We start from the raw sequence: 93,731 nt of genomic DNA on the forward strand, positions 1-93,731 counted from the left end.
AACTGCCGCCGTGCGCCTTCGCCGACCACTTCGTCTGCCCCTTCCCGCCGCCGGGGAACACGCTGTCCGTCGGGATCGGGGCGGGGGAGCGCAACCTGGTCTGAGGTCGGGCAAGGAGGGGGATGACGGGGCCGTCGAGGGGGAGGAGGGGGCCGGGCAAGGAGGGGACGACGGTGCCGTCAAGAGGGGAAGAGGGAGCCGTCAAGGGGTGAGAGGGCCCGGCAAGGGGAGCGACAGGCCCGGAAAGGGCCTCACATTCCGCGGATCGTTCAAAGGTTGACGGCCGAAAGGCACCCTTGCGCCGACCGTCCGTTCGGCCGAATACTCCCCCTCAGCGCTTGTCAGGGCCACGGCGGGTTCGGAATCCGGACAGCCGGTGGCCCTCGACTGCGCCTCACGGGCCCCGACCCCACGCGGGCCCCCGACTTCCCCTGGGAGGGAACGAAAAGTGAGGATCAAGCGCACCACCCCCACCAGCGGCATCACGAGACGGACCCGGCTCACCGCCGTCGCCACCGGCCTCGTCGCCGCGGCCGCCATCGCCATCCCCCACGCGAGCGCGGCCGACGCCACCCCCTTCAGCGCCGCCGAACTCAAGAGCGCCAGCGGCTCGGTGCTCAAGGCCGACATCCCGGGTACCGCCTGGGCCGTCGACAGCAAGACCAACCGGGTCGTCGTCACCGTCGACAGCACGGTGTCCCAGGCCGAGATCGCGAAGATCAAGCAGCAGGCCGGCGCCAACGCCGACGCCCTCACGATCAAGCGGACCGAGGGCAAGTTCCAGAAGTACATCGCGGGCGGCGACGCCATCTATGCGAGTAGCTGGCGCTGCTCCCTCGGCTTCAACGTCCGTGACAGCGCGGGCAACTACTACTTCCTGACCGCCGGTCACTGCACCGACGGCGCCGGCACGTGGTGGTCCAACTCGTCCCACACCACGACGCTCGGCACCACGGCGGGCTCCAGCTTCCCGACCAACGACTACGGCATCGTCCGGTACACCAACTCGTCGGTGACCAAGTCGGGCACCGCCGGCAACACCGACATCACCAGCGCGGGCACGCCGAGCGTGGGCACCACGGTGACCCGTGACGGTTCGACCACCGGTATCCACAGCGGCCGCGTCACCGCGCTGAACGCGACCGTCAACTACGGTGGCGGCGACATCGTCTACGGCATGATCCAGACCACGGTCTGCGCCGAGCCCGGCGACTCCGGCGGTTCGCTCTACGGCACCAACGGTGTGGCCTACGGTCTGACCTCCGGCGGCAGCGGCAACTGCACCTCCGGCGGTACGACCTTCTTCCAGCCCGTGGTGGAGGCTCTGAACGCGTACGGCGTCAGCGTCTTCTGATCGGCCTGAGGGTTGTCGAGCCCCCGCACGCTGTCTGCGTGCGGGGGCTCGGTGTTGTGCGTGTGGGTGGGGGGTGAGTGTGCGTGCGGGTGTGAGTGCCCGGCGCGGGTGGTGGGGTGTGGGTTGCGGTGGTGCCGGTGCGGGGTGCGGTGGTGGGGGGTGCCGGTGAGTGCGGTGGGGCTTGCGTGGAGGTGAAATCGAGTCAGGACTAGACCTCACCGCCCCGTGCTTGGTTACTCACGCGTAGCGTTTGCAGTGCGAACTTTCCTGGCGTGAACGGGGTGGTGAAGGCGTGGAGGGCGCGCGGTGGTCACCGTGTGCGCGTCCTGAAGTCGACCTTGTGTGCTCCCTTCGGGGTTCGGAAGAGTGGGCGCCCGTCAACCAGCCTTCCGGCCCTGTACGGTCCCCACAACCGTCCGGGCCGACCCCCCACAGGAGGACGCGAGTTGAAGCACCGACGCATATCCAGGCGGCGGGCCGTCATGGCGGGAGCGGGCATCGCCGCCCTCGTCGCCGCGGGAGTCACCTTCCAGACTGCGAACGCGAGTGAGACCCCGCAGGCTCCGGAGCCTCGGCTCCTCACGGCCCTGGCGGCCGGAAAGCTCGCCTCGACACTCGGTCAGGACCTCGGCGCGGACGCGGCGGGCGCCTACTACGACGCCAAGGCCAAGAGCCTCGTGGTGAACGTGCTCGACGAGGCCGCCGCGAAGACCGTCGAGGCGGCCGGCGCCAAGGCCAGACTGGTCGAGAACTCCCTCGCCGAGTTGAGGAGCGCCCGTGGGGTGCTCAAGAACGACGCGACGATCCCCGGCACCTCCTGGGTGACCGATCCGACGGCCAACAAGGTCGTCGTCACCGCCGACCGCACGGTCTCCGACGCCGAGTGGGCCAAGCTCACCAAGGTCGTCGAGGGCCTCGGCGCCAGGGCGGAACTGCAGCGTACGAAGGGGGAGTTCAAGCCCCTCATCGCGGGCGGCGACGCCATCACCGGGGGCGGCGGGCGCTGCTCGCTCGGCTTCAACGTGGTCAAGGGCGGCGAGCCGTACTTCCTGACCGCCGGTCACTGCACCGAGTCCATCTCGACCTGGTCGGACTCCTCCGGCACCCGGATCGGCACGAACGAGACCTCCAGCTTCCCCGGCGACGACTACGGCCTCGTGAAGTACACCGCCGACGTCGATCACCCGAGCGAGGTGAACCTCTACAACGGCTCCGCGCAGACGATCACCGGCGCCGCCGAGGCCACCGTCGGCATGCAGGTCACCCGGAGCGGCTCGACGACCCAGGTGCACTCCGGCACGGTCACCGGTCTGGACGCCACCGTGAACTACGGCAACGGCGACATCGTGAACGGTCTCATCCAGACCGACGTCTGCGCCGAGCCCGGTGACAGCGGCGGTTCGCTGTTCTCGGGCAGCAGCGCGATCGGCCTCACCTCCGGCGGCAGCGGCGACTGCACCTCGGGCGGGGAGACGTTCTTCCAGCCGGTGACGGAGGCGCTGTCGGCCACCGGTACGCAGATCGGCTGACGGCTCGATTCGTACGGCTCGTGTGAGCCCCGCCCCTGCTGTGTGCGCGAGGGGCGGGGCTTTCGTGTGCGGTGCCTGCGGCGGCCTGTGCGGGTTCGGTGGGGGCCCGTGTGGCGCCTGGTCGTGGGGGGTGGGTCGGGGCCGCGCCGGGGGGGGGGCGGGCGCCGGGGGCCCCCCCGGGTGGGGGGGGGGGGGGGGGGGGCCGGTGGGGCGCGGGGGGGGGGGGGGGGGGGGGGGGCCGCGCCGGGGGGTGTCCGTCCTCGGTCTGCCGCACTGTGTCCTGGGGAGTGCTCGGCGTTCACGGCAGCCGCTGCGGGCGGACACCCCCCGACACGTCCCCTTCCCGCCGTGCGCGACTGCGGGTCCGTGCGCCCGCGGGTGGCCGCTGCGGTGCGTAGCTGTGGGCAGTCGTGCCGCTGGGGTTGTGGGTCCCTGTGCTCACGTCGGGTGTTTTTGCAGGTGGGATGCGGTCGGGAGGGTGTCGTACGTATGTTCGGGAATTGGTCTATGGTGGGGGTGGGAGAGTTGGGAACTGATGTTCGAGGATCGTGAGCGCGGGAGGTGCGTGTGCCAGGTTTCACGCATCTGCGCACCGTCTCCGGGTTCTCCCTGCGCTACGGCGCCTCGCACCCGGAGCGGCTGGCCGAGCGCGCCTCCGAACGCGGCATGGACGCCCTCGCCCTCACCGACCGCGACACCCTCGCCGGCGCCGTGCGCTTCGCCAAGGCCTGCGCCAGGGCGGGCGTGCGTCCGCTGTTCGGGGTCGACCTGGCCGTGGAGCCGCCCGAGCGGGTACGGGGTGGTGTGCGGCAGGGGAGGCGACGTACCCCTGTGCGGGGAGGCGCCTTCGTCGACGAGTCGACGCCTCGCGTCACCTTCCTGGCCCGCGACGGCGCTCGGGGCTGGGCCGACCTGTGCCGGATCGTCACGGCGGCGCACGCCGGCAAGGGTGGCGAGGGTCCACCCCTGCTGGCCTGGGCGGACAATCGGGGAGACGGGCTGATCGTCCTCCTCGGGCCAGACTCCGACGTCGGCCGCGCCCTCGCCGCGGGGCGTCCGGATCGCGCGGCGGGGCTTCTGGGGCCCTGGCGGGAGATCTACGGCGACGCTCTGCGTCTGGAGGCCGTCTGGCACGGGCGGAAAGGTACTGGTCCGGGGTCCCTGCGGCTGGCCGCCCGTACCGTCGGCTTCGCCGCCGAGCAGCGCGTCCGTCCGGTGCTCAGCAATGCCGTCCGGTACGCCGATCCCGGCCTGGGCCCGGTCGCCGACGTTCTGGACGCCGCCCGGCGCCTGGTGCCGATCGACCCGACCAAGGAGCTGGACTCGGGTGAGGCCTGGCTGAAGGACGCGGGCGCCATGCTGCGGGTCGCCGAGCGGATCGTGGAGGCCGCGGGCTTCCGGCGCGACACCGCCCACCGCCTGCTGGAGCAGACCCGGGCGACGGCCGCCGCGTGCCTGGTCGACCCCGAGGACGACCTCGGCATCGGCACCGTCCACTTCCCCGAGCCGCACCTCGTCGGCGCCGGCCGGCGCACCGCCCAGCGGACGCTGGCCTCACGGGCGGCGGCGGGGATGGTGCTGCGCGGCTACGCCGGGCGGAGGGAGTACTGGGAGCGGATGCACCGCGAGCTGGACATCATCGCCCACCACGGCTTCGCCTCCTACTTCCTGACGGTCGCTCAAGTCGTCGACGACGTGAGGGAGATGGGGATCCGGGTCGCCGCTCGGGGCTCCGGGGCGGGTTCCCTCGTCAACCACCTCCTCGGCATCGCCCACGCCGACCCCGTCGAGCACGGGCTGCTGATGGAGCGCTTCCTGTCGAAGGAGCGGGTCGTGCTGCCCGACATCGACATCGACGTGGAGTCCGCGCGCCGGCTGGAGGTCTACCGGGAGATCATCGGCCGCTTCGGCACCGAGCGGGTCGCGACGGTCGCGATGCCGGAGACGTACCGGGTGCGGCATGCGATCCGGGACGTGGGTGCGGCGCTGTCCATGGACCCGGCGGACATCGACCGCGTCGCCAAGTCCTTCCCGCACATCCGCGCCCGCGACGCCCGCGCGGCCCTGGACGAACTGCCCGAACTCAAGGAGCTCGCGCAGGAGCGGGAGAGATACGGAAAGCTGTGGGAGCTGGTCGAGGCCCTCGACGCCCTCCCGCGTGGGGTCGCCATGCATCCGTGTGGGGTGCTCCTGTCCGACGCCTCCCTCCTGGCCCGTACGCCGGTCATGCCGACCAGCGGCGAGGGGTTCCCCATGTCGCAGTTCGACAAGGACGACGTCGAGGACCTCGGGCTGCTCAAGCTCGACGTGCTCGGTGTGCGGATGCAGTCGGCGATGGCGCACGCGGTCGCGGAGGTGCAGCGGGCGACGGGGGAGCGGATCGACCTCGACGCTCTGGCGCCGGGTGACCCGGCGACGTACCGGCTCATCCGGTCGACGGAGACACTGGGCTGCTTCCAGATCGAGTCGCCCGGGCAGCGGGACCTGGTGGGGCGGCTTCAGCCGGCGACCTTCCACGACCTGGTCGTCGACATCTCGCTGTTCCGGCCCGGCCCGGTCGCCGCCGACATGGTGCGGCCCTTCATCGAGGCACGGCACGGGCGGGCGCCCGTCAGGTATCCGCACCCGGATCTGGAGGGGGCGCTGAAGGAGACGTACGGGGTTGTCGTCTTTCACGAGCAGGTCATCGACATCGTGGCCGTCATGACCGGCTGCGGGCGCGGCGAGGCGGACCGGGTGCGGCGCGGGCTGTCCGACCCGGAGTCGCAGGGGCGGATCAAGGTGTGGTTCGCACAGCACGCTGCGGCGAGAGGGTATGACGCGGAAACGATTCGGCGGACCTGGGAGATCGTCGAGGCCTTCGGGTCGTACGGCTTCTGCAAGGCGCACGCCGTCGCCTTCGCCGTGCCGACCTACCAGTCGGCATGGCTGAAGGCGCATCACCCGGCCGCCTTCTACGCCGGACTGCTCACGCACGATCCCGGGATGTACCCCAAGCGGCTGCTGCTGGCGGACGCGCGGCGACACGGGGTGCCGATCCTGCCGTTGGACGTGAACCGGTCGGGCGTCGCCCATCGGATCGAACTGGTGTCTGAATCCCCTGGTGTCGGCGGGAGATGGGGACTGCGCCTCGCCCTCTCCGATGTGCACGGCATCAGCGAGGCCGAGGCGAAGCGCATCGCGGACGGGCAGCCGTACGCCTCGCTGCTCGACTTCTGGGAGCGGGCACGGCCGAGCAGGCCGCTGGCCGGGCGGCTCGCGCAGGTGGGCGCCCTGGACGGCTTCGGCGCCAACCGGCGTGATCTGCAACTGCACCTGACCGAGCTGCACCGTGGCTCCCGCGGGGCGGGCGGTGGTCAACTCCCGCTGGCGGGTGGGCGGAGGACGGCTCCGGCCGGGCTGCCCGACCTCACCTCGGAGGAGCGGCTCAGCGCCGAGCTGGGTGTGCTGTCCATGGACGCCTCGCGCAACCTGATGGACGACCACCGGGAGTTCCTCGCCGAACTGGGCGTGGTGTCGGCGCGCCGGCTGCGTGAGACGCGGCACGGTGAGACGGTGCTGGTCGCGGGCGCCAAGGCGGCCACCCAGACCCCGCCGATCCGGTCCGGCAAGCGGGTCATCTTCACCACCCTGGACGACGGCACCGGCCTGGTCGACCTCGCCTTCTTCGACGACTCCCACGACGCCTGCGCCCACACCGTCTTCCACTCCTGGCTGCTGCTGGTGCGCGGGGTGGTGCAGCGGCGCGGCCCGCGCAGCCTCAGCGTGGTGGGCTCCGCCGCGTGGAACCTCGCGGAGCTCGTCGAACTGCGCGCCGAGGGCGGGCTGGACGAGGTGGCGGCGCGACTGGCGGAGCCGGTGCCGTCGCCGGACGGGGCGGACGGTGATCCGACCCACGGCCGGCGCATCCACCTGCCCACCGGATACGAACTGCACCCGTGGGCCGATCTGCGGCCGGCGGGCCAGGAGGCCTCACAAGGGCCCCCGACAGCACGGAAGTTGTGGCACCGGAGTCCGGGGAGTGCGGGATGACCATCCTCTGTGTACGTTTCCAGCTGCCGCCGGCGCACGAGGCGGCCCTGCCGGGGCTGCTCGGGTTGCTGGAGGAGTTCACGCCCGTCGTCGAGGCCCTGCCACCGGACGGGGCCCTGGCCGATCTGGGGGGCGCCGAACGGTACTTCGGGCGCAGCGCGGCCGAGCTGGCGTCCGTGATCCGGGTCCGGGCCCTCGCGCTGTACGGCGTCGACTGCGCGATCGGCGCCGGGCCGGGCCCGATGCTGGCCCGCATGGCGCTGCGGGACGCCCGGCCCGGGGTGACGTGTGCCGTGCCCGAGGACCCCGAGGACGCGGTACGGGAGTTCCTCGCCGAGAAGCCCGTCGTCACGCTGCCCGGCGTCGGCACCGCGACCGCCCGCACGCTCTGCGAGTACGGCCTCGACACCCTCGGCCGGGTCGCCGCCGCGCCCCTGTCCACGCTCCAGCGTCTGGTCGGCGCGAAGGCGGGCCGGGAACTGCACGAGAAGGCGAACGGCGTCGACCGGGGCCGGGTCGTCCCGAACGCCGTCTCTCGATCCCTCGCCACCGAACGCCCCTTCCCCCGCGACGAGCTGGACCCCGTCCGGCACCGCGGGGCGCTGCTGTCGGCCGCCGAGGAACTCGGCGCCCGGCTGCGCGCCGTGAAGAAGGTCTGCCGCACCCTGACCCTCACCGTCCGCTACGCCGACCGTTCCGCGACGACCCGCAGCCGCACCCTCAGGGAACCCACCGCGCACTCGGCCGACCTGACGAGGACGGCGTACGCCCTGTACGAGGCGCTCGGTCTCCAACGCGCCCGTGTCCGCGCCGTCGTCCTGCGCGTCGAGGGACTCACGCCCGCCGAACAGGCCTCCCACCAGCTCACCTTCGACCCCGTGGACGAGAAGGCCCGGCGTATCGAGGAGGTCGCCGACCGCGCGCGGGCGAAGTTCGGGCCGAGGGCGGTGATGCCCGGGGGATTGGCGGCGTGACCCCGCCCGACCCTGAGGTCAGTTGGCCCAGGGAGGAGTGATCCGCGTGCCGTCGGCCAGCTCCGCCTCCAGTCCGACGGACGTGGTGACCCAGGTGAGCGCGGTGTGACCGGTCGGGTTCTCGACGCTCAGGGTCGCGCCGGCGTTGACGACGAGCGTGTCACCCGCGCCGATCCGCTCGGTGCGGCCGTCGAGCGTGACGTCCAGTTCCCCGATGAGCACGTGCAGGATCTCCTCCCGGTTGACGGTGTGCGCGGGCGCCTTCGTCCCGGCGGGGATCTCGCCCCTCCAGGCGCACAGTTCTCTGCTGCCGGTGAGGGGAGTGGCGTACGAGACGAAGCGGGCGCCGTGGATCTCGTGGGTGACGGCGTCGGAGGCGCGGATGACGGGCACGGATGACTCCTGACTCGGGTGACTCGGACGGTTTGGTCAAGCTGCTTGACCAATCTCTCGAGGCTGAAGGTCAAGCAGCTTGACCAAACCGTCAAGGGTGTTTCAATGCAGGCGTGCAGAACTCCGAAGCCCTCGCCCTGACCGCCGTCCTGCTCGCCGCCGCCGGCGACCTCACGCGTCGCATCAACGACGGGGTGGGGGCCCGCGGATTCGAGGTGCGGCCCGCCCATGGCTTCGCCTTCACGCGGCTCGCCCCGGACGGCGCGACGGTCACCGAGCTGGCCGCCCATCTCGGGGTGACCAAGCAGGCGGCTAGCCAGCTCGTGGAGGAGCTCGTGCGCAAGGGGTACGTCGAGCGCCGGCCGCATCCCGAGGACGCGCGGGCCCGGCTGATCGTGCTCACCGAGCGCGGCTGGGAGTGCACCCGGGCCGCGGAGGAGGCCGCCGCCGACGCCGTGCGGGAGTGGGCGGCGGTGCTCGGGGAGGGTGAGGTGCGCGGGCTGTACGACCGGTTGGCGCGCATCGCCCCCTATGGCCCCCTCCGGCCCACCTGGTGACGGAACGTCAGGAAAAACGGCTGCCCCGCTGGTCACCGGAACTTTTTACTGACGCGTAACTTCACACCTCACCTACTCGCCCGTAACTTGGCGAGTGAACAGCATCCTCGTGATCCGGATCACAGGGCGTAAGGCCGCCGAACGTCCCTTGAGCCGCAAGGAGATCACGCGATGCTGCCCTGGAAACGCCTGCTCAGACCGCTGGCCGCGCTGCTGCTGGCCGCTTCGGTCACCACCCTCCCCGCCACCGCCGCCCACGCCTCCGACACCGTCGCCGCCCCGTCGAGCGGCTGGAACGACTACGACTGCAAACCCTCCGCCGCCCACCCCCGCCCCGTCGTCCTGGTCCACGGCACCCTCGCCAACTCCGTGGACAACTGGCTGGCCCTCGCGCCCTACCTGGAGGACCGCGGCTACTGCGTCTTCTCCCTCGACTACGGTCAACTCCCGGGCGTCCCCTTCTTCCACGCCCTCGGTCCCATCGACAAGTCGGCCGGGCAACTGTCCGCCTTCGTCGACAAGGTGCTCGCCGCGACCGGCGCCGCCGAGGCCGACCTCGTCGGACACTCGCAGGGCGGCATGATGCCCCGCTACTACCTCAAGTTCCTCGGCGGAGCGGCCAAGGTGAACGCCCTCGTCGGCGTCGCCCCCAACAACCACGGCACCACCCTCGCCGGGCTCACCCACCTGCTCCCGTTCTTCCCCGGCGCCGAGGAACTCCTCACCGCCGCAACCCCGGCCCTCGCCCAGCAGATCGCCGGCTCGGAGTTCATGACCGAGCTCAACGCGGGCGGCGACACCGTCCCCGGCGTCCGCTACACGGTCATCGCCACCAAGTACGACGAGGTCGTGACGCCGTACCGGTCGCAGTTCCTGAGCGGGGCGAACGTCGACAACGTCCTCATCCAGGACCTGTGCCCGCTCGACCTGTCCGAGCACGCGCTGCTCGGCCTGACCGACCGCATCGCCTTCCACGAGGTGGCCAACGCGCTCGATCCGGCGCACGCCACCCCGACCACCTGCGCGTCGGCCATCAGCTGACCGCCGTGGCGTGTCCGCCGGGGCCTGACCGGCCTGAGCCGCCGGTCAGGCCCCGGAGTCGTGGGGTCAGCGGCCCGACCGGCCGCCCACCGCGCGCCGGCGCACCGACGCGAACAGCAGCGCCGCGCCCAGCGCCAGCACGGCCGCGCCGCCGACGGCGAGGTACGGCGTGCCGCCGTCGCCACCGGTCTCCGCGAGGTCCTCGCCGACATCGGCCCCGGCCGCCTTCGGCTCGTTGGCCACCGGCGCCGCGGACGACGGGGCGGTGGCCGGTCGGGCGGCCGGTGCGGTGGCCGGGTCCGTGGTCGTGGCGGGATCGTCGTCGCCGTGACCGCCGTGCTCGATCGTCGACTTGTCGGCACCGTCCTCGATCTGCTCCTCGGAGGGAGCCGAGGCGGCCGGAGCGGCCGGGGCAGTCGGTGCGTCGGAGCCGCCGAACGTGACGTCCGAGCAGGAGTAGAACGCCTCCGGGCTGTCCGAGCGCTGCCACACCGCGTACAGCAGATGCCGGCCCGAACGCTCGGGCAGCGTGCCGGAGAACGTGGAGAACCCGCCTGCCGCGACCGGGTCGGTGGCCGTCGCCACGGGGTGCGCCAGATCCAGGTCGGACCAGGCCAGTGGCTGGGTGGGGTCGTAACCGGCCTTGGTGACGTACACCTTGAAGGTGCCCTTGTGCGGGGCCGTCACGCGGTACCTGAACGTGTACGAGCCGCCGCGCACGCTCGTCGCCGGCCAGTCGGCGCGGGCCAGGTCGAGGCCCTTGAACGCCTCGTTGTTCGCGCTGCACAGCCTGCCGTCCGGGATCAGCTCCTGGTGGCGGCCGCCCGCGTCACCGATGCGGACGCCGTTCCAGTCGTACAGCGCCTGCGTCCCGCCGGCCGCGACCGCCGCCGCGCACGCCTGCGACCTGGGACTCTCGGGTCCCTCCGCGTAGCACTGCGCCACCCGGCTGACCGGGTCGCCCATCGAACCGTGCGCGGCCGCGGGGGCGGCGGACAGCGCGGTCAGGGCCAGCGGGGCCAGGCCCAGGGCGGTGACGGCGACGGCCGTGCGGCGTGCGGGCATGCGGGTCTCCTAGGAACCGGTGCGTGCGGGGTGCCGGAACCAAGAAACCGCGGAATCGCCGGCCGTGGACCGTCGGAGACGATCTTTAGGGTCGCCTTAAGGAAGTGCTGAGACGGAGATCAGGTAGGTAGCGTGCGCGCATGACGAGCGAGGAGATCCGGCCCGCCACGGCGGCCGACGTGCCGGCCGTGCGAGCCGTGACCGACGCGGCGTACGAGCACTACGTCGAACGCATCGGGGTCGTGCCCCAGCCCATGGAGGCGGACCACGCGGCGAACGTGGCCGCGGGGAAGGTGTTCGTGACCGGCGACCCCGTCACCGGCCTCGTGGTGGTCGAGGAGTTCCCAGACCACCTGTTCCTCGACAGCGTCGCCGTCCACCCCGACGCGCGGGGCACCGGCGTGGGGCGGCGGCTGCTGCACTTCGTGGAGGCACACGCGCGTGCGCTCGGCCTGCCCGAGGTCAGGCTCTACACGAACGCGCTGATGTGGGAGAACCAGAAGATCTATCCGAAGTACGGGTACGAGATCGTGGCTCGCCGGGTCGACGGTCCGTACGACCGCGTCCACTACCGCAAACGGCTGGGCTGAAGAGGCCTGAGGGAACTCGGCACGGTCATCCGTCCGGCCACCAGGTGCGCGCGATGTCCTTGCGCACCTCGGGGCGTCCGGCGGGGCGTTCGTCGGCCTCCTCGCGAATCCTGCGGGAGTCCGTCTTCTTCAGGGGCTTCTGCACGGTCGTACGGCGCATCGCTGCCTCCTAGAGGGACTACCGGGTTCCGCGGTTTCACGGAGGCAGACCCTTTCGGGGAGAGTTCCTCATCGCCGCCCGGTCTGTCAGTGGCGGCTGTCACGATTCGATTGTCAGTGGCGGGTGTCACTCTTGGGCGTATGGCAAACCACAGTGACGGGACGACTTCGGCGAGTGTCGACTGGGACGCGGCGGCCGACGCCTTCGACGAGGAGCCCGACCACGGGCTACGAGACCCGCAGGTGCGCGCCGCCTGGGCTGCGCGGCTGCGCGGCTGGCTTCCGGAGCGGGCCTGTGACCTGCTCGACCTCGGCTGCGGCACCGGCAGTCTGTCGCTCCTCGCGGCCGAACAGGGCCACCGCGTCACGGGCGTCGACCTCTCCCCGGGCATGATCGGCCTGGCCCGCGCCAAACTCGCCGGGCGTGACGCGGTGTTCCTGCTCGGTGACGCGGCCGCGCCCCCGGTCGGGGAACAGCGCTTCGACACCGTCCTCGTACGGCACGTGTTGTGGACCCTGCCCGACCCCGCCCGCGTCCTGCGGCACTGGCGCGACCTGCTGCGTCCCGGAGGGCGGCTCGTGCTGGTCGAGGGCGTGTGGGGCACCGTCAGCCCCGTCGGCATACCCGCGGACCGGCTCACCGCCCTGCTCGCCCCGCTCACCGAGCACGCGCGCGTGGAGCGGCTGTCGGACGACGCGCGGCTGTGGGGGAGAGCCGTGGCGGACGAGCGGTACGCGGTGGTGGCGACCGTGGGCCCCCGGTGACTCAGGCCAGCAGCTCCTCGAAGCCGCCCCCGCGCGCCAGCGCTTCGAGCTCGTCGAGGGCGGCCACGGCGGCCATCGCGGCCCGCGGATCCGTCTCCCTCAGACCGCTCTCCTCGAACTCGTCCTCGTCCAGCCGCCGTACGTCCGTGCCGTCGGCGGAGCGCCACAGGTCGAGGTCGAGGTCCTCGACGACCAGCTCGGCGCCGGTGACCACGGCCGGGCGCGTGATGTCGCAGTACCAGCCCTTCACCGCGCCCGCCGCGTCTCGGACCTCCTTGACGGAGTACCAGCGGTCGCGCCAGTAGTACTCCGTGAAGACGTCACCCGTCTCGAAGCGTACGAAGCCGAAGTCGCGCACGGCGTCGCCGGCCCAGGGGGCGCGGACGGCGAGGCGGGTGCCGTCGTCGGACAGCAGCTCGGCCGGGTAGCGGATCTTCGTCCGGCCGCCCTTGACGAGGACGACGTCCACCCGGCCCGTCGGGCCGGGGGCGTCAGCCGAGTTCGCGGACATACCGCACCTCCGTCGCGCGGATCTCGTACCCGAACCACTTGTTGATGGTGAGCATCGGGCCGTTGTCCGTGTCGTTACCGGTCAGGGCCTGCGTGTACCCGGCGGCGCGGGCGCGGTGCAGGGAGTCGTTCTTGGCGAGCTTGGCCAGGCCCCGGCCGCGGAAGGCGCGGGCGGTGCCGGTCATACCCGAGCGGTAGCGGGTACGGCCGTCGGTGTGGGCCAGGGTGAAGGCGACCGGGCGGCCGTCCACCACGGCGACCGAGGTCAGCTCCGGGGCGAGCAGGGGGTGCCGCCAGGTCTCCTCGAGCCAGGCCTCGTAGTCCGTGAGTTCGGCCCCGAGGTCGCTCGGCTCGTCGGACACCGTCTCCGCGTCCAGCAGGAACAGCGGTCGGGGGTCGTCCGCGAAGTCGGCCGCGGTGCGCAGTTCGACGCCCGCCGGCGGGTCCTGGAGCGGCGGCAGGGTGGCGTTCACCAGGTCGAGGGTGAGGAAGTGCGCGGAGCGGCTCTGCCGGTAGCCGCGCTTCTCGGCGAAGGCGCGGTTGCCGGGCTCGTCCAGGACCCAGGACAGCACACGGGTCGCCCCGCGGGCCGCCAGGTGCTCCTCGGCGGTGCGGACCAGCAGCGCGCCGGCGCCACGACCGGTGCGGGCCGGGTCCACGTACACGTTGAGCATGCCCTGGCCGGGCTCCGGGCTGTCGTGCGCGAGGCCGACCTGGGCCGTGCCGACGATCTCGCCGTCCTTCTCGGCGACCAGCATGCGCGAGTGGGCGTCGGGATGAGCATGGGCCGCGTCGTAGGCCACCGACTCCGGAGTGAAGATCATGTAGGGCAGGGCGAGGTCCCGGACCCGGGCGAATCCCTCCAGGTCGGCCGGTACGTCGGGGCGCAGATCACGCACGATGACGGTCATGTGAGCGCACGCTACGGGGCAGCGGTGGGCGGACGCCTCCCATTTTCCGGCGCGTGGGGGACAATCGGGCCGTGACCTTGAAGATCCACATCGTTGAGGGTGCCGCGCCCTACGAGCAGGTGCGAGCGCAGATCGCCGAGCAGGCCCGGTCGGGCGAGCTGCCCGTCGGCTACCGGCTGCCGACCGTACGGGGCCTCGCCGAGGCGCTGGGGCTGGCGGCGAACACGGTCGCCAAGGCGTACCGGGCGCTGGAGACCGACGGGGTGATCGAGACCCGGGGCCGGCACGGCACGTACGTCGCCGCCGCCGGCTCGGAGGCACGCGAGCTGGCTGCTGCCGCGCAGGGCTACGCGGCGCGGGCGCGCCGGCTGGGGCTCACGGAGGAGGAGGCGCTGGCCGCCGTACGGGATGCCCTGCGGGCGGCCTACGAGCGGTGACCCTTCGCTGCCGTGGGGCGCGGGCGTCAGCGCCGGGCGAGTGAGGCGCGGCCGGGGACGCGGGTGGGATTCAGGCCCGCCCGCTCCGCCGTCCTCGCGAACATCACCGCGTTCCGGACCGCCGCGCCGCCCGGGTCGTTGTTGAAGTACGCGTAGACGTCGGCGTCGGCCGGCCAGGTCGTCGCGACGCGGTCGAGCCAGGTCTCCAGGGAGCGGCGGCCGTAGTGCGGCCAGGGGTGCGCGCGGCCCTGGTGGAAGCGGACATAGCCCCAGTCGGTGGTGCGCCACAGCGGGGTCACCGGGCGGGAGCGGGCGTCGGCCCAGCACAGGGCCGCGCCCCGGGCCTGGAGGACCTCGCGCACCGCCGGCGTCCACCAGGAGTCGTGGCGCGGTTCGACCGCCACGCGCGTGCCGGACGGGAAACGGGCCAGGCAGGTGTCCAGCAGGTCCGGGTCGGCGCGCAGGTTCGGCGGGAGCTGCAGGAGCACCGGGCCGAGGCGGGCGCCGAGGCCGGCCGCGTGGCTCATCAGACGGTGCACCGGCTCCTCGGGGTCCCTCAGCCGCTTGATGTGGGTCAGATAGCGGCTCGCCTTGACCGCGACCACGAAGTCCGGCGGGACGCGCTCGCCCCAGGACGTGAAGGTCTCCCGGGACGGCAGCCGGTAGAACGCGTTGTTGATCTCGACGGTGGCGAACTGCGCCGCGTACTCCTCCAGCCACCGCCGCACGGGGACGTCGGCCGGGTACAGGACGCCCTTCCAGTCCTTGTACTGCCACCCCGAGGTGCCGACGAACAGGGTCATAGACCCATCAAAGCACTACAGGTACAGCCCCGCGTCCGCCCCGCCCCGCGGCTCCGGCAGCGACGTCGGGGAGGTGCCCCGCCGCAGCGCGTACAGCTCCGCAAGGGTCGCGCCCTCACGGCCGACCCCCTCCTCGGTGCCGAGCCAGTCCACCGCCTCCCGGCGGGTCAGCGGACCGACCTCGATCCGGGCCAGGCAGCGGCCGGGGCGCACGACGGCCGGGTGGAGACGCTCCAGGTCCTCGTTGGTGGTGACGCCGACCAGGACGTTGCGGCCCTGGCCGAGCAGGCCGTCGGTGAGATTGAGCAGACGGGAGAGGGCCTGCCCGGCCGTGTGCTTCGCCTCGCCGCGGATCAGCTCGTCGCAGTCCTCCAGGAGCAGCAGCCGCCAGCGGCCCTTGCCGGTGCCGTCCTCCTCACCGATCGCGATGTCCATCAGATAGCCGACGTCACTGAAGAGCCTCTCGGGGTCCAGCACGCAGTCCACCTGGCACCAGTCCCGCCAGGAGCGGGCCAGTGTGCGCAGCGCCGAGGTCTTGCCGGTGCCGGGCGGACCGTGCAGGAGCAGCAGCCGGCCGGCGATGTCCTCGGGGGTCGTCCCCATCAGGCGGTCCATCGCCTCGGCCACCGGGGCCGTGTAGTTGGGGCGGACCTCGTCCCACGTACCCGCGGAGATCTGGCGGGTGGTGCGGTGCGGGCCCCGCCTCGGAGAGACGTACCAGAAGCCCATGGTCACGTTCTCCGGCTGGGGTTCGGGCTCGTCCGCCGCACCGTCCGTGGCCTCGTTGAGCACCTGCGCGGCCAGCTCGGCGCTGGTCGCGGTGACCGTGACGTCGGCGCCGCGGTTCCAGCGGGAGACCAGCAGCGTCCAGCCGTCGCCCTCGGCCAGCGTCGCGCTGCGGTCGTCGTCGCGGGCGACGCGCAGCACGCGCGCGCCCGGCGGGATCAGGTTCGCGCCGGAGCGCACGCGGTCGATGTTCGCCGCGTGCGAGTACGGCTGCTCGCCCGTCGCGAAGCGGCCGAGGAACAGCGCGTCGACGACGTCGGACGGGGAGTCGGAGTCGTCGACGGTGAGCCGGATCGGCAGAGCGTCGTGTGGGTGCGCGGACATGCACGCCATGATCCGGCACAGGGGGCCCGCGTGCACCCGGTTTCCGTGCTGCGCGCCGGTGTGTCGGATGTGTCCGGTAAGGGCCGAGAAGCTCCGGAGTATACGGAAGACCCCGGCGGACGCCTCCGCCGGGGCCGCCGCTCACCGCTCACACCAGGGCGCCGACCGCCCTGCGGTGGAGCTGCCGGGTCCTGCGGACCACCGCGTACCCCTTGGTGAGGGCGCGGTCGCGGGCGAAGGTCCGGGCGATGGCCCGGCCGTCGAGGAGCCGTTCGAACTCCTCGACGCCCGTGCTGCGCCGCACGGTCACCCGCCGCAGGGCGTACGGACCCTGCCCGCGGCGGGCGAGGGAGTTGCCGACGGCGAGCGCCTGGGCGAACCCGTTCTCGCGCACCGCCGTGCGCACCCGTCGGCTGGAGTAGCCGTACGGGTAGGCGAACGACACGGGCAGGGCGCCCAGTTCGTCGGCGACGATGTCCCGGCAGCGGGTCAGCTGGGCGCGCAGCGTGGTGTCGTCGATCTGGTCGAGCTGCGGGTGGGTGTGGCTGTGGCCGCCGATCTCCACGCCCGCGTCCGCCAGTTCGCGCACCTGCCGCCAGTCCAGCATGGTGTCCAGGCCGCCGCCGGTGTCGTACGCGCCCCGGATCCAGCCGGTGGACACGAACAGCGTGGCCGGGAAGCCGTGCTTGGCCAGGGCGGGGAGGGCGTGGCGGTGCACGCCCTCGTAGCCGTCGTCGAAGGTGATCAGGACGGGCCGGGTGGGCAGCGCCCGCCCGGCCCGCCAGCGGGCCGCCAGGTCGGCCGTGGTGAGCGGGGTCAGCCCCCGCTCGGCGACCAGCGCCATCTGCTCACCGAACGCCTCCGGCGTCACCGAAAGGGCCCGGGTGGCATCGTTCGGCTCCGCCGCGACCGCGTGGTACATCAGAATCGGAACCCGAGCCTCCGTCACGCGGCCCCCTCCACCGCAGGGGGCTTCGGCCCAGTCCCGACGGCACGGGCGGCGGCCTCGGGGCCTCCGATGTCCGGGACGGCCTCTGCCGGGGCTGTCCCGGCGCCCGCCGCCGAGCCGGCCTCCTCGGCCGCCCCGGCGGACACCGGCCGCACGTCCCCTCGGACCACCACGCCGCCCGTCACGGCAACGCCGCTGCGACCCACCCCCGCATCCGCCGGACCCCCGGCCGCACCCGGGTCCCCGGCCCTTGCCGGGCCTTCGGCTACACCCTGAGCTTCGGCCGTTCCCGGGCCTTCGGCCGTTCCGGGGCCTTCGGCCGTTCCGGGGCCTTCGGCCGTTCCGGGGCCTTCGGCCGTTCCCGGGCCTCCGGCCATCCCTTGGCCTCCGGCCACGTCCTGACCTTCGGTCGTTGCCAGGCCGTCGGCCATCACCGGGCCTTCGGCCGTCCCCGGGTCTCCGGCCGCACCCGGGCCTTCGGCCGTCCCCGGGTCTCCGGCCGCACCCGGGCCTTCGGCCGTCCCCGGGTCTCCGGCCGCACCCGGGCCTACGGCCATCCCTGGGCATTCGGCCATCCCCTGCCCCCCAGCCACACCCCGGCCCTCGCCGGTCCTCGGGCCCCCGCCCGAACCGGCCTCGGCGGTCCCGTCGGCCGTCTCGCTGATCTGGACCACCGAGAACGTCGTTCCGTTCCGCCGTGCTCGTACGCTGCCCACCACGTAGCCGCCGGCGGCGGTGAGGACGCCGGTGATGATCGCGGCTGCTCGGCGGGCTCCGCCGGAGCGGCCGAGGAGTTGGTCGCGCAGGCCGCGGGCGACACCGGCGGGGAGCACCCGGGTGGTGTAGCGGCGCTCGGACTCCAGGCCCTTGTCGGTGCCGACGCTGCGGGCCACCAGTGCCTTGGACAGGCCCTCGGCGTAGGTGCGGGTGCGGAAGTAGGCGAAGTGCTCGCGGGCCGCGGGCACCTTGTGGTGGATGACCGCGCGGTCGTCGACGAGCAGGATCGCGTCGGGTCTCGCACGGCTGAGCCGGATGCACAGCTCCGTCTCCTCACCCCCCAGCGGCCGCTTGTCGCCGTCGCGTCCGATGCCGGTGGCGAAGCCGCCCGCGATGTCGAAGGCCTCCCGCCGGAACGAGGCGTTCCCGCCGAGGATGTTGCGCACCCGGACCCGGCCGGGCGGCAGGCCCCGGTAGGAGCAGCCCACCACCCAGTCGAACTCCTCGGGGAACCAGTCGGGCCGCCGGCCGGAGGACCAGACGGGCACCGCCCGGCCGCCGACCGCCATCACCCGGGGATCGCTGTAGGGGTCGGCGAAGCGGCGCAGCCAGTCCCGTTCGGCGACGGCGTCGTCGTCGAGGAAGGCGATGATGTCGCCGCGCGAGGCGGCGACGCCGGTGTTGCGGCCGGCCGACAGGCCGCGCGGACCCGCGTTGGGCAGCACCCGGACCTCGTCGACCTCCTTGTACTCCTTGGTCAGCCGGTCCAGGAGCGCCGGGTTGTGGTCGACGACCAGCAGGGTCTCCAGCGCCGGCCGGGTCTGCGCCCGCACCGAGGCGACGGCCGCGAGGATGTCCTCCCAGCGGTCCTCGGTGTAGACGCAGATGACGACGGAGATGCCGCTCGCCTGACGGGCCGGGGCGCCGGCCGGGGTGCCGTTCGCGCTCAAGACACCTCTCCCCGGACCGTGTCGAGCGTCGGCGAGCGGTGGCCGCGGCGGCGCAGCGCCCGCCGGTTGGACCGCTCGTTGAGGATCACCCGCAGCACCCGCAGTCCGTCGCGCACGGCCCGCAGGTTGCTGACGCCGTGGATGCGCAGGTACTCGTGGCTCGGGATCTCCTGCACCTTCAGCCCGGCCTTGACGACCCGGATGTTCATCAGGGTCTCGACCTCGAAGCCGGTGCAGTCCAGCTCGATCTTGTCCAGGCAGTGCCGCCAGAACGCGTTGTAGCCGTAGCACAGGTCGGTGTACCGGGCGCCGAACTTGCGGTTGACGACGGCGCACAGCACCCGGTTTCCCAGCCGGCGGATGAAGGTCATGTCGTCGGTGCCGCCGCCGTTGGCGAAGCGGGAGCCCTTGGCGAAGTCCGCGCCGGAGACGAGGGCGGAGACGTACGACACGATCTCGTTGCCGTCGGCCGAGCCGTCCGCGTCGACCATCACGATGATGTCGCCGGTGCACGCCTCGAAGCCGGTGATCAGGGCGTCGCCCTTGCCCCGGCCCTGCTGCCCGACGACCTTGACGCCGGGCCACAGCTCACGCGCGACCTCGACGGTGTCGTCGGTGGAGTTGCCGTCGACCAGCACCACTTCGTGGATCCAGTCCGGCAGGGTCTTGAAGACGTACGGAAGGTTCTCGGCCTCGTTCATCGCGGGGATCACGACGCTCACCGGCGGTGTGATGGCCAGGTGAGAGGAGATGGGCCGGTACTTGCCGACGGTCGACGGAGCCTCGAAATCCTGGCCCGATGTCGCCGGCTGCAGAACGGAACTCATGAGTCTGGTCCCTCTCGTCCGGTGGACCGCCCGCCCCTGGGCGGCCCGGATCCACGTCCGGTTCGAAAGGGGGGTTGGTTGTCACCCACGGCCGCACGGCATGGCGGAAGACCTCTCCGCCGGCCCCGTGGCACGGCATGGCGGAGGGCTTCTCCGCGCACGCCGGGTGAGCTGGCAAAGCTGGTCGGCCCCCGGAAAAGCGGCAGCCGACTGCGCGGCACGGCTCGGTCACATGAGCGGTCACCGAGCACGGCACCCCCCTACCGCGCCCCGCTCCGGAACCGTCGCGGTCCTTGAGCCCTCCCCTAGAGCCGCTTGCTGACGGTCCGATGCGGGTGAGATGTCTGACGGTATTGACGATTACACCCGTATGGCAAGGCCTGGAAAGAGACATCACCTTTTTGTTCGTTTGACCGTTACACAACGGGTCGTCCGGTAGTCAACCCGGACAAGTGCGATCAGGGGCCTGACACAAGCGTTCCCCGGAGGCGACCGGGGGCCTCCGGGGAACAAGGTCAACTCACCGCCGCTTCAGCGGCGTTGGCTGGTGCGACCTCACGGGACGATCTTCAGCAGACGGTTCGGGGAGCCGGTGCCCGCGCTGGTCACCTTTCCGGTGGTCGAGCCGTTGACGAGCGCCGTGGCGACCTGGGCCGGGGTGGCCGAGGTGTGGCTCGCCAGGTAGACCGCGGCCGCGCCCGCGACGTGCGGGGTCGCCATCGACGTACCGGAGATGGTGTTGGTCGCGGTGTCGCTGGTGTACCAGCCGGCCGTGATGGAGGAGCCGGGGGCGAAGATGTCCAGGACCGAGCCGTAGTTGGAGTAGCTCGCCTTGGCGTCGGTGCTGGTGGTGGCGCCGACCGTGATGGCCTCGGTGACGCGGGCCGGGGAGGACGAGGAGGCGGTGGTGCTGCTGTTGCCCGCCGCGACGGCGTAGGTGACGCCGCTGGCTATGGAGTTGCGCACGGCGGTGTCCAGGGTGGTGGAGACGCCGCCGCCGAGGGACATGTTGGCGACCGAGGGGCCGGAGTGGTTCGCGGTGACCCAGTCGATGCCCGCGATCACGCCGGCCGTGGTGCCGGAGCCGGAGTTGTTCAGCACCCGGACCGCCACGATCTTCGCCTTCTTGGCGACGCCGTAGGTGGAGCCCGCGATGGTGGTGGCGACGTGGGTGCCGTGGCCGTTGCCGTCGGAGGCGGTGGTGTCGCCGTCGACGGCGTCGTAGCCGTAGGAGGCCCGGCCGCTGATCTGGGAGTGGGTGATGCGCACACCGGTGTCGATGACGTACGCCGTGACACCGCTGCCGGCGGAGTCGGGGTAGGTGTACGTGCCGGACAGCGGGAGCGAGGTCTGGTCGATGCGGTCCAGGCCCCACGGGGCGCTCGACTGCGTGGTGTCGGCCACGTGGACCGTCTGGTTCTGCTCGACGGCGGCGACCGCCGGGTCCGCGGCGAGTCTCTTCGCCTCGGTGGCGGAGAGGGTGGCGGTGTAGCCGTTCAGCGCGGCGCCGAACGTCTTGTCCACCGTGCCGCCGTACTCCTTGACGAGGTCCTTGCCGGACGCCGAGGACGCCTTGAAGCCCGCGTCCTTCTTCAGCGTGACGATGTAGCTGTCCTTGACGGCGGTGGGGGAGCCGGCTGCGAGCACCTTGCCCTCGGCCGGGGCGGCCTGGGCGGGGAGCGCGGTGAGGCCGCCGACGAGGGCGGTGGCCGCCACGGTGGCGGCGGCGGTGACGCGGACCTTGTTGCTGCGAAGTCGTGCCATGACGAGGGAGTCCTCCTCCAGGCGGCGCGCGCTGGATGGGCGCGCGTATGTGGGGGATGCGCGCGGTGTCGCGCACACGGCGTCGAGCGTCGCGGCGTACCGCTCTCGGCTGAGGCAAAGCTTCTGCCATCTACGGGCGTAGTGAAAGGGAGTTGAACTGTTGTCAACACACTTGACATGGGCACGTAACAAAGCGGGCGTGATCGACCGCCTTATGGCATGAAATGACTTGGCATGGACACTTCCCGTCAACACGCGTAGTTGCTACGACGGTTGTGGCAGAGATCCTGCTAAAGGGAGGTTCCATGAGACGTTCCCGAATTGCCGTATTCGTCAGCTCTCTCCTCCTCGCCGCCGGCGCCGCCCTCACCGGGGCCGCCTCGGCACAGAGCGCCCAACTCGCCGCGACCGGCGGCTACGTGGCGCTCGGCGACTCCTACTCCTCCGGCGTCGGCGCGGGCGGCTACCTCAGCTCCAGCGGCGACTGCAAGCGCAGCACCAAGGCCTACCCGTACCTGTGGAACGCCGCGCACGCCCCCTCGTCCTTCGCGTTCACCGCCTGCTCCGGCGCCCGAACGGGTGATGTTCTCACCGGTCAGCTCGGCCCGCTCAACTCCTCCACCGGCCTGGTCTCCCTCACCATCGGCGGCAACGACGCGGGCTTCGCCGACGTCATGACCACCTGCGTGACCGGCTCCGACAGCACCTGCGTCAACCGCATCAACACCGCCCGCGCGTACGTCGACTCGACACTCCCCGGCAGACTCGACAGCGTCTACTCGGCGATCCGCGGCAAGGCGCCGAACGCCCGTGTCGTCGTCATCGGCTACCCCCGCTTCTACCAGCTCGGCACGGCCTGCCTCGGCCTGTCCGGGACCAAACGCACCGCCATCAACAACGCCGCCGACCACCTCAACACCGCCATCGCCAAGCGCGCCGCGGCCCACGGCTTCGTCTTCGGTGACGTCCGCACCACCTTCACCGGCCACGAGATCTGCTCCGGCAGCTCCTGGCTGCACAGCGTCAACTGGCTCGACATCGGCGAGTCCTACCACCCGACCGCGTCCGGCCAGTCGGGTGGCTACCTGCGCGTGTTCAACGGCGTGGCCTGAGGCCTCACTCCGAGGGGGACACGGAGGGGGAGGCCTCGCCCGACGGGGCCTCCGTCTCGCACGTCACCGAGAACGGCACCGAGTTGGACGTCGTCCGCCGCGGCTCACGCACCTCGACGCCGATGGAATTGCGGTACGTCCCGCTCTGCGCGTACGTCGTCACGATCACCTTGTCCTGCTGCGACTTCCCGCCGCCCGCCGGGAAGTCGAGCGTCTTCCAGCCCGAGTCCGCGAGCTCGCCGTCCTTCGTCACCCACCGGTAGGACACCTGAGCGGGCAGCCGGCCCACCGTGATGGTCGCCGTGAAGGCGGGCGCCCCCTCGTTGGACGGCGGACAGGCTCCCGCGTAGTCCGTGTGCGCCCCGGTGACGGCGACCGCGACGGACTGCGGCGGAGCCTCACTCGTGGCGCTCTCGCTCGCACTCGGACTCGGCGAGGGCTCCTCACTGCTCTGCGTGGCGCTCGCCTCCGGCGACGCGGACGGACTCACCCCCTGCGACTGGCTGTTGGTGACGCCCTTGTCCGCGCCGTCGTTCCCGTCGCCCCGGTTCAGCAGCGCGTACGTCAGCCCGGCCACCGCCAGCGCGACCGCCACCACGCCGGCGATGAGCACACCGGCGGTACGCCGGTTGCCGTCCGGCCCGGTCCCGGTGGCCGTCTCGGGCCCGGTCCACGGAGGCGGCGGCGCCGGCGGCTGCCGCCGGGTGAACGGTTCCGTGCCCCCTGTCGCCGGCAGGCCCATGACCGTCGGCGTGTACGGCGTCGTCCGGACGGTGCCGGTGTGCGGGGCGCCTCCCCCGGAGGGGGTGCCCCCGGCGGCGACGACTCTCAGGTCCCGCTCGGCGAGATCGGCCGGCAGCCGCTCGGCCGGGTCCTTGCGCAGCAGGCCCTCGATCACGGGGGCGAGCGGACCCGCCCGGCGCGGCGGCGGCAGCTCCTCGTCGACGATGGCGCGCAGGGTGCTCAGCGGGGTGTTCTGACGGAACGGGGAGTTGCCCTCGACCGCCGCGTACAGCAGCACGCCCAGCGACCACAGGTCCGACTCGGGACCCGGTGTGCGCCCCAGCGCGCGCTCCGGCGCCAGGAACTCGGGGGAGCCGATGACCTCGCCGGTCATGGTCAGCGCGGAGGTGCCCTCGACGGTGGCGATACCGAAGTCGGTGAGCACGACCCGGCCGTCGTTCGACATCAGCACGTTGGCCGGCTTCACGTCCCGGTGCAGGACGCCCGCCTCGTGCGCCGCCCGCAGCGCGGCCAGCACCTCGGCGCCGATGTGCGCGGCCCGGGCCGGCTCCAGCGGCCCCTCGGTGTCGAGGAGGTCGGCCAGCGAGATGCCGCGGACGAGCTCCATCACGATCCACGGCCGCCCGTCCTGCGTGGCCACGTCGTACACCGTCACGACGTTGCGGTTCGCGACCCGGGCGGCGGCCCAGGCCTCGCGCTCCAGCCGGGCGTACAGCCGCTCGACGTCGCTCGCGGGCAGCCCGGCCGGGGCGCGCACCTCCTTGACGGCGACCTCGCGGTGCAGCACCTCGTCCCGGGCCCGCCACACCGTGCCCATGCCGCCCTCGCCGAGCGGGGACAGCAGGCGGTAGCGGCCCGCGATCAGACGTTCACTGCCCGGTTCTTCGGACACCGCGCACCCCATTCCCCGTTCGCATCCGGGTGAATACCTCCACAAACGTAGCTCAGGCGAGGACGGATGCGGCCCCCTTGAGCACCAGTCCGACCCCGAGGGCCACGACGACGAGCGCGGACCACAGGGGCATGTTCCGGCGGACCAGCGCCACGGTCGGGTGCGTGGTCCAGCGGGGGGCGCGGTCCAGGAGGCGGGCGGCGCCCGTACCCAGCCTGACCACGGCGAACCCGGCGGCGGTGAGGGTCAGCGCGAGCCCGACGCCGTACGCGACGACGAGCAGCAGTCCGAACCAGGCGTGCCCGAGAGCCGCCGCGCCGACGAGCACGACGACGGCGGAGGGACTGGGGACGAGCCCCCCGGCGAAGCCGAGGAGGATCGTGCCGCGCAGCGTGGGCGCGGTGGAGTGGGTGTGGGTGGAGCCGCCGTGGGTGTGGGTGGAGCCGCCGTGGGTGTGGGTGGAGCCGCCGTGGGTGTGGGTGTGGGTGTGACCGTGATGGTGGTGCCTGTGGTCGTGGTCGTGGTCGTGGCTGTGCGCGTGGTCGTGGTCGTGGGGGCGTGTGGGGGCCTTCACCGGCGCGGGGGCGTGCTGCGCGGCGTGCGCGCCGGCGAGGACGAGCCGGCGCTCGGGGGTGTCCGCGGGGTCGTGGTCGTGGCCGTGCGGGTGATCGTCGCCGGGGCCATGGGTGTGGCCGCCCGGGCCATGTGAAGGGACGTGACCGTCCGGGCCATGGGTGTGGGTGTGACCGCCATGGCTGTGGGTGTGCCCGTGCCCGTGTCCCCGGTTGTGCCAGGCCCGGCGGACCAGCGTCGCGCCCGCGAACAGGACCAGGGCGCCGCTGGCCAGACCCAGCCAGCCGATCACCGAGGGGGCCGCGGCCGAGCCGGCGGTGACCAGGAGCCCGAGGGCGACCACGCCCAGGGTGTGGGTGACCGTGACCGACGCCGCCAGGGGCAGGACGTCCTTCATACGGGCCTTGCCGCCCCGGGCGGCGGCGGTCGCGGCCATGATGGTCTTGCCGTGGCCTGGGGCGACCGCGTGCATCGCGCCCAGGCCGACCGCGATGACCAGCGCCAGCGCGGCGAAGCCGAGGGTGAGGTCCTGACGGGCGACCAGACTGTCGAGGGCCCGCGTCCAGCGGTCGGCCCCGCGGGGCAGGACGGACGCGGCGGGCGCGTCCCGATCCCCCTCGGCGAGGGCGGCGCCGCCGGGCCGCACCCGCAGCGACGCGGTCGCGGTGTCGGCGGGGGAGGAGAGCAACTCCTCGGGGTATTCGGTGAGTTCGTTCGACACGGACTCGGCCGGCACGTCGGAGTCGGTGAGCGTCATCCGGTCGCCGCGCGCGGTGATCTCCCGCCAGCCGGGCCCGGAGGAGGCGCCCGCGCCCCGGAAGCCGAGCGAGACCGTCTCGTCCTCGGGCAGCGCGGCCGTCAGCCGGCACTCCACCCGCAGGGTGTCGAGACCGGCCTGCCCGGGCCGCACGACCGCCTTCGCGGCGCCGGCCGTCAGGGCGACCGTGCGGCCGTCGACCGTCAGCCTGCTGTCCGCGGCGGCCGTGGCGCAGCGCTGCCGGGCCCACTCGGTCAGGCCGAGCCGTTCGACGTCGCGCTTCGCCTGGGTCGCCGGGATCTCGGCGAGGTCCTCGACGTGGTCGACGCTGACCCGGCCGGGGGCGACGACGAGACCGTCGTAGCGGTTGACGGTGAAGTTGCCGAGGGGGTGCGCGCTCGCGCTGGCGGAAGGGATCAGCGCGAGCGCGCAGCCGGCCGTCAGGACGGCCGCGCAGGAGGCGAACACACGACGGGCTTTCACTTGGCCGCCTCCAGCGTCTTCAGTGCGGTACGGGCCTCGCGGGCGCCCAGGGGCGAGAACCCGGGGTTCAGCTTCAGGGCCGCCGTGAGGTGGGTGCGGGCGTCCTTCGTGTGGCCCGTGGCGCGTTCGATCAGACCGCGGTGGTAGAGGAAGGTCGCGTTGCGGTAGCCGGTGGCCGTGGCCTGCCGGGCGTAGGGCAGGGCTTCCTCGTCCCTGCCGTTGACGTGCAGCGCCCAGGCGAGGGCGTCCGCGGTGTGCACGGTGTGGCGGCGGGCCCACTCGGCGCGGGCCGCGCGCAGCGCCGCCGCCTTGTCGCCGTGGTCGGCGGCGGCGAGCGCGGTGTCGAGGTCGGCGTTGACGCCGTTGGCGCGGGCGAGGGCGGTCCAGGCGTCGACGAGCGTGTACTGGTCCTCGGCCTTCGCCGCGTCGCCCTCGCCGCCCCGGACCTCGTACAGCTCGCCGAGTTCGACGAGCGGGCCGGGGAGCGGGAAGCGGGCGACGACGTTCTCCAGCCCCGCGATGGCCTCCGCCTGCCGGCCGCTCGCCGCCTCGGCGCGGGCGCGGCCCTCGAGCGCCGGGAGGTAGTTGTCGTCGGCGGCGAGGGCGCGGGCGTAGAAGGTGAGCGCGCCGGCGTCGTCGCCCTGGCTCCAGGCGAGCTGGCCGAGCTGGGTGGCGACGTAGGCGATGTCCCCGGGCGTGGTCGAGGCCGCGAGGGCCCGGTCCAGGACCCGGCGGGCGGTGGCGACGTCGCCGCGCAGCTCGTGGACGTACGCGTACCGCGTGAACACCGGTATGCCCGGCCGGCGTTCGTCGGCCGTCTCGGCCGCCCGCTCGGCGTCCTCGTACCGGCCGAGCTCGACGAGCGCGTCGATACGGGAGCACAGGGCGCGTTCGCTGTAGGGGTTCTGCTTCAGCGCCTGGTCGGCGTACTTCAGCGCGTCGGTGAAGTCGTGGCGGGCCGCGGCGAGGGCGGCGCGGCCGGACAGGGCCTGGTCGTTGCCGGGCCGCAGCTTCAGCGAGCGTTTCAGGGCCTGCTCGGCCTGCGGATAGCGGGACGGGTCGCCCTTGGTCCGGGCCTGCTCGACGTAGGCGAGCCCGAGGGTGGCCCAGCCACCGAAGTCCCTGGGCTGGGCGCGCAGATGGGCCTGCAGCGAGGTGATCCCGGTGTCGAGGTCGGCCCCCGCGAGCAGCCCCGGCGACACGGCAGCGGCCGCGGCGACGGGCGTCTCCCCGCCGTCCCGCACGGCCCCGAACGCGATCGCCCCGGCGGTGAGCCCGATGGCCAGCATGGCCGCACAGGCCCCGAGCTGGACGGACCGCCAGCGACGGCCGGCGGCCGCGACCCGACGGACGGCGTCGACCCGGAGGTCGCCGGCCTCTTCGGCACCGGGGGCGGTGTTCTTCGAGGCCGGGGCCGAGGCGTCGACCCGCGCGGCACCCTCGGTGTCCCGAGCGGCCGGGGCGCCCGCATCCGCTGCCTGGACGTCCTCGGCGGCTCCTGGAGCGGCCTGCGCGTCCTCGGTCCCGAGCGTCGCCACAGCGCTCTCGGTGCCGGCCGGGGCGTCCGTCCCGCCCCGCGCCTCGCCCGGCGCCTCGGCGTCGGCCACGGTGCGGGGTGCGATGGCCTGCGGGGTGGTGTCCGCCCTGTCGGACGCCTGCGACGACTCAGCGGCGGCCCCGCTCTCCGGCTCGCCGTCCTGGCGGGCGTGGTGCTCGGGGCCCGGCCCGTCGGCCGGGTGCTCGCGCTCCGGTTCGCCGTCGTTCGTACGCGGGGACATGCCCTCTCCTCGGTCGCCTGGGTGGATCGTCCTGCTGGTGCGGGGGTGGGGGGGGGGGCCGGGGGGGGGGGGGGGGCCCCCCCGCCCCCCCCCCCCGGGGGGGGGGGGGGGGGGGGGCCCGGGGGGGGGGGGCGGGCCCCGCCCCCCCCCCGCCAGTCGGTGGGGTGGGCCGGGGAGCGCAGGATTCTCCCCGGCCCGGTTCACGGGCGAGGGCTCAGTACGCCCGGCCTCGCATCCGGCGCCACCACATCAGGCCGCCGCCGATGAGCAGGATTCCGGCCGCGCCGGCGCCCGCGGAGGCGGCGATCAGGCCGGTGTTGCCCTCGGTGCTCAGGGCGTCGCCGAGCTGGCTGCGGACCTCGTTGCCGCTGCCGGTGCCCTTGGCGAGCGGGCCGCGCGAACCCTCGGTGGGCAGCGCGACGTACGGGAAGGCCTTCTCGAACTCCTTGTCGTTCTTGTCGACCGCGTCGCCCAGGTCGTTCTTGGCGCCCAGCAGTTCACCCTCGACGACCTGCAGCGAGGCGTCGATCACGTCGTCGGTGAGGCGACGGCCGTTCGGGAAGCCCGCGTTGTCGCCGTCGAGGACACCGAGCCGCTTGGGGCTGGCGGTCGGCTTGATCGAGGTGTTCAGGCGCAGCTCCTCCGACGGGGTCACGTACGGCGGCTGGTTGAGGCCCTTGACGCCCTTGAGGAACACGTCGACGAGGTCGTTGCGCGGCTCGGCCGGCGCCTTGATCTTGTAGATCGCCTCGATGAGCTTCGGCAGCTCGGGGTTGGTGACGTTCTTCAGGAACTGGGCGTCGTCCTTCGGCTCGGACGCGTTGAACTTGTCCTTGTCCTTGATCGGGTTGACGACCTCGTTCACCAGCGGGCTGCCGAGGCGCGAGACCTGGGTGTAGTAGCCCTCCGCGTTCTCGCGCTGGGTGGTGGACCAGATACCGACGATCGGCTGGTGCTTCGACTCGGCGATCATGTCGCTCGGGACCTGCAGCGCGATCGAGTTGACGTTGTAGCCCTTGAGCGTGTCGTTGCCGACCTCGGAGAGGTTCCCGCCGTACAGCAGGTCGAAGACGCGCAGGTCCAGGAAGAACGGGTCGTCGGCCTGGCCGGCGAAGGTCTTCGCGCCGTTGGAGAGCTTGTAGATCGCCTGGTCGCGCAGCTTCTTGTAGTTCGGCATGGACGCCTTGCCCACGTTCGACGGCGCCACCGGCACGTCGTCCGCGAGCTTCGTGCGGTGCTGGACCTTCCCCTTCTTCAGCTTCAGGAGTTCGAGGTCGTACGTCTGCAGGATGTTCAGGTCCGCGTCGTCCAGGCTCTCGACCACGCCGGTGTTGTAGAGGAACGTCTTCTTGTTCTTCGTGTGCGTCTTGAACGTGTAACGGAAGGTCAGGTCCTCCTTCGCGTCACCGTTGTTGTCGATGTGCAGGTCGTACTGGGCGTCCTCGGCGAACGGGAAGAAGTTCGGGCCGCCCGCCGGCTCCTCGAACGGGACCCAGTTCGCGACGATCGTCGTCGTGTCCGGGTGGTCCGGGCTGACGAAGGCGTACACGTCGGTGTTGTCGTACTGCGGGGTCCCCGAGATCAGCGGGGCCTCCCGGTGGCTGGAGGCGGCAGCCTCCCCCGGCGCCAGCGCGGCGACGCCGGCGGCCGTGAGCCCCCCGGCGGCCAGCGCACCGCATATGAGGGTCGCGACGCCCCTGCGTCCGGATCCGCTCCTGGAGTTAGCTGCTGTCATGCCGTCCGTCCTCTGTGCCAACTTGCCTGACGGACAGTGATACGGAGCGAGGGGGGTGATCGGATTGGTCGAAACCAAAAAACTTTTTCTTTCCTGCTCACCCGCGTTTCGGGCCCTCGGATCCGTATAACCCCCTCCGGAGGTGTGTGCGTTGCGAATGCCTGGTATGACGGGACGGCCCGGGTGCGGCCGCAGGGAGGGGGACCGGATGGAGGCGGACGAGCTGCTGCTGCTCGTCGCGCGAGGCGACCAGAAGGCATTCGAACAGCTCTACACACTGGTGTCCGGACCGGTGTTCGGTCTGGTCCGGCGTGTGGTGCGGGATCCGGCGCAGTCGGAGGAGGTGTCCCAGGAGGTGCTGCTCGAACTCTGGCGTTCGGCCGCGCGGTTCGACCCCGGTCGCGGCAGTGCCCTGTCGTGGGTCCTCACCCTCGCCCACCGCCGGGCGGTCGACCGGGTGCGCAGCGCCCGCGCGGCCAGTGACCGCGAGCAGCGTGAGGCCCGGCGCTACCACGACCCCGCCTTCGACCAGGTGTCCGAGGAGGTCGAGGCGGGCCTGGAACGCCAGTTGGTCCGCCGCTGCCTCGACCGGCTGACGGCCCTGCAGCGTCAGTCCGTCACCCTCGCCTACTACGACGGATACACCTACCGCGAGGTGGCCGAGCGGCTCTCCCTGCCGCTGGGCACCGTGAAGACCCGGATGCGTGACGGGCTCACGCGGCTGCGCGACTGCCTGGGAGGTGCGGCGTGAGCCTGTTCCGCCGGGAGGATCTGCACTCGCTGGCCGCTCCCTACGCGCTCGACGCCCTCGATCCCGACGAGCGTCACCGCTTCGAGAGGCACCTGAGGAAATGCGACCGCTGCACCGCCGAGGTGCGGGAGCTGTCCGAGGACGCCGTCCGGCTCGCCTGGTCGGCGGCCGCCCCGCCGCCCGCCGCGATGCGCGACCGGGTGCTGGCCGCCGTACGGGCCACGCCGCAGGAGCCCGCGGCCTCCGCGCCGGTGCGGGAGCGGGCGACTCAGCTGCCGCCGCACGTCTGGGGCATGCAGCCGCCGCCCGCGCGCACCCGTGCGCCCCGTGCGCGCCGCCCCCTGTTCGTGCCGTTCGCCACGGTGACGGCGGCGGCCGCCCTCGTCGTCGCCGCCCTCTTCGCCGTCCAGGCCGACCGCACCCAGGAACGGCTGGACGCCGAACGGGCGCAGGCACGTGATATCGCCCACGTTCTCGCAGCTCCGGACGCCCGTGCGAGCACCGGCAAGGACGCCCGGGGCCGCAGCATCGGAGTGATCGCCTCCGCTTCGGAGGGGGAGGCGATCGTCACGCTGAGCGGATACGGCGGCCTGCCCACCGGGCAGGTGCACCAGCTGTGGGTCATGCGCCCCGACGCGCAGCCGCGCTCCCTCGGCCTCTTCGACGGCGACACGCCCTTGGTCGCGACCGGTCTCGATCAGTCGTCGGCGTCACTCGCCGTGACCGTCGAACCCGACGGAGGGTCACCGCAGCCCACCACCCAGCCAGTTGTCCAAGTCACCCTGAAATCGGTCGGATTCGGAGAGTGACAGGAAAGGGGTCGTCAACACCCTTACGGGGAAGGTGAATCCTGTGACCGCGATACACGCGTGCCTCGCCCAGGCGATAGGGTTACCCTGCCCGGGCCGGGTGGACTCGTACGGGTGGGGAGTGACATGGAACAGATAACAGTGCGCAGCAGGGCGAGGGTCCCTGCGATCACCTGCGGGAACAGCGCGACCAGTTCGCGTCTCGACCGCCATCTCTCGGTGCTGGCGGGTCCCGCCGTCCCGCAGCGGGAGACGGCCGAGGCGACCTCGCTGATGCGGGAACTGACCGCGCGTGAGCCCGCACACCGCAGCCCCAGGGGCGCCCGAGTGAGCCGGGTCTCGCTCTTCGCGCCGCTGCGCCGGCTGCGCCGTTCGCTGTTCGGCGGCAACAAGCACTGAGGGCCCGCGCTCAGGCGGCCACACCGTCCCGGCGCAGTGCTGCGATCTCGTCGTCCGTCATCCCCACGGCACGCAGCACGGCCCCGGTGTGCTCCCCGAGCGCGGGCACGGCCCCCATCCGTGCCTCCGCCCCGCCCGGCAGCGTGATCGGAGGCAGCAGCGCCCGCAGCGGCCCGACCGGCGAGTCCACCGCCCGCCACCGTTCGCGGGCCGCCAACTGCGGATGCTCGGCGAGCTCCCGCAGATCCCGCAGGCGCGCGCACGCGATGCCCGCGCCCTCCAGCCGCGCCAGCGCCTCGTCGGTGTCCAGCACCTCGAGCGCCCGCGCCACCAGCGCGTCCGTACGCTCCCGGCGCGCGACCCGCGCCGCGTTCGTCGCATACGCCGGGTCCGTCCCCAACTCCGGTCGCAGCAACACCTGTTCGGCCAGCCGCCGCCACTCCCGGTCGTTCTGCACCGACAGCAGCACCCGACCGCCGTCCGCCGTCGGATAGGCGTCGTACGGCGCGATCACGGCGTGCGCGAGACCGGTGCGCGCCGGGGCCGTCCCCCCGTGCATCGAGTGATGGAGCGGATGACCCATCCACTCGGCCAGCGCCTCCAGCATCGACACCTCCACCGGCCCGCCCCGCCCGGTCGCGCCCCGCCGCACCAGCGCCGCCAGCACCCCCGAGAAGGCGTACATGCCCGCCGCGATGTCGGCCGCCGGGATTCCCGCCTTCACCGGCTGCTCGGGCGTGCCCGTGACCGACACCAGCCCCGCCTCGCACTGCACGAGCATGTCGTACGCCCGCTTCCGCGCGTACGGCCCCGACGCCCCGTACCCCGAGATGTCGACGGCGACCAGGCGCGGGTGCGCCCCGCACAGCGTGGCCGCGTCCAGCCCCAGCCGGGCCGCCGCACCCTGCGCGAGGTTCTGCACGAACACGTCCGCGTCCGTGATCAGCCGGCGTACGACGTCGAGGCCGCGCGGGTCCTTCAGGTCGAGGGCGATGGACTCCTTGCCGCGGTTGCACCACACGAAGTGCGAGGCGAGGCCGCCGGCGGCGGTGTCGTAGCCGCGGGCGAAGTCACCGCCGTCGATCCGCTCCACCTTGATCACCCGGGCGCCCAGGTCGGCGAGCTGCCGGGTGGCGAACGGGGCCGCGACGGCCTGCTCGACGGCGACGACGGTGACGCCCTCCAGGGGCGCGGGGAGCTGGTCCATGGGGTGGATCATCGCCCCCGACCGGCGGGTTTGTCATGCGCGGGGGTGCGCGTAGGCGCGGACCGCCAGCGGCGCGAACACCGCGATCAGCAGCGCGCACCAGGCCAGTGAACCGGCGACCGGATGCGCCACCGGCCAGGCGGCGCCCTCCGGGACGGGCGCGTTGCCGAACAGGTCCCGCAGGGCCGTGGCGACGGCGCTGAGCGGGTTCCACTCGGCGAGCGTGCGCAGCCAGCCCGGCAGGTTGTCCGTGGGGATGTAGGCGTTGGACAGCAGCGGCAGCGTGAACGTCGCGCTGCCGAGCTGGCCGGCCGCCTCCTCGCTGCGGGAGAGCAGTCCGAGGTGGATGCCGACCCAGGTGCAGGCGAACCGGAACAGGAGCAGGAGCGCCACCGCGCCGGCCGCCGCGGGCGCCGAGCCCTCCACACGCCAGCCGACCGCGAGCCCCACCAGCAGGAACGGCACGGTCCCCACCGCCGTCACGACCAGGTCGGCCACCGCCTGCCCCAGCGGCACCGCCGCCCGGCTCACCGGCAGCGTGCGCAGCCGGTCCGTCACGCCCCGGTGGACGTCCTGGGCCGCCTGGAACATACCGGTCATGATCCCGTTGGCGGCGGTCGCCACCAGCAGGCCCGGCACGAGGAAGGAGCGGTACTCGGCGCCGGGCGTCGCCAGCGCGCTGCCGAAGACGTAGCCGAAGAAGAGCAGCATGGTGATCGGCATGGTCTGCGTGAGGACCACCAGCGCCGGGTTGTTCCGGATCCGCAGCAGCTGCCGGCCCAGCATGGCCGAGCCGTCGTACGCGAGCGTGCTCATGCGGCGATCTCCTTGTCGTCGGTGAGGCGCAGGAACACCTCGTCGAGCGTGGGCGGTTTGAGGCTCGCGTCGAGCAACGGCACACCCGCCGCGTCGAGTTCGCGGACCAGGCGCGGCAGGGTGAGCGTGGTGTCGCGGCTGACCGCGCCGACGGCGCCCCGGGCGTGGTCGAACGTCGGCTCGGCGCCCGTGAGCCGGTCCAGGACGCCCGCCGCCTTCGTCAGGACGCCGGCGTCCGCGACCACCACCTCCGCGTAGGAGCCGATGAGCGCCTTGAGGTGCCGGGGCGAACCGGTGTGCGCGACCCGGCCCCGGTCCACCAGGGCGATGTCGTCGGCGAGCCGGTCGGCCTCCTCCAGGTACTGGGTGGTCAGCAGGACCGTCGTGCCGTCCTGTCTCAGCTCGCGGACGGCGTCCCAGATGCCGCCCCGGCTCGCCGGGTCGAGACCGGTCGTCGGCTCGTCGAGGAAGAGGACGTCCGGGCGGCGGATCAGGCTGGCCGCGAGGTCGAGGCGGCGCCGCATGCCGCCCGACCAGGTCGACGCGGGGCGGTCGGCGGCCTCGGTCAGGCCGAAGCGGTCGAGGAGCTCGTCGGCGCGCCCGGCCGGCCCGCGCACCCGGTGCAGACGGGCGAACAGACGCAGGTTCTGCCGGCCGGTGAGGTCGCCGTCGACGGTCGCGTACTGCCCGGTGACGCCGATGACTCGCCGGACGGCGGCGGCCTGCCGGACCAGGTCGTGCCCCGCGACCCGGGCCGAGCCGGCGTCCGGCCGCAGCAGCGTCGTCAGCAGGCGCACGGCCGTCGTCTTGCCCGCCCCGTTCGGCCCGAGGATTCCGCAGACGGTGCCCTCGGGGACGGCGAGGTCGAGGCCCCGCAGGGCGCGCACCTCGCCGAACCGCTTCTCCAGACCTTCACTAAGTACAGCGTACGTAGAAGTCATGGGCCGACCATAGCGCACTACGTACGGTGTACGTAACTACGATGGTGGCCGAGGTGATGATCGATGGCGGGCCGAGCGGCCGTACCCGAAGTGATCTGGGCCCGTCCGGAGCGGACGGGCCGCGGGCCGAAGCCGGCTCACACACGCGCCGAGATCGCGGCGGCGGCCGTGCTGATCGCCGACGCCGAGGGGCTCGACGCGGTGTCCATGCGCCGGGTCGCCGCCGAGCTGGGCTGCGGCACGATGTCGCTGTACAACTACGTCCCCCGCAAGGAGGACCTGTACGAGCTGATGGTCGACGCGATCAGCGGCGAGCACGAGCTGTGGGAGCCGAGCGGGGACTGGCGGGCGGACATGCTGCGGGTGGGGCGGCAGACGCGCGAGCTGATGCGGCGGCATCCCTGGCTGCCCCGGCTGATGTCACCCGTGTACGGGTTCAGTCCCAACGCGCTGCGCTATCTGGAGCACTGCCTGGCCTGTCTGGACCCGCTGGACCTGACGTACGGCATGAAACTGCAGCTCGTCGGCATGCTGAACGGCACGGTCACGACGTACGTCGCGAACGAACTGGCCACTGCCGAGCGGTCGCGCTCGTTGCCCTGGTCGGAGGACGAGGAGAACGCCGTGCGGATCGCCTATCTCGGGGGGCAGCTGGCGAGCGGGGCGTTTCCCCGGATGGCGGCGGCGTTCGCCGAGGATCCGGGGCCGATCGACCTGGAGGCGGTGTTCGAGCTGGCGCTCAACAGGGTGCTGGACGGCTTCGTACCCGAGGGCTAGCGGACGGCGAGGGGCTGGAGGAGGGCGAGAGGCCGGGGTGGGCGTACTCGGGCTTGCGGGCGGTGCGGCGAGTGGGGGCACCTCCCGCGCCCTTCAGGCAGTGGGGGAGCGTGCCGGGCGTCGCGCGGCAGGCGCCGCTTTCGCAACAGGCCCTAGAGAAGGGCGAGCTGGCCCTCCGGGCCCTCCTCGTCGTGGTCGAGGATCGAAGCCGGGCGGCGGGCCCGGTCCGGGACCGGGAGGACGCCCGCCTCGCGCAGCTCCGCCGTCGTGATCCGGTCCGCCACCTTCAACTCCTCCTGCTGGGGGCGTACTTCCGCCAGCAGGGCCGACACCGTGATCAGCTCCAGGAGTTCCGAGGTCCACGTCTGCGGCCAGGTCGCCGGGCGGATCGCCGACAGCGTGCCCGGCTCCGGCTCGGCCGTCCGCGTCGTGAACCACTGCTCCAGGACCCGCACTCCGCCCGCCTCGAAGTCCCAGGCCTCGGGCGGGACCGGGGAGATGCGCCCCTCGTCGAGGTGGAGGGTCTCCTCCTCTCGGTCGTAGTGGAGGGTCAGGGGCCGGGACGGGAGCGGGGCGCGGACGTACGGGCGGCGGCCGCCGGGGAGTTTGGGGCGGTCGCCGTCGCGGCGCAGCAGCCAGAGGATGCGGTGGCCCAGTTCGACGCCCCGGGACCAGAGGCCGGGGTCCCGGGGGAGGGGGACCGTCAGGTCGGGACGGACGGCGGCGAGGGTCCAGGCCAGGAAGTCCAGCGGATCGGCGGAGTGGCCCAGGTGGGCCAGCAGGCCGGGGGCCAGGTTGGGTTCCGTGGCGCCCGGGCGGCGGTGCAGCGGGCGGACGCGGCCGGTGCGCAGCAGCGGGAACAGGGAGGTCGCCAGCAGGAAGGGGGCGTCCGGTGTCTCCACCACGAAGATCTGGTGCTCGTCCGCCACCCGCCACAGCTCGGGGCGGGCCGCGTCGATCAGGCGATGGTCGGGCAGGAGCCACTGCTCGTCGAAGGGGGCGGCGAGGACGCGGACGGGCTCGGGGCAGGGGCCCGAGGCGCGGATCAGTTTCTCCGTGCCGGCGGTCCGGCCGGGCAGCCGGCCGACCGCCGTGTGCAGGGTGCGTGAGCGCGTCGGCTCGAACAGCGCCTCGCGCTCCGGGCCCTCGGCCTTCAGCAGGGCGTCCCAACGGGCCTTCAGGGAAGCCGGGTCGGCGGCCGTCGGCCACCCCCGGCCGAGCCGTGGCGGTGCGACGGACCACGGCATGAGGTCCGCCAGCGGCGGAGCGTCGTCGTGCGTCACGCCGGGCATCGTACGACGACCTCCGACGCGGGTCAGTCGAGCGCGCGCGCCAGATAGGCCCGCAGCAGCTCCCGGGTCTCCTCGATCACCTTCTCGTCGCCCTCCGGCTCCATCCTGAAGGCCAGGTGGACGAGGGTGTCGGCGGTCTCCACGGCGATCAGGAAGGTGCGGCGCAGATCCTCGTCGGGCTCCCGGCCGAGGTAGCCGGCGAGCAGGTCGGTGAGACGGTCGGCGACGCGATGGTTGGGTTCGGCGCGGGCGCCGACCGGGATCTGGTTGCCGAAGTCGACGAGGGAGAAGCCGGGCGCGGTGCGCTTCATGGCGAGGTACTCGTCGAGCACGGCGTCCATGGCGGCCCGCCAGTCACCCCGGCGCGCGTCCTTCAGCCGCTCGGTGACGCGCTCCGCGTAGCGCTCCAGGTTGCGCTGGGCGAGGGCGTCGGCCATCTGCTTCTTGTTGCCGAAGAAGCGGTAGACGGAGCCGATCGGGACGCCGGCGCGCTGGGCGACGGCGCGGGTGCTCAGGGCGTCGTAGCCCACCTCGTCGAGGAGGTCGGCGCAGGCGTCGAGGATCCTGGTCAGCCGTTCGGCACTGCGCCGCTGCACGGGCGCACGACGGAGCGATGTCGCGTGGGGCACGGGCTTCATGATGCCTTTCCGCCGCGGTCGGGTGAACCTCGCCCCTCGGTACGGGGAAAGATGCCCGGTGCACTCAGTACGGAGGCCGAGACGGAGGGCGCACCCTCCGGGGACGTCTCCGGCTCGGCGGACCCGACCGGCGCGGAGGGCCCGTCCGGCCCCGAGGACGCCTCCGGCTCCGACGCCGTGATGTCCGCCGTGCTCTCGACCGGTTTGCCGTCGACCGCCCACACCGTGCCGTCGTCGGCGTACAGGCGGGCGGTGACCTGGTGGGTGCCGTGCGGGAGGTAGCGGGCGGGGAGGTCCCAGTCGGGGCCGCGCAGGTCGGCGACGGGGCGGCCGTCCACGAAGAGCCGGGCGGTGCCGTGACCGCTGACGGCCCGCGCCTTCGTCCCGGCCGGCGAGAACCGGAAATTGCGCACCTTCAGCCGCACGTCCCAGCCGCCGTCGGCCCCGGGTTCCACCTCGACACCCACCTCCGGCGCACCCTTCTTCTCCACCTCCCGGTAGCGCCGCCCCTCGCCGTCGGTGTCCTCGAGGACCTTGCCCACCGGCGAGGGCGAGACCGCCACGCTCGATCCGTCCCCCGGTTCGCGGGCAGCACCGGAGCCGCAGCCCGCGGATCCGGTCAGCAGCAGGACACAGACCGCGAGTGCGGGGAGGCTTCCTCGTGTCCACGACATGCGGGCGAGCGTAGAACACCGGTGCGACCCCGCGAATCCCCCTGGAGTCGGGTTCCGGCCACCCCGTGATCGTCCTTCCAGAGGAGGAGCCCGGCCCCTCTTGCGCCCGCGAAAACGCAATCCTACGGTGTTGCATAGGAATCGGCGGCGCAAGGGAGCACGCATGAGCAGCGGGGACGCACGCAAGACGGCCGAGGGGCTGACCTACCTCTCGGGGTTCGGCAACGAGCACGCCTCGGAGGCCCTCCCCGGTGCCCTGCCCGAGGGCCGCAACTCGCCGCAGCGCGCCCCCCTCGGCCTGTACGCGGAGCAGCTCAGCGGTACGGCCTTCACCGAGCCGCGCGCCCACAACCGCCGCTCCTGGCTCTACCGGATCCGCCCGTCGGCCGCCCACCCGGCGTTCACCCGCACGGCCCCCGGCGCGCTGCGCACGGCCCCCTTCACGGAGACGGTCCCCGACCCCAACCGCCTGCGCTGGAACCCGCTGCCGGAACCGGCGCCGGGCACCGACTTCCTGGCGGGCCTGTGGACCCTCGGCGGCAACGGCGACGCCACCCAGCGCACCGGCATGGCCGTGCACCTCTACCACGCCGACACATCGATGGAGCGCGTCTTCAGCGACGCCGACGGCGAGCTGCTGATCGTCCCGGAGCGCGGCGGGCTGCTGTTGCACACGGAGTTCGGCCTCTTGCACGCCGAGCCCGGGCATGTGGCGCTGATCCCGCGCGGCGTCCGCTTCCGCGTGGAGCTGCTCGACGCCTCCGCCCGCGGCTACGTCTGCGAGAACTACGGCGCCCCCTTCAGCCTCCCCGACCTCGGCCCGATCGGCGCCAACGGCCTCGCCGACGCCCGCGACTTCCGCGCGCCCGTCGCCGCGTACGAGGACGTGGAGGGCCCGGTGGAGGTGGTGAACAAGTTCTGCGGCAACCTCTGGACGGCCACCTACGACCACTCCCCGCTGGATGTCGTCGCCTGGCACGGCAACCACGTCCCGTACGTCTACGACCTGCGCCGCTTCAACGTCCTCGGGACGATCTCCTACGACCACCCGGACCCGTCGATCTTCACGGTGCTGACGTCGCCGTCCGACACCCCGGGGCTCGCCGGCGTGGACTTCGTGGTCTTCGCGCCGCGCTGGCTGGTGGGCGAGGACACCTTCCGGCCGCCGTACTTCCACCGGAATGTGATGAGCGAGTACATGGGGCTGATCGAGGGCGCCTACGACGCCAAGACCGCCGGTCCCGGGGGCTTCGTGCCGGGCGGCGGCTCGCTGCACAACATGATGTCGGCGCACGGCCCCGACCGGGAGACGTTCGACAGGGCGAGCGCCGCCGAGCTGAAGCCGCAGAAGCTGGACGACGGGCTGGCGTTCATGTTCGAGACACGGTGGCCGGTCACGCTCAGCCCGCACGCGGCCCGCGCGGACCATCTGCAACAGCGGTACGACGACGTGTGGTCGGGCCTCGAACGGCATTTCCGCCCCTTGCACTGAGGATTCCCGCCCGGTACGGATGGCCCCGTGACCTCCTTCGCCCCGGACTCGATCGTCCTCAACCGCAAGCTGCCGCTCTGGTACCAGGTGTCGCAGTCGCTGCGCGCCTCGATACTCGGCCGCTCGCCCGGCGACCCGCTGCGCCTGCCCACCGAGGAGCAGTTGGCGGGGCACTACGGGGTGAGCGTGCTGACCATGCGGCAGGCGCTGAAGGAGTTGGAGGACGAGGGGCTGATCACCCGGCACCGCCGGCGGGGCACGTTCATCGAGCCGACCGCCCAGCGGGGGGCGCCGGTCCGCCTGCTGGGCTCGGTGGACGCGATCGTGGCCCAGCAGTCCGGCATGGCGACGGAGCTGCTGGACCGGGGCACGGTGGCGACCCCGGCCGAACTCGCCGAGTACTTCCCGGACCTGGCGGAGGTGGCGACGTACCACCGGCTGCGCGGCGACGAGAAGACGGGCGAGCCGACCAACCACGCCCGCAACTACGTCCGTCCCGAACTCGCCGCCCTGATCGACCCCGACGACCTGGTCCGCTGGCCGATGACCAAGGTGCTGCGGGACGTCGTGGGCGCGGACATCAGCCGTATCACGGACACGGTCGAGGCCCGCCTGGCGGACCCGGAGACGGCCCGGCTGCTCCATGTCCCGCTGCTGAGCCCGATCCTGCACTACACGGGCGTGACGTACGACGCCGGCGGCCGCCCGCTGGACGTGGCCGTCATCCACTACCGGGGCGACCGCTTCTCCTTCACGGTGACCCTGGACGCCACCTGAGCGTTTCCGGCGTCGGCGGCCCGGTCCGCGGCGCACCCTCCGCCCGGACGGTGGTCGTTGTCGGTTGAATCGCGCATTCCGGGCCAGGTGCGCGTCATCCGGCGCCGGGCGCACCCCGACACCTCGGCCGGCGGCTCCCTCCCGCCGGGGCCTCCCCAGTGTCCGTACCGGTCGGTATGCTCGGCGGCACCAGAGCGCCACAGCCGCCGCCTTCCGGGAGGACCCGTGTCCCGCACCGCCCTGCGAATCTGCCCCCTGTGCGAGGCCACCTGCGGGTTGACCCTCACCATCGACGGGACCCGGGTCACCGGCGCCCGCGGCGACCGCGACGACGTGTTCAGCAAGGGGTTCGTCTGCCCCAAGGGCGCCTCCTTCGGGGCGGTCGACGGCGACCCCGACCGGCTGCGCACGCCCCTCGTGCGCAGGGGCGGCGAGCTGCGCGAGGCCACCTGGGAGGAGGCCTTCGACGCGGTCGCCGCCGGCCTGCGCCCGGTCGTCGAGCGGTACGGGCCGAACGCGGTCGGGGTCGTCCTCGGCAACCCCAACGTGCACACCATGGCCGGCGCGCTCTACCCGCCGGTGCTCCTCGCCGGCCTCGGCACCCGCAGCCTGTTCACCGCGTCCACGGTCGACCAGATGCCCAAGCACGTCTCCAGCGGGCTCCTCTTCGGTGACGCCAACGCCATCCCGGTGCCGGACCTGGACCACACCGACCATCTGCTGCTCATCGGCGCCAACCCCCTGGAGTCCAACGGGAGTCTGTGCACCGCCCCCGACTTCCCCGGCAAGCTCAAGGCCCTGAAGGCCCGTGGCGGCACCCTCACCGTCATCGACCCCCGCCGCACCCGCACCGCCAGGCTCGCCGACCGGCACATCGCGATCCGGCCCGGCACGGACGCCCTGCTGCTCGCGGCGATGGCCCAGGTGCTGTTCGAGGAAGGGGCGGCGGACCCGGGCGAGTTGACCCAGCACGTCCAGGGTCTCGACGAACTCCGCGAGGCCCTACGGGACTTCACCCCCGAGGCCGTGGCCCCGGCCTGTGACGTGGACGCCGCACTCGTCCGCACCCTCGCCCGGGAACTCGCCGCCGCCCCCACCGCCGCCGTCTACGGCCGCATCGGCAGCTGCACGGTCCCGTACGGCACCCTCGCCAGCTGGCTCGTCGACGTCCTGAACATCCTCACCGGCAACCTCGACCGGCCCGGCGGCGCCCTCTTCCCGCAGTCCGCCACCGACAGGACGCCTCGCCCGGCCGGTCCCGGCCGCGGCTTCCAGCTCGCCCGCTGGCACTCCCGGGTGAGCCGACACCCCGAGGCCAAGGGGGAGTTGCCGCTGTCCGCGCTCGCCGAGGAGATCGACACCGCCACCGAGGAGGGCGAGCCGATCCGGGCCCTGATCGCCGTGGCCGCCAACCCGGTGCTGTCCGCGCCCGACGGCGACCGGCTCGACAAGGCGCTCGACTCCCTCGACTTCATGGTCAGCCTCGACCCGTACCTCAACGAGACCTCGCGCCACGCCCACGTCGTCCTGCCGCCGCCCCCGCCCTCCCAGAGCCCGCACCACGACTTCGCCTTCAACACCCTCGCCGTCCGCAACCAGGTCCGCTACACCCGCCCCGCCGTCCCCCTCGAACCCGGCCGGATGGCCGAGACCGAGATCCTCGCCCGGCTGACCCTGGCCGCGACCGGGATGCACGGCGCCGACCCGTCCGCCGTCGACGACCTGGTCATCGGGCAGACCCTCGGCAAGGCGGTCGGGGAACCGCACTCCCCGGTGCACGGCCGCGACCCGCAGGAACTCGCGGCACAACTCACCGGTGGCAACGGCCCCGAGCGCCGGCTGGACATGATGCTGCGCCTCGGCCCCTACGGCGACGGCTTCGGCGCACGGCCCGAGGGGCTGAGCCTGGCCAGGCTGCTGGAGCACCCGCACGGCATCGACCTCGGGCCACTGCGGCCGCGCCTGCCGCAGCCGTTGAAGACCAGGAGCGGGCGGATCGAACTGCTGCCGCAGCCGATCGCCGACGATCTCCCGCGCCTTCGGCGGGCGCTGGAGGAGCGGCCCGCCGGGTTCGTCCTCGTCGGGCGCCGCCATCTCCGGTCCAACAACAGCTGGTTGCACAACGTCCCGGCCCTCACCGGCGGCACCAACCGCTGCACGGTCCAGATCCACCCCGAGGACGCCGAGCGGCTGGGTGTCCGGGACGGCTCCGCGGTGCGCGTGAAGGGCGCCGGGGGAGAGGTGACCGCTCCGGCCGAGGTCACCGACGGCGTGCGGCGGGGCGTCGTCAGCCTGCCCCACGGCTGGGGCCACGACCGTCCCGGCACCCGGCTGAGTCATGCCTCGACCGACCCCGGCGTCAACGTCAACCAGCTCCTCGACGGCAGCCTGCTCGACCCGCTGTCGGGCAACGCGGTCCTCAACGGCGTGCCCGTCGACCTCGCCCCGGTGGACTGAAAGACCCCGTTCCGTGACCGAAAAGCTCATGCCTCTGACCTGAGCAAAGCTGTGACCAGGAGTTTTGCGCTTATTGCTCGCACGTCAACGTCTTGTTAACACCGTTTCAACGGTCCTAACGTCAACGCACCGCCGACCCCCAGGTGGGATGTTCAAGGGCGAACGTTAGGTATCCACTCATGCTGACCATCCTCGGCTTCGCCATGATCGCGACCTTCCTGGTCCTGATCATGATGAAGAAGATGTCGCCGATCGCGGCGCTCGTACTGATCCCCGCACTCTTCTGTGTCTTCGTCGGAAAAGGCGCCAAGCTCGGCGACTACGTCATCGAGGGGGTGGGCAACCTCGCGCCCACCGCCGCGATGCTGATGTTCGCCATCGTCTACTTCGGCCTCATGATCGACGTCGGCCTGTTCGACCCGATCGTGCGGGGCATCCTGAAGTTCTGCAAGGCCGACCCGCTGCGCATCGTCGTCGGCACGGCCGTCCTCGCGGCGATCGTCTCGCTCGACGGCGACGGTTCGACCACCTTCATGATCACGGTCTCGGCCATGTACCCGCTGTACAAGCGCCTGAAGATGAGCCTGGTCGTGATGACCGGTGTCGCCGCCACCGCCAACGGCGTCATGAACACCCTGCCCTGGGGCGGCCCGACGGCCCGCGCCGCCACCGCGCTCAAGCTCGACGCGGGCGACATCTTCGTGCCGATGATCCCGGCGCTCCTCGTCGGCCTGCTCTTCGTCTTCGTCCTCGCCTACTTCCTCGGTCTGCGCGAGCGCAAGCGGCTCGGTGTGCTGAGCCTGGACGAGGCCCTCCAGCAGGAGAAGATCGTCAAGGACGAGCAGGACCAGGAGACCGAGACGGTGCTCGTGGGCGCCGGCGCCGGTGCCTCCGGCGGCTCCGGCAAGGTCCGTCTGACGAAGGCCACCGGCGGCGCCGGTTCCGGTACCGACGCCGAGAACTCCGACGACGGTGACGACGGTGACGACGGCGACGACATCCGCCTGCAGGGCCTCGACCCCAACCGCCCGACGCTGCGCCCCAAGCTGTACTGGTTCAACGCGCTGCTCACGGTCGCGCTGCTCACCGCCATGATCATGGAGTGGCTGCCGATCCCGGTGCTGTTCATCCTCGGCGCCGCGCTCGCGCTGACCGTCAACTTCCCGCACATCCCCGACCAGAAGGCCCGGCTCGCCGCCCACGCCGACAACGTCCTCAACGTCTCCGGCATGGTGTTCGCCGCCGCCGTCTTCACCGGCGTGCTGCAGGGCACCGGCATGGTCGACGCCATGGCCAAGTGGATCGTCGACGGCATCCCCACGGGCATGGGCCCGCACATGGCGCTCGTCACCGGCTTCCTGAGCCTGCCGCTGACGTACTTCATGTCGAACGACGGCTTCTACTTCGGTGTCCTGCCGGTCCTCGCCGAGGCCGGCGCCGCGCACGGGGTGTCGTCCCTGGAGATCGCCCGCGCCTCGCTCGTCGGCCAGCCCCTGCACATGTCGAGCCCCCTGGTCCCGGCCGTGTACGTGCTCGTCGGCATGGCGAAGGTCGAGTTCGGCGACCACACCAGGTTCGTGGTGAAGTGGGCCGCGGTCACCTCGCTGGTGATCCTCGGCGCCGGAATCCTGTTCGGCATCATCTGACCCGCCCTCGACCGTCCTTGGAGGACCCGACATGAGGCCCGGTGGGAACCGCGGCTGGCTGCTCCGCCTCGTCATCGCCTTCGGCTTCGCGCAGGGGGCGGTGTCGATGGCCCGGCCCGCCGTCTCCTACCGGGCCCTCGCGCTGGGCGCCGACGAGCGGGCGGTCGGCGTCATCGCGGGCGTCTACGCGCTGCTGCCACTGTTCGCCGCGGTCCCGCTGGGCCGCCGTACCGACCACGGCCGCTGCGCGCCCCTGCTGCCCGTCGGCGTGGTCCTCATAGCCGGCGGCTGCGCGCTCAGCGGCCTCGCGAACTCCCTCTGGGCGATGGCCCTGTGGAGCGGGGTCATGGGCCTCGGCCACCTCAGCTTCGTCATCGGCTCCCAGTCCCTGGTGGCCCGGCAGTCCGCGCCGCACGAACAGGACCGCAACTTCGGCCACTTCACCATCGGCGCCTCCCTGGGCCAGCTGATCGGGCCCATCGCGGCGGGCGCCCTCATCGGCGGCCGCGACATGGCCGGCACCAGTGCCCTCGCGCTGCTGGTCGCGGGTGCGGGCGCCGCGGTCGCGTTCACCTCGCTGTGGCGCATCGAGCACCGCGACACGGCGTCCAAGTCCCGTACGGCACAGGGCGACCGCGTCCCCGTCCTGCGCATCCTGCGCGCCCGGGGCGTCCCCGCCGGCATCCTCGTCAGCCTCTCCGTGCTGTCCGCGACCGACATCCTCACCGCCTACCTCCCCGTGGTCGGCGAGGACCGGGGCATCGCGCCCTCCGTCATCGGCCTCCTGCTCAGCCTGCGCGCGGCGGCCACGATCGCCTGCCGGCTGGTGCTCACGCCGCTGCTGCGGCTGCTGGGGCGGACGGTCCTGCTCACCGTGACGTGTCTGCTGGCGGCCCTGCTGTGCGCCGGGATCGCGCTGCCGGCGCCGGTCTGGGCGCTCGCCGTGATGCTCGCCGCGCTCGGCTTCTGCCTCGGGGTCGGACAGCCGCTGTCCATGACGACGGTCGTCCAGGCCGCCCCCGACGGCGCCCGTTCCACCGCCCTCGCGCTGCGCCTGACCGGCAACCGGCTCGGCCAGGTCGCCGCGCCCGCCACCGCGGGCCTGGTCGCCGGAGTCGCGGGCGTGGCCGCGCCCTTCCTGATGCTCGGGGCGCTGTTGCTGGTGTCGTCCGGGGTGGCGCTGCGCTCGCCGGCGAAGTCGGCCGGGGAGCCCGAGTCGGAGCCGGCCGCCGAGTCCTCCCGCCCCGGGTCCGCTGTGGGCCGGAAGAGGGACAACTGACGGGGTGTCGGGCGATGGTCCCACCGTTGTGGTCCCACATGTGAAAAAGAGTCAGGTGAAGCGTGATTTGTACGATAATCACCAGACTCGGAGGACCTCGCATGCACGCCACGCCCCGTCCACGCCGCGCCGGCGCCCGCGCCGCCGCCCTCGCGGCCCTCACCATCGCGGGGGGCGCCCTCACGGCGCCGGCCGCGGTCGCCGTGCCCATGGCGCCCGGCGACAACGGCACCGTCAAGATCCACTCGGCGGCCAACCCGCGCACGCCCGTGGGCGACCCGAAAGACGAGCCGAAGGTCTGCAGCTTCTACATCGACGCCGCCCACTTCGACGACCTCCCGGACGGCCAGAACATCACCTGGACCATCGAGACCCAGCCCCTGGACCCGAACGGCGCGACGCTCTCGGGCGAGATCACGCTGAACCCGGACGGCACCGGCCACACCGAGGACATCGTCCTGCCGGACGACCAGTACAAGCTCGTCTGGAACATCGAAGGCGGCAGCGGCGCCGGCAAGCAGAAGGTGTTCAGGGTCGACTGCGTCGCCACGCCGTCCCCGTCCCCGTCCGTGACCACGGCGCCGCCCCCGCACGGTGGCCCGCCGGCCGGTGGTGGCGGAGTCGCCCGTGACGCCGCGGTCGGCCCGGTCGTCGGCGCGGCCGCCGTGGGACTGGCCGCGGCCGGCGGGGCGGTCTGGTTCCGGCTCCGTCGCCGCTCGCATGGCACCGCGTAGACGCTCCGTCGACTTGGCGGCGGGCGGACGCACGGCCCGCTCCGCGCCGGCGGTGGATCCCGCCGCCCCGGCACCGGGCACACGTTCCGTCCGCCCGGCGCCGGGCGGACGCCCTGGTCCCACGGCGCCGGGGGAGCGGGCGGTTCGCCCGGCACCGGGCGGACGCGCGGTTCGCCTGACGGCGGGGGAAGCTGCTGTTCGAGTGGCGCCGGGTGCCCGTTCGGCTCGTGCGGCGGCGGGGGGCGGTGCTGGTGGGCTGACGCCCGGTGGGCGGGCGGTGCGCCTGATGGGGGGTGAGCGGGCTGTTCGTGTGGTGTCCGGTGGGCGTTCGGATCGTGCGGCGGTGGGGGGCCGTGCTGGTGCGGTGATGCGCGGTGGCCGTGCGATGCGCCCGATGGGAGCTGAGCGGGCCGTTCGTGGGGCGCCAGGTGATCGTTCGGTTCGCCCGGTGGCGGGCGGGCGCGCGGTGCGCTCGGCGGCGGGGGGAGGTGCTGTCGGCCTGGTGCCGGGCGGGCGTGCGGTGCGCCCGATGCGGGGTGACCGTGCGGGTGGTGGGGCGTCGGGTGAGCGTCTGGTTCGCTCCGCGTCGGGGAGAGGTGTTGTTGGGTCGGCGGCCGGTGGGCGTGCGGTTCGCGTGGTGGGGGGCGACCGTGCTGTTCGTGGGGCGCCGGGTGGGCGTTCGGTTCGTGTGGCGGCGGGTGGGCGTGTCCGGAGGCCCTGGTCCCGGACGCGCGCCTTCCGTCTGACGCGGACGGTGCTGCTGGCTGCCGTGCTGGTGACGGGCGGCGTCTGGTCGGCCCAGGACGAGGAGTCCCCGGCGGCGGTCCTGGCCGCGCCGGGGGGTTCCTCGGGGGTCGTCGACGGGGAGGCCTGGCCGGCCGGCCGCGCGGAGGGCTCGTCGGACGCCGGTGCGGGTGCCCGGCCGGCGGCGCCGGGTGCGGCCGGTGCAGCGGCGGCCGGAGGGGCGTCGGGGGCAGGGGCGGGTGCGGGGGCCGACGTTCGGGGGGCGCGGCAGGGAGAAGGGGGGCCGGGTTCGCAGACGCCGGGTTCGCGGGCGTCGGCCGGGGGCCCACCGCGCCCCCATGAGCCGGGCCGCGACGATCCGCAGCGGCGGGGACGAGTGGGCCGGCCGGACGGCGCGGACGCATCACAGCCGGGGCCGGCGAGCGCGCCGGGAGAACCGGGCCGACCGGGGCAAGCCGGTCGGCCCGGGCGGGCAGGCCAGTCTGCCGAGCGGGGCAGGCGAGCAGGCCAGTCCGAGCGTGCAGGCCAGTCCGAGCAAGCCGGCCGGCCCGGGCGGGCAGGCCCGTCTGCAGACCGGCGCGGGCGAGCAGGCCAGTCCGAGCATGCAGACCAGTCCGAGCAAGCCGGCCGGCCCGGGCGGGCGGGCCGGTCCGGGCCGGTCGGCGGGCCTGGGCAGGCGGCCCAGCCGGACCGCGCAGGCCGGGAAGGCCGACCGGGGCAGGCAGGCCGGCCGGCGCCGGCGGATCGGCCCGGGCAGGCGGATCAGCCGAACCGGCAGGACGCTCCCCGCCCCGCCGGTCACCCCGCCGGCGTCCCGGGCCGCTCCTCAGGCCACCCCTCCGCCGGTCGCCCCGCCACCCCCGCACGCCCGCCGGCCGGACCGAGGCCCGCCCCCTCCCACCACCCGCTCCCACGCTCCCGCGCCACCCGCCTCGCCATCCCGTACCTCGACGTGGACGCCCCCGTCATGGACCTCCGCCTCAACGGCGAACGGCGGCTGCCCGCGCCCCCCGAGGACGATCCGAACCTGGTGGGCTGGTACGCCGACGGTCCGACGCCGGGCGAGCAGGGGACCGCCGTGGCCGTCGGGCACCTCGACACCGAGACCGACAGGGCCGTCTTCTGGGGTCTCTCCGAACTGAAGCCGGGCCGCCTGGTGGAGGTTCGCCGCGCCGACGGACGGGTCGCCGTCTACACCGTCGACGCCGTCAGGAACTACGAGAAGGCACACTTCCCCGACCGCGAGGTGTACGGCTCCCGGGGTCGTCCCGAGCTCCGCCTCATCACCTGCGGCGGAGCGTTCGACCGCAGGAAGGGCTATGCGGGCAACCTCGTCGTCTTCGCCCACCTCACGAAGATCCGCGAACCGCGCGCCTGAGCCGCTGAGCCGGGCAGCCCGCCCTACCCGCTCGTCACCGGGCTGGTGGAGCCCGTGGAGTTCCAGGGCCACGAGACGCTCGTCCACTTCGCCACCGGCTCGCGCCCCGCCGTCGTACCGGAGCTTCAGGCGCCGCCACGGCGACCGCAACCGCCCGACGCCGGCCCGGCTGCCCGACCTGCGCGAACAACACCCGAGGTGTCCCGTATGGGACGGTTGGGACGGTGAGGCGTCGCACGGAGGGCGCCCCTGGTGCCCGAAAACTATCGGCGCTAGTTTGGGTCCCGGACGACGAGGCCCGCCCGGAGGGAACACGATGAAGGCACACGACGGCATCTACCTCGACGGCGCCTGGCACCCCGCCGCCGGCCAGGATGTGATCGAGGTCGTCAACCCGGCGGACGAGCAGGTCATCGGCCAGGTCCCGGCCGGTGGCGCCGAGGACGTCGACGCCGCCGTACGGGCCGCCCGCGCCGCCCTCCCGGCCTGGGCCGCGACCCCGCCGGGCGAGCGGGCCGCGCGTCTGAGCGCCCTGCGGGACGTGCTGGTGGCCCGCAAGGACGAGATCGCCGAGACCGTCACCGCCGAACTCGGTGCCCCGCTGCCCTTCTCCCAGGCGGTCCACGCCGCCCTCCCGATCGCGGTCGTCGGCTCCTACGCCGAACTGGCCGCCACCCACTCCTTCGAGGAGAAGGTCGGCAACTCGACCGTCCACCACGAGCCGATCGGCGTGGTCGGCGCCATCACACCCTGGAACTACCCGCTCCACCAGATCGTCGCCAAGGTCGCTCCGGCCCTCGCCGCGGGCTGCACGGTCGTCCTGAAGCCCGCCGAGGACACCCCGCTCACCGCCCAGCTCTTCGCCGAGGCGGTCCACGAGGCGGGCGTCCCGGCGGGCGTCTTCAACCTGGTCACCGGCCTCGGCCCGGTCGCCGGACAGGCCCTCGCCGAGCACCCCGGCGTCGACCTGGTCTCCTTCACCGGCTCCACCGCCGTCGGCCGGCAGATCGCCGCGACGGCCGGAGCCGCGATCAAGAAGGTGGCCCTCGAACTCGGCGGCAAGTCCGCCAACGTCATCCTCCCGAGCGCCGACCTCGCCCGGGCCGTCAACGTCGGCGTCGCCAACGTGATGTCCAACTCGGGCCAGACGTGCAGCGCCTGGACCCGGATGCTGGTGCACTCCGCCCGCTACGACGAGGCCGTCGAGCTGGCCGCGGCCGCCGCCGCGAAGTACGGCGACCGCATCGGCCCGCTCGTCAGCGCCAGGCAGCAGGCGCGGGTGCGCGGTTACATCGAGAAGGGCGTGGCCGAGGGGGCGCGACTGGTGGCGGGCGGCCCCGAATCCCCGCGCGAGCGGGGCTGGTTCGTCAGCCCGACGGTCTTCGCCGACGTCACCCCCGAGATGACCATCGCCCAGGAGGAGATCTTCGGCCCGGTCCTGTCGATCCTGCGCTACGAGGACGAGGATCAGGCACTGCGCATCGCCAACGGCACGGTCTACGGCCTGGCGGGAGCCGTCTGGGCCGGCGACGAGGCGGAGGCGGTGGCCTTCGCCCGCCGTATGGACACCGGGCAGGTCGACATCAACGGCGGCCGTTTCAACCCGCTCGCGCCCTTCGGCGGGTACAAGCAGTCGGGCGTCGGCCGCGAACTCGGCGCCCATGGTCTCGCCGAGTACCTCCAGACCAAGTCCCTGCAGTTCTGAGGAGTCCCACGTGGTCCGTGCCGCCGTTCTGCCCGCCGTGGGCGCTCCTTTGGAGATCACCGAGATCGACCTGCCCGACCCCGGTCCCGGACAGGTCCGGGTCCGGCTCGCCGCCGTCGGCGTCTGCCACTCCGACCTGTCCCTGTCCAACGGCACCATGCGCGTCCCGGTGCCCGCCGTCCTCGGCCACGAGGGCGCCGGCACGGTCGTGGCCGTCGGCGAAGGCGTCACGCACGTCTCGCCCGGCGACGAGGTGGTCCTCAACTGGGCGCCGTCCTGCGGCGCCTGCCACGCCTGTGCGCTCGGCGAGGTCTGGCTCTGCGCCAACGCCCTCGACGGAGCCGCCGACGTGTACGCCCGGACCGCCGACGGCGCCGACCTCCACCCCGGCCTGAACGTGGCCGCGTTCGCCGAGGAGACGGTCGTCCGGGCCTCGTGCGTCCTCCCCCTCCCGGAGGGCATCCCCCTCACCGACGCCGCCCTCCTCGGCTGCGCGGTCCTCACCGGCTACGGCGCCGTCCACCACGCGGCGAGGGTCCGGGCGGGCGAGACGGTGGCCGTGTACGGCGTCGGGGGAGTGGGCCTCGCCGCCCTCCAGTCGGCGCGGATCGCGGGCGCCTCGACGATCGTCGCGGTCGACGTCTCCTCGGAGAAGGAGGAGCTGGCTCGCGGCGCGGGAGCCACCGACTACGTGGTGGCCTCCGAGAACACGGCCCGCGAGATCAGGGGTCTGACCGGCCGGCAGGGCGTCGACGTGGCCGTCGAGTGCGTGGGCCGGGCGACGACGATCCGCACGGCCTGGGACTCCACCCGCCGCGGCGGCCGCACCACGGTCGTCGGCATCGGCGGCAAGGACCAGCAGGTCGTCTTCAACGCCCTGGAGATCTTCCACTGGGGCAGAACCCTCTCCGGCTGCGTCTACGGCAACTCGAACCCGGCACAAGACCTCCCGGTCCTCGCCGGTCACATCCGCGCGGGCCGTCTGGACCTGGGCTCCCTGGTGACGGACCGGATCGCGCTGGACGGCATCCCGGCGGCCTTCGAGAACATGCTCGCGGGGAAGGGCGGCAGGGCTCTGGTGGTCTTCTAGGGCCTGCCCAACGCACGCCCCGGCCTTCGTACGAGGCCGGGGCCCGCGGCATGCCCGCACCCCTGTCAGTGCCATGTGCAGGCAAAAACTGCTGCTGCACGACCCGTTGACGTCCATACCGTCCGGTCAGTACGTTCCCGGAACCCGCGTCACCCCCCGCGTTCCGTCCCCGCACCCACCGGAGTGTGCACGTATGGACACCGCCCCCTCCGCTCACCCGCTCCCCACCACCGCCGTGCCCACGGGCAACCGCCGGCGGGTCGCCACGGCGGCAGCCCTCGCCTCGGCCGTCGAGTGGTACGACTACTTCGTCTTCGGCATCGCCGCCGCCCTCGTCCTCGGCGACCTGTACTTCCCCTCAGGCAGCCCCACCGCCGGCGTCCTCGCCTCCTTCGCCACCTTCGCCGTCGGCTTCCTGGCCCGCCCGCTCGGCGGCATCGTCGCCGGTCAGCTCGGCGACAAGCGGGGCCGCAAGCCGATGCTGGTCCTCGCGCTCACCCTCATGGGCGTCGCCACCACGGGCATCGGCCTGCTCCCGACGTACGACACCATCGGTGTCGCCGCCCCGATCCTGCTGGTCGCCTTCCGCGTGCTGCAGGGCATCGCCGTCGGCGCCCAGTGGGGCGGCGCGATGCTGATGGCCACCGAGTACGCCCCCGAGGGCAAGCGCGGTGTCTACGGCAGCTTCGTCCAGCTCGGCGTCCCCATCGGCGTGGTGACCGCCAACACGGTGTTCCTGCTGGCCGGAGCGTTCACCACCGACTCCGCGTTCGCGGCCTGGGGCTGGCGCGTGCCGTTCCTCGTCGGCCTGTTCGTCCTCGCGCTCGCCTGGTACATCCACACGCGCGTGGAGGAGACCCCCGCGTTCCGGGAGGCCGAGAAGGCGTTGGCGGAGAAGGAGAAGGCCGAGCAGAACTCACCCCTGCGCACGGTCCTCAGGGGCCACCTCGGCACGGTCCTCCTCGCCGGCGGCTCCTTCGCCGTGAACACCGCGACCTTCTACATCATCATCACCGGCGTGCTCGACTACACGACCCGCGAGCTCGGCATGAAGAAGAGCGCCGTCCTCACGGTCTCACTCTGCATCAGCCTCACCCAGCTCGTGCTGATCCCGGCCGCCGCCGCGCTCTCCGACAGGATCGGCCGCATCCGTGTCTACGCCCTCGGCGCGGCCGGCATCGCCCTGTGGGCCGTGCCGCTGTTCCTGCTGATCGACACCGGCTCGCTGCTGTGGCTCGCGGTCGGCACGTTCGTCGCCAGCTGTTTCCTCAGCATCATGTACGGGCCGCAGGCCGCCCTGTTCGCCGAGTTGTTCACGCCCGAGATGCGCTACACGGGCGCCTCCCTCGGCTACCAGCTCGCGGCCGTCTGCGGCGGTGGGCTCGCCCCCTTCGTGATGGTGCTGCTCCTGGAGGCGACGGGCACCTCGATGGCCGTCTCCGGCTACATCGTCGTCCTCGCGGTGATCGCCCTGGCCTCCATCAAGGTCCTCGCGGGCCGGGCCCGGTCACACTGACCGCGAGGTCCGCTCGGGCCGCGGCTCCGGAGTGCCCTCCGGCGCCGCGGCCCGCGTGCGCGGCCGGGAGCGGGACACCGCGACCCCCGCCAGACACAGCGCGCCGCCCGCCAGCGTCAGCGGCCTCGGCACCTCGCCCAGCGCCAGCCACGACATCAGGACGACCAGCGCGGGCACGGCGTACGTGGTCGCGCCCATACGGCCGGCGGTCGTCCGGGCCAGGGCGTACGCCCAGGTCGTGAAGGCCAGCGCGGTCGGGAAGACGCCCAGATAGACCATGTTGAGCGTGGCCGGGGCCGGAGCGTCGGCGACCTGATGGACCAACTGCCCGGCGAACGGCAGGCACACCACCGCCCCCACCAGGCATCCGAAGGTCGTCACCTGCAACGCGCTCGCCCGCCCCAGCGCCGGCTTCTGCGCCACCACCCCACCGGCGTACCCGACGGCGGCCAGCAGGCACAGCACCACCCCGAGCAGCGAGGACCCGCCCCCGCCCGACATCGACAGCCCCACGGTCACCGCCCCCGCGAACGACACCGCCATCCCGGCCAGCAGCCGCGGCGGCAGCCGGTCACCGAGGAACCTCGCGCCGAGCAGCGCGATGAGCAGCGGCCCGATGTTCACCACCAGGGCGGCCGTGCCCGCGTCCACCTCCTGCTCACCCCAGTTCAGCGCCACCATGTAGAAGCCGAACCACAGCACGCCCGACACGGCGATCCCGCGCCACGCCGCCCGCGGAGGCCATCCCTCCCGCCGTACGAGACAGATCACCCCCAGCGTCAGCGCCCCGGCCAGCAGCCGGCCGAGCGCCAGCGCGCCCGGCGAGTACGCGGACCCGGCGCTGCGGATCGAGACGAAGGCCGACGCCCACAGCACGACGGTGACCGTGGCCGCACCGGCGGCGAGCAGTTCCGTACGACGAGGGGTGTTCATCATGCTCCTGAGGCTAGGAAGTCGAAGGGGGTGAGAGCTCGCGGTTTTCGGACGGCAGGTTCGCGCCGCAGGGCGGGCGCTCCGCGCGGCGCCAGGTCACCGCAGCGCCGCCGCGTCGACGCCCAGCAGCTCGGCCAGCGCCCGTTCGCCCGTCGCCGTCACCTTCACCGCGCGCTCGGAGCCGATGCGTACGCACCAGCCCGCGTCGAGTGCGTGCCGGCACAGGGCCGCGCCCGAGGCACCGGCGAGGTGGGGCCGGCGCTCGGTCCAGTCGAGGCAGGCCCGGGCCAGCGGACGGCGCCCCCCGCGGTCGAGGGCGATCCCGGCACCCTCGAACCACCGCAGCCCCGCGTCCGTCAGCGCGAACCCGGTGCCGGCTTCCCCAGGCGCCCGCAGCAGCCCGCGCGTGGTCAGCGCGTCGGTGACCGCGATGCCGAGCCGCCCCGCGAGATGGTCGTAGCAGGTGCGGCCACGGGCCATCGCCGAGCCGGCGCTCGACTCGCGCAGACCGCGGGGCCGTACGACGGCGGCCGGGGCGACCTGGGCGGCCAGGTCCTCCACCAGCTGGGCGGCCCGGGCGTCGGCCAGCCGCACGTACCGGTGCCGGCCCTGACGTTCCTCGGTGAGCAGGCCGCCCGCGACGAGCTTGCCGAGGTGCTCGCTGAGCGTGGACGCGGCGACGCCCGCGTGCCGGGTCAGCTCGCTCGCGGTCCACGCCCGGCCGTCGAGCAGCGCCAGTAGACAGGCGGCCCGGGTCTCGTCGGCGATCAGCCCGGCCAGGCGGGCCAGCAGGGGTGCCCGGGGGTCCTTCGTGGTCATGCCCCCAGCATGGGACACAGACGGTTCGGCGCCCGCCGAACTATGCCGTGCGCCTCATCTGCTCGTACTGCTGCGCCAGCCCCTCCAGCAGCGCCGAGAGCCCCGTCTCGAAGGCCCGCTCGTCGACCTTCTCCTGCTGTTCGGCCAGCAGATGGGCCTGCCCCAGGTGGGGATAGTCGGCGGGGTCGTACGCGCTCGCGTCGCCCACGAAGCCCCCGGCGAACGAGCCGAGCGCGGAGCCCATGATGAAGTACCGCATCAGCGCGCCGATCGAGGTGGCCTGCGCGGGTGGCCAGCCGGCGTCGACCATCGCGCCGTAGACGGCGTCCGCGAGCCGCAGCGCGGCCGGGCGCCGGCCCGGGCCGCGGGCGAGGACCGGGACGATGTTCGGGTGGTCGCGCAGGGCGGCGCGGTAGGAGACGGCCCAGTCGCGCAGCGCGGTCCGCCAGTCCCGCCCGTCCTCGAACATCGCCAGGTCGACCTGGGCGCTCACCGAGTCGGCGACGGCCTCCAGGATCTCGTCCTTGGTCCGGAAGTGGTTGTAGAGCGAGGGCCCGCTCACTCCCAGCTCGGCGGCGAGCCGCCGCGTCGAGACCGCCGCCAGCCCCTCCGCGTCCACGAGGGCCCGGGCCGTGTCGACGATGCGGTCGGTGCTCAGCAAGGGCTTGCGCGGTCGGGCCATGGCGCACATAGTAGGGCTGCGAACAGGAAACTAGCAGTGCTAATTTAAATGCTTACGGCTTTCAAGTGAGGTGATCCCGTGGTGAACCTGGGGCTCAGCGAGGAGCAGGAGGCCGTCCGCCGGCTCGCCCGCGACTTCGTGGACCGCGAGATCACCCCGCACGCGGTCGCCTGGGACCGCGCCGAGGAGGTCGACCGGGGCATCGTGAAGAGGCTCGGCGAGGTCGGCTTCCTGGGGCTGACGATCGACGAGGACCACGGCGGCTCGGGTGGCGACCACCTCGCGTACTGCCTCGTCACGGAGGAGCTGGGGCGCGGCGACTCGTCCGTGCGCGGCATCGTCTCCGTCTCCCTCGGCCTTGTCGCCAAGACGATCGCGGCCTGGGGGAGCGAGGAGCAGAAGCGGCGCTGGCTACCGGGCCTGACGTCCGGCGCGTACGTCGGCTGCTTCGGCCTGACCGAGCCCGGCACCGGCTCGGACGCCGGGAACCTCTCGACCCGCGCGGTCCGCGAGGGTGGGGGAGACTACGTCATCAACGGCACGAAGATGTTCATCACGAACGGCACCTGGGCCGACGTCGTGCTGCTCTTCGCCCGCTCCACCGACGCGCCCGGCCACAAGGGCGTCTCCGCGTTCCTCGTCCCCACCGACACGCCCGGCCTGACCCGCCGCACCCTCCACGGCAAGCTCGGGCTGCGCGGCCAGGCCACCGCCGAGCTGGTCCTCCAGGACGTGCGGGTGCCCGCCTCGGCGCTGGTCGGCGAGGAGGGCAAGGGCTTCTCCGTCGCCATGTCGGCCCTGGCCAAGGGCCGGATGTCGGTCGCGGCGGGCTGCGTCGGCATAGCCCAGGCCGCGCTGGACGCCGCCGTGCGGTACGCGGGGGAGCGCGAGCAGTTCGGGAAGTCCATCGCCCATCACCAGCTCGTCCAGGAGCTGATCAGCGACATCGCGGTCGACGTCGACGCGGCCCGGCTGCTGACCTGGCGGGTCGCCGACCTGATCGACCGCGGGCTGCCCTTCGCCGTCGAGTCCTCCAAGGCCAAGCTCTTCGCCTCGGAGGCCGCCGTCCGCGCCGCCAACAACGCCCTCCAGGTCTTCGGCGGCTACGGCTACATCGACGAGTACCCGGCGGGCAAGCTGCTGCGCGACGCCCGCGTGATGACCCTCTACGAGGGCACCAGCCAGATCCAGAAGCTGGTGATCGGGCGGGCGCTGACCGGTGTCTCCGCGTTCTGAGTACCGGCCCGAGTACGCGGCTTGAGTATCTGCGCGGATGTGACGCGAGCCACCCGCGCAGGATCCTTTCCCCATGAGTGACACACCGGTCAAGCAGCAGAGCACGGCCGCGTTCTACGGCCAGGCCGTCGCCTCCTTCGCCATCGCCATGGCGGCCACGTCCATCGGCATCTACCAGCTGAACACCGACGCCTGGGTGCGGGGCTTCCTCGCGATCGCGGTCCTGTACCTGGTGACCTCCGCCTTCACCCTGGCGAAGGTGATCCGTGACCGGCAGGAGGCCGGACAGATCGTGAGCCGGGTGGACCAGGCCCGCCTGGAGAAGCTTCTCGCCGAACACGACCCCTTCGAGAAGCTCTGAACCGGACCGAGCGGGCACGCTAAGCGAGCGCTCACCTTCGGCGGTATGGTGTAGCTCCTGCAGCGAGAGGGGCGAGCGAGCGATGAGTACGGCTCAGGAGACGGCCGGCGGCGAGATCGAGCCGTGGGAAGAGGTCACCCCTGACGCGGCCCGGCGACTGCTCGTCGCCGCCGTGGAGGCCTTCGCCGAGCGCGGCTACCACGCGACGACGACCCGTGACATCGCGAGCCGTGCGGGCATGAGCCCGGCCGCCCTCTACATCCACTACAAGACCAAGGAAGAACTGCTCCACCGCATCAGCCGGATCGGTCACGACCGCGCGCTGGGCATCCTGCGCGCGGCCGCGAGCGGCGAGGGCACCGCGACGCAGCGGCTCGCCGAGGCCGTGAGCTCCTTCGTCCGCTGGCACGCCGGGCGGCGCACCACCGCCCGGGTCGTGCAGTACGAACTGGAGGCCCTCGGCCCCGACGCCCGTGCCGAGATCCTCGATCTGCGCCGGCAGGTCGACGCCGAGGTGCGCGGGATCATCGAGGAGGGCGTGGCGGCGGGAGAGTTCGACGTCCCGGACGTCCACGGCACCACCCTCGCCGTGCTCTCCCTCTGCATCGACGTGGCCCGCTGGTTCAACATCAACGGCCCGCGCACGCCCGACGAGGTCGGCGCGCTCTACGCCGACCTCGTGCTGCGGATGGTGGGGGCGGCGAAGTAGCCCCCGCCGGGACCGCTCAGAGGTAGTACCGGGACACGGACTCGGCCACGCACACCGGCTTGTCCCCGCCCTCCCGCTCCACGGTGAAGGCGACGGTGACCTGGACGCCGCCGGGCACGTCGTCGACGCCGGAGATCGTCGCGGTGGCACGCAGCCGTGAACCGACCGGAACCGGGGCGGGGAAACGCACCTTGTTCGTCCCGTAGTTGACGCCCATCTTCACGCCCTCGACGGCGATCAGCTGCGGCCCGAAGAGCGGCAGCAGCGACAGCGTCAGGTATCCGTGCGCGATGGTGGTGCCGAACGGCCCCGCGGCGGCCTTCTCCGGATCGACGTGGATCCACTGGTGGTCACCGGTGGCCTCCGCGAACAGGTCGATCCGCTTCTGGTCGATCTCCAGCCAGTCCGTGTAACCCAGCTGCTCGCCCACCGCCGCCCTCAGGTCGTCGGCGGACGTGAAGATCCTCGGCTCTGCCATGTCTCGGGCCCTCTCGCGTCACGAAGCCATACTCGGCATTTATCTAAGCGACTGCTTAGCATGGTAAAGGCCGGGGCCCGTGTCAACGGATCCGGCCGACCCCGGCCGATCCGGGCCGACCCCGGCCGATGCGGGCCGAGCCCGGCCGATGCGGGCCGAGCCCGGCCGATGCGGGCCGAGCCCGGCCGATGCGGGCCGAGCCCGGCCGATCCGGGCCGAGCCCGGCCGATGGAGGGCCGATCCGGGCCGAGCCCGGCCGATGGAGGGCCGATCCGGGCCGAGCCCGGCCGATGGAGGGCCGATCCGGGCCGATCCGGGCCGATCCGGGGCCGACCCCGGCCGACCCCGGCCGTCCCCAGAGCCGAACCGGGGCGATCGGCGGCGGCTGAACCGATGGGTAGGCTTCGAGGGGTGCCCCAGATCCCAGAGAAGATCCACGAACTCACGGTCGGCCAGCTCGCCGCCCGCAGCGGCGCCGCCGTCTCCGCCCTGCACTTCTACGAGTCCAAGGGCCTGATCAGCAGCCGTCGCACCTCGGGCAACCAGCGCCGCTACTCCCGCGACACCCTCCGCCGCGTCGCCTTCGTCCGCGCCGCCCAGCGCGTCGGCATCCCTCTCGCCACGATCCGCGAGGCCCTCGCCGAACTCCCCGAGGAACGCACCCCCACCCGCGAGGACTGGGCCCGCCTCTCCGAGACCTGGCGCGTCGAACTGGAAGAACGCATCAAACAACTCAACCGCCTCCGTGAGCACCTGGCCGACTGCATCGGCTGCGGCTGCCTGTCCCTCGACACCTGCGTCCTCTCCAACCCCGACGACGTCTTCGGCGAACGCCAGTCGGGGTCGCGGCTGTTGGTGGAGAGAAAGGACAAACGGCCAGGCCGCCAACCCCGACGGGAGAACAGGCCAGGGCACTCCTGACCCCAACGCCGACCACGCACGCCGCCCAACCGCCCGTAGGCCTGGTGCGAGCGGAGCGACCCGGCCGCGCCGTCGAACCGCGGGCAGTCGTGCCGCTGGGGCGGCACGGGTGGGCGCGGCGGCACCCCGTCAGCGCCGGGCTGCGCGACCCACCCCCCGACACCGACGCCGGGTGACCGATCGACCCGACGTGACACCCGCCGCACCGACGCCGGGTGACCGATCGACCCGCGCGACACCCCGGGCACCTGGGCGCGGTCCGCGACACGACCGGCGTCGCACCCGGGATGGCCGGCCGGCCCGCGCCACGCCAACTCACCCGCCACCCCTCACTCGTACTCCGTCCCACCCTTCCGCGTCAGATAAGCCGCGCTCACCGCCTTGGCGATCGCCCGCCCCCCGGTGACCGGGCTGTACCGCTCCACGGCGGGCCGTATCACCACGCCCTCCCGCAGATGCAGTTCCCGCCCGGACACCGTCTCCCGTCCGCTCGCCAGCTCCAGCACGCGCTCGCTGTCGTACGGACCCTCGAACAGCCGGGGGACCAGCGGAAGTTCACCGTCCAGTGCCTCCGCCGGGTCCAGCCACTTCACCGTCCCCTCGATCTCCGCGGACACGTCGAACACCGCGTACCCGAGGGTGTCCCGGCGCCCGTCGGCGCCATACGTGAGGTCCTGCACCCCCGCGCCGTACACCTCGCCGAAGATGCCGACGCGCCGCGCGCCGAGCCGCTCGGCGAGCCGGGCGGCCGCCTCGGCGACGCCGTGGCCCCGCACGGCGCGCCAGTACAGGTTCCGGGGGTCCTCCTTCAGCGCCAGCGACTTCGCCCCGAAGCCCTTGGAGGAGACGTACGCCCGCCCCTCGCCGGCGACATACGTGAGCAGGCACGCCGACCCGTGCAGCTTCTCCGTCAGCACCACCGGCTCGCCGGCCGCGAAGATGCCGGGATAACGCTGGATGTTCTCGATGTCGACCCACGGCAGCAGATCCGGCGCCGACTCGACCTCCCCGTTCATCGTGGGCGGGATCGGCGGCACCCACTTGGTGATGCCGAGCCGCTCCGCGAAGTCGGTCCCCTCCGCCGCCGCCCGCACGAGGTCGACGTCGGCCAGCGCCGTCGGCCGGCACACGATCCCCTGCGACAGCTCACCCCGCAGCCGCACCGCCTTGACCCGGTCCGCCCCGCTCCCCGCCAGCCGCCCGGTCAGCCCCAGCTCCTCGATCAGCCCGGCCGGCAGCACCGCCTGCTCGGGGATGTAGACCGCGGCCTCCCCGGTGCGGTAGGCGCCCTTGGCGACGACGGCCCGGTACAGGCCCACCTGGGCCAGTTCGAGGGCGTCGGCGTTGGGATGCTCATGGACGGTCAGCACTTCGGCGGTGACGCGCAGCGTCGACATCAGGGGCTCCTTCCGGACCTCAGGGATGTTTCATCGCCCCCAACTGTCTCCACGGGAATGGGGTGGAGCGACCTGATTAGCGGCTGGTAGCGTCACGCTCTTCGGCCGACGGCGACGCCGCCGCGCACGGAGTCCTGACGGGACCGACCCATGTCCTCCGCCGCCCTTGACACAGCTCTCGCCGCCGTCGACACCGTCTTCAGCGGTTTCACGAGCCCCGCCGAGACCGGCTGCGGCTACTGTCACGCACCCGAGGAGACCGCGTATCTGCGCACGCCGGACGTGCGGATGCCTGTGGACGTGGTGCAGTACTACCTCTTCGAGGTGTCCGACCACTTCGACGACCACGCGGCCGTGATGCGGCGCCTGCTGCCCCAGGGCGCACGGGCGATGGCCGACGGCACCCTGGGCGCGATCGGTTACGGGGCTCACGGGCTGTCCCGGGTGGAATGGCGCTCGTGGCCGGCCGAGCAGGTCACCGCGATCGAGACGTTCCTGCACGCCTGGTGGCAGGACGCCCTCATGACGCCCGAGCCGCCGTACGGCATCGACGACATCTTCGACACCTGCGTGACGATCGCCGGGACGGTGACCCCGTTCCTGGAGGCGTGGGTCACCGGACCGGTCGCCGAGGCGCACCTCGCCCACTGCGCCGACGTCTGGCTCTACGACCTGCTGTCCGACGCCTCACCCTTCTCCTGGTGGTACGACGACAGCGTCGAAGCCGGCGTCGCGGACCTGCGCGCCTGGCTCTCCGGCCCCGGCGCCGTACGCCTGCGTGCCGCGGGCGAGACCGACCTCGCCACCCGAGCCGAACTCCTCGCCCTTCCCTACGACGACCGCTGGGCGCACCCGTACTGGGACAGCGCCTCCGCCACCAACTGAGCGTTGGACCGCGCCCGTTGTCCGTCCGGCAGGAACAGCGTGTCCTCCAGGCCGATCCTGGTCGCCAGCCCCCACCGTCCCGCCAGCCGCAGCACGGGCCACGCACCCTCGTCCATCCCGTGCAGCAGCACAGGGCGAGGGGGGTGGCTCCCGCTCGAGCCGAGCCGAGCGTCGGGGAGGGCGGACCCGAGGTCGGACAGCAGGGCCCGCGCCGACGCCTCCGCGCCGCCGGGGGTCGTGGCCGTCACCTCCGCCAGCACCCGCAGCACCCTCGGCGCGCACGGCGAGACGGCGAAACGGGCGGCCCCGTCCGTCCCGGACCAGAGGCCGGCCTCCACACCGACCCCGAGTTCCATCAAGGCGGTGGCCAGTTCCTCCGCACCCGGCTCATGCCAGTTGACCGACGCGTGGTCGGGCAGGACGGTCCAGGCGCGCACCCTCGCCACCCGGTCCGCGGGATCGGGCTCGGCCCAGGCGCCCGTGGTCACGCCCACCGGCACCGCCACCCGCGCCCGTATCGCCTCCAGCGTCGCCGCGACCACCCGCGGCGACAGCGTGTCCTGTCCGCACGGCGTCTTGGGATGGACATGGACATCCGTGGCCCCCGCCGCGACGGCCTCGGCCGCCGACTCGGCCAACGCCTCCGGCGACAGCGGCACCGCCGCACCGTCGGCGGCCCCCCGCGTCCCGTTCAGACAGACCTGCACCATGCCTCGATGGTGACACCCGGCACTGACAACGCCCGGTCCGGCCGAATCCGGCGAAACAGGGGGTGCGGCATCCCCGGCGCACCCCCGCCGTGCTCTCAGGCCGACACCAACAGCCGTCCACGCCTGGCGTACGCCAGGGCCTCGGGTGTCAGCACGGGACGCGGGACGAGTATGCCGCAGTCCACGCAGACCGGCCCCGCCGACGGCTCGTGGTCCAGGTCGTACTTCCACACCAGCCGTTCGCCCTCGCACACCGGGCAGGAGGAGCCCGGTTCGCGCTCCAGCGCGGCGATCAGCCGGCGCAGTACCTCGGCCAGCGGCTCACGGGGATGGACGCGCGGGTCGTCGCACCACGCCACTCCGAAGCCGCCCCAGGTCAGCCGGTGCCAGTCGTCCACGGTGCCCGGCCTGCGCAGCCCGTCGTGCTTCTCCTTCCTGCGGCGCTCGGCGAACTCGACCTCATAGGCCAGCCACACCGCCCGTGCCTCCTCCAGCTCCTCCAACGCGGCCACGAGCCGCGCTGGATCGGGGGAGCGGTCCTCGGGACCGAACCCGGCCCGGGAGCAGAGATGGTCCCAGGTCGCCCTGTGCCCGTAGGGAGCGAACCGCTCGAGGCACTTGCGCAGTGAGTACCGCCGCAGCGCCAGATCGCACCGCGGGTCGCGCACCTGTCTCGCCAGACTCCGGAAACCGGCCATCGCCTTGCACCTCCGTCACATCTGCACCTGTACTTCGGTCACTTCGGCGTCATCGCACGGACTTCGCACGACGTCGCCGAATAGACGTATCGACACGCGATTCGGCTCCCTTCGGCTCCATTCGATTTCCGATGCCGCCCATAAGCCGGATGAGGCGACTCCCAAAAGTGACGCATGTTCATCTTCAATCCCGGGGATACCGGCGGTAACCTCTCGGCCACCCCCGTCACCAGGAGCTGCCGATGCCACGGCGAACCACTCCCACCGCTCTCGACAGACTGAGAACTCCCGGCAGATTCCCCGGGTTCCTGAAGACCGCATCCGTATGCACCCTGATGGCCGGTCTTTTGGCGCCTCTTTCCCCCGCCGCGGCAGCCGCCGGGCTGTCCGGGCAAGCGGCCGCCGCCCAGGTCACCGCCGCCAACGACTACTGCGGGACCCAGTGTTCCGACATCCTGCCGCCCGGGCAGAACGGCAACGCCACCCTCGCCCAGATCCTGCTCAACCAGGCCTTCGGCACCCAGCCCGCGCACGCCGAGGACCAGCTCGGCCCCTACGCGAACCTGGCCAAGGGCTACTCCACCCTCACCAACGCCACCATCAACACGTTCTTCAACGACGCGTCGTTCGGGGTCCCTGCCGACCAAGTCGCCTCCACAGTCAAGCCCGCCGGCCGCAGCGACGTCACGATCGTCCGCGACAAGAAGACGGGCGTCCCGCACATCACCGGCACCACCAGATACGGCACCGAGTTCGGCGCCGGTTACGCCGCAGCCGAGGACCGGCTGTGGCTCATGGACGTGTTCCGGCACGTCGGCCGGGGACAACTCACCTCCTTCGCGGGCGGCGCGGCCTCCAACCAGGGCCTGGAGCAACAGTTCTGGCGCAACGCGCCCTACACCGAGGCCGACCTCCAGGCCCAGATCGACAACGCCGTCGCCACCAACGGCGCCCGCGGCCAGCAGGCCCTGACCGACGCCAAGGCCTACCTCGACGGCATCAACGCCTACATCGACGCCTCCGACAGCGGCCGCTACTTCCCCGGTGAATACGTCCTGACCGGCCACAAAGACTCAATCACCAACGCCGGGACCATAGATCACTTCAAGATCACCGACCTGGTGGCCCTCGGCTCGGTCATCGGCGCCCTCTTCGGCTCCGGGGGCGGCGGCGAGGTCAACAACGCGATCTCCCTGCTGGCCGCGCAGGAGAAGTACGGCGTCGAGCAGGGCACCAAGGTCTGGGAGTCCTTCCGGGAGCGCAACGACCCCGAGGCCGTCCTGACCCTCCACGACGGCAAGAGCTTCCCGTACGCCGTCAGGCCCGAGAACCCGCAGGGCCTGGCACTGCCCGACCCCGGTTCGGTGGTCGAGGAACAGCTGGTCTACGACCGCACCGGCAGCGCCGCCACCGCCGGCGCCGCGACCGCCTCCACCACCGCGGCGAAGACGGCCATGACCTCGGCCAAGCGCGGCATGTCCAACGCCCTCGTCGTCGGCGGCGACCACACCGCCAGCGGCCACCCGGTCGCCGTGTTCGGCCCGCAGACCGGCTACTTCGCCCCGCAGCTGCTCCTGCTCCAGGAGCTCCAGGGCCCCGGCATCAGCGCCCGCGGCGCCTCCTTCGCCGGCCTGAGCATGTACGTCGAGCTCGGCCGCGGCCAGGACTACTCCTGGAGCGCCACCACCTCCGGCCAGGACATCATCGACACCTACGCCGTCGAGCTGTGCCAGGACGACTACCACTACCTGTACCGCGGCACCTGCACGGCGATGGAGAAGGTCGAGCAGAAGAACGCCTGGAAGCCGACCACGGCCGACGGCACCGCCGCCGGCTCGTACACGATGCGCGCCTGGCGCACCAAGTACGGCCCCGTCGAGTACCGCGCCACCGTCGGCGGCAAGAAGGTCGCCTACACCACGCTGCGCTCCTCGTTCCTGCACGAGGCCGACTCCATCATCGGCTTCCAGATGCTGAACGACCCGGACTACGTGAAGGGCCCGGAGACCTTCCAGAGCGCGGTGCAGCACATCAACTACACCTTCAACTGGTTCTACGCCGACTCCGAGCACACCGCGTACTACAACAGCGGCGACAACCCGGTGCGCGCGAACGGCGTCGACGCCGAGTTCCCGGTGTGGGCGCAGTCCGCCTACGAGTGGAGGAACTGGAACCCGACGACCAACACGGCCGAGTACACGCCGGCCTCGGCGCACCCCAACTCCATCGACCAGGACTACTACATCTCCTGGAACAACAAGCAGGCCAAGGACTACACGACCGCGCCCTGGGGCGACGGCTCGGTGCACCGCGGCAACCTCCTCGAGACCCGGGTGAAGAAGCTGGTCCAGGCCGGCGGCGTCACCCGTGCCTCGCTGGTGAAGGCGATGGCCGACGCGGCCCTCGCCGACCTGCGCGCCGAGGACGTCCTGCCCGACCTGCTGAAGGTGATCAACAGCTCCCCGGTCACCGACACCACGGCGTCGGCGGCGGTCGGCAAGCTCCAGACCTGGCTGACCGCGGGCGGCAAGCGCACCGAGACCACGGCCGGTTCGAAGACGTACGCCGACGCCGACGCGATCCGCATCCTGGACGCCTGGTGGCCGCTGCTGGTGAAGGCCGAGTTCGAACCGGGCCTCGGCTCCGAGCTGTACACCGCCTTCACCGCCAATCTGCCCGTCGACGAGTCACCGTCGGCCGCCCACGGCCCGACCGGGTCGCACGCCGGAAGCTCCTTCCAATACGGCTGGTGGAGCTATGTCGACAAGGACATCCGGGCGGTGCTCGGACAGTCGGTGCAGGGCCCGCTGGCACAGAAGTACTGCGGCGGCGGCAGCATCGGCGCCTGCCGGGACATCCTGATCAGCACGCTGAAGGAGGCGGCCGGCAAGACCGCGGCCCAGGTCTACCCCGGTGACGAGCTGTGCGCCGCGGGCAACCAGTGGTGCGCCGACTCGATCGTCCAGCGCACCCTCGGCGGCATCAAGCACGGCAACATCAGCTGGCAGAACCGGCCCACCTACCAGCAGGTGGTGGAGTTCACCTCCCACCGGTGAGCCCGCGTCGCGGCGGGCTGCGTCCTCAGCGGACTCAGCGGACGCGGCCCGCCGCGAGCACGACCCGCGCCAGTTCGGGGTGCACGATGTCGCTGTGCGCCCCGGCCGGCGCCCCGCCGCGCCGGACCACCGCCGCCACGTCGACGTTCACACACCCCGACGTCGGCAGCGGCCGGGCCAGCGCCTCGGCGAGCGTGCACGCGCGCGTGCCCGGCACCGCCTGCACACCGCCGTACCCCATCGCCCCCCACTTGGCGCCGAGCAGCTTCCCGACGCCGAACTCCGCACTCGCTCCCCGGGCGTCGCCCGCCATCCGGGAGGCCAGGGGGTAGATCGTGCCCAGCGCCGAGTCGTGGCGCGAGTGACAGCACACCAGAGGCCCGTCGATGCGGTTCTGCTGTCCCTGCAGCACGCCTCCCGCGCGCGCGTCGTGCGGCAGCCGGGTGGCGAACGCGTAGTGCGAGAAGGCCCCCTGGAGCAGCGTCACCGACTTCACCGCGCGCACCCCCTCGGGCAGCCCGCGCAGCGCGAACGACACCAGCCGCCCGCCGAAGCTGTGCCCCACCAGATGCACCCGCACCTGCGGCGCCGCGCCGGCCAGCCGGCCGACCAGCGGCCCGAGCCCCCGCTCACCGACCGTCCCCGCCCGCCGCTTCATCGCGTAGTACGTCGCCTGCCGCAGCAGCTCGTGCGCACCGTCCCACGGGTCGGGCAGCCCGAACCCGGCGACCCCCTCAGGGGATTCGAGGCGGGACAGCGCCCGCGCGAACTCCTCGCAGGTCTCCACCGTGGACCCGGAGAACATCTCCGGCTCGTTCTGCGGGACCCCCTCCGCCAGGGTGTCCGCCGCGAACAGCGCCTGCGGTCCCGGCGGCACCACGTCCACCAGCAGCCGCACCAGCCGCCCGAACTCCTCCAGCTCGGCCTCCTCGCGCGGCCGCTGCTCCAGCATCCGCGCGATCTGCTCGACCACCACGGCCCGGCCCGGGAACGTCTCCAGCAGCGCGTGCCGGGTGTCCTTGTCGAGCGCCGGGCGCCGGGCCGGCTCGGCCGCGACGGACCGCGGGAGGTCCGGGATCGGCTCGTCGGAGAACCGCATCGACGGCCACACCACACCCACGTACCCGATCCTCGCCGCCGGGGCCAGCCCGGGGATCGGCGCGAAGAAGCGGCTGTAGAGCCGGGTCGCGCCCGAGCGGTCGTTGTTCCAGCCGTGCGCGAAGACGATCAGATCCCGCACCCCGTGCCGGGACACGCCGGCCAGCAGCCGGTCCCGCTGTCCGCCGTCGACGTCACCGTCGGCGTCGAAGGTCAGCTCCCAGTAGGGAGTCACACTCATCGCCGGATCCGCCATGCCAGGCCCCTTCGTCCCCCGCGACCGCGCACCAGGTGGGCGCATCGTCCTGCCAACGGAGGGAATTGACCAGACGTCACGCTCATCCCTGCGGCAGATGTTTTGACCGCACCCGCCGGAACGCCCCGGGCTCCGTCTGCCGGCCCGTCCCCGGCCCGTCCCGGGCCCGTCCGGGCCCCCGGGGCTGCCCCCCTCGGCCCCCCGCCTCGGCCCTGGACGGGCCTCGTCCTCGATCTCCCCCGGGGAGGCCACCCCCGGGCGGGCTGAGTCGCCCTGAGGGCACGCGACGGCCGGCGCCGGCGGTGTCGCAGGCGGGGGCCCTCAGGGGCTGGTCGTGCAACATACCGACCGGTTAGTCTGACCGGGCGGGGGAGCCGGACCGTGTCGAAGGGGACCGAAGGTGGGAGCCGTGCTGGGTGCCAAAGTGATCGTCACCGGAGCGGGAGGCGGCATAGGCGCCGCCCTTGCCCGCCGCTTCGCCGCCGAGGGAGCCCGGGTCGTCGTCAACGACCTGGACGCGGACCGGGCGACGTCCGTCGCCGACGAGATCGGCGGCATCGCGGTCCCGGGCGACGCCTCCGCCGTCGTCGCCGACGCCCGTGACGCCCTCGGCGGCACCGTCGACGTCTACTGCGCCAACGCGGGCGCCGCCTGCGAGGGCGGCGACGCCGGGAAGCCGCTCGACGAGAAGGCGTGGACGCTGTCCTGGGACGTCAACGTCATGGCCCACGTCCGCGCGGCCCACGCCCTGCTCCCGGACTGGCTGGAACGCGGCAGCGGCCGGTTCGTCTCCACCGTCTCCGCCGCCGGGCTGCTCACCATGATCGGCGCGGCACCGTACAGCGTCACCAAGCACGGCGCGTACGCCTTCGCCGAGTGGCTGTCGCTGACCTACCGCCACCGCGGGATCAAGGTCCACGCGATCTGTCCCCAGGGCGTGCGCACCGACATGCTGGACGCCACCGGGACGGCGGGCGACCTCGTCCTCAAGCCGAACGCGATCGAGCCGAGCGCCGTGGCGGACGCCCTGTTCCGGGGGATCGAGGAGGACCGCTTCCTGATCCTGCCGCACCCCGAGGTCGCCGGGTACTACCAGGCGCGGGCCGCCGACCCCGACCGCTGGCTGACGAGCATGAACCACATCCAGCAGAAGTGGGAGGCCGAGCGGTGACCGGATCCCCCTACGCGGCCCAGCCCTGGCTGGCACTCCTCGACGAGGCCCAGCGCGCCCCGGTCGCCCCCGCGGCCTCCCTGGTGCACGCCCTGCGCCGGGCCGTCGCCGAAACCCCGGAGCGCACCTTCCTCGCCTACTTCGACGGGCGTCTCACCTACCGGGAGATCGACGAGCTGAGCGACTCCGTCGCCGGCCACCTGGCCGCCCGGGGCCTGCGGCGCGGGGACCGGGTCGCCGTCCTGCTGCAGAACTCCCCGCACTTCGTGCTCGCCGTGCTCGGCGCCTGGAAGGCGGGCGCGACCGTCGTCCCCGTCAACCCGATGTACAAGGCGGGCGAGGTGACCCACGTCCTGCGCGACGGCGAGGTCGCCGCGCTGATCTGCTCCGACCGGGCCTGGGAGTCGTACCTGCGCGAGACGGCGGCGGACTCGCCGGTGCGGATCGTGCTGACCGGGTGCGAGACGGACTTCCAGACCCGGGGCGACGCGCGCGTGCTCACCTTCGAACGGCTCCCGCAGGCACCCGACGCCGACGACCTCACCGCCGTCGCCCGCGCCGGCCATGGCGCGCCCGCCGACCGCGACCCGGCACCCTCCGACACCGCGCTCATCAGCTACACCTCGGGCACCAGCGGCACACCCAAGGGCGCCACCAACACGCACGCCAACATCATGTACAACGCCGAGCGGCAGCGCACCGGGCTGCACCTGCCCGAGGCGCCCGTCTACCACGCGCTCGCGCCCCTGTTCCACATCACCGGCATGGTCTGCCAGCTGGGCGCCTGTCTGAACAGCGCGGGCACGCTCGTCCTGACGTACCGGTTCGAGGCGGGCGTCGTGCTGGACGCCTTCGCCGAGCACCGCCCGCACTACACGGTCGGCCCCTCCACGGCCTTCATGGCCCTGGCCGCCCACCCGTCCGTCACCCGCGACCACTTCTCGTCCTTCGTGAACATCTCCTCCGGCGGAGCCCCCCTGCCGCCGGCCCTGGTGGAGAAGTTCCGGGCGGGCTTCGGGCCGTACATCCGCAACGGCTACGGCCTCACCGAGTGCACCGCCCCCTGCGCCTCCGTCCCGCCCCACCGCGAGGCGCCGGTCGACCCGGTCTCCGGGACGCTCGCGGTCGGCGTGCCCGGCCCCGACACCGTCGTACGGATCGTCGACGAGCAGGGCGCGGAGGTGCCGTTCGGCGAGCAGGGCGAGATCCTCGTGCGGGGCCCTCAGGTCGTCCCCGGCTACTGGCGGCGCCCCGACGCCACCGCCGAGACCTTCCCCGGCGGAGAGCTGCGCACCGGCGACATCGGCTTCATGGACGAACAGGGCTGGCTGTACGTCGTCGACCGCAAGAAGGACATGATCAACGCCTCCGGCTTCAAGGTCTGGCCGCGCGAGGTCGAGGACGTGCTGTACACCCACCCGACGGTGCGCGAGGCGGCCGTCGTCGGGGTCCCCGACGGCTACCGCGGGGAGACCGTCAAGGCGTACATCAGCCTGCGTCCGGGCGCCGACACGGATGCCGATACGCTCACCGCCTACTGCAAGGACAGACTGGCGGCCTACAAATACCCGCGCCAGGTGGAGATCCTGCCCGACTTGCCCAAGACGGCCAGTGGCAAGATCCTCCGTCGGGAACTGCGTTCCCGCGCGCACGACAGCCAGTAGAAAACGGACGGAAGGCAGGTGGCGGCAGTGCCCAGGACGACGGACGGCGACGGGACCCCCGTGCCGCAGCGGCTGCTGGCCGCCGCCACCCGGCTCTTCGCCGAGCAGGGCTACGACCGCACCTCGGTGCAGGAGATCGTCGAGGCGGCCGGCGTCACCAAGGGGGCGCTGTACCACTACTTCGGCTCCAAGGACGACCTCCTGCACGAGGTGTACGCGCGCGTGCTGCGCGTCCAGCAGGAGCGCCTGGACGCCTTCGCCGGCGCCGACGAGCCGATCGAGAAGCGGCTCAGAGACGCGGCGGCCGACGTCGTCGTCACGACGATCGAGAACCTCGACGACGCGATGATCTTCTTCCGCTCGATGCACCACCTGAGCCCCGAGAAGAACAAGCAGGTCCGCGCCGAGCGCCGCCGCTACCACGAACGCTTCCGGGCGCTCGTCGAGGAGGGGCAGGAGGCGGGCGTGTTCTCCCGGGCGACTCCGGCGGACCTGGTGGTGGACTACCACTTCGGTTCCGTCCACCACCTGTCGACGTGGTACCGCCCGGACGGCCCACTCACCCCGCAGCAGGTCGCCGACCACCTGGCGGACCTGCTGCTACGGGCACTGCGGCCGTAGCCGGCCGGGCGTTCTCCGCCCCCGCCGCCCTTACCCGTCCCCGGGGGCTGCCGCCCCCGAACCCCGCTTCGGCCCCTGAACGGCGGAATCGCCCGACCGGCGCTCGAAAGCCGACGCCGGGCGGGGTGGTTGTGGTGCGCTTCCCGACCGACCGAGTCGGGTGGTGGGTGGGCGCAGGCCCGGGGGCCAGGGGGCAGAGCCCCCTGGCGGGGTGGGAGGAGCGGAGCCCCTGGGGGACGGGACAGGACGGGTAGGGGCGGCGGGGGCGAAACCCCCTCGCGCGCCCCGCCGGGTCACACGTACTTCTTCAGCTCCCGCCGCGCCAGCGACCGCTGATGCACCTCGTCCGGCCCGTCCGCGATCATCAGCGTCCGCGCCCCGGCGTACAGCTCCGCCAGCGGGAAGTCCTGGCTGACACCCCCCGCCCCGTGCAACTGGATCGCCCGGTCGATGATGTCGACGACCGCACGCGGCGTCGCGATCTTGATCGCCTGGATCTCCGTGTGGGCGCCCCGGTTGCCGACGGTGTCCATCATCCAGGCCGTCTTCAGCACCAGCAGCCGCAGCTGCTCGACCGTCACCCGCGCGTCCGCGATCCAGTTGTGCACCACACCCTGCTGCGCCAGCGCCTTGCCGAACGCCGTACGGGACACGGCCCGCCGGCACATCAGCTCGATGGCCCGCTCCGCCATGCCGATCAGCCGCATGCAGTGATGGATACGGCCGGGACCGAGCCGGGCCTGGGCGATGGCGAAGCCGCCGCCCTCCTCGCCGACGAGGTTCGACACCGGCACGCGCGCGTGGTCGAAGATCACCTCGGCGTGGCCGCCGTGGTAGTGGTCCTCGTAGCCGAACACCTTCATCGCCCGCTTGACGGTCACTCCAGGGGTGTCGCGCGGCACGAGCACCATGGACTGCTGGCGGCGGATGTCGTCCCCGTCCGGGTCCGTCTTGCCCATCACGATGAAGATCGCGCAGTCCGGGTTCATCGCCCCGGAGATGTACCACTTGCGGCCCGTGACGACGTAGTCGTCGCCGTCCCGCTCGATGAGCGTGGTGATGTTGGTGGCGTCGGAGGAGGCCACCTCCGGCTCGGTCATCGCGAACGCCGAGCGGATCTCCCCGGCCAGCAGCGGCTCCAGCCACTGCTTCCGCTGCCGCTCGTCGCCGAACTGCGCGAGCACCTCCATGTTGCCGGTGTCGGGGGCCGCGCAGTTCAGCGCGGTGGGCGCGAGCTGCGGGCTGCGGCCGGTGATCTCGGCCAGCGGCGCGTACTGGAGGTTGGTGAGGCCGGCGCCGTACTCGGAGTCGGGCAGGAAGAGGTTCCACAGGCCCTGGCGGCGCGCCTCGGCCTTCAGTTCCTCCACCACGGCCGGGGTGTCCCACGGCGAGGCGAGCCGTGCGCGCTGCTCCTCGGCGACCGCCTCGGCCGGATACACGTACTCGTCCATGAAGGCGAGCAGCTTGGCGCGCAGTTCCTCGGTGCGTGCGTCGAACGCGAAGTCCATGGCCGTCAGCCTTCCTTGAGAGTGGTCAGTCCGTGGTCGATGAAGACGGGGACCAGGTCACCGATGCGGTCGAAGCCACGGCCGACCGTCTGGCCCAGGGTGTAGCGGTAGTGGATGCCCTCCAGGATCACGGCGAGCTTGAACCAGGCGAACGCCGTGTACCAGGAGACGGCCGAGACGTCGCGCCCCGAACGCGCGGCGTACCGCTCGACGAGCTCGGCCGGATCCGGGTGCCCCGGGGCCTCGGCGGTCGTCGAGACGGGGGAGTCGGGCATCCCGAGCGGCAGGCTGTACATCACCAGCAGGCCCAGGTCGGTGAGCGGGTCGCCGAGGGTCGACATCTCCCAGTCGAGGATCGCCTTGATCCGGTCGTCGTCGCCGATCAGGACGTTGTCGAGCCGGTAGTCGCCGTGCACGACGGCCGCGCCGGGGGAGTGGGGCAGCCGGCGCCCCAGCGCCGCGTGCAGCTCGTCGATGCCGGCCAGCTCGCGGTTGCGGGAGGCGTCCAGTTGCTTGCCCCAGCGCCGCAGCTGCCGGTCCAGGAAGCCCTCGGGGCGCCCGAAGTCGCCGAGGCCCACCTCGGCCGGGTCCACCGCGTGCAGCTCGACCAGGGTGTCCACGAGGGACAGGACGGCCTCCCGGGTCCGCTCCGGGCCGAGCGGGACCAGCTGGTCGGCCGTCCGGTACGGCGTGCCCTCCACGAACTCCATGACGTAGAACGGCGCCCCGAGCACCTCCTCGTCCTCGCACAGCAGGATCGGACGCGGCACCGGCACGCTGGTCGGATGCAGGGCGCTGATCACCCGGTGCTCACGCTTCATGTCGTGCGCGGTGGCCAGGACATGGCCGAGCGGGGGCCGCCGTACGACCCACCGCGCCTCGCCGTCGGAGACCGTGTAGGTGAGGTTCGACCGTCCGCCCTCGATCAGCCGGCCGGTGAGCGGGCCGTGGACCAGACCGGGCCGCTCACGGTCGAGCAGGGCGCGCAGCCGGTCGAGGTCGAGTCCGGGCGGATGATCGGGGCTCATACATCGCTCCTACGGCAGGTGAACGGGATCCCGCCCCATGATGCCGACCGGTCGGTATGTAGTCCAGTGGCGGTGCCCGACGTGATCGGCCCCACCCTAGGCCGACGGCTCCCTCGGCAGAACCCGGGAACCCGTCGGGGGGCGTCTTTTCGGCCGGACGGCCGGGTTCCCGTGGTGAGACGGGGATGACAGTGAAGCGGAAAGGACGGCGAACAGGCCACGTGAAGGGAACATGTCGGGGCATCCGGCTTGCGTGGCGTTCGACCAACCCGGAGGGTCGGTGGCATGAAGGGCATCAGCTACAGCCGGTACGGCGGTCCCGAGGTCCTCGAGTACGGGGAGGTGCGCGACCCCAAGGTCGGCCCGGACTCGGTGCTGGTCAAGGTACGGGCGGCGGCCGTCAACCCGGTCGACTGGAAGGCCCGCGAGGGCTACCTCGACGGGATCCTCGACTCCGTCTTCCCAGTGGTCCCCGGCTGGGACGTCTCGGGGGTCGTGGTCCGGCCCGGCCCGGCCGTCACGGAGTTCTCCGTCGGCGACGAGGTCATCGGTTACGTCCGCGAGGACTTCCTCTCCCGCGGCACCTTCGCCGAGTACGTCGCCGCCCCGGTGCGCACCCTCGCCCGTAAGCCGCGCAACCTCACCTGGGAGGAGGCCGCCGGCCTGCCGCTGGCGGGCCTCACCGCCTACCAGGTGCTGACCAGGGCCCTCCAGGTGAAGCGCGGCGAGACCGTCCTGATCCACGCGGCCGCGGGCGGCGTCGGCTCGATCGCCGTGCAGCTCGCCCGCCACCTGGGCGCGCGGGTGATCGGCACCGCGAGCGAGGCCAACCACGACTTCGTACGCTCTCTGGGCGGCGAACCCGTCGCCCACGGCGGCGGCCTCGCCGAACGGGTGCGGGGGCTCGCACCCGAGGGCGTGGACGCGGCCTTCGACACGGTGGGCGGCGACACCCTGAAGGTCTCCGCCAACCTGCTGGCCCCCGAGGGCCGCCTGGTCTCGATCGCCGACACGAACGCCGTCGACTACGGCGGCCGCTACCACTTCGTCCGCCCCGACTCCGACGACCTCACCCGACTGGCCGAACTCGCGGAACAGGGCGTGGTCTCCGTCCACGTCTCGGAGACCTACCCCCTGGAACGCGCCGCGGACGCCCACCGCTCGAACGAGGAGGGGCGCACGCGCGGAAAGATCGTGGTGACGGTGGAGTGGGAGGCGGAGACGGAGACACAGGCGACGGGGTGGTAGGCGGCTAAGACGCGGGCGGGCGGCGGTGAGGGCGACGCCCGCGTGCCGGAGGGCCGGCGAGCCCCTACACGACCAGCACCGCCGCGCACACCGCCATCGCCACCGCGCACAGCACCGCCGCCGTGGCGTGGCGTGCGGGGAGGGCCCTGGGGGTGGCGGTGGCGGCGAGGACCCGGACGCGATGGCGGGCGAGGAGCAGGAAGGCCAGCCAGAGCGCGCAGCACAGCGCGCCCACGGCGATCCCCTCGGCCGACGCCCCGCCGTGCAGCGCGGTCTTCACGGCGAGTACGGCCGCGACGGTGCTCGACAGCGTCGTACGCCGCCAGGCGAGCCGGGTCCGCTCGGGCTGCAGCCCCGGGTCGCGCTCGCCGTTCACCCCTCCCACCCGAACAGCACCACGAGGACCATCGCGACGGCCACCACCGCGACGACGACACCCAGCAGCGCAGGGAACCGGGACGCCGGCAGATCCTCGCCCCGCCGCATCGCCCGCTCGCACCGCACCCAGTGGTTCACCGCGCGCAGGGAGCACAGCACGCCCGCCGCCAGCAGCGCGAGCGCCAGCCCCACCCGCCAGCCCCAGCGCAGGTCCGGCAGGAACTGGTCCACCGCGAACCCTCCGCCGATCAGCGCCAGCGCGGTCCGCAGCCACGCCAGGAACGTACGCTCGTTGGCCAGCGAGAACCGGTAGTCGGGCGTCCGCCCCTCCCGCCGGACCTCCTCGGGCGCGAACCACAACCGGACGTTCCGCACGAACTCGATCACCCGCAGGACCCTACCCGGCGCCCGCCGAGCCCTTCGCCCGGTACGTCCTGAGCCGCTCGTACGCCGCCAGCCCGTCCGGCACCCACTGCCAGTCGGACGTGCCGGACAGGCGCCGTTCGATCTCCTGCTCGGGGAGGAAGCCGTGCCAGGCGACCTCCTCCGCCTGGGGGTGCACGGGGAGGTCGCAGCGGACCTCGTACACGGCCGACCACCAGCTGTGCCCCGCGCCGTCGTCGTACAGGAACTTGAAGAGGAACCCGGGGCGGGGCAGCCCGCTCACCCCGAGTTCCTCCTCGGCCTCGCGCAGGGCCGCGTCGTCGTAGGTCTCGCCCGCGCCGACCACCCCGCCGACGAACATGTCGTAGAGGGAGGGAAAGACCAGCTTGGTGGGGGTGCGGCGGTGGACGAAGATCCGTCCGTGGGCGTCGCGCGCCTGGATGAAGACGCAGCGGTGGCGCAGGCCCGCGGCGTAGGCCTCGCCCCGGGGGGACCGGCCGATGACCCGGTCGTTCTCGTCGACGATGTCGAGGATCTCGTCAGCAGCGCTCATGCGCCCATCCAAGCAGGGCCCCCCGGGCCCGGGCAGAGCCGGGCCCGGGCGGCCGGGTCACTGCGTCTGGAAGTCCCGCATCCGCTCCCGCGTGCCCGTGCCCTTCGGCATCGCCGGATGCAGACCGAGCAGCACGATGCCCGCGACGACGGCCGCGAGCCCCGCCGCCTCCCAGGCCAGCGCACCGGTGTCGGTGCGCAGCCGGTCGCCGAGGAAGCCGACGCCGCAGATGATCCCGGCGAGCGGCTGGGCCGCGGTCAGCGCGGGCAGCGACATGCGCAGCGGCGCCGTCTCGAACGCGCTCTGGACCAGCACCAGCCCGGTCACCCCGAGGGCCAGTACGGCGTACGGCTGCCAGCTGGTCAGCACATCGAGGAGGCCGCCAGCGGAGAAGCGCTCCCCGCTGACCCGGGTCAGCGCGTCCTGCACACCGTAGAGGAGGCCGGCCGCGAGGGAGAGCAGGACCGGGCCCGAGGACAGCCGTGAGCGCTTGCCGTACGTGGTGAGCAGCAGGGCCAGGCCGACCATCACGCCGATGATCAGCCAGTGCCGCAGCGGATCGTCGATCGCGGTGCCGCCGCGTGGCTCGCCCGCGAGGATGAACGCGCTCACCCCGCCCGCGAGCAGCACCAGACCCGCCCAGCCCTGACGGCCCAGGGGCTGCTTGGTCTGGTGGCGGGACAGAGCGAGGGCGAAGAGGAGGTTCGTCGCCAGCAGCGGTTCCACGAGGGAGATCTCGCCTCTGCCGAGCGCGACCGCGCCCAGCGCCATGCCGACCACCATCAGGCCGATGCCGCCCAGCCAGCGCGGCATCCGCATCAGGTCGAGCAGCAGCCGGGGCGAGAGGAAGTCGCCGGGCGGCGCCTTCTGGGCCGCGTTCTGCTGCAGGACGAAACCGAAACCCAGGCAGCAGGCAGCGCTCACGGCGAGAACCAGAACCAGAACCGACACGCTGCATACCTCGATCATCGGGTCGGGCCACGGAGGGGTAGTGGCCGACTGTAGCGTCCCAGTGCCTTCGGTGCCCCTGGGAGTGCCCGAAAAAGACGGGCCGCTGACCCGGTCGCGGCACCCGACGGGACCGGCGCTGAGGGCCGGGCCGCGGCGCGACCGTACAGCCATGCTGCGGGACCGGATCGGGCCGCGCCATGGCGTACGCCACACCGGCGCCGCCCGCACCCGCGCCCACCAGCGGTGGGGCTCCGCCAAGTCCCCTTCGCCAGGCGGCAGTTGACACCTGTCATGTGACTCCGGCCCTTGACGGAAGTCCCGCCTGCGGATTTGCTGTGGGTGATCGGCCGATCGCGTGCCGACGTCAGGTCCGTCACCGAGGAGGATGAGGAAGTCCCGCGGTGCCCCCATCCCCCCTCGACGCAGACCGTGAGCGCGCGGCCCGTCCGTCCGACGCGGACCCCGGCGCCGCCCTCGACGACACCGACCTCGCCGCCGCCCGCGCCGCGCTGGCACAGGGCCGCTGGCAGGCCGTCCGCTCCCTGCTCGCCCGGACCGGCGACGACTGGGACCGCCGCGGACACCGGTTCACCGTCCTCGCCCTCGAACCGTACGCCGCCGCCTGGGCCCAGGAGTGGCTGCTGGCCGAACCCGGCTGCGCCGACGCCACCGTCCTGCTCGCCCTCGCCCGGGTCCGGCGCGCCCTGCGCGGCAAGGAGTCCCCGGCCCGCGCCCGCGCCGCCTGCCGGGACGCCGCCGCGCTCGCGCCGGCCGACCCCACCCCCTGGCTAGGCCTGCTGATGCTGGAGCGCGACGGCTCCGCCGACGCCGTCCGGGTCTTCGAGGAGGTCCGGGCCCGCCACCGCGACCACCACCACGCGCACCATCTGATGGTCGCCCTGCTCGCCGAACGCCGCGCCGCCGCCGGCCCGGACCCGCTGCACGAGGTGTACGACTTCGCCGCCTGGGCCGCGGAGCAGGCCCCCGCCGACTCGCCGCTCGCCATCCTCCCGATCGTCGCCCACGCCGAGCGCTATCGCGCCCTGGCCGTCCGCGGGCTCGCCCCCGCCGACCCGGCCACCGCGGCCCACTGGCGCGACCACCGGGCCCGGGACGTCATGAAGGCCGCGTTCGACTGGTGGCTGGAGTGGGAGCACGACGGGCACCCCCGCCGGCTGATCGACCTGAACTACCTCGCCCACGCCAAGGTCTGCGAGGGCCGGCCCGCCGAGGCGGCCCCCCTGTTCCACCGCATCGGCGACCACGCCACCCCGGCGCCCTGGTCGTACCCGGACCGCGACCCGGACGCCGCCTTCCGCGCCGCCCGCGACGGCGCCCTCGGCATCGACGCGGGGCGCTCCCGCTGAGAGTTCCCCGCTGAGAACCAGGTGAGAAGTGATGACGGAAATCTGACGGCCGCCCCGGATCACTGGCCGCCGCGGCCCCCGAGTGCTCGAATGGACAGGTGAATCCCGAACAACCCGAGGAACGCGGCACCCCCGTCGGCCGCCGCGTCTTCCTCGGCACCCTCGGCCTGGGCGCCCTCGGCGTCGTCGCGGCGCCCACCCTGCAGCGCGGCCTGGAGGACTTCCTCGGCAGCGCCGCCGACAAGGACCCCACCGGCCTCACCGACCTGCTCCCCAACGGCGGCGGCTTCCGCTACTACTCCGTGGCCTCCTCCGTCCCCCACAAGAACGCCGAGACGTACCGTCTCACCGTCGACGGCCTCGTCGACCGCCCCACCGGCCACACCCTGGCCGACCTCAGGGCCCTGCCGCAGACCCGCCTGGTCAGGGACGTGCAGTGCGTCACCGGCTGGCGGGTCCCCGGGACCTCCTTCGAGGGCGTCCGCCTGTCCGTGCTGCTCGACGCGGCCGGGGTCCGCGCGCAGGCCGGCGCCGTCCGCTTCACCAGCTTCGACGGCACCTACACCGAGAGCCTCACCCTCGCCCAGGCCCGCCGCCCCGACGTCCTGGTCGCCCTGCGCATGCAGGACGAGGACCTCGGCCACGACCACGGCGGCCCCGTCCGCCTCTATGTGGCCCCCATGTACTTCTACAAGTCCGCCAAGTGGCTCTCCGGCATCACCGTCACCGAGAAGGTGCGGCCCGGCTACTGGGAGGAACGCGGCTACGACGTCGACGCCTGGGTGGGCCGTTCGAACGGGCGGGACGATGAGCCTACGAGCTGAGGCCGCGCCGCCCGCCACGAGGATCCGCCGCTTCAGCCGGGCCGAACGGTGGGTGCACCGCGCGACGGCCGCGCTGATGGGCGTGTGCGTGGTGACGGCGGCTTTCCTGTACGTCCCCGAGCTCGCCCGGCTCGTCGGCCGCCGCGAGCTGGTGGTCCGCGTCCACGAGTGGGCCGGCCTCGCCCTGCCCGTGCCCGTCCTTGCGGGCCTCGCCTCCCGCGCCTTCCGCGCCGACCTCGGACACCTCAACCGCTTCGGCCCGCACGACCGCCGCTGGCTGCGCGCCGCCCTGCGCCGCGACCGGCGCCGCGAGTCCCGCCCGGCGGCCAAGTTCAACGCGGGGCAGAAGATCTACGCCGCCTGGATCGCCGGCGCGACGCTGGTGATGCTCGGCACAGGGCTGCTCATGTGGTTCACCCACCTCACCCCGATCATGTGGCGCACCAGCGCGACCTTCGTCCACGACTGGCTGGCCCTGACCATCGGCGTCGTCCTCGCCGGCCACATCGGCATGGCCCTGGGCGACCCGGAGGCCCGGCGGGGCATGCGGACGGGGTCGGTGAGCCCGGAGTGGGCGGAACGGGAGCATCCGCTCTGGCGCGGATGAGGTGCTTCAGCGGATGAGGTGCTTCAGCGGGCGACGAGGCCGGGAGACCCGGGAGGGCCCGGGGCGCCGGGAGGAAAGGCCTGGGAACCGGGGCCGTTCGGCGACCCCGGCGGATTCGACGAGCCGGGCCCAGGAGAAGCCGTGGGCCCGCCCACCCCGGGACCCACCACCCGGAACGCCGCCTCCTTGACGACCTCCACCACCGCATACCGCACGACGACGTCGACGGACCGCGGATACCCGGCGTCGAGAGCCGGTACGACGACGGCCAGCACGAGCCCGTCACCCCGCTCCGTTCCCGCTCCCGCCCCTGTCCCGGGCACGGCGAGCGCCGGCCCGGCCACGGGCCGCCCGCCGATGAGCACCGCCCCCTCCCGCAGCAGCTCCGTGTGATCGAAATACGTACCGCGCAGCTCGACGTGAATCGTCTCGCCGGGCCGTGCCTCCCCGTCCTCGCCGACATCGACCGAGTGAACCCCGTAGGAGCAGGCGGGCGCGGCGCCGGCCGGGGCGCTCGTCAGCCGGGCGGTGCCCGAAGGCCGGGCCCGGTGGAACGCGATCAGTCCGGCCAGGACGCGCTGAGCGGCACCGCCCTTGCAGGTGTTCACCGTGCCGGCGAGCGCCGCGTGGTCCCGCTCGGCCACCTTCCAGCTGCCACCCCGGCCCTGGACGGCGAGGCAGGCGTGAGCCAGTCCGCGCAGCACCCGCCAGTCGTCGCCGACCGCGGGCCGGGGGATCACCCGAAGGGCGTCCGCGCACGCCTCGGGCTCCCGCAGAAGGTCGTACACGCTCGCCGGATCCGGCCGGTGGTCGGCGTCGGGGGAGACGGGCCCGGGCGGCAGCCAGGGGAGCGCGGTGACGGGGTGGGGAGCGGTCGTGCCCGGCACGGGACCGGCGTCACCGGCCCGGCCGGCAGGTCCGTCCGGTCCGTCAGGGCTGGAAGCACCGGTCGGCCCGGAGGTCACGGACCGCCCCGTCTCCGTGGATCCCAGCGCACTCGCGGCGGGCGTGGGACTGCCCACCCCACGCTCCTCCACCTCCGCGGCGCCCCCGCGTCCCCCGCCGGACACGCTCGTGTCGCTCCCCCCGCGCGGCGGAGCCCCGGTGTCGCCGCGCCCCTCGTACACGGCCGCCGTCACGATCGCCACGGCGCCCGCCACCAGCAGGGCCGAGACCCGCGTACCGAGCGATATCGCCATGACGCCCCCCCAGTCGTCGCTTCCGGGCGCGCCGCGACGGTGCGGTGGTTCACGGCCCCCCGAGGAAGTCCCCTCATGATGGTGCCGCAGCACCATCTCCCGGAACCCACCGGGCCGACCTCGGGACACAAGCCCCGAACCGCCGCTCAGCCGGCGCCGAAGTCCAGCAGCACCTTGCAGGACCGCGCCCGGTCCGCTGCCAGAACGAACGCCGACTCCGCCTCCTGTACCGGGACCACCGCGCTGATCAGCCCGTCGAAGGCGTCCCGGGACGCGAGCAGCGTCAGGGCGTCGTCGAACTCCGTGTCGAAGCGGAACGCTCCGCGCAGCTCGATCTCCCGGCTGACCACCAGGTTCCCCGCGAAGGGGTTCCGGCCCGGCGGAAGCATGCCGAGCTGGACGACGACCCCGCCGCGCCGCACCAGCCGCAGACAGGTGTCGAGCCCGGCGGCCACCCCGGACGCCTCGACGGCCACGTCCACCTCGGACGGCCACCCCGGATGCGCCGGATCGTCGGCGCGTACGAGGGTGTCCGCGCCGGCGGTGCGCGCGTGGCCCAGCGCCGTCGGCAGCAGGTCGGTCACGGTCACGTGGGCCGCGCCGGCCGCCTTGGCCGCCGCGACCACCAGGCAGCCGATCGGCCCGGCGCCGGTGACCAGGACGTGCCGTCCGGCCACGGGTCCGGCCCGCCGGACCGCGTGCACGGCCACCGCGAGCGGCTCGGCCAGCGCCGCCCGGCGTGGCCCCAGACCGTCCGGCAGCGGCCGTACCTGCTCGACGGGGACGACGATCTCCGTCGCGAACCCGCCCTGCACATGCGGCATCCGGGCCGCGCTGCCGAGGTACCGGGTGTCGCGGCAGACGTTGCGCCGCCCGTCCCGGCACTCCGGGCAGACCCCGCACGGGGTGGCCGGGTGCACGGCGACGGCCGTACCGGCGAGGGGTCCCGCGGTCACGGTGCCCACCACCTCGTGGCCCAGCACCATCGGCTCCCTCAGCCGGAAGTCGCCGACTCCGCCGTGCCGCCAGTAGTGCAGGTCGGAGCCGCAGATCCCGCCGTAGCGGACCGCGACGAGCACCTGCCCCGGGCCGGGGGAGGGTGACGCCAGTTCCTCGACGCGCAGGTCGCCCTGCCCGTGGATCACACACGCCGGCATCCGCTCAGCTCCCTTCAGAGGACACTCGTCATACCGCCGTCGACGTACAGCACCTGTCCGCTGACGAAGTCCGCCGCGGGCGAGGCCAGGAACAGCACTCCGCCCACCAGGTCCTCGGTGCGGCCCCAACGGCCGGCCGGGGTCCGCCGTCGCACCCACGCGCTGAACTCCTCGTCCCGCACGAGGGGTTGGGTCAGCTCGGTCTCGATGTAGCCGGGGCCCAGGCCGTTGACCTGCACGCCGTACGGGCCCCAGTCCGCGCACATGCCCTTGGTGAGCATCTTCAACGCGCCCTTGGTGGCCGCGTAGGGCGCGATACCGGGCCGGACCACCTCGCTCTGCAGCGAGCAGATGTTGACGATCTTGCCGTGGCCGCGTTCCGTCATCCCGCGCGCGGCCTCGCGGCCGACGAGGAACGCGCTGGTCAGGTTGGTGTTCAGGATGCGGTGCCAGTCCGTGTCCGTGAACTCCAGGAGCGGAGCGCGCAGTTGCATGCCCGCGTTGTTGACCAGGATGTCGAGCGGGCCCACCCGCTGTTCGACATCCGCGATGCCGGCCCGGACCGAGGAACCGTCCGTGACGTCGAACACGGCCGTGTGCACCCGGCCGCCGGGCAGTTCGGCGGCCGCCCGCTCGAGGCGTTCGCCGTCCCGGCCGTTGAGGACCACCGTGCAGCCGGCCTCCGCCAGGCCGCGCGCGAGCGCGAGTCCGATGCCCCGGCTGGAGCCGGTCACCAGGGCCGTACGGCCGCTGATGTCGAACAGGGGGTGACTCATCGCCGTACTCCTAGTGCCGCGACAGGCAACGTTCGCCCCGTCGCGACGCCCGGCACGCCCTCTCGCCGCACCGGCCGAAAGCCCAAGTACATCCAGTACGAGGGCTTCCGGCCGGCACACCGAGAGCACGCACCGGACGCCGCTCCTCACCGGGCAAACGTTGCCTGCCGCGGCACTAGATGATCAGCGACAGGAGCAGGACCACACCGCCGGCGACGACCGAGATGATCGTCTCCATGACGGACCAGGTCTTGATCGTCTGCCCGACGCTCAGCCCGAAGTACTCCTTCACCAGCCAGAAGCCGGCGTCGTTGACATGGCTGAAGAAGAGCGAGCCGGCACCGATGGCCAGCACCAGCAGGGCCGCGTGGGTCGTCGACATGTCGGCCGCGAGCGGAGCGACCAGGCCGGCCGCCGAGACCGTCGCCACCGTCGCCGAACCGGTCGCCAGCCGGATCGCCACCGCGATCAGCCAGGCCAGCAGCAGCGCCGGGATCGACCAGTCCTCGGAGATCTCCAGGACCATCCGGCCCACCCCGCAGTCGATCAGCGTCTGCTTGAAGCCGCCGCCCGCGCCCACGATCAGCAGGATGCCCGCGATGGGCGCGAGCCCCTTCTCCACGAGCTGCGAGATCCGCTCCTTGGAGAACCCGGCGGGCCGACCCAGCGTGAAGATGCCGACGATCACGGCGGCGAGCAGGGCGATCAGCGGGGAGCCGACGACGTCGAAGACGCGCTGCACCGTGTTCTCGGGATCGTCGATGACGATGTCGACCAGTGCCTTGGCCAGCATCAGCACGACCGGCAGCAGGATGGTCGCCAGCGTGGCACCGAAGCCGGGGCGCCGCTCCAGCTCCTCCGAGGGGCGTTGCGGGATCATGCGCTCGGGGGCGGGCACGTCCACCCAGCGGGCGGCGAACCGTGAGAACAGCGGACCGGCGATGACCACCGTCGGAACGGCGACCAGCACACCCAGCGCCAGCGTGACGCCCAGGTTGGCCTTGACCGCGTCGATCGCGACGAGCGGACCCGGGTGCGGCGGCACCAGCCCGTGCATCACCGACAGACCGGCGAGCGCCGGGATGCCGATCCGCATGAGCGAGAAGTTGCCGCGCTTGGCGACCATCAGCACGACCGGGATCAGCAGCACGACGCCGACCTCGAAGAACAGCGGCAGACCGATCACCGAGGCGATCAGCACCATCGCCCACGGCATCGAACGGCCGCCCGCCCTGGCGAGGATCGTGTCGACGATCTGGTCGGCGCCGCCGGAGTCGGCGAGCAGCTTGCCGAGGATCGCGCCCAGCGCGATCAGCACGCCCACGCCGGCGACGGTGGAGCCGAGGCCGGTGGTGAAGCTGACGATGGCCTTGTCGAGCGGCGCCCCGGCGAACGCGCCCAGCGCGAGCGAGCCGATCGTCAGCGCCAGGAAGGCGTGCAGTTTGAACTTGGTGATGAGCAGGACGATGACGGCGATGCCCGCCAGCACGGCTATGCCCAGCTGGGCGTGGCCGGCCGAGGTGATCGGCTCGACGGTGTCCGCTGCCAGCATCTCGACGCTGAGTCTGGTCAAGGGAGTCCCTTACGGATACGGGGGGATGGGGGAGGGAGGTACGGAGGTACTACGAGGCCGCGGTACGGGTCCTGGGGGTGATCCGGTACTGCGGGTGCTACGGGTGGTGCCGTACCGCGGGCACTGCGGGTGGTGCCGTCCCGCGGGTACTACGGGTGATCCGGTACCCCGGGTGCCGCGGCACCGGGGAACTGCGGGTACTGCGGGGGTGCTCCCGGGTTCCGGGTCGCTACCGCTGAGGGTCGGGAAGCGCGTCGAGCGCGGTCGCGGACCGTTCGGTGATCTCCTCCGGGCTGCCGGTGACATCGACCGTGACCCCCGCCTCGTCCGCCTGGAGCGGCTGGAGCGTGGCGAACTGGGAGTCCAGCAGCGCGGTCGGCATGAAGTGCCCCCGCCGGTGCGTCATCCGGTCCTCGATCAGCGTCCGGTCGCCGGCGAGGTGCAGGAACACGACCCCGGGAGCCGCGGCGCGGAGCCGGTCGCGGTACGACCGCTTCAGCGCCGAGCAGCTGACCACCCCGCCCAGCCCGGCCCGCCCCTGCGCCCAGGTGCCGATGGCGTCGAGCCACGGCCACCTGTCGTCGTCGCCGAGCGGGATGCCGGCCGACATCTTGGCGATGTTGGCCTGCGGGTGGAAGTCGTCGCCCTCGGCGTACGGAACGCCCAGCCGGGCCGCGAGCAGCGGACCGATCGTGGTCTTGCCCGTGCCGGCGACGCCCATCACCACGACGACGTGGGGGGTACGCATCTCTGCCTCGCTGTCTTCCTCGACACCTGATGTCGACGACACTGAAACCTATTACGTACGACGAATTCAAGACCCTGTGACAAATAAGTCTGACTTTATGGGCTCGTGATCCACCCCGTACGCTGAGTACATGACCACTCCGGGCCGGGGTCTGCACGGCCATGTACTGGACACCCTCGGCCCCGCCATCACCGCGGGCGAGTACCCGCCTGGCAGCGTCCTGCGCACCGACGAGCTGGCCCAGCGCTTCGACGTCTCCCGCTCGGTGATGCGCGAGGCGGTCCGCGTCCTCGAGTCCATGCACCTGGTCGAGTCCCGCCGCCGGGTGGGCGTGACGGTGCGCCCGAAGGCGGAGTGGAACGTCTACGACCCGCAGGTCATCCGCTGGCGTCTGGAGGGCGCCGACCGCCCGCACCAACTGCGCTCGCTCACCGTCCTGCGCTCGGCGATCGAGCCGGTCGCGGCCGGCCTGGCGGCGAAACACGCCACGGCGGAGCAGTGCGCCGAGCTGACCGAGTGCGCGCTCGGCATGGTGGCCAACTCACGCGGCCACCAACTGGAGGGCTACCTCGTCCACGACGTCGCCTTCCACCGCGTGATCCTCACGGCCTCCGGCAACGAGATGTTCGCCCGCCTCGGCGACGTCGTCGCGGAGGTCCTCGCCGGCCGCACCCATCACGAGGTCATGTTCGAGGACCCCGACCCGGCCGCCGTCACCCTTCACGTCCAGGTCGCGGAGGCGGTCCGCGAGGGAGACGCGCACCGCGCGGAGAAACTGACCCGGGAGATCACGGTCGGCGCCCTCCAGGAACTGGACATCCTGGCCCCGTGACGCGCACCCGCCGTACCGCGCACGCGCACGGCGGTACCACGCACGCGCACCCCAGTACCGCGCACCTCCTACGGCACTACTCCGGGAACTCCCCGTCCACGTACACCCAGGCCCCGTCCACCCGCTCGAACCGGCTCCGCTCGCGCAGCGCACCGCCCCGGTAGGAAGCCCGGAACTCCACGATCCCCGTGGCGTGGAAGGCCGTTCCGTCGACCGTGTCGAGGATCTCCAGCCCGGTCCACCGCATCCGGGGATCCAGGTCGAGCCGCCCGGGCCGGGTCCGGGGGTGCCAGGTCCGCGTCAGATACCCCACGTCCCCCTTCACGAAGGCGCTGTACCGCGACCGCATCAGCGCCTCGGCGGTCGGCGCGGCGAGGCCGCCGGAGTGGTACCGCCCGCAGCACGCCTCGTACGCCGCGGGAAGGCCGCACGGGCAGGAGGCGGGCGGGGCGGACCCGGAAGGCCGGGCGGTGCGTCGGGACATGGGCCCCATTGTGCCGGTCCGGGCGCCCTCGGCCCCGGGCGGGGGACGCCGCACAGGACCGTGGCAGCGCGGCGCGCCGCCGCCGCGGGCCACAAGACGCCGCTCAGGCTCCGGCAGGAGCGATCACGCGCCCCGCGCCACCGGAGCCACCGGCAGCGGCGGCAGGGCCGTCGCGTACAGCCACGCGTCGAACAGGTCGTCCAGCGGCTCGGGCGCGAAACGTGCCGCGTGGGCCGTGAACGTCGACGTCGTCACCGCCCCGCCGCGGTGCAGACCGAGCCAGGCGCGCAGCATGCGGAAGAAGGCGTCGTCGCCCATCGCGCAGCGCAGCGCGTGCACGGTGAGGCCGCCGCGCTCGTAGAGCCGGTCGTCGAACATCGACTTGCGTCCCGGATCGGCCAGGAGGAGGTCCTGCGGCAGGGTGGACAGCAACCGGTGTGCGGCGGCGGCGAGTTGCTGCGCCGTACGGCCGCCCGAGCGCTCCGACCACAGCCACTCCGCGTACTTGGCGAACCCCTCGTTCAGCCAGATGTGCCGCCAGTCGGCGATGGACACGCTGTTGCCGAACCACTGGTGCGCCAGCTCGTGCGCCACGAGCCGCTCCGAACCCCGGGCCCCGTCCACGTGGTTGGCGCCGAACAGCGACAACCCCTGGGCCTCGACGGGGACATCGAGCTCCTCCTCGGTCACGACGACCGCGTACTCGTCGAACGGGTAGGGCCCGAAGAGCTGTTGGAAGAGGTGCATCATCCCGGGCTGGCGGGCGAAGTCCCGGGAGAACTCCGGCAGCAGGTGCGCCGGAATGTGCCCGTGCTGCGGCACCCCGCCGAGCCCCGGATCGCCCAGCAGCACCGTCTGGTACTTGCCGATCGACAGCCCGACGAGATAGCTCGACGTCGGCGCGGACTGCTCGTACACCCAGGTCGTCGTCGAGGCCTTCGTCGTACGGGTCAGCAGGCGCCCGCCCGCGACCACCGCGTACGCCGACGGCGTGGTGATCGAGATCTGGTACGACGCCTTGTCGGCGGGCCGGTCGTTGCACGGGTACCAGGAGGGCGCCCCGACCGGCTGGCTCGCCACCAGCGCCCCGTCGCCCAGTTCCTCCCAGCCGATGCCGCCCCACGGGCTGCTGACCGGCTTGGGGTTGCCCGACCAGTGGACCTCGACGGTGAAGGCGGCCCCGGCCCGCAGCGGCTTGGCCGGCCGGATGCGCAGTCTGCCGCCCCGATGCGTGTAGTGCGGCTGCCGGCCGTCGACCCGGACCCGGCCGATCTTGAAGTCGGCCAGGTTCAGCTGGAACTCGGTGAGCGGCGCCCGCCCCGCGATCGCGTTGATCCGCGCCGCGCCCGACAGCCGGTTCGGGCCGGGCCGGTAGTCCAGCGTGAGCTCGTAGCGATGCACCCGGTACCGGGGATCGCCGTTGGCCGGGAAATACGGGTCCGACCCCACTGACTGCTGAACTGCCACTGCCCCGTCCGCTCCCTGCGCCGTGCTGCCACTCCCCGCCGGTGTGCCGCTCTCCGGTTCCGAGTGGCCGGCGCTCAGGGACGCCATGCTTCGATCGGGTTGCCGAGCCAGCGGGTGTCGTCCGGAACGGACTCCGCGGCCATCACGAGCGACGCGGGACCCAGGGTCGTCCGGGCCCCGATCGTGCTGCCGGGCAGCACGATCCCGCCAGGGCCCAGCGTGGCACCCTCACGGAGGACCACAGTATCCGTTCGCAAGATCCGGTCGTGGAAGAGGTGAGTCTGGAGCACACAGCCCCGGTTGACCGTCGCCGCGTCCTCCAGCGTCACCAGATCCGTCTCCGGCAGCCAGTAGCTCTCCACCCAGACGCCCCTGCCGATGCGTGCCCCGAGCCCGCGCAGCCACGCCGTCATCAGCGGCGTACCCGGCACCGAACCGGCCAGCCACGGCACGGCCACGACCTCGACGAACGTGTCCGCCAGCTCGTTGCGCCACACGAAGGAGCTCCACAGCGGATACTCCCCGCTGTGATGCCGCCCGACGAGCAGCCACTTCGCGACGACGGACAGCAGCGCCGCCGCGCCGCCCGCGCCGAGCAGCACCAGCCCCGACAGCAGCGGAGCCCACGCCCCCAGCGCGCACAGCGCCGCCACCGTCAGCACCGCGAGCCCCGCCGAGCAGAACACCGGCACGATCCGGCACAGCTCCACCAGTCCGCGCGCCCACAGCAGCCGGGCCGGCGGCTCGTACGTCCGGCTCTGGTCGCCGTCGGCCGCCGCACGCGGCAGCTTCACCGGCGGCAGCCCCAGATACGAGCTGCCCTTCTTCGCCTTCTTCGGCGTCGCCGACAGCACCCCGACCAACCCGCCGTCCGGCACGGACCGTCCCGGCGCGGTCATCCCCGAGTTCCCGAGGAACGCCCGCCGCCCGATCTCCGCACGCCCGATCCGCACCCAGCCCCCACCGAGCTCGTACGGCGCGGTCAACGTGTCGTCGGCCAGGAACGCGCCCTCCCCGACCGTCGTCAGGCTCGGCAGCGCGAGCACCGTCGACACCTCGGCGCCCCGCCCGATCCGCATCCCCAGCAGCCGCAGCCACACCGGCGTGACCAGCCCCGCGTACAGCGGGAACAGCGTCTCCCGGGAACGGTCCATCAGCTGCGTGACCGTCCACGCCTGCCAGCCGGTCCGGCTGTGCGTCGGATGCGTCCCCTCCCGCAGACCGAGGCTCGACAGCCGTACGGCGACCAGGAGCAGCAGCGCGTACGCCAGCCCGTAGGCGAGCGTGGCCGGGACCAGTGCCACAGCGGCACCCCGCAGAGGCGCGTCGGCGGTGACGAACGGGTAGGCCACGGCGAGCGCGGCTCCGGCCGCCAGCACCGGCAGCAAGCTGAGAGCGACGCCCGTCACGCCGTACATCGCCCGCCAGGCGATGCCCCGCCGCGGACGCTCCTTGGGCCAGTTGCGCTTGGTTTTGCCCAGCTTGACCGCGGGCGCGCCCGCCCAGCGCTGGCCCGTCGGGACCTGCCCGGTGACGGCCGAGCCCGGCGCCACCTCGGCCCGCTTGCCGACGCGGGCGCCCGGGAAGAGCATGCTGCGCGTACCGACGACGGCGTGCGCCCCGACCTTGACCGGACCGATCTCCAGCCGGTCGCCGTCCAGCCACCAGCCGGACAGGTCCACCTCGGACTCGACGGCCGCGCCCCGGCCCAGTTTGAGCATCCCGGTGACCGGCGGCAGCGCGTGCAGGTCGACGTCCGGGCCGATCTTCGCGCCCAGGGCCCGCGCGTACCGCTCCAGCCAGGACCCGGTCAGCGAGGTCGCCCCGCTGAACTCGGCCAGCCGCTCGGCCGTCCACAGCCGCAGATGCACACCGCCCCCGCGCGCGTACCGCCCCGGCCGCACACCCCGCAGCAGCAGCCTTGCCCCGCCCGCGCCGAGCGCGAGCCGCCCGGGCGGGCTGAAGAACAGCAGGGCCCCGGCGATCACCAGCCACCACGGGGCGGTCGGCAGCCGGCCGTAGGCGGGCAGGACGTTGCCCAGCGCGGCCAGCACGACCGTCCAGCGCAGGCCGAGCAGCGTGAACAGCGGCACGAGCAGCAGCAGCTGGATCACCTGCGCGCGCCTCGGCACCGGCGCGATCGCACGCCGGGCACCGTCGTCCTGCGCCGACTCCTCCAGCCGGCGGGCCAGCTTGCGCAGGGTGGGCTGCTGGTAGATGTCGAGGACGGCCGCGCTCGGGTAGCGGGTGCGCAGCCGGGTGGTGAGCTGGGCGGCGGCCAGGCTGCTGCCGCCGATCGCGAAGAAGTCGTCGGAGGCGCCGGTGACGGGGATGCCCAGCACCTCGGCCCACTGCTCCGCGAGCCAGGCCTCCGTGCCGTAGAGCTGCTCGGCCGGACCGCTCGTCTCCAGCCCTTCCAGCGGCCAGGGCAAAGCATTGCGGTCGACCTTCCCGGACGTCCGGGTCGGCAGGTCGTCGACCGGCGCGAGCAGCGGCACCAGCGCGGCGGGCAGCTCGGCGCGCAGCTTCTCCACGGCCGCGGCCTGGTCCCAGCCGTCCTGGGTGACGACATAGCCGACGAGCAGCTGGTTGCCGCTGCGGGCGGTCCGCACGGCGGCGGCCGCACCCGCGACCCCGGGCAGCGCCTGCAGCGCCGCGTCCACCTCGCCCAGCTCGATCCGCCGCCCGCCGAGCTTGATCTGCTCGTCGGCCCGCCCCAGGAAGACCAGCCCCTCGGGCTCAGCCTTCACCAGGTCCCCACTGCGGTACGCCCGCTCCCAGCCCAGCGACCGAAGCGGCGCGTACTTCTCCGCGTCCTTCTCGGCGTCGAGATACCGCGCGAGCCCGACCCCGCCGATCACCAGCTGCCCGCTGCCGCCCATCGGCACGGGCTCCCCGGCCTCGTCGACGACGGCCAGCTCCCACCCCCTGAGCGGCAGCCCGATCCGGATCGGCTCCTCCCCGCCCATCAGGGACGCACAGGCCACGACGGTCGCCTCGGTCGGCCCATACGTGTTCCAGACCTCACGCCCCTCGGTCACCAGCCGCTGCGCCAGCTCGGGCGGACACGCCTCACCACCGAAGATCAGCAGGCGTACGTCGTTGAGGGTCTCCGGCTCCCACAGGGCCGCCAGCGTCGGCACGGTCGAGACGACGGTGATCTCCTGCTCCACCAGCCAGGGCCCGAGATCGGCACCGCTCCTGACCTGCGACCGCGGCACCGGCACCAGACAGGCCCCGTACCGCCAGGCCAGCCACATCTCCTCGCAGGAGGCGTCGAAGGCGACCGACAGCCCAGCCATGACCCGGTCGCCCGGACCGATCGGCTCCTCGGTGAGGAACAGCGCGGCCTCGGCGTCCACGAAGGCCGCCGCGCTGCGGTGGCTGACGGCGACGCCCTTGGGCTTCCCGGTGGAGCCGGAGGTGAAGATGATCCACGCGTCGTGCTCGACGCCGGGGCGGGCGGCGGGCGCCTCGGAGCGCCCGTGCACGGTCAGCTCGTGCCCGGCTCCGACGACGGCCCGCACCTCCGCCTCCCCGAACACCAGCTCGGCCCGCTCGTCGGGGTCCTCGGCGTCCACGGGGACGTACGCGGCGCCCGCGGCCAGGACGGCGAGGATCGCCACGTAGAGGTCGTTGGTCCCGGACGGCACCCGGACCCCCACCCGGTCGCCGAGCCCGACCCCGGCGGCGGCCAGCCGGCGCCGCAGTCTCTCCACCTCGACGGCCAGCGCGCGGTAGGTCAGGGACGTCGTGCCGTCGTCCAGCGCGGGCTCGTCCGGGTAGGCGCGCACGGACGCGTCGAAGACGTCGATGAGCGTGCGGGGGGAGGCGGCGGGGCCGCCGGAGAAGCGGGCGGTGTCGCCGAGTTGTTCGCGGATCTCGTCGTCGAGCAGGTCGAGAGCGCTGCTCTCGTCGATGGCTGCCATCGGTCCTCGCGTCTCGTTCCCGGAAGCCTCCGGGGCGCTGGCGGGCCCGCAGGTCTGCCTGGGGTTGTCCGGCTCCAGCTCCGTAACAAGCCGGAAATTTTAGTACGACGCCGGGTTCGCGCCTCCGGGTCAGCCGTCCGCGGAGGCCGTTCGGGGGCGTCGGGGGGACCGCAGAGGGGCGGTGACCTGGTGATCTTCGGGACGGAGAGAGATGCCCCACACAACGAGCGAGGGCCGTGACCTGATGGTCACGACCCTCGCTCATCTCGCGTGTCCGAGGGGGGACTTGAACCCCCACGCCCGATAAAGGGCACTAGCACCTCAAGCTAGCGCGTCTGCCATTCCGCCACCCGGACAAGGTGTCTGTCGTGCGGGGTTTCCCTCGCGGCGACGTCGTAAACATTACCAGGCTTTCGGAGGTGCCCGATCACAGGCGGTCGGCCGCCCGGCGCCTCCGGCGTGAACGGCGTGTGACGGGCCGGGAGCACTCTTGGGCGCGGGCGCCGGGCAGGGGGAGGATGAGGGAGACCACCAGCAGCGACAGCGGGAGGAAGCAGCGTGAGCGCGACGGACGACACGGCCAGGGGCGTCACCGGCGAGGACGAGGTCGTGGACCTCTGCCGCGAGCTGATCAGGTTCGACACCAGCAACTACGGCGACCACTCGGGCCCGGGGGAGCGAGGGGCGGCCGAGTACGTCGCCGAGAAGCTCGCCGAGGTGGGGCTGGAGCCCAGGATCTTCGAGTCGCACCCGGGCCGCGCCTCCACGGTGGCCCGCATCGAGGGCGAGGACCCGTCCCGGCCCGCGCTGCTCATCCACGGCCACCTCGACGTCGTACCGGCCAACGCGGCCGACTGGACCCACGACCCCTTCTCGGGCGAGGTCGCCGACGGCTGTGTGTGGGGCCGGGGCGCCGTCGACATGAAGGACATGGACGCGATGACCCTCGCGGTCGTCCGGGACCGGCTGCGCTCCGGGCGCAGGCCGCCGCGCGACATCGTGCTCGCGTTCCTCGCCGACGAGGAGGCGGGCGGCCTGTACGGCGCCCGGTACCTGGTCGACCGCCACCCCGAGCTCTTCGAGGGCGTCACCGAGGCGATCAGCGAGGTGGGCGGCTTCTCGTTCACGGTGAACGAGCAGCGGCGGCTCTATCTGATCCAGACGGCCGAGAAGGGCATGCACTGGATGAAGCTGACCGTCGCCGGCACCGCCGGGCACGGCTCGATGATCCACCGGGACAACGCGATCACCGAGCTGTCCGAGGCCGTCGCCCGGCTCGGGCGGCACAAGTTCCCCGTCCGGGTCACCAAGACCACCCGGGCCTTCCTCGACGAACTCGGCGACGCGCTCGGCACCGAGCTGGACCCCGAGGACATGGAGTCGACCCTCGCCCGGCTCGGCGGCATCGCCAAGCTGATCGGCGCGACCCTGAGCAACACCGCCAACCCGACCCAGCTGGGCGCCGGCTACAAGGTCAACGTCATTCCGGGCGAGGCCACCGCGCACGTCGACGGGCGCTTCCTGCCGGGCCACGAGGAGGAGTTCCTCGCCGACCTCGACCGCATCCTCGGTCCGAAGGTGCGCCGCGAGGACGTGCACTCCGACAAGGCCCTGGAGACCTCCTTCGACGGGGCACTGGTCGAGGCGATGCAGTCCGCGCTGCTCGCCGAGGACCCGACCGCCAAGGCCGTCCCCTACATGCTCTCCGGCGGGACGGACGCCAAGTCCTTCGACGACCTCGGCATCCGCGGCTTCGGCTTCGCCCCGCTGAAGCTGCCGCCGGAGCTGGACTTCGCCGGGATGTTCCACGGGGTCGACGAGCGGGTGCCCGTGGACGGGCTGCAGTTCGGGGTGCGGGTCCTCGACCGCTTCATCGACGCGTCCTGATCGGCGGCATGTCCCGAATTCGCCCGAGAAACGAACCTTCACTATTCGTCAGCGTGTGCGGGCGCGACTGGGAAGAGTGAATGCGACCATACGCTCGTAGCCTGATTACTCCCTCCTCGTTACTGGTGGTGTGATCCGCTAATCAGGATCGCTTTTTTGCCAACAAGGAGGAAATAGTGATCAAGAAGGTCGTCGCCGCTGCTGCCGCCACCGGTGGTCTGGTTCTCGCGGGCGCGGGCATGGCCGTCGCCGACTCGGGTGCCCACGGTGCCGCCGTGCACTCCCCGGGTGTCGCTTCCGGCAACGTGATCCAGGTGCCCGTGCACGTCCCGGTGAACGCCTGCGGCAACACGGTCTCCGTGATCGGGCTGCTGAACCCCACCTTCGGCAACACCTGCATCAACAAGTGACGTCAACCCGCTGAGGGGTCGTCCACACCGTCGGGGCCCCCGCGCGGGGCCGACGCTGCCGGGGCGACCCCGGGGTTTGGGGCCAGCCCGCAG

82 protein-coding genes, 1 tRNA gene and 3 pseudogenes (1 of these 86 only partly in view) are annotated in these 93,731 nt (G+C 72.9%); 42 read left to right on the top strand and 44 right to left on the bottom strand.

Translation table 11 applies throughout. The annotated features are described in order from the left end of the window. The 5 genes from ACPT94_RS25355 to ACPT94_RS25375 all read left to right on the top strand — a co-directional run. Window positions 1-104, top strand: the 3' end of a protein-coding gene (locus ACPT94_RS25355) for a DUF1684 domain-containing protein (protein WP_425246891.1). Its footprint begins 688 nt before the window's first position; 104 of the gene's 792 nt are visible here — the last part of the coding sequence; its start codon lies off the left edge, out of view; its stop codon occupies window positions 102-104. Window positions 105-448: 344 nt separating this feature from the next. Next, window positions 449-1,354: a S1 family peptidase gene (locus tag ACPT94_RS25360; protein ID WP_360345370.1), complete on the top strand. Its 906-nt coding sequence runs from the start codon at window positions 449-451 to the stop codon at window positions 1,352-1,354. Window positions 1,355-1,800: 446 nt separating this feature from the next. Then, a complete protein-coding gene (locus tag ACPT94_RS25365; protein ID WP_425246892.1) occupies window positions 1,801-2,883 on the top strand; it encodes a S1 family peptidase in 1,083 nt (360 codons plus the stop codon). A 567-nt stretch (window positions 2,884-3,450) separates the two neighbouring features. Beyond that, window positions 3,451-6,915, top strand: a complete 3,465-nt coding sequence (locus tag ACPT94_RS25370; protein WP_425246893.1) for a DNA polymerase III subunit alpha — start codon at window positions 3,451-3,453, stop codon at window positions 6,913-6,915. Continuing rightward, window positions 6,912-7,889, top strand: coding sequence for a DNA polymerase Y family protein (locus tag ACPT94_RS25375; protein WP_425246894.1), 978 nt, complete (start codon window positions 6,912-6,914; stop codon window positions 7,887-7,889). The genes ACPT94_RS25370 and ACPT94_RS25375 overlap by 4 nt, the downstream gene beginning before the upstream one ends. A gap of 18 nt (window positions 7,890-7,907) precedes the next feature. On the opposite strand, the gene ACPT94_RS25380 is transcribed toward ACPT94_RS25375, so the two are convergent. Then, window positions 7,908-8,282 (bottom strand): cupin domain-containing protein, encoded by a 375-nt coding sequence (locus ACPT94_RS25380; protein ID WP_360345378.1) that lies wholly within the window; start codon window positions 8,280-8,282, stop codon window positions 7,908-7,910. Between the two features lie 113 nt (window positions 8,283-8,395). On the opposite strand from ACPT94_RS25380, the gene ACPT94_RS25385 reads away from it, so the two are divergent. Both ACPT94_RS25385 and ACPT94_RS25390 read left to right on the top strand, forming a co-directional pair. Further along, the gene (locus tag ACPT94_RS25385) at window positions 8,396-8,839 is read left to right on the top strand and encodes a MarR family winged helix-turn-helix transcriptional regulator (RefSeq protein ID WP_360345380.1); all 444 of its coding nucleotides are present in this window, start codon (window positions 8,396-8,398) and stop codon (window positions 8,837-8,839) included. Window positions 8,840-9,010: 171 nt separating this feature from the next. Beyond that, the gene (locus ACPT94_RS25390; protein WP_360345382.1) at window positions 9,011-9,880 is read left to right on the top strand and encodes an esterase/lipase family protein; all 870 of its coding nucleotides are present in this window, start codon (window positions 9,011-9,013) and stop codon (window positions 9,878-9,880) included. 66 nt (window positions 9,881-9,946) lie between these two features. Here the strand turns inward: ACPT94_RS25390 and ACPT94_RS25395 are convergent, their stop codons facing one another. After that, entirely contained in the window at window positions 9,947-10,945 is a 999-nt protein-coding gene (locus ACPT94_RS25395) for a lytic polysaccharide monooxygenase auxiliary activity family 9 protein (RefSeq protein WP_360345384.1), read from the bottom strand. A gap of 140 nt (window positions 10,946-11,085) precedes the next feature. Between ACPT94_RS25395 and ACPT94_RS25400 the strand changes: the two genes are divergently transcribed. Beyond that, a complete protein-coding gene (locus ACPT94_RS25400) occupies window positions 11,086-11,535 on the top strand; it encodes a GNAT family N-acetyltransferase (protein ID WP_425246895.1) in 450 nt (149 codons plus the stop codon). Window positions 11,536-11,560: 25 nt separating this feature from the next. On the opposite strand, the gene ACPT94_RS25405 is transcribed toward ACPT94_RS25400, so the two are convergent. Then, the gene (locus ACPT94_RS25405; protein WP_133913577.1) at window positions 11,561-11,695 is read right to left on the bottom strand and encodes a hypothetical protein; all 135 of its coding nucleotides are present in this window, start codon (window positions 11,693-11,695) and stop codon (window positions 11,561-11,563) included. Window positions 11,696-11,835: 140 nt separating this feature from the next. Here ACPT94_RS25405 and ACPT94_RS25410 point away from each other — a divergent pair, with 140 nt between their 5' ends. Further along, window positions 11,836-12,459 carry a class I SAM-dependent methyltransferase gene (locus tag ACPT94_RS25410; protein WP_425246896.1) on the top strand — a complete coding sequence of 208 codons (624 nt, stop codon included), beginning with the start codon at window positions 11,836-11,838 and terminating at the stop codon, window positions 12,457-12,459. 1 nt (window position 12,460) lies between these two features. Here the strand turns inward: ACPT94_RS25410 and ACPT94_RS25415 are convergent, their stop codons facing one another. Next, window positions 12,461-12,970 carry a ribonuclease FAU-1 family protein gene (locus tag ACPT94_RS25415; protein WP_360345391.1) on the bottom strand — a complete coding sequence of 170 codons (510 nt, stop codon included), beginning with the start codon at window positions 12,968-12,970 and terminating at the stop codon, window positions 12,461-12,463. Next, a complete protein-coding gene (locus tag ACPT94_RS25420; RefSeq protein WP_425246897.1) occupies window positions 12,951-13,880 on the bottom strand; it encodes a GNAT family N-acetyltransferase in 930 nt (309 codons plus the stop codon). The genes ACPT94_RS25415 and ACPT94_RS25420 overlap by 20 nt, the downstream gene beginning before the upstream one ends. A 71-nt stretch (window positions 13,881-13,951) precedes the next feature. On the opposite strand from ACPT94_RS25420, the gene ACPT94_RS25425 reads away from it, so the two are divergent. Continuing rightward, window positions 13,952-14,317 carry a GntR family transcriptional regulator gene (locus ACPT94_RS25425; protein WP_360345395.1) on the top strand — a complete coding sequence of 122 codons (366 nt, stop codon included), beginning with the start codon at window positions 13,952-13,954 and terminating at the stop codon, window positions 14,315-14,317. A 26-nt stretch (window positions 14,318-14,343) separates the two neighbouring features. Here ACPT94_RS25425 and ACPT94_RS25430 read toward each other — a convergent pair whose 3' ends face one another. The 6 genes and pseudogenes from ACPT94_RS25430 to ACPT94_RS25455 all read right to left on the bottom strand — a co-directional run bounded on the left by ACPT94_RS25430 (window position 14,344) and on the right by ACPT94_RS25455 (window position 21,437). Further along, the gene (locus tag ACPT94_RS25430) at window positions 14,344-15,120 is read right to left on the bottom strand and encodes a DUF72 domain-containing protein (protein ID WP_425246898.1); all 777 of its coding nucleotides are present in this window, start codon (window positions 15,118-15,120) and stop codon (window positions 14,344-14,346) included. A 15-nt stretch (window positions 15,121-15,135) separates the two neighbouring features. Further along, window positions 15,136-16,230: a DUF5925 domain-containing protein gene (locus ACPT94_RS25435; RefSeq protein ID WP_360345399.1), complete on the bottom strand. Its 1,095-nt coding sequence runs from the start codon at window positions 16,228-16,230 to the stop codon at window positions 15,136-15,138. Between the two features lie 148 nt (window positions 16,231-16,378). Continuing rightward, the gene (locus ACPT94_RS25440) at window positions 16,379-17,179 is read right to left on the bottom strand and encodes a polysaccharide deacetylase family protein (RefSeq protein WP_425246899.1); all 801 of its coding nucleotides are present in this window, start codon (window positions 17,177-17,179) and stop codon (window positions 16,379-16,381) included. A 644-nt stretch (window positions 17,180-17,823) separates the two neighbouring features. Further along, window positions 17,824-18,846: pseudogene (locus ACPT94_RS25445) on the bottom strand (glycosyltransferase family 2 protein); the annotation flags it as partial. Then, entirely contained in the window at window positions 18,843-19,673 is an 831-nt protein-coding gene (locus ACPT94_RS25450; protein ID WP_360345403.1) for a glycosyltransferase family 2 protein, read from the bottom strand. The gene ACPT94_RS25450 and the pseudogene ACPT94_RS25445, both read right to left, overlap by 4 nt. A 555-nt stretch (window positions 19,674-20,228) precedes the next feature. Further along, a complete protein-coding gene (locus ACPT94_RS25455) occupies window positions 20,229-21,437 on the bottom strand; it encodes a S8 family peptidase (protein ID WP_360345405.1) in 1,209 nt (402 codons plus the stop codon). Between the two features lie 305 nt (window positions 21,438-21,742). Between ACPT94_RS25455 and ACPT94_RS25460 the strand changes: the two genes are divergently transcribed. Beyond that, window positions 21,743-22,549 (top strand): SGNH/GDSL hydrolase family protein, encoded by an 807-nt coding sequence (locus ACPT94_RS25460; protein ID WP_360345407.1) that lies wholly within the window; start codon window positions 21,743-21,745, stop codon window positions 22,547-22,549. 4 nt (window positions 22,550-22,553) lie between these two features. Here ACPT94_RS25460 and ACPT94_RS25465 read toward each other — a convergent pair whose 3' ends face one another. The 4 genes from ACPT94_RS25465 to ACPT94_RS25480 form a co-directional block, all read right to left on the bottom strand. Beyond that, complete coding sequence (locus tag ACPT94_RS25465; protein WP_360345409.1) at window positions 22,554-24,185, bottom strand: serine/threonine-protein kinase; 1,632 nt, start codon at window positions 24,183-24,185, stop codon at window positions 22,554-22,556. A 52-nt stretch (window positions 24,186-24,237) separates the two neighbouring features. Continuing rightward, window positions 24,238-25,998, bottom strand: coding sequence for a nickel transporter (locus tag ACPT94_RS25470; RefSeq protein WP_360345411.1), 1,761 nt, complete (start codon window positions 25,996-25,998; stop codon window positions 24,238-24,240). Beyond that, window positions 25,995-27,776, bottom strand: coding sequence for a tetratricopeptide repeat protein (locus ACPT94_RS25475; RefSeq protein WP_360345413.1), 1,782 nt, complete (start codon window positions 27,774-27,776; stop codon window positions 25,995-25,997). The genes ACPT94_RS25470 and ACPT94_RS25475 overlap by 4 nt, the downstream gene beginning before the upstream one ends. Before the next feature lie 214 nt (window positions 27,777-27,990). Further along, the gene (locus tag ACPT94_RS25480) at window positions 27,991-29,511 is read right to left on the bottom strand and encodes a DUF4331 domain-containing protein (protein ID WP_360345415.1); all 1,521 of its coding nucleotides are present in this window, start codon (window positions 29,509-29,511) and stop codon (window positions 27,991-27,993) included. Window positions 29,512-29,719: 208 nt separating this feature from the next. Here ACPT94_RS25480 and ACPT94_RS25485 point away from each other — a divergent pair, with 208 nt between their 5' ends. From ACPT94_RS25485 to ACPT94_RS25495, 3 genes are all read left to right on the top strand, one after another. Then, entirely contained in the window at window positions 29,720-30,262 is a 543-nt protein-coding gene (locus ACPT94_RS25485; protein ID WP_360345417.1) for a sigma-70 family RNA polymerase sigma factor, read from the top strand. Next, complete coding sequence (locus ACPT94_RS25490) at window positions 30,259-31,071, top strand: anti-sigma factor (RefSeq protein WP_360345419.1); 813 nt, start codon at window positions 30,259-30,261, stop codon at window positions 31,069-31,071. The genes ACPT94_RS25485 and ACPT94_RS25490 overlap by 4 nt, the downstream gene beginning before the upstream one ends. A 126-nt stretch (window positions 31,072-31,197) precedes the next feature. Continuing rightward, window positions 31,198-31,470 (top strand): hypothetical protein, encoded by a 273-nt coding sequence (locus ACPT94_RS25495; protein ID WP_360345421.1) that lies wholly within the window; start codon window positions 31,198-31,200, stop codon window positions 31,468-31,470. 10 nt (window positions 31,471-31,480) lie between these two features. Here the strand turns inward: ACPT94_RS25495 and ACPT94_RS25500 are convergent, their stop codons facing one another. From ACPT94_RS25500 to ACPT94_RS25510, 3 genes are read right to left on the bottom strand one after another with little or no spacing between them, the layout of a single operon-like run. Further along, the gene (locus ACPT94_RS25500; protein WP_360345423.1) at window positions 31,481-32,677 is read right to left on the bottom strand and encodes a CaiB/BaiF CoA transferase family protein; all 1,197 of its coding nucleotides are present in this window, start codon (window positions 32,675-32,677) and stop codon (window positions 31,481-31,483) included. Window positions 32,678-32,710: 33 nt separating this feature from the next. Beyond that, the gene (locus ACPT94_RS25505) at window positions 32,711-33,493 is read right to left on the bottom strand and encodes an ABC transporter permease (RefSeq protein WP_360345425.1); all 783 of its coding nucleotides are present in this window, start codon (window positions 33,491-33,493) and stop codon (window positions 32,711-32,713) included. Beyond that, on the bottom strand, window positions 33,490-34,434 hold the full coding sequence (locus ACPT94_RS25510) for an ATP-binding cassette domain-containing protein (protein WP_360345427.1): 945 nt from the start codon (window positions 34,432-34,434) through the stop codon (window positions 33,490-33,492). Before ACPT94_RS25510 ends, ACPT94_RS25505 begins: the two co-directional genes overlap by 4 nt. Before the next feature lie 63 nt (window positions 34,435-34,497). On the opposite strand from ACPT94_RS25510, the gene ACPT94_RS25515 reads away from it, so the two are divergent. Next, the gene (locus tag ACPT94_RS25515) at window positions 34,498-35,211 is read left to right on the top strand and encodes a TetR/AcrR family transcriptional regulator C-terminal domain-containing protein (protein ID WP_360345429.1); all 714 of its coding nucleotides are present in this window, start codon (window positions 34,498-34,500) and stop codon (window positions 35,209-35,211) included. Between the two features lie 152 nt (window positions 35,212-35,363). Here the strand turns inward: ACPT94_RS25515 and ACPT94_RS25520 are convergent, their stop codons facing one another. Genes ACPT94_RS25520 through ACPT94_RS25530 form a run of 3 tightly spaced genes read right to left on the bottom strand, consistent with a single transcriptional unit; the run spans window position 35,364 to window position 37,815 of the window. After that, a complete protein-coding gene (locus tag ACPT94_RS25520; protein WP_360345431.1) occupies window positions 35,364-36,503 on the bottom strand; it encodes a type ISP restriction/modification enzyme in 1,140 nt (379 codons plus the stop codon). Between the two features lie 23 nt (window positions 36,504-36,526). Next, a complete protein-coding gene (locus ACPT94_RS25525) occupies window positions 36,527-37,141 on the bottom strand; it encodes a TetR/AcrR family transcriptional regulator (RefSeq protein WP_360345433.1) in 615 nt (204 codons plus the stop codon). Next, a complete protein-coding gene (locus ACPT94_RS25530; protein ID WP_360345435.1) occupies window positions 37,138-37,815 on the bottom strand; it encodes a hypothetical protein in 678 nt (225 codons plus the stop codon). Before ACPT94_RS25530 ends, ACPT94_RS25525 begins: the two co-directional genes overlap by 4 nt. A gap of 163 nt (window positions 37,816-37,978) precedes the next feature. Between ACPT94_RS25530 and hmgA the strand changes: the two genes are divergently transcribed. The 11 genes and pseudogenes from hmgA to ACPT94_RS25585 all read left to right on the top strand — a co-directional run bounded on the left by hmgA (window position 37,979) and on the right by ACPT94_RS25585 (window position 52,633). Continuing rightward, entirely contained in the window at window positions 37,979-39,307 is a 1,329-nt protein-coding gene (gene hmgA / locus ACPT94_RS25535) for a homogentisate 1,2-dioxygenase (RefSeq protein ID WP_360345437.1), read from the top strand. Window positions 39,308-39,334: 27 nt separating this feature from the next. Further along, on the top strand, window positions 39,335-40,084 hold the full coding sequence (locus tag ACPT94_RS25540; protein WP_360345439.1) for a GntR family transcriptional regulator: 750 nt from the start codon (window positions 39,335-39,337) through the stop codon (window positions 40,082-40,084). A gap of 225 nt (window positions 40,085-40,309) precedes the next feature. Beyond that, entirely contained in the window at window positions 40,310-42,541 is a 2,232-nt protein-coding gene (locus tag ACPT94_RS25545; RefSeq protein WP_425246900.1) for a molybdopterin oxidoreductase family protein, read from the top strand. Window positions 42,542-42,720: 179 nt separating this feature from the next. After that, window positions 42,721-44,187 carry a CitMHS family transporter gene (locus tag ACPT94_RS25550; RefSeq protein ID WP_360345443.1) on the top strand — a complete coding sequence of 489 codons (1,467 nt, stop codon included), beginning with the start codon at window positions 42,721-42,723 and terminating at the stop codon, window positions 44,185-44,187. A 31-nt stretch (window positions 44,188-44,218) separates the two neighbouring features. Then, window positions 44,219-45,466, top strand: a complete 1,248-nt coding sequence (locus ACPT94_RS25555) for an MFS transporter (RefSeq protein ID WP_360345445.1) — start codon at window positions 44,219-44,221, stop codon at window positions 45,464-45,466. A 101-nt stretch (window positions 45,467-45,567) separates the two neighbouring features. Beyond that, window positions 45,568-46,200, top strand: coding sequence for a hypothetical protein (locus ACPT94_RS25560; RefSeq protein WP_425246901.1), 633 nt, complete (start codon window positions 45,568-45,570; stop codon window positions 46,198-46,200). 1,531 nt (window positions 46,201-47,731) lie between these two features. Next, a pseudogene (locus ACPT94_RS25565) lies at window positions 47,732-48,322 on the top strand (class F sortase); the annotation flags it as partial. Between the two features lie 3 nt (window positions 48,323-48,325). Beyond that, a pseudogene (locus tag ACPT94_RS25570) lies at window positions 48,326-48,508 on the top strand (hypothetical protein); the annotation flags it as partial. A 130-nt stretch (window positions 48,509-48,638) separates the two neighbouring features. Further along, window positions 48,639-50,027 (top strand): aldehyde dehydrogenase family protein, encoded by a 1,389-nt coding sequence (locus ACPT94_RS25575; RefSeq protein ID WP_425246902.1) that lies wholly within the window; start codon window positions 48,639-48,641, stop codon window positions 50,025-50,027. Next, entirely contained in the window at window positions 49,984-51,117 is a 1,134-nt protein-coding gene (locus ACPT94_RS25580) for a Zn-dependent alcohol dehydrogenase (RefSeq protein WP_360348497.1), read from the top strand. The genes ACPT94_RS25575 and ACPT94_RS25580 overlap by 44 nt, the downstream gene beginning before the upstream one ends. A gap of 193 nt (window positions 51,118-51,310) precedes the next feature. Further along, window positions 51,311-52,633 (top strand): MFS transporter, encoded by a 1,323-nt coding sequence (locus ACPT94_RS25585; RefSeq protein ID WP_360348494.1) that lies wholly within the window; start codon window positions 51,311-51,313, stop codon window positions 52,631-52,633. Here the strand turns inward: ACPT94_RS25585 and ACPT94_RS25590 are convergent. The 3 genes from ACPT94_RS25590 to ACPT94_RS25600 all read right to left on the bottom strand — a co-directional run bounded on the left by ACPT94_RS25590 (window position 52,625) and on the right by ACPT94_RS25600 (window position 55,067). Continuing rightward, on the bottom strand, window positions 52,625-53,569 hold the full coding sequence (locus ACPT94_RS25590) for a DMT family transporter (protein ID WP_425246903.1): 945 nt from the start codon (window positions 53,567-53,569) through the stop codon (window positions 52,625-52,627). The two genes, ACPT94_RS25585 and ACPT94_RS25590, sit on opposite strands and share 9 nt — an antisense overlap. A 93-nt stretch (window positions 53,570-53,662) precedes the next feature. Beyond that, complete coding sequence (locus ACPT94_RS25595) at window positions 53,663-54,385, bottom strand: ArsR/SmtB family transcription factor (protein WP_425246904.1); 723 nt, start codon at window positions 54,383-54,385, stop codon at window positions 53,663-53,665. Window positions 54,386-54,425: 40 nt separating this feature from the next. Next, window positions 54,426-55,067 (bottom strand): TetR/AcrR family transcriptional regulator, encoded by a 642-nt coding sequence (locus tag ACPT94_RS25600; protein ID WP_360348488.1) that lies wholly within the window; start codon window positions 55,065-55,067, stop codon window positions 54,426-54,428. Between the two features lie 81 nt (window positions 55,068-55,148). Between ACPT94_RS25600 and ACPT94_RS25605 the strand changes: the two genes are divergently transcribed. From ACPT94_RS25605 to ACPT94_RS25615, 3 genes are all read left to right on the top strand, one after another. Then, the gene (locus tag ACPT94_RS25605) at window positions 55,149-56,303 is read left to right on the top strand and encodes an acyl-CoA dehydrogenase family protein (RefSeq protein WP_425246924.1); all 1,155 of its coding nucleotides are present in this window, start codon (window positions 55,149-55,151) and stop codon (window positions 56,301-56,303) included. A gap of 73 nt (window positions 56,304-56,376) precedes the next feature. Further along, window positions 56,377-56,664, top strand: coding sequence for a YiaA/YiaB family inner membrane protein (locus tag ACPT94_RS25610; protein WP_360348486.1), 288 nt, complete (start codon window positions 56,377-56,379; stop codon window positions 56,662-56,664). 82 nt (window positions 56,665-56,746) lie between these two features. Further along, window positions 56,747-57,373 (top strand): TetR/AcrR family transcriptional regulator, encoded by a 627-nt coding sequence (locus tag ACPT94_RS25615; RefSeq protein WP_425246905.1) that lies wholly within the window; start codon window positions 56,747-56,749, stop codon window positions 57,371-57,373. Window positions 57,374-57,389: 16 nt separating this feature from the next. On the opposite strand, the gene ACPT94_RS25620 is transcribed toward ACPT94_RS25615, so the two are convergent. Then, the gene (locus ACPT94_RS25620; protein WP_360348480.1) at window positions 57,390-57,851 is read right to left on the bottom strand and encodes a MaoC family dehydratase; all 462 of its coding nucleotides are present in this window, start codon (window positions 57,849-57,851) and stop codon (window positions 57,390-57,392) included. A gap of 411 nt (window positions 57,852-58,262) precedes the next feature. Between ACPT94_RS25620 and soxR the strand changes: the two genes are divergently transcribed. Next, window positions 58,263-58,772 carry a redox-sensitive transcriptional activator SoxR gene (gene soxR, locus ACPT94_RS25625; protein WP_360348477.1) on the top strand — a complete coding sequence of 170 codons (510 nt, stop codon included), beginning with the start codon at window positions 58,263-58,265 and terminating at the stop codon, window positions 58,770-58,772. A 329-nt stretch (window positions 58,773-59,101) separates the two neighbouring features. On the opposite strand, the gene ACPT94_RS25630 is transcribed toward soxR, so the two are convergent. Further along, window positions 59,102-60,169, bottom strand: a complete 1,068-nt coding sequence (locus tag ACPT94_RS25630) for an RNA ligase (ATP) (protein WP_425246906.1) — start codon at window positions 60,167-60,169, stop codon at window positions 59,102-59,104. A 150-nt stretch (window positions 60,170-60,319) separates the two neighbouring features. On the opposite strand from ACPT94_RS25630, the gene ACPT94_RS25635 reads away from it, so the two are divergent. Beyond that, complete coding sequence (locus ACPT94_RS25635) at window positions 60,320-61,054, top strand: hypothetical protein (RefSeq protein WP_360348471.1); 735 nt, start codon at window positions 60,320-60,322, stop codon at window positions 61,052-61,054. On the opposite strand, the gene ACPT94_RS25640 is transcribed toward ACPT94_RS25635, so the two are convergent. Beyond that, complete coding sequence (locus ACPT94_RS25640) at window positions 61,000-61,764, bottom strand: 3-keto-5-aminohexanoate cleavage protein (protein WP_360348468.1); 765 nt, start codon at window positions 61,762-61,764, stop codon at window positions 61,000-61,002. The two genes, ACPT94_RS25635 and ACPT94_RS25640, sit on opposite strands and share 55 nt — an antisense overlap. 95 nt (window positions 61,765-61,859) lie before the next feature. Next, on the bottom strand, window positions 61,860-62,462 hold the full coding sequence (locus ACPT94_RS25645) for a hypothetical protein (protein WP_360348465.1): 603 nt from the start codon (window positions 62,460-62,462) through the stop codon (window positions 61,860-61,862). A 242-nt stretch (window positions 62,463-62,704) separates the two neighbouring features. On the opposite strand from ACPT94_RS25645, the gene ACPT94_RS25650 reads away from it, so the two are divergent. Then, window positions 62,705-65,518: a penicillin acylase family protein gene (locus ACPT94_RS25650; protein ID WP_425246907.1), complete on the top strand. Its 2,814-nt coding sequence runs from the start codon at window positions 62,705-62,707 to the stop codon at window positions 65,516-65,518. 34 nt (window positions 65,519-65,552) lie between these two features. Here ACPT94_RS25650 and ACPT94_RS25655 read toward each other — a convergent pair whose 3' ends face one another. Further along, window positions 65,553-66,872, bottom strand: a complete 1,320-nt coding sequence (locus ACPT94_RS25655) for a serine-threonine protein kinase (protein WP_360348459.1) — start codon at window positions 66,870-66,872, stop codon at window positions 65,553-65,555. 400 nt (window positions 66,873-67,272) lie between these two features. Here ACPT94_RS25655 and ACPT94_RS25660 point away from each other — a divergent pair, with 400 nt between their 5' ends. From ACPT94_RS25660 to ACPT94_RS25670, 3 genes are read left to right on the top strand one after another with little or no spacing between them, the layout of a single operon-like run. Then, window positions 67,273-68,043, top strand: coding sequence for an SDR family oxidoreductase (locus ACPT94_RS25660; RefSeq protein WP_360348456.1), 771 nt, complete (start codon window positions 67,273-67,275; stop codon window positions 68,041-68,043). After that, window positions 68,040-69,707, top strand: coding sequence for a class I adenylate-forming enzyme family protein (locus ACPT94_RS25665; RefSeq protein ID WP_425246908.1), 1,668 nt, complete (start codon window positions 68,040-68,042; stop codon window positions 69,705-69,707). The genes ACPT94_RS25660 and ACPT94_RS25665 overlap by 4 nt, the downstream gene beginning before the upstream one ends. Before the next feature lie 27 nt (window positions 69,708-69,734). Then, window positions 69,735-70,328: a TetR/AcrR family transcriptional regulator gene (locus ACPT94_RS25670; protein WP_360348450.1), complete on the top strand. Its 594-nt coding sequence runs from the start codon at window positions 69,735-69,737 to the stop codon at window positions 70,326-70,328. 293 nt (window positions 70,329-70,621) lie between these two features. On the opposite strand, the gene ACPT94_RS25675 is transcribed toward ACPT94_RS25670, so the two are convergent. Both ACPT94_RS25675 and ACPT94_RS25680 read right to left on the bottom strand, forming a co-directional pair. Further along, entirely contained in the window at window positions 70,622-71,836 is a 1,215-nt protein-coding gene (locus ACPT94_RS25675) for an acyl-CoA dehydrogenase family protein (protein ID WP_360348447.1), read from the bottom strand. Window positions 71,837-71,841: 5 nt separating this feature from the next. After that, a complete protein-coding gene (locus ACPT94_RS25680; protein WP_360348444.1) occupies window positions 71,842-72,864 on the bottom strand; it encodes a phosphotransferase family protein in 1,023 nt (340 codons plus the stop codon). 285 nt (window positions 72,865-73,149) lie between these two features. Here ACPT94_RS25680 and ACPT94_RS25685 point away from each other — a divergent pair, with 285 nt between their 5' ends. Beyond that, window positions 73,150-74,112 (top strand): NADP-dependent oxidoreductase, encoded by a 963-nt coding sequence (locus tag ACPT94_RS25685; protein WP_425246909.1) that lies wholly within the window; start codon window positions 73,150-73,152, stop codon window positions 74,110-74,112. A 64-nt stretch (window positions 74,113-74,176) separates the two neighbouring features. Here the strand turns inward: ACPT94_RS25685 and ACPT94_RS25690 are convergent, their stop codons facing one another. From ACPT94_RS25690 to ACPT94_RS25705, 4 genes are read right to left on the bottom strand one after another with little or no spacing between them, the layout of a single operon-like run. After that, on the bottom strand, window positions 74,177-74,497 hold the full coding sequence (locus ACPT94_RS25690) for a DUF202 domain-containing protein (protein ID WP_425246910.1): 321 nt from the start codon (window positions 74,495-74,497) through the stop codon (window positions 74,177-74,179). Continuing rightward, window positions 74,485-74,877, bottom strand: a complete 393-nt coding sequence (locus ACPT94_RS25695) for a YidH family protein (RefSeq protein ID WP_360348435.1) — start codon at window positions 74,875-74,877, stop codon at window positions 74,485-74,487. Before ACPT94_RS25695 ends, ACPT94_RS25690 begins: the two co-directional genes overlap by 13 nt. 10 nt (window positions 74,878-74,887) lie before the next feature. Further along, entirely contained in the window at window positions 74,888-75,427 is a 540-nt protein-coding gene (locus ACPT94_RS25700; RefSeq protein WP_360348432.1) for an NUDIX hydrolase, read from the bottom strand. A gap of 57 nt (window positions 75,428-75,484) precedes the next feature. After that, window positions 75,485-76,396, bottom strand: coding sequence for a DMT family transporter (locus tag ACPT94_RS25705; RefSeq protein ID WP_425246911.1), 912 nt, complete (start codon window positions 76,394-76,396; stop codon window positions 75,485-75,487). 383 nt (window positions 76,397-76,779) lie between these two features. Here ACPT94_RS25705 and ACPT94_RS25710 point away from each other — a divergent pair, with 383 nt between their 5' ends. The 3 genes from ACPT94_RS25710 to ACPT94_RS25720 all read left to right on the top strand — a co-directional run bounded on the left by ACPT94_RS25710 (window position 76,780) and on the right by ACPT94_RS25720 (window position 79,176). Then, on the top strand, window positions 76,780-77,745 hold the full coding sequence (locus ACPT94_RS25710) for a hypothetical protein (protein ID WP_360348426.1): 966 nt from the start codon (window positions 76,780-76,782) through the stop codon (window positions 77,743-77,745). A 98-nt stretch (window positions 77,746-77,843) separates the two neighbouring features. After that, the gene (locus tag ACPT94_RS25715) at window positions 77,844-78,569 is read left to right on the top strand and encodes a molybdopterin-dependent oxidoreductase (protein ID WP_425246912.1); all 726 of its coding nucleotides are present in this window, start codon (window positions 77,844-77,846) and stop codon (window positions 78,567-78,569) included. Beyond that, complete coding sequence (locus ACPT94_RS25720) at window positions 78,553-79,176, top strand: cytochrome b/b6 domain-containing protein (RefSeq protein WP_360348420.1); 624 nt, start codon at window positions 78,553-78,555, stop codon at window positions 79,174-79,176. The genes ACPT94_RS25715 and ACPT94_RS25720 overlap by 17 nt, the downstream gene beginning before the upstream one ends. Before the next feature lie 23 nt (window positions 79,177-79,199). On the opposite strand, the gene ACPT94_RS25725 is transcribed toward ACPT94_RS25720, so the two are convergent. The 5 genes from ACPT94_RS25725 to ACPT94_RS25745 form a co-directional block, all read right to left on the bottom strand. Continuing rightward, window positions 79,200-80,375 carry a hypothetical protein gene (locus ACPT94_RS25725; RefSeq protein ID WP_360348417.1) on the bottom strand — a complete coding sequence of 392 codons (1,176 nt, stop codon included), beginning with the start codon at window positions 80,373-80,375 and terminating at the stop codon, window positions 79,200-79,202. A 146-nt stretch (window positions 80,376-80,521) separates the two neighbouring features. After that, window positions 80,522-81,532 carry an L-idonate 5-dehydrogenase gene (locus ACPT94_RS25730; protein WP_360348414.1) on the bottom strand — a complete coding sequence of 337 codons (1,011 nt, stop codon included), beginning with the start codon at window positions 81,530-81,532 and terminating at the stop codon, window positions 80,522-80,524. 14 nt (window positions 81,533-81,546) lie between these two features. After that, a complete protein-coding gene (locus ACPT94_RS25735) occupies window positions 81,547-82,308 on the bottom strand; it encodes an SDR family oxidoreductase (protein ID WP_360348411.1) in 762 nt (253 codons plus the stop codon). Window positions 82,309-82,483: 175 nt separating this feature from the next. Continuing rightward, window positions 82,484-83,881 (bottom strand): GntP family permease, encoded by a 1,398-nt coding sequence (locus ACPT94_RS25740; protein WP_360348408.1) that lies wholly within the window; start codon window positions 83,879-83,881, stop codon window positions 82,484-82,486. Between the two features lie 229 nt (window positions 83,882-84,110). Beyond that, window positions 84,111-84,629, bottom strand: a complete 519-nt coding sequence (locus tag ACPT94_RS25745; protein ID WP_360348405.1) for a gluconokinase — start codon at window positions 84,627-84,629, stop codon at window positions 84,111-84,113. A gap of 130 nt (window positions 84,630-84,759) precedes the next feature. Here ACPT94_RS25745 and ACPT94_RS25750 point away from each other — a divergent pair, with 130 nt between their 5' ends. Further along, complete coding sequence (locus ACPT94_RS25750; RefSeq protein ID WP_360348402.1) at window positions 84,760-85,461, top strand: FadR/GntR family transcriptional regulator; 702 nt, start codon at window positions 84,760-84,762, stop codon at window positions 85,459-85,461. A gap of 76 nt (window positions 85,462-85,537) precedes the next feature. On the opposite strand, the gene ACPT94_RS25755 is transcribed toward ACPT94_RS25750, so the two are convergent. The 4 genes from ACPT94_RS25755 to ACPT94_RS25770 form a co-directional block, all read right to left on the bottom strand. After that, the gene (locus ACPT94_RS25755) at window positions 85,538-85,945 is read right to left on the bottom strand and encodes a YchJ family protein (RefSeq protein WP_425246913.1); all 408 of its coding nucleotides are present in this window, start codon (window positions 85,943-85,945) and stop codon (window positions 85,538-85,540) included. A 123-nt stretch (window positions 85,946-86,068) separates the two neighbouring features. Then, entirely contained in the window at window positions 86,069-87,412 is a 1,344-nt protein-coding gene (locus ACPT94_RS25760; RefSeq protein WP_425246914.1) for a M1 family metallopeptidase, read from the bottom strand. Window positions 87,413-87,486: 74 nt separating this feature from the next. After that, entirely contained in the window at window positions 87,487-91,341 is a 3,855-nt protein-coding gene (locus ACPT94_RS25765; protein ID WP_425246915.1) for a Pls/PosA family non-ribosomal peptide synthetase, read from the bottom strand. Window positions 91,342-91,612: 271 nt separating this feature from the next. After that, window positions 91,613-91,697, bottom strand: a tRNA-Leu gene (locus ACPT94_RS25770). A 202-nt stretch (window positions 91,698-91,899) separates the two neighbouring features. Here ACPT94_RS25770 and ACPT94_RS25775 point away from each other — a divergent pair. Both ACPT94_RS25775 and chpH read left to right on the top strand, forming a co-directional pair. After that, window positions 91,900-93,228: a M20/M25/M40 family metallo-hydrolase gene (locus ACPT94_RS25775; RefSeq protein ID WP_360348393.1), complete on the top strand. Its 1,329-nt coding sequence runs from the start codon at window positions 91,900-91,902 to the stop codon at window positions 93,226-93,228. A gap of 176 nt (window positions 93,229-93,404) precedes the next feature. Further along, on the top strand, window positions 93,405-93,638 hold the full coding sequence (chpH, locus tag ACPT94_RS25780) for a chaplin ChpH (RefSeq protein ID WP_360348390.1): 234 nt from the start codon (window positions 93,405-93,407) through the stop codon (window positions 93,636-93,638). Window positions 93,639-93,731: the final 93 nt, after the last annotated feature.

The organism is Streptomyces aurantiaciflavus, from assembly GCF_049808595.1.
In the GTDB taxonomy this organism is placed as follows: domain Bacteria; phylum Actinomycetota; class Actinomycetes; order Streptomycetales; family Streptomycetaceae; genus Streptomyces.

Excerpts from the sequence above, each read along its gene's own strand:
- ACPT94_RS25620 (WP_360348480.1), bottom strand. The coding sequence starts at position 57,851 with ATGGCAGAGCCGAGGATCTTCACGTCCGCCGACGACCTGAGGGCGGCG.
- ACPT94_RS25575 (WP_425246902.1), top strand. The coding sequence starts at position 48,639 with ATGAAGGCACACGACGGCATCTACCTCGACGGCGCCTGGCACCCCGCC.
- ACPT94_RS25705 (WP_425246911.1), bottom strand. The coding sequence starts at position 76,396 with ATGATCGAGGTATGCAGCGTGTCGGTTCTGGTTCTGGTTCTCGCCGTG.
- ACPT94_RS25460 (WP_360345407.1), top strand. The coding sequence starts at position 21,743 with ATGAGACGTTCCCGAATTGCCGTATTCGTCAGCTCTCTCCTCCTCGCC.
- ACPT94_RS25475 (WP_360345413.1), bottom strand. The coding sequence starts at position 27,776 with ATGTCCCCGCGTACGAACGACGGCGAACCGGAGCGCGAGCACCCGGCC.
- ACPT94_RS25435 (WP_360345399.1), bottom strand. The coding sequence starts at position 16,230 with ATGTCCGCGCACCCACACGACGCTCTGCCGATCCGGCTCACCGTCGAC.
- ACPT94_RS25630 (WP_425246906.1), bottom strand. The coding sequence starts at position 60,169 with ATGTCGACGCTGCGCGTCACCGCCGAAGTGCTGACCGTCCATGAGCAT.
- ACPT94_RS25495 (WP_360345421.1), top strand. The coding sequence starts at position 31,198 with ATGGAACAGATAACAGTGCGCAGCAGGGCGAGGGTCCCTGCGATCACC.
- ACPT94_RS25615 (WP_425246905.1), top strand. The coding sequence starts at position 56,747 with ATGAGTACGGCTCAGGAGACGGCCGGCGGCGAGATCGAGCCGTGGGAA.
- ACPT94_RS25485 (WP_360345417.1), top strand. The coding sequence starts at position 29,720 with ATGGAGGCGGACGAGCTGCTGCTGCTCGTCGCGCGAGGCGACCAGAAG.
- ACPT94_RS25400 (WP_425246895.1), top strand. The coding sequence starts at position 11,086 with ATGACGAGCGAGGAGATCCGGCCCGCCACGGCGGCCGACGTGCCGGCC.
- ACPT94_RS25755 (WP_425246913.1), bottom strand. The coding sequence starts at position 85,945 with ATGTCCCGACGCACCGCCCGGCCTTCCGGGTCCGCCCCGCCCGCCTCC.
- ACPT94_RS25480 (WP_360345415.1), bottom strand. The coding sequence starts at position 29,511 with ATGACAGCAGCTAACTCCAGGAGCGGATCCGGACGCAGGGGCGTCGCG.
- ACPT94_RS25720 (WP_360348420.1), top strand. The coding sequence starts at position 78,553 with ATGAGCCTACGAGCTGAGGCCGCGCCGCCCGCCACGAGGATCCGCCGC.
- ACPT94_RS25680 (WP_360348444.1), bottom strand. The coding sequence starts at position 72,864 with ATGAGCCCCGATCATCCGCCCGGACTCGACCTCGACCGGCTGCGCGCC.
- ACPT94_RS25520 (WP_360345431.1), bottom strand. The coding sequence starts at position 36,503 with ATGCCCGGCGTGACGCACGACGACGCTCCGCCGCTGGCGGACCTCATG.
- ACPT94_RS25515 (WP_360345429.1), top strand. The coding sequence starts at position 34,498 with ATGGCGGGCCGAGCGGCCGTACCCGAAGTGATCTGGGCCCGTCCGGAG.
- ACPT94_RS25450 (WP_360345403.1), bottom strand. The coding sequence starts at position 19,673 with ATGAGTTCCGTTCTGCAGCCGGCGACATCGGGCCAGGATTTCGAGGCT.
- ACPT94_RS25405 (WP_133913577.1), bottom strand. The coding sequence starts at position 11,695 with ATGCGCCGTACGACCGTGCAGAAGCCCCTGAAGAAGACGGACTCCCGC.
- ACPT94_RS25645 (WP_360348465.1), bottom strand. The coding sequence starts at position 62,462 with ATGGCCGGTTTCCGGAGTCTGGCGAGACAGGTGCGCGACCCGCGGTGC.
- ACPT94_RS25505 (WP_360345425.1), bottom strand. The coding sequence starts at position 33,493 with ATGAGCACGCTCGCGTACGACGGCTCGGCCATGCTGGGCCGGCAGCTG.
- ACPT94_RS25765 (WP_425246915.1), bottom strand. The coding sequence starts at position 91,341 with ATGGCAGCCATCGACGAGAGCAGCGCTCTCGACCTGCTCGACGACGAG.
- ACPT94_RS25500 (WP_360345423.1), bottom strand. The coding sequence starts at position 32,677 with ATGGACCAGCTCCCCGCGCCCCTGGAGGGCGTCACCGTCGTCGCCGTC.
- ACPT94_RS25685 (WP_425246909.1), top strand. The coding sequence starts at position 73,150 with ATGAAGGGCATCAGCTACAGCCGGTACGGCGGTCCCGAGGTCCTCGAG.
- ACPT94_RS25375 (WP_425246894.1), top strand. The coding sequence starts at position 6,912 with ATGACCATCCTCTGTGTACGTTTCCAGCTGCCGCCGGCGCACGAGGCG.
- ACPT94_RS25550 (WP_360345443.1), top strand. The coding sequence starts at position 42,721 with ATGCTGACCATCCTCGGCTTCGCCATGATCGCGACCTTCCTGGTCCTG.
- ACPT94_RS25610 (WP_360348486.1), top strand. The coding sequence starts at position 56,377 with ATGAGTGACACACCGGTCAAGCAGCAGAGCACGGCCGCGTTCTACGGC.
- ACPT94_RS25530 (WP_360345435.1), bottom strand. The coding sequence starts at position 37,815 with ATGTCGTGGACACGAGGAAGCCTCCCCGCACTCGCGGTCTGTGTCCTG.
- ACPT94_RS25745 (WP_360348405.1), bottom strand. The coding sequence starts at position 84,629 with ATGCGTACCCCCCACGTCGTCGTGGTGATGGGCGTCGCCGGCACGGGC.
- ACPT94_RS25700 (WP_360348432.1), bottom strand. The coding sequence starts at position 75,427 with ATGAGCGCTGCTGACGAGATCCTCGACATCGTCGACGAGAACGACCGG.
- ACPT94_RS25510 (WP_360345427.1), bottom strand. The coding sequence starts at position 34,434 with ATGACTTCTACGTACGCTGTACTTAGTGAAGGTCTGGAGAAGCGGTTC.
- ACPT94_RS25600 (WP_360348488.1), bottom strand. The coding sequence starts at position 55,067 with ATGGCCCGACCGCGCAAGCCCTTGCTGAGCACCGACCGCATCGTCGAC.
- ACPT94_RS25585 (WP_360348494.1), top strand. The coding sequence starts at position 51,311 with ATGGACACCGCCCCCTCCGCTCACCCGCTCCCCACCACCGCCGTGCCC.
- hmgA (WP_360345437.1), top strand. The coding sequence starts at position 37,979 with ATGAGCAGCGGGGACGCACGCAAGACGGCCGAGGGGCTGACCTACCTC.
- ACPT94_RS25640 (WP_360348468.1), bottom strand. The coding sequence starts at position 61,764 with ATGGTGCAGGTCTGTCTGAACGGGACGCGGGGGGCCGCCGACGGTGCG.
- ACPT94_RS25635 (WP_360348471.1), top strand. The coding sequence starts at position 60,320 with ATGTCCTCCGCCGCCCTTGACACAGCTCTCGCCGCCGTCGACACCGTC.
- ACPT94_RS25725 (WP_360348417.1), bottom strand. The coding sequence starts at position 80,375 with ATGGCGATATCGCTCGGTACGCGGGTCTCGGCCCTGCTGGTGGCGGGC.
- ACPT94_RS25560 (WP_425246901.1), top strand. The coding sequence starts at position 45,568 with ATGCACGCCACGCCCCGTCCACGCCGCGCCGGCGCCCGCGCCGCCGCC.
- ACPT94_RS25555 (WP_360345445.1), top strand. The coding sequence starts at position 44,219 with ATGAGGCCCGGTGGGAACCGCGGCTGGCTGCTCCGCCTCGTCATCGCC.
- ACPT94_RS25655 (WP_360348459.1), bottom strand. The coding sequence starts at position 66,872 with ATGGCGGATCCGGCGATGAGTGTGACTCCCTACTGGGAGCTGACCTTC.
- ACPT94_RS25430 (WP_425246898.1), bottom strand. The coding sequence starts at position 15,120 with ATGACCCTGTTCGTCGGCACCTCGGGGTGGCAGTACAAGGACTGGAAG.
- ACPT94_RS25675 (WP_360348447.1), bottom strand. The coding sequence starts at position 71,836 with ATGGACTTCGCGTTCGACGCACGCACCGAGGAACTGCGCGCCAAGCTG.
- ACPT94_RS25395 (WP_360345384.1), bottom strand. The coding sequence starts at position 10,945 with ATGCCCGCACGCCGCACGGCCGTCGCCGTCACCGCCCTGGGCCTGGCC.
- ACPT94_RS25420 (WP_425246897.1), bottom strand. The coding sequence starts at position 13,880 with ATGACCGTCATCGTGCGTGATCTGCGCCCCGACGTACCGGCCGACCTG.
- ACPT94_RS25650 (WP_425246907.1), top strand. The coding sequence starts at position 62,705 with ATGCCACGGCGAACCACTCCCACCGCTCTCGACAGACTGAGAACTCCC.
- ACPT94_RS25415 (WP_360345391.1), bottom strand. The coding sequence starts at position 12,970 with ATGTCCGCGAACTCGGCTGACGCCCCCGGCCCGACGGGCCGGGTGGAC.
- ACPT94_RS25390 (WP_360345382.1), top strand. The coding sequence starts at position 9,011 with ATGCTGCCCTGGAAACGCCTGCTCAGACCGCTGGCCGCGCTGCTGCTG.
- ACPT94_RS25590 (WP_425246903.1), bottom strand. The coding sequence starts at position 53,569 with ATGATGAACACCCCTCGTCGTACGGAACTGCTCGCCGCCGGTGCGGCC.
- ACPT94_RS25455 (WP_360345405.1), bottom strand. The coding sequence starts at position 21,437 with ATGGCACGACTTCGCAGCAACAAGGTCCGCGTCACCGCCGCCGCCACC.
- ACPT94_RS25735 (WP_360348411.1), bottom strand. The coding sequence starts at position 82,308 with ATGAGTCACCCCCTGTTCGACATCAGCGGCCGTACGGCCCTGGTGACC.
- ACPT94_RS25580 (WP_360348497.1), top strand. The coding sequence starts at position 49,984 with ATGGTCTCGCCGAGTACCTCCAGACCAAGTCCCTGCAGTTCTGAGGAG.
- ACPT94_RS25410 (WP_425246896.1), top strand. The coding sequence starts at position 11,836 with ATGGCAAACCACAGTGACGGGACGACTTCGGCGAGTGTCGACTGGGAC.
- ACPT94_RS25525 (WP_360345433.1), bottom strand. The coding sequence starts at position 37,141 with ATGAAGCCCGTGCCCCACGCGACATCGCTCCGTCGTGCGCCCGTGCAG.
- ACPT94_RS25750 (WP_360348402.1), top strand. The coding sequence starts at position 84,760 with ATGACCACTCCGGGCCGGGGTCTGCACGGCCATGTACTGGACACCCTC.
- ACPT94_RS25730 (WP_360348414.1), bottom strand. The coding sequence starts at position 81,532 with ATGCCGGCGTGTGTGATCCACGGGCAGGGCGACCTGCGCGTCGAGGAA.
- ACPT94_RS25595 (WP_425246904.1), bottom strand. The coding sequence starts at position 54,385 with ATGACCACGAAGGACCCCCGGGCACCCCTGCTGGCCCGCCTGGCCGGG.